The sequence below is a fragment of the Streptomyces sp. NPDC001970 genome, from assembly GCF_053594115.1.
Map to the genome: position 1 here is coordinate 111,560 of NZ_JBSFDW010000010.1, position 96,506 is coordinate 208,065.

The 96,506-nt window shown below is 71.1% G+C and carries 84 protein-coding genes, 1 tRNA gene and 2 pseudogenes (1 of these 87 cut by a window edge); 71 read left to right on the forward strand and 16 right to left on the reverse strand.

Annotated features, from left to right (window positions below):
- On the reverse strand, positions 1-221 hold the 5' portion of the coding sequence (locus ACWCP0_RS15270; protein ID WP_451079272.1) for an SCO7613 C-terminal domain-containing membrane protein. Its footprint begins 2,326 nt before the window's first position; 221 of the gene's 2,547 nt are visible here — the first part of the coding sequence; its start codon is at positions 219-221; its stop codon lies beyond the left edge, outside the window.
- Between the two features lie 105 nt (positions 222-326).
- On the opposite strand from ACWCP0_RS15270, the gene ACWCP0_RS15275 reads away from it, so the two are divergent.
- The 3 genes from ACWCP0_RS15275 (at position 327) to ACWCP0_RS15285 (ending at position 2,919) form a co-directional block, all read left to right on the forward strand.
- Positions 327-788: an SRPBCC family protein gene (locus ACWCP0_RS15275; RefSeq protein ID WP_451079355.1), complete on the forward strand. Its 462-nt coding sequence runs from the start codon at positions 327-329 to the stop codon at positions 786-788.
- A 39-nt stretch (positions 789-827) separates the two neighbouring features.
- Positions 828-899, forward strand: a tRNA-Val gene (locus ACWCP0_RS15280).
- Positions 900-1,254: 355 nt separating this feature from the next.
- Complete coding sequence (locus ACWCP0_RS15285; protein ID WP_451079273.1) at positions 1,255-2,919, forward strand: carbohydrate binding domain-containing protein; 1,665 nt, start codon at positions 1,255-1,257, stop codon at positions 2,917-2,919.
- Positions 2,920-3,025: 106 nt separating this feature from the next.
- On the opposite strand, the gene ACWCP0_RS15290 is transcribed toward ACWCP0_RS15285, so the two are convergent.
- Positions 3,026-3,754 (reverse strand): exonuclease domain-containing protein, encoded by a 729-nt coding sequence (locus ACWCP0_RS15290; RefSeq protein ID WP_451079274.1) that lies wholly within the window; start codon positions 3,752-3,754, stop codon positions 3,026-3,028.
- Positions 3,755-3,927: 173 nt separating this feature from the next.
- Between ACWCP0_RS15290 and ACWCP0_RS15295 the strand changes: the two genes are divergently transcribed.
- The 3 genes from ACWCP0_RS15295 to thrS all read left to right on the forward strand — a co-directional run bounded on the left by ACWCP0_RS15295 (position 3,928) and on the right by thrS (position 8,200).
- Positions 3,928-4,491, forward strand: a complete 564-nt coding sequence (locus ACWCP0_RS15295; RefSeq protein ID WP_451079275.1) for a DUF4365 domain-containing protein — start codon at positions 3,928-3,930, stop codon at positions 4,489-4,491.
- Positions 4,491-5,759 (forward strand): hypothetical protein, encoded by a 1,269-nt coding sequence (locus ACWCP0_RS15300; protein ID WP_451079276.1) that lies wholly within the window; start codon positions 4,491-4,493, stop codon positions 5,757-5,759. Before ACWCP0_RS15295 ends, ACWCP0_RS15300 begins: the two co-directional genes overlap by 1 nt.
- Positions 5,760-6,223: 464 nt before the next feature.
- Complete coding sequence (gene thrS, locus ACWCP0_RS15305) at positions 6,224-8,200, forward strand: threonine--tRNA ligase (RefSeq protein ID WP_451079277.1); 1,977 nt, start codon at positions 6,224-6,226, stop codon at positions 8,198-8,200.
- Between the two features lie 19 nt (positions 8,201-8,219).
- On the opposite strand, the gene ACWCP0_RS15310 is transcribed toward thrS, so the two are convergent.
- Positions 8,220-8,912: a potassium channel family protein gene (locus ACWCP0_RS15310; RefSeq protein WP_451079278.1), complete on the reverse strand. Its 693-nt coding sequence runs from the start codon at positions 8,910-8,912 to the stop codon at positions 8,220-8,222.
- 66 nt (positions 8,913-8,978) lie between these two features.
- Here ACWCP0_RS15310 and ACWCP0_RS15315 point away from each other — a divergent pair, with 66 nt between their 5' ends.
- Positions 8,979-9,539: an HIT family protein gene (locus tag ACWCP0_RS15315; RefSeq protein WP_451079279.1), complete on the forward strand. Its 561-nt coding sequence runs from the start codon at positions 8,979-8,981 to the stop codon at positions 9,537-9,539.
- Positions 9,540-9,554: 15 nt separating this feature from the next.
- Here ACWCP0_RS15315 and ACWCP0_RS15320 read toward each other — a convergent pair whose 3' ends face one another.
- Both ACWCP0_RS15320 and ACWCP0_RS15325 read right to left on the reverse strand, forming a co-directional pair.
- Positions 9,555-11,213 carry a hypothetical protein gene (locus ACWCP0_RS15320; RefSeq protein WP_451079280.1) on the reverse strand — a complete coding sequence of 553 codons (1,659 nt, stop codon included), beginning with the start codon at positions 11,211-11,213 and terminating at the stop codon, positions 9,555-9,557.
- 201 nt (positions 11,214-11,414) lie between these two features.
- Positions 11,415-13,622: an elongation factor G-like protein EF-G2 gene (locus ACWCP0_RS15325; RefSeq protein WP_451079281.1), complete on the reverse strand. Its 2,208-nt coding sequence runs from the start codon at positions 13,620-13,622 to the stop codon at positions 11,415-11,417.
- Between the two features lie 257 nt (positions 13,623-13,879).
- On the opposite strand from ACWCP0_RS15325, the gene pgsA reads away from it, so the two are divergent.
- The 16 genes and pseudogenes from pgsA (at position 13,880) to ACWCP0_RS15405 (ending at position 30,107) form a co-directional block, all read left to right on the forward strand.
- Complete coding sequence (gene pgsA / locus ACWCP0_RS15330; protein WP_451079282.1) at positions 13,880-14,545, forward strand: phosphatidylinositol phosphate synthase; 666 nt, start codon at positions 13,880-13,882, stop codon at positions 14,543-14,545.
- On the forward strand, positions 14,542-15,453 hold the full coding sequence (locus ACWCP0_RS15335) for a phosphatidylinositol mannoside acyltransferase (RefSeq protein ID WP_451079283.1): 912 nt from the start codon (positions 14,542-14,544) through the stop codon (positions 15,451-15,453). Before pgsA ends, ACWCP0_RS15335 begins: the two co-directional genes overlap by 4 nt.
- Complete coding sequence (locus ACWCP0_RS15340) at positions 15,450-16,637, forward strand: glycosyltransferase family 4 protein (protein ID WP_451079284.1); 1,188 nt, start codon at positions 15,450-15,452, stop codon at positions 16,635-16,637. The genes ACWCP0_RS15335 and ACWCP0_RS15340 overlap by 4 nt, the downstream gene beginning before the upstream one ends.
- Positions 16,638-17,186: 549 nt before the next feature.
- Positions 17,187-17,564: pseudogene (locus ACWCP0_RS15345) on the forward strand (pyridoxal 5'-phosphate synthase lyase subunit PdxS); the annotation flags it as partial.
- Positions 17,565-17,664: 100 nt separating this feature from the next.
- Positions 17,665-18,204, forward strand: a complete 540-nt coding sequence (locus ACWCP0_RS15350) for a hypothetical protein (RefSeq protein ID WP_451079285.1) — start codon at positions 17,665-17,667, stop codon at positions 18,202-18,204.
- Between the two features lie 160 nt (positions 18,205-18,364).
- Positions 18,365-19,291: a pyridoxal 5'-phosphate synthase lyase subunit PdxS gene (gene pdxS, locus ACWCP0_RS15355; RefSeq protein ID WP_451079286.1), complete on the forward strand. Its 927-nt coding sequence runs from the start codon at positions 18,365-18,367 to the stop codon at positions 19,289-19,291.
- A gap of 6 nt (positions 19,292-19,297) precedes the next feature.
- Positions 19,298-19,885, forward strand: a complete 588-nt coding sequence (gene pdxT / locus ACWCP0_RS15360; RefSeq protein ID WP_451079287.1) for a pyridoxal 5'-phosphate synthase glutaminase subunit PdxT — start codon at positions 19,298-19,300, stop codon at positions 19,883-19,885.
- Positions 19,886-19,948: 63 nt separating this feature from the next.
- A complete protein-coding gene (locus ACWCP0_RS15365) occupies positions 19,949-20,701 on the forward strand; it encodes a YebC/PmpR family DNA-binding transcriptional regulator (RefSeq protein ID WP_451079288.1) in 753 nt (250 codons plus the stop codon).
- A gap of 143 nt (positions 20,702-20,844) precedes the next feature.
- Entirely contained in the window at positions 20,845-21,378 is a 534-nt protein-coding gene (gene ruvC / locus ACWCP0_RS15370) for a crossover junction endodeoxyribonuclease RuvC (protein ID WP_451079289.1), read from the forward strand.
- Positions 21,375-21,986 (forward strand): Holliday junction branch migration protein RuvA, encoded by a 612-nt coding sequence (gene ruvA, locus ACWCP0_RS15375; protein ID WP_451079290.1) that lies wholly within the window; start codon positions 21,375-21,377, stop codon positions 21,984-21,986. The genes ruvC and ruvA overlap by 4 nt, the downstream gene beginning before the upstream one ends.
- 175 nt (positions 21,987-22,161) lie before the next feature.
- Positions 22,162-23,259, forward strand: a complete 1,098-nt coding sequence (gene ruvB / locus ACWCP0_RS15380; protein ID WP_451079356.1) for a Holliday junction branch migration DNA helicase RuvB — start codon at positions 22,162-22,164, stop codon at positions 23,257-23,259.
- 164 nt (positions 23,260-23,423) lie between these two features.
- On the forward strand, positions 23,424-23,894 hold the full coding sequence (yajC, locus tag ACWCP0_RS15385; RefSeq protein ID WP_451079291.1) for a preprotein translocase subunit YajC: 471 nt from the start codon (positions 23,424-23,426) through the stop codon (positions 23,892-23,894).
- A gap of 147 nt (positions 23,895-24,041) precedes the next feature.
- Positions 24,042-25,787: a protein translocase subunit SecD gene (gene secD / locus ACWCP0_RS15390; RefSeq protein ID WP_451079292.1), complete on the forward strand. Its 1,746-nt coding sequence runs from the start codon at positions 24,042-24,044 to the stop codon at positions 25,785-25,787.
- Between the two features lies 1 nt (position 25,788).
- Positions 25,789-26,901 (forward strand): protein translocase subunit SecF, encoded by a 1,113-nt coding sequence (secF, locus tag ACWCP0_RS15395; protein WP_451079293.1) that lies wholly within the window; start codon positions 25,789-25,791, stop codon positions 26,899-26,901.
- Positions 26,898-27,440, forward strand: a complete 543-nt coding sequence (locus ACWCP0_RS15400; RefSeq protein WP_451079294.1) for an adenine phosphoribosyltransferase — start codon at positions 26,898-26,900, stop codon at positions 27,438-27,440. The genes secF and ACWCP0_RS15400 overlap by 4 nt, the downstream gene beginning before the upstream one ends.
- A 168-nt stretch (positions 27,441-27,608) precedes the next feature.
- The gene (locus ACWCP0_RS15405; protein ID WP_451079295.1) at positions 27,609-30,107 is read left to right on the forward strand and encodes a RelA/SpoT family protein; all 2,499 of its coding nucleotides are present in this window, start codon (positions 27,609-27,611) and stop codon (positions 30,105-30,107) included.
- Positions 30,108-30,334: 227 nt separating this feature from the next.
- Here ACWCP0_RS15405 and ACWCP0_RS15410 read toward each other — a convergent pair whose 3' ends face one another.
- Both ACWCP0_RS15410 and ACWCP0_RS15415 read right to left on the reverse strand, forming a co-directional pair.
- On the reverse strand, positions 30,335-31,564 hold the full coding sequence (locus tag ACWCP0_RS15410; protein ID WP_451079296.1) for a DUF349 domain-containing protein: 1,230 nt from the start codon (positions 31,562-31,564) through the stop codon (positions 30,335-30,337).
- A 174-nt stretch (positions 31,565-31,738) separates the two neighbouring features.
- Positions 31,739-32,524 carry a peptidylprolyl isomerase gene (locus tag ACWCP0_RS15415; RefSeq protein ID WP_451079297.1) on the reverse strand — a complete coding sequence of 262 codons (786 nt, stop codon included), beginning with the start codon at positions 32,522-32,524 and terminating at the stop codon, positions 31,739-31,741.
- A gap of 151 nt (positions 32,525-32,675) precedes the next feature.
- On the opposite strand from ACWCP0_RS15415, the gene ACWCP0_RS15420 reads away from it, so the two are divergent.
- From ACWCP0_RS15420 to nusB, 20 genes are all read left to right on the forward strand, one after another.
- A complete protein-coding gene (locus ACWCP0_RS15420; RefSeq protein WP_451079298.1) occupies positions 32,676-33,389 on the forward strand; it encodes an MBL fold metallo-hydrolase in 714 nt (237 codons plus the stop codon).
- An 11-nt stretch (positions 33,390-33,400) separates the two neighbouring features.
- On the forward strand, positions 33,401-34,663 hold the full coding sequence (gene hisS, locus ACWCP0_RS15425) for a histidine--tRNA ligase (protein ID WP_451079299.1): 1,263 nt from the start codon (positions 33,401-33,403) through the stop codon (positions 34,661-34,663).
- 202 nt (positions 34,664-34,865) lie between these two features.
- Positions 34,866-35,513: a vitamin K epoxide reductase family protein gene (locus ACWCP0_RS15430; protein WP_451079300.1), complete on the forward strand. Its 648-nt coding sequence runs from the start codon at positions 34,866-34,868 to the stop codon at positions 35,511-35,513.
- 67 nt (positions 35,514-35,580) lie between these two features.
- On the forward strand, positions 35,581-36,948 hold the full coding sequence (locus ACWCP0_RS15435; RefSeq protein ID WP_451079357.1) for a replication-associated recombination protein A: 1,368 nt from the start codon (positions 35,581-35,583) through the stop codon (positions 36,946-36,948).
- Between the two features lie 369 nt (positions 36,949-37,317).
- Positions 37,318-37,932 (forward strand): 30S ribosomal protein S4, encoded by a 615-nt coding sequence (gene rpsD, locus ACWCP0_RS15440; RefSeq protein ID WP_351224211.1) that lies wholly within the window; start codon positions 37,318-37,320, stop codon positions 37,930-37,932.
- Positions 37,933-38,293: 361 nt separating this feature from the next.
- Positions 38,294-38,728 (forward strand): DUF948 domain-containing protein, encoded by a 435-nt coding sequence (locus ACWCP0_RS15445; RefSeq protein WP_351224213.1) that lies wholly within the window; start codon positions 38,294-38,296, stop codon positions 38,726-38,728.
- 6 nt (positions 38,729-38,734) lie between these two features.
- A complete protein-coding gene (locus ACWCP0_RS15450; RefSeq protein WP_451079301.1) occupies positions 38,735-39,094 on the forward strand; it encodes a DUF6167 family protein in 360 nt (119 codons plus the stop codon).
- The gene (gene alaS / locus ACWCP0_RS15455) at positions 39,094-41,763 is read left to right on the forward strand and encodes an alanine--tRNA ligase (RefSeq protein ID WP_451079302.1); all 2,670 of its coding nucleotides are present in this window, start codon (positions 39,094-39,096) and stop codon (positions 41,761-41,763) included. Before ACWCP0_RS15450 ends, alaS begins: the two co-directional genes overlap by 1 nt.
- A gap of 5 nt (positions 41,764-41,768) precedes the next feature.
- Positions 41,769-42,233, forward strand: a complete 465-nt coding sequence (gene ruvX / locus ACWCP0_RS15460) for a Holliday junction resolvase RuvX (RefSeq protein WP_451079303.1) — start codon at positions 41,769-41,771, stop codon at positions 42,231-42,233.
- Between the two features lie 101 nt (positions 42,234-42,334).
- On the forward strand, positions 42,335-44,140 hold the full coding sequence (gene mltG, locus ACWCP0_RS15465) for an endolytic transglycosylase MltG (protein ID WP_451079304.1): 1,806 nt from the start codon (positions 42,335-42,337) through the stop codon (positions 44,138-44,140).
- Positions 44,137-44,964, forward strand: a complete 828-nt coding sequence (locus ACWCP0_RS15470) for a shikimate dehydrogenase (protein WP_451079305.1) — start codon at positions 44,137-44,139, stop codon at positions 44,962-44,964. Before mltG ends, ACWCP0_RS15470 begins: the two co-directional genes overlap by 4 nt.
- Before the next feature lie 67 nt (positions 44,965-45,031).
- Positions 45,032-45,178, forward strand: a complete 147-nt coding sequence (locus tag ACWCP0_RS15475) for a hypothetical protein (protein WP_451079306.1) — start codon at positions 45,032-45,034, stop codon at positions 45,176-45,178.
- Between the two features lie 139 nt (positions 45,179-45,317).
- On the forward strand, positions 45,318-46,502 hold the full coding sequence (gene aroC, locus ACWCP0_RS15480) for a chorismate synthase (protein WP_451079307.1): 1,185 nt from the start codon (positions 45,318-45,320) through the stop codon (positions 46,500-46,502).
- Positions 46,503-46,531: 29 nt separating this feature from the next.
- On the forward strand, positions 46,532-47,014 hold the full coding sequence (locus tag ACWCP0_RS15485; RefSeq protein WP_451079358.1) for a shikimate kinase: 483 nt from the start codon (positions 46,532-46,534) through the stop codon (positions 47,012-47,014).
- Positions 47,011-48,105, forward strand: coding sequence for a 3-dehydroquinate synthase (gene aroB, locus ACWCP0_RS15490; RefSeq protein WP_451079308.1), 1,095 nt, complete (start codon positions 47,011-47,013; stop codon positions 48,103-48,105). Before ACWCP0_RS15485 ends, aroB begins: the two co-directional genes overlap by 4 nt.
- On the forward strand, positions 48,102-48,542 hold the full coding sequence (gene aroQ / locus ACWCP0_RS15495; protein WP_451079309.1) for a type II 3-dehydroquinate dehydratase: 441 nt from the start codon (positions 48,102-48,104) through the stop codon (positions 48,540-48,542). The genes aroB and aroQ overlap by 4 nt, the downstream gene beginning before the upstream one ends.
- A gap of 133 nt (positions 48,543-48,675) precedes the next feature.
- A complete protein-coding gene (locus tag ACWCP0_RS15500) occupies positions 48,676-49,518 on the forward strand; it encodes a Pro-rich N-terminal domain-containing protein (protein ID WP_451079310.1) in 843 nt (280 codons plus the stop codon).
- Positions 49,519-49,834: 316 nt separating this feature from the next.
- Entirely contained in the window at positions 49,835-50,950 is a 1,116-nt protein-coding gene (locus tag ACWCP0_RS15505; RefSeq protein WP_451079311.1) for an aminopeptidase P family protein, read from the forward strand.
- Between the two features lie 71 nt (positions 50,951-51,021).
- The gene (gene efp, locus ACWCP0_RS15510; RefSeq protein ID WP_451079312.1) at positions 51,022-51,588 is read left to right on the forward strand and encodes an elongation factor P; all 567 of its coding nucleotides are present in this window, start codon (positions 51,022-51,024) and stop codon (positions 51,586-51,588) included.
- A 2-nt stretch (positions 51,589-51,590) separates the two neighbouring features.
- Positions 51,591-52,034, forward strand: a complete 444-nt coding sequence (nusB, locus tag ACWCP0_RS15515) for a transcription antitermination factor NusB (protein ID WP_451079313.1) — start codon at positions 51,591-51,593, stop codon at positions 52,032-52,034.
- Between the two features lie 323 nt (positions 52,035-52,357).
- Here the strand turns inward: nusB and bldD are convergent, their stop codons facing one another.
- Positions 52,358-52,858, reverse strand: coding sequence for a transcriptional regulator BldD (gene bldD, locus ACWCP0_RS15520; RefSeq protein WP_030607052.1), 501 nt, complete (start codon positions 52,856-52,858; stop codon positions 52,358-52,360).
- Positions 52,859-53,077: 219 nt separating this feature from the next.
- Between bldD and pyrR the strand changes: the two genes are divergently transcribed.
- The 14 genes from pyrR (at position 53,078) to ACWCP0_RS15590 (ending at position 70,251) form a co-directional block, all read left to right on the forward strand.
- Positions 53,078-53,692: a bifunctional pyr operon transcriptional regulator/uracil phosphoribosyltransferase PyrR gene (pyrR, locus tag ACWCP0_RS15525; protein ID WP_451079314.1), complete on the forward strand. Its 615-nt coding sequence runs from the start codon at positions 53,078-53,080 to the stop codon at positions 53,690-53,692.
- A gap of 156 nt (positions 53,693-53,848) precedes the next feature.
- The gene (locus tag ACWCP0_RS15530) at positions 53,849-54,829 is read left to right on the forward strand and encodes an aspartate carbamoyltransferase catalytic subunit (RefSeq protein WP_451079315.1); all 981 of its coding nucleotides are present in this window, start codon (positions 53,849-53,851) and stop codon (positions 54,827-54,829) included.
- Between the two features lie 2 nt (positions 54,830-54,831).
- The gene (locus ACWCP0_RS15535; protein WP_451079316.1) at positions 54,832-56,118 is read left to right on the forward strand and encodes a dihydroorotase; all 1,287 of its coding nucleotides are present in this window, start codon (positions 54,832-54,834) and stop codon (positions 56,116-56,118) included.
- Positions 56,115-56,768 carry a PH-like domain-containing protein gene (locus ACWCP0_RS15540; protein WP_451079317.1) on the forward strand — a complete coding sequence of 218 codons (654 nt, stop codon included), beginning with the start codon at positions 56,115-56,117 and terminating at the stop codon, positions 56,766-56,768. Before ACWCP0_RS15535 ends, ACWCP0_RS15540 begins: the two co-directional genes overlap by 4 nt.
- Complete coding sequence (gene carA / locus ACWCP0_RS15545; protein ID WP_451079318.1) at positions 56,765-57,904, forward strand: glutamine-hydrolyzing carbamoyl-phosphate synthase small subunit; 1,140 nt, start codon at positions 56,765-56,767, stop codon at positions 57,902-57,904. The genes ACWCP0_RS15540 and carA overlap by 4 nt, the downstream gene beginning before the upstream one ends.
- Positions 57,897-61,205, forward strand: coding sequence for a carbamoyl-phosphate synthase large subunit (gene carB, locus ACWCP0_RS15550; protein WP_451079319.1), 3,309 nt, complete (start codon positions 57,897-57,899; stop codon positions 61,203-61,205). The genes carA and carB overlap by 8 nt, the downstream gene beginning before the upstream one ends.
- A gap of 85 nt (positions 61,206-61,290) precedes the next feature.
- Positions 61,291-62,400 (forward strand): quinone-dependent dihydroorotate dehydrogenase, encoded by a 1,110-nt coding sequence (locus ACWCP0_RS15555; protein WP_451079320.1) that lies wholly within the window; start codon positions 61,291-61,293, stop codon positions 62,398-62,400.
- Positions 62,397-63,287: an orotidine-5'-phosphate decarboxylase gene (gene pyrF, locus ACWCP0_RS15560; RefSeq protein ID WP_451079321.1), complete on the forward strand. Its 891-nt coding sequence runs from the start codon at positions 62,397-62,399 to the stop codon at positions 63,285-63,287. The genes ACWCP0_RS15555 and pyrF overlap by 4 nt, the downstream gene beginning before the upstream one ends.
- 266 nt (positions 63,288-63,553) lie before the next feature.
- Positions 63,554-63,877, forward strand: coding sequence for an integration host factor (locus ACWCP0_RS15565; RefSeq protein WP_026246651.1), 324 nt, complete (start codon positions 63,554-63,556; stop codon positions 63,875-63,877).
- 37 nt (positions 63,878-63,914) lie between these two features.
- On the forward strand, positions 63,915-64,478 hold the full coding sequence (gene gmk, locus ACWCP0_RS15570; protein ID WP_351224255.1) for a guanylate kinase: 564 nt from the start codon (positions 63,915-63,917) through the stop codon (positions 64,476-64,478).
- A gap of 29 nt (positions 64,479-64,507) precedes the next feature.
- Positions 64,508-64,780, forward strand: coding sequence for a DNA-directed RNA polymerase subunit omega (rpoZ, locus tag ACWCP0_RS15575; RefSeq protein ID WP_005319902.1), 273 nt, complete (start codon positions 64,508-64,510; stop codon positions 64,778-64,780).
- A gap of 91 nt (positions 64,781-64,871) precedes the next feature.
- On the forward strand, positions 64,872-66,074 hold the full coding sequence (gene coaBC, locus ACWCP0_RS15580; RefSeq protein ID WP_451079322.1) for a bifunctional phosphopantothenoylcysteine decarboxylase/phosphopantothenate--cysteine ligase CoaBC: 1,203 nt from the start codon (positions 64,872-64,874) through the stop codon (positions 66,072-66,074).
- A 343-nt stretch (positions 66,075-66,417) separates the two neighbouring features.
- Entirely contained in the window at positions 66,418-67,641 is a 1,224-nt protein-coding gene (gene metK / locus ACWCP0_RS15585) for a methionine adenosyltransferase (protein ID WP_451079323.1), read from the forward strand.
- Between the two features lie 465 nt (positions 67,642-68,106).
- Positions 68,107-70,251, forward strand: a complete 2,145-nt coding sequence (locus ACWCP0_RS15590) for a primosomal protein N' (RefSeq protein WP_451079324.1) — start codon at positions 68,107-68,109, stop codon at positions 70,249-70,251.
- A gap of 636 nt (positions 70,252-70,887) precedes the next feature.
- Here ACWCP0_RS15590 and ACWCP0_RS15595 read toward each other — a convergent pair.
- Positions 70,888-71,391 (reverse strand): hypothetical protein, encoded by a 504-nt coding sequence (locus tag ACWCP0_RS15595; protein WP_451079325.1) that lies wholly within the window; start codon positions 71,389-71,391, stop codon positions 70,888-70,890.
- A gap of 223 nt (positions 71,392-71,614) precedes the next feature.
- On the opposite strand from ACWCP0_RS15595, the gene fmt reads away from it, so the two are divergent.
- Positions 71,615-72,559, forward strand: a complete 945-nt coding sequence (gene fmt / locus ACWCP0_RS15600) for a methionyl-tRNA formyltransferase (protein WP_451079326.1) — start codon at positions 71,615-71,617, stop codon at positions 72,557-72,559.
- 34 nt (positions 72,560-72,593) lie between these two features.
- Positions 72,594-74,030, forward strand: coding sequence for an RsmB/NOP family class I SAM-dependent RNA methyltransferase (locus ACWCP0_RS15605; RefSeq protein WP_451079327.1), 1,437 nt, complete (start codon positions 72,594-72,596; stop codon positions 74,028-74,030).
- Between the two features lie 195 nt (positions 74,031-74,225).
- Here ACWCP0_RS15605 and ACWCP0_RS15610 read toward each other — a convergent pair whose 3' ends face one another.
- Both ACWCP0_RS15610 and ACWCP0_RS15615 read right to left on the reverse strand, forming a co-directional pair.
- A complete protein-coding gene (locus ACWCP0_RS15610) occupies positions 74,226-75,542 on the reverse strand; it encodes a chaplin (RefSeq protein WP_451079328.1) in 1,317 nt (438 codons plus the stop codon).
- 643 nt (positions 75,543-76,185) lie between these two features.
- A complete protein-coding gene (locus ACWCP0_RS15615) occupies positions 76,186-77,664 on the reverse strand; it encodes a S41 family peptidase (protein WP_451079329.1) in 1,479 nt (492 codons plus the stop codon).
- Between the two features lie 155 nt (positions 77,665-77,819).
- Between ACWCP0_RS15615 and rpe the strand changes: the two genes are divergently transcribed.
- On the forward strand, positions 77,820-78,503 hold the full coding sequence (gene rpe / locus ACWCP0_RS15620) for a ribulose-phosphate 3-epimerase (RefSeq protein ID WP_451079330.1): 684 nt from the start codon (positions 77,820-77,822) through the stop codon (positions 78,501-78,503).
- 75 nt (positions 78,504-78,578) lie between these two features.
- On the forward strand, positions 78,579-79,625 hold the full coding sequence (locus ACWCP0_RS15625; protein WP_451079331.1) for a sugar-binding transcriptional regulator: 1,047 nt from the start codon (positions 78,579-78,581) through the stop codon (positions 79,623-79,625).
- Between the two features lie 93 nt (positions 79,626-79,718).
- On the opposite strand, the gene ACWCP0_RS15630 is transcribed toward ACWCP0_RS15625, so the two are convergent.
- Positions 79,719-80,837: an amidohydrolase family protein gene (locus ACWCP0_RS15630; protein ID WP_451079332.1), complete on the reverse strand. Its 1,119-nt coding sequence runs from the start codon at positions 80,835-80,837 to the stop codon at positions 79,719-79,721.
- Positions 80,838-82,313, reverse strand: coding sequence for a glutamine synthetase (locus ACWCP0_RS15635; protein ID WP_451079333.1), 1,476 nt, complete (start codon positions 82,311-82,313; stop codon positions 80,838-80,840). It abuts the gene before it with no gap.
- A gap of 71 nt (positions 82,314-82,384) precedes the next feature.
- Between ACWCP0_RS15635 and ACWCP0_RS15640 the strand changes: the two genes are divergently transcribed.
- The 3 genes from ACWCP0_RS15640 to ACWCP0_RS15650 all read left to right on the forward strand — a co-directional run bounded on the left by ACWCP0_RS15640 (position 82,385) and on the right by ACWCP0_RS15650 (position 84,695).
- Positions 82,385-82,789 (forward strand): ribonuclease domain-containing protein, encoded by a 405-nt coding sequence (locus ACWCP0_RS15640; RefSeq protein WP_451079334.1) that lies wholly within the window; start codon positions 82,385-82,387, stop codon positions 82,787-82,789.
- Positions 82,786-83,148, forward strand: coding sequence for a barstar family protein (locus ACWCP0_RS15645; protein WP_451079335.1), 363 nt, complete (start codon positions 82,786-82,788; stop codon positions 83,146-83,148). The genes ACWCP0_RS15640 and ACWCP0_RS15645 overlap by 4 nt, the downstream gene beginning before the upstream one ends.
- 104 nt (positions 83,149-83,252) lie before the next feature.
- Positions 83,253-84,695 carry a GuaB1 family IMP dehydrogenase-related protein gene (locus ACWCP0_RS15650; protein ID WP_451079336.1) on the forward strand — a complete coding sequence of 481 codons (1,443 nt, stop codon included), beginning with the start codon at positions 83,253-83,255 and terminating at the stop codon, positions 84,693-84,695.
- 363 nt (positions 84,696-85,058) lie between these two features.
- Here ACWCP0_RS15650 and ACWCP0_RS15655 read toward each other — a convergent pair whose 3' ends face one another.
- Positions 85,059-86,096: a GDSL-type esterase/lipase family protein gene (locus ACWCP0_RS15655; RefSeq protein WP_451079337.1), complete on the reverse strand. Its 1,038-nt coding sequence runs from the start codon at positions 86,094-86,096 to the stop codon at positions 85,059-85,061.
- A gap of 307 nt (positions 86,097-86,403) precedes the next feature.
- On the opposite strand from ACWCP0_RS15655, the gene ACWCP0_RS15660 reads away from it, so the two are divergent.
- The 7 genes from ACWCP0_RS15660 to ACWCP0_RS15690 all read left to right on the forward strand — a co-directional run bounded on the left by ACWCP0_RS15660 (position 86,404) and on the right by ACWCP0_RS15690 (position 94,541).
- Positions 86,404-88,683, forward strand: a complete 2,280-nt coding sequence (locus ACWCP0_RS15660; protein WP_451079338.1) for a sensor histidine kinase — start codon at positions 86,404-86,406, stop codon at positions 88,681-88,683.
- Positions 88,676-89,188 (forward strand): roadblock/LC7 domain-containing protein, encoded by a 513-nt coding sequence (locus ACWCP0_RS15665; protein WP_451079339.1) that lies wholly within the window; start codon positions 88,676-88,678, stop codon positions 89,186-89,188. The genes ACWCP0_RS15660 and ACWCP0_RS15665 overlap by 8 nt, the downstream gene beginning before the upstream one ends.
- 4 nt (positions 89,189-89,192) lie before the next feature.
- Positions 89,193-89,561, forward strand: coding sequence for a DUF742 domain-containing protein (locus ACWCP0_RS15670; protein WP_451079340.1), 369 nt, complete (start codon positions 89,193-89,195; stop codon positions 89,559-89,561).
- Between the two features lie 247 nt (positions 89,562-89,808).
- Positions 89,809-91,281 (forward strand): amino acid permease, encoded by a 1,473-nt coding sequence (locus ACWCP0_RS15675; RefSeq protein ID WP_451079341.1) that lies wholly within the window; start codon positions 89,809-89,811, stop codon positions 91,279-91,281.
- A gap of 10 nt (positions 91,282-91,291) precedes the next feature.
- Positions 91,292-91,747, forward strand: coding sequence for an Lrp/AsnC family transcriptional regulator (locus ACWCP0_RS15680; RefSeq protein ID WP_451079342.1), 456 nt, complete (start codon positions 91,292-91,294; stop codon positions 91,745-91,747).
- Between the two features lie 233 nt (positions 91,748-91,980).
- On the forward strand, positions 91,981-92,793 hold the full coding sequence (locus ACWCP0_RS15685) for a carbon-nitrogen hydrolase family protein (protein ID WP_451079343.1): 813 nt from the start codon (positions 91,981-91,983) through the stop codon (positions 92,791-92,793).
- Positions 92,794-92,834: 41 nt separating this feature from the next.
- A complete protein-coding gene (locus ACWCP0_RS15690; protein ID WP_451079344.1) occupies positions 92,835-94,541 on the forward strand; it encodes a flavin monoamine oxidase family protein in 1,707 nt (568 codons plus the stop codon).
- Between the two features lie 165 nt (positions 94,542-94,706).
- Here ACWCP0_RS15690 and ACWCP0_RS15695 read toward each other — a convergent pair.
- Both ACWCP0_RS15695 and ACWCP0_RS15700 read right to left on the reverse strand, forming a co-directional pair.
- A pseudogene (locus tag ACWCP0_RS15695) lies at positions 94,707-95,631 on the reverse strand (TIGR03619 family F420-dependent LLM class oxidoreductase).
- Positions 95,632-95,646: 15 nt separating this feature from the next.
- Positions 95,647-96,363 carry a DUF5995 family protein gene (locus ACWCP0_RS15700; RefSeq protein ID WP_451079345.1) on the reverse strand — a complete coding sequence of 239 codons (717 nt, stop codon included), beginning with the start codon at positions 96,361-96,363 and terminating at the stop codon, positions 95,647-95,649.
- Between the last annotated feature and the right edge of the window lie 143 nt (positions 96,364-96,506).

A 96,506-nucleotide genomic window follows, 5' to 3' on the forward strand; every position in this document is an offset into this window, starting at 1 on the left:
TCGGCGGTGGGGCGCGAAGGCCACACAGGGCCCCCGGGACGGGCCGGCCCCCAGGGCGCGGCCGTGGCCGCGGACTTCGGCTGCTGCTGCGCCTGCAGTGACTGCAGCGTCTGCACCAGCCATGCCCTGCGGGTGAGCAACTGGGCGCGTCGCGCGTCGAGTTGGGCCAGCTCACCGTCGAGGAGCCGCAGTTCCTCGGCGGGCGGCAGTACATTCTCCATGCGGAGCAGTGTGGTGTGCGACACAAGACTCCGATATGCGCGCGGATACTCAGGCGGATACTCAGATCACGCGTGAGTACGCCCTTCGCGGCGCAGACTCCGGACATGGACTGGCACCACTACCGCTTCCGCAGCATCTGGGAACTGCCCGCCCTGCCTCGCCTCGTCTACGCCGTTCTGGAACGAGCCGAGGACTATCCCCGCTGGTGGCCGCAGGTCCGCGAGGTCATCCCCATCGACGACCGCAGCGGCACCGCCCGCTTCCGCTCCGTCCTGCCCTACGACCTCGTCGTCACCCTCCATGAGCGCCTGCGGGACCCCGACGCCGGGATTCTGGAGGTGGAGCTGTCCGGCGACCTGGTCGGCAGGGCCCGCTGGACGCTGGTGCCGCGCATCGGCGGAGGCACCCGCGCCCGCTACGACCAGGAGGTGGAGGTGCGGCGCAGGCTGATGCGGCTGCTGGCCGTGCCGGGCCGGCCGGCCTTCCGGGCCAATCACGCGTTGATGATGCGGGCCGGGCGGCGGGGGCTCACCGCGTATCTGCGGGGAGCCCCGAAGGGAGTTTGAAGGAAACCCGCCGGTACCTGTATGGTTCAGTGCGTTCCCGGGCGATTAGCTCAGTGGGAGAGCGCTTCGTTCACACCGAAGAGGTCACTGGTTCGAACCCAGTATCGCCCACCGGGAGAGGCCGGTCCGTCAGTCGACGGACCGGCCTCGATCTATTTCCGGGCCCGCATGGTCGGGGTGGCCGGGACGGTGGGTGTGCCGCGCGCGGCTGCGTGAGCTGTACCCATGGGACGGCAGGGCGGATTCGCCACGCTCCGGGCCCCGGCAGGGCGTAGACCAATCACCCGGGTATGCGCACCTTTCTGACCGGCCGACAGAGCGGCCGTGTCCGGGGCGAGTTGTGGGCCCTGTGCGCGCTCTTGACGGGGACACGACGCTTCGCTTCAATCCGCCTGATAGGTCCAGACCAATCGTGGCGCCGCGACAGGTCCGCCGAACCGTCCCCCACCCCTCATCGGGAGGTCACGTGCGTTCCAGACAACGGCTCTTGGCCGGCCTCAGCGCGGCGCTGCTGGCCGCGGCCGCCGCCATCGCCCTGCCCGGCTCGGCCCAGGCCGCCAATCTGCTCACCGATCCGGGCTTCGAGTCCGGGTCCCTGTCCGGCTGGTCCTGCACCGGCGGCCTGGGCTCGGTCGTCGGCAGCCCCGTCCACAGCGGTACGAAGGCACTGGCCGGAGCGGCGAGCGCCAGTGACAACGCCAAGTGCACCCAGACCGTCGCCGTCCGGCCCAACACCGCCTACACGCTCTCCGCCTGGGTGCGCGGCAGCTACGTGCACCTCGGCGTGACCGGCGGCGCCTCCACCTGGACACCGTCCGCATCCGCGTACACCCAGCTCACCGTCGGCTTCACCACCGGCGCCGCACAGACCAGCGCCGAGGTCTACCTCCACGGCTGGTACGGCCAAGGCACCTACAACGCCGACGACATCAGCCTCGACGGCCCCGGCGGCCCCGGCGGTGACACCCAGGCGCCCACCACGCCCGCCGGCCTGCGCTCCACCGGCAAGTCGTCCTCCAGCGTCTCGCTCGCCTGGAACGCGGCGACCGACAACGTCGGCGTCACCGGCTACGACGTCTACCGGGGCTCCACCCTCGCCACCACCGTGACCGGCACCAGCGCCACCGTCACCGGCCTCGCCGCGAACACCCCGTACAGCTTCACCGTCCGCGCCCGCGACGCGGCCGGCAACACCTCCCCGGCATCGACCGCCGTGAGCGTCACCACCGACCCGGGCGGTGGCGGCGGTGGCTTCAAGCAGGCCGCTCCGTATCTCTACCTCGGGTGGGGCGACCCGCCGAGCGCCCCGTCCGTGATGAGCGCCACCGGCATCAAGTGGTTCACGATGGCGTTCATCCTGTCGTCCGGGGGCTGCAACCCCGCATGGGACGGCACCCGGCCGCTCACCGGCGGCACCGACCAGTCGACCATCAACGCCATCCGCGCCGCGGGTGGCGACATCGTCCCGTCCATCGGCGGCTGGAGCGGCAACAAGCTCGGACCCAACTGCGCGACACCGGAAGCGCTCGCCGGCGCCTACCAGCAGGTGATCAACGCGTACGGGCTCAAGGCCATCGACGTCGACATCGAGAACAGCGACGAGTTCGAGAACGAGGCCGTCCAGGACCGCATCCTCAACGCCCTGAAGATCGTCAAGCAGAACAACCCGGGCCTGAAGACCATCATCACCTTCGGCACCTCCACCACCGGCCCGACCTGGTGGGGCAACCGGCTCATCGAGCGCGCCCAGGCGCTCCAGGCGAACATCGACGTCTTCACGATCATGCCGTTCGACTTCGGCGGCGGCGCCGACATGTACGGCAACACCGTGAACGCGGCAGAAGGGCTGAAGACCAAGCTGAAGAGCACCTTCGGCTGGGACGACGCCACCGCCTACGCCCACATCGGCATCTCGGGCATGAACGGCCTCAGCGACCAGCAGGAGCTGACCAGCCCGGCGACCTGGACCCAGATCAAGGACTGGGCCAACTCCCGTCACATCGCGCGGCTGGCCTTCTGGTCGGTCAACCGTGACCGGCCCTGCCCGGGCGGCGGAGTGGTCAGCAACTGCTCCGGAATCAGCCAGAGCAACTGGCAGTTCACGTCCATCACCGCCGGATTCACCGGCTAGGTCCCGTGGTCCTGTCCGGTCGGCCGGCGCGGCAATCGGGCCTGCCCGGCCGGACAGGCCGAGTCCACAGTCGTACGGGTGCCCCGAAGCGGCGGGGCGCCCGTACTCACGCCGCCCGTGCCGGGAGCTCCGGCCGCAGCGGCCACGCGGGATCCACCGACTCCTCGGTGCCGTTCCGGGCGAACCACGCCTGCAGGCCCCGCGCCTGCGCCGCGTGCCACACCGCCTGCAGCGTGTGCAGCTCCGGCGGCGAGAGCCGCTCCAGCCGGGCCGTGAAACGCCGCCCCACCGCCCGTACGACCTCCAGCGCGGCGGTCGCGTCCGCAGCGGCGTCATGCGCCCCGTCCAGCGCGACCCCGTACTGCTCGCACAGATCCGTGAGGGTGCGCCGGCCCTTCCGGTAACGGTCCAGATGCTTGTCGAGGACGCGCGGGTCCAGGACGCACATCGGCACATGCTCCAGATACTGCGCCAGCGACGAGGCCCGGTGGCGGCGCAGTTCGCGGTCCAGCAGGGTCAGGTCGAACGGCGCGTTCATGATGACGAGCGGCCTGCCGGCCGCGCACTGTTCGGCCAGAGCCCGGCCTATCTCCTCCATCACCGGCGCGGGCCAGCGGCCGTTGTGCTGCAGATGCTCGTCGGTCAGCCCATGGACGGCCGTGGCCTCCGCAGGGACCGGTATGCCCGGATTGACCAGCCAGCTGGTGACGCGCGGGCGACTTCCCGCCGAATCCTGGACGACCAGTGCGGCGGACACGATCCGGTCCGCCTCGACGTCCACGCCTGTTGTCTCCGTGTCAAATGCCGCCAGGGGTCCCTCATACCAGAGTGTCATCCCCGAACTCCTTGCCCATGCCTGGCAGATGGCGTGATCCCCCTGCCCGAATCGGTGATACCCGGACTGTTTGCGCAGTACGCAGGCGGGTGACAACACAGATGACGGGGCGCGAGATTGACGGCCCGTCGCGGGGATCATCGATCGGCACAGCCCGGAAGGCAGACGGAGCCATGGCGCTCGCGCAGCCCGAACCGGGTGCGCTGCCCGAGCGGACCGTACCGCTGCGCGGAGCACTCGCCACCACCGCCTGCATGGAGACCCTCCAGGTGGGGTATCTCCACGCAGTGGCGGCCGCCGCGGGCTGCTCGCTGTCCCAGCCGTTCCCGGACAACGGGATCGACTGGCACGTCAGCCACAGCGCTCCCGGACACACCGTCGACGACGAAGTCACCATCAAGGTGCAGCTCAAGGCGACCTACCAGATTCCGCCGCACCCACCGGGTCCGGCGTTCTCCTTCATCCTCGACAACGAACACCTGGTGAAGCTGGCCCGGACACCCGTGTCGGTGCACAAGATCCTCGTCGTGATGATCGTGCCGAGGACCCAGGACGAATGGCTCCGGGCCAGCCACGACCGGCTCGACCTGCGGCACTGCTGCTACTGGACCAACCTGGCCGGCCACCCGGTGACGGGCCGGCGCAGGACGACCGTGCGGATCCCGACCGCGCGCGTCTTCGACGACCGGGCGCTCTGCGAGATCATGACCCGGGTCGGGACGGGAGGGAGACCGTGATGCACCGCCCGATCGACGAGCCCGTACCGCCGTACGCAGGCTCCTCCCACCCGCTTCCTCACCCCCATCCCCTGCCGCTTCCGCTCCCGGACGACGTGCCCGCGCCCTGGTACGGGAGCGACGGGCCCGATCCCGCGCACGTCGACCCCGTCGTGCTGGGGGCGCTCCTCGACCGGCACGGGTGGCGACGGCGCGGGGGAGCGGCCGGGCGGTACGCCCGCTGGACCCCACCCGGTCCGGCCGCCGGGCGCACGAGCCTGCTCGTCCCGGAGAGCCGGGCCTTCCCGGACAGCGAGGACCTGCTGAGCGAGGCGCTGACCGCGCTCGCCCGGTCGGCCGCGCCATCCGCCCGTGAAGTGCTCGTCGGGCTCGCCGTGCCCAGTGACGAGATCCGCTGGTGGCGGGACGTGCCCCAGGGTCCGTCGGGCGCGGCGGCCTGGACCGTGCAGGAACAGCTGCGCTCGGCCGCCCGGCAGATGCTGCTCGCGGGCGCGCTCGCCGCGCGGGGGCGGGCCGGGTACTACGGGGCGCGACACCGGCGGCAGGCGCTGGCGGCGCTGGCGGGCATCCTGGTCGGCCCGGCACCGGGCGGGCGCGGGCTCACCGCGTTCGTACCCGTGGAGACCGGCCGGTCCGTCGCCGTCAGACTGCACCACGCGCTGCACGCCACCCGCGAGGCCGTCGACTACCAGCGGGCCACCGGCGGGATGGAGGCCTTCGACACCGCGGTCGAGGCCGGGGTCAGCCGCGAGCTGACCGAGGCCGTCGTGGCCCTGGTGCGCGGCGCCGAGGGTGCGCGGATCGCCCTCGCCTGGTCACCGGCGGCCGGGGTGCCGGAGGGCTGCGCGGCGCGCCCGGAGCCCGTCGAGTTCTCCCCGGGCGACCTGCCCGCCCTCCGTGAGGCCGGGGCCCGCTATCTCCGCGAGGAGCCGTCCGTACCCGTCCGCATCACCGGCGCGGTGGTACGGATGCGGCGCTCCGGCACGCGCGGCGAAGGAACCGTACGGCTGCGCGTCCTGGCAGGCGCCGAGGTGCCGCACGTCCGCGCGGTCCTCGACGAGGAGTCCTACCGGATCGCGGGCCACGCCCACCTGGTGGGCGTTCCGATCCGCGTCATCGGCCGCCTCGAAAGCCGCGGGGGCTTCCGGCGCCTGACCGACGCCACCGGGGTCGTCCCGGTGCAGGTCGACGAGGCGGAGCGGGACCGGCTGATGAAGTCCCTCCACGAGAACCTCGACTTCTTCGAGGAGGCCTGTGGCGGCGACTGACGGGACGACGGGACCGCCGGCCGGTGGTCCGGCGCCCGCGGCGGGCCTTCTCCTTGTCTCGCACCGCACCTTGTCCCGCACCGCACCGCCCCGCCCCTTCCCGAACCGGGGCAAGCCCTCAGCCCCCGGCACCGGGCTCCGCCCTCGAACCCTCGTGCCGCGGCAGGGCTCCCCTGAGGGCGGTCACCGGGGGCTGCTCGGCGGTGCCGGGGCAGCCGTTCCGGTCGTCCGGCGTTCGAGGGCGGTCACCCGGGCCGACCGGACGGTACCGGGCTCAGGCCCGGGGCCAGGAGGGCCTGCCCTCACGCGGCGGGGCCGCACTTCGACCCGGCCCGGGAAGGGACGAAGTGCGGGAAGCCCGCCGCAGGCGCCCGCTTTCGCGGGCGGGCCGTGCGGCTCGGTAGCATGACGTATTGCGTGCGTCATACGACAGCGTGCGCATCCCCATCAGGCAGGAGAGACCGGTGTCAGACGTCCGTGTGATCATCCAACGCGATTCCGAGCGGGAAGAGCGCGTGGTGACGACGGGCACTACGGCAGCCGAGCTCTTCGCCGGTGAGCGCACCGTCGTCGCCGCACGTGTCGGCGGCGAGCTGAAGGATCTCGCGTACGAGGTCAAGGACGGCGAGGCGGTCGAGCCCGTCGAGATCTCCTCCGATGACGGCCTCAACATCCTGCGCCACTCCACCGCGCACGTCATGGCCCAGGCCGTGCAGGAGCTCTTCCCCGAGGCCAAGCTCGGCATCGGGCCCCCGGTCAAGGACGGGTTCTACTACGACTTCGACGTCGAGAAGCCGTTCACCCCCGAGGATCTCAAGGCCGTCGAGAAGAAGATGCAGGAGATCCAGAAGCGCGGCCAGCGCTTCTCGCGGCGCGTCGTCACCGACGAGGCCGCCCGCGAGGAGCTCGCGGACGAGCCTTACAAGCTGGAGCTGATCGGGATCAAGGGCTCGGCGTCGCACGACGACGGCGCCGACGTCGAGGTGGGCGGCGGCGAGCTGACCATCTACGACAACCTGGACGCGAAGACCGGCGAGCTGTGCTGGAAGGACCTCTGCCGCGGTCCCCACCTGCCCACGACCCGCAACATCCCGGCGTTCAAGCTCATGCGCAACGCCGCCGCGTACTGGCGGGGCAGCGAGAAGAACCCGATGCTGCAGCGCATCTACGGCACCGCCTGGCCCTCCAAGGAGGAGCTGAAGGCGCACCTGGACTTCCTCGCCGAGGCCGAGAAGCGCGACCACCGCAAGCTGGGCAACGAGCTGGACCTGTTCTCCTTCCCGGACGAGGTCGGCTCCGGCCTCGCGGTCTTCCACCCCAAGGGCGGCGTCATCCGCCGGGTCATGGAGGACTACTCGCGCAAGCGCCACGAGGAGCACGGCTACGAGTTCGTGTACTCGCCGCACGCGACCAAGGGCAAGCTGTTCGAGAAGTCGGGCCACCTGGACTGGTACGCCGAGGGCATGTACCCGCCCATGCAGCTCGACGAGGGCGTGGACTACTACCTCAAGCCCATGAACTGCCCGATGCACAACCTGATCTTCGATGCGCGCGGGCGTTCCTACCGTGAACTGCCGCTGCGTCTCTTCGAGTTCGGCACGGTGTACCGGTACGAGAAGTCGGGCGTCGTGCACGGCCTGACCCGTGCCCGCGGCTTCACCCAGGACGACGCGCACATCTACTGCACCAAGGAGCAGATGGCGGAGGAGCTGGACTCCACCCTGACCTTCGTCCTCGACCTGCTGCGGGACTACGGCCTGACCGACTTCTACCTGGAGCTGTCGACCAAGGACCCGGACAAGTTCGTCGGCTCCGACGAGGTCTGGGAGGAGGCCACCGAGGTGCTGCGTCAGGTGGCCGAGAAGCAGGGCCTCCCGCTCACCCCGGACCCCGGCGGCGCGGCCTTCTACGGCCCGAAGATCTCCGTCCAGGCGAAGGACGCGATCGGCCGCACCTGGCAGATGTCGACGGTCCAGCTCGACTTCAACCTGCCGGAGCGCTTCAACCTGGAGTACACCGGCCCCGACGGCACCAAGCAGCGTCCGGTCATGATCCACCGCGCGCTGTTCGGCTCCATCGAGCGCTTCTTCGCGGTGCTCCTCGAGCACTACGCGGGCGCGTTCCCGGCCTGGCTGGCGCCCGTCCAGGCGCTGGGCATCCCGATCGGTGACGCCCACGTCCCGTATCTGCAGGAGTTCGCCGCCAAGGCGAGGAAGCAGGGGCTGCGCGTCGAGGTGGACGCCTCATCGGACCGGATGCAGAAGAAGATCCGCAACGCCCAGAAGCAGAAGGTGCCCTTCATGGTCATCGCGGGCGACGAGGACATGGAGAACGGTGCGGTCTCCTTCCGCTACCGCGACGGCTCGCAGGAGAACGGCATCCCGGTCGACGAGGCCATCGCCAAGATCGTGAAGATCGTCGAGGACCGCGTGCAGGTCTGATCGCTCGCCGCAGCCGGCCTCAGAAAGGGGCCCCCGGAGGACGTCCGCCGTCCGGGGGCCCCTTCTCGTCCTCCCGGGCGAAGACCTGGACCAGCCAGGACGAGAACGAACCGGTGACCGCGCCCAGCAGGGCCAGCCCGCACATCATCATCCCCACCGCGATGATCCGCCCCGTCCTGGTCACGGGCGTCACGTCCCCGTACCCGACCGTGGTCAGCGTCTCGCACGCCCACCACAGGGAGTCCCCGAAGGTACGGATTGTCGCCTCCGGCGCCGAGCGCTCGGCCTCGTAGACGGTGAGAGCGCCGGCGTAGCCCAGCAGGACCGCCGTCACCCCGGCGTATGCGATCACCCGCGCGTACAGGCTCAGCCGCGCGCGGTCGCGCCGTTGCTGCACCGCCGTGTACACCTTGACGAGGCGCAGGGGACGCAGCAGCGGCAGGATCAGGACCAGGGTGTCCAGCCAGTGCCTCTGCAGGAACCGGGGCAGTCGCTGACCGCTCAGCCGCAGCCGCACCACGTAGTCGGCAGCGAAGGTCAGCCACATCAGCAGCATCAGCACGAGCGCGAGGTCGCGCCAGATCCTGTCCACGCCGGAGGCCAGCACTCGCACCGAGTACCCGCCCAGGAACAGCAGCGAGCCCCAGAACAGTGGCAGCTCCACCCGGTGCTCCCAGCGCGCGAGCCGGGTGTCCGCGTCGTCGACGTCCATCGGCCAAGGATCTCCGGCCGCTGCCCGGCCCTGCCCCGGCGACACGCTCCGCACTGGCGAAGTCATATGCTGCACCACATGACGAGTGAGCCGGAGCAGCAGATCGGAGTCGGTGTCCAGGACGCCTTCCAGCGTCTGTGGACGCCCCACCGGATGGCGTACATCCAGGGCGAGAACAAGCCGACCGGGCCGGGGGCCGATGACGGCTGCCCCTTCTGCTCCATCCCCGCCAAGTCGGACGAGGACGGACTCGTCATCGCGCGCGGCGACGGCGTCTACGCGGTGCTCAATCTCTACCCGTACAACGGCGGGCATCTGATGGTGGTGCCCTACCGGCACGTCGCCGACTACACGGACCTCGACGACGCGGAGACCGCCGAGCTCGCCGCGTTCACCAAGCGGGCGATGACGGCGCTGCGCACGGCCTCCGGGGCGCACGGCTTCAACATCGGCATGAACCAGGGCAGCGTCGCCGGGGCCGGTATCGCCGCCCATCTGCACCAGCACGTCGTGCCGCGCTGGGGCGGCGACACCAACTTCATGCCGGTCGTCGGCCACACCAAGGTGCTGCCCCAACTCCTCGCCGACACGCGGAAGATGCTCGCGGACGCCTGGCCGGCCGCGTAACCTCGGGCGGCGCGGCTAGGCGTCGTACACGTCGGCCTTGCGCGGTGCCGGGTCCTGGACCAGCCCGCTCACGATCATGGAACGGTTGCTGAAGCGCTCGGTGTCCACGCCGTTCTCCTCCAGTACCCGCATCGCCGCCGCGTGCGTCACCCGCAGCACGGGCGTCGCCGCCCGCATCGCGTCGTCCGCCATGAACCGGTGCCGCCAGGGCTTGTCCGCCCAGGCGTGCCGCAGGCCGAACGGCTCCGGGAGCACCAGCTTCCCGCCCAGGAAGTCCAGCAGCGGCGGGTACCAGGTGAACGGCGCCCGGACCATCAGCCGCACCACCTCGGGCGTCTCCACCAGCGGCAGCGTCCGCTTCGTGGTCTCCCAGAAGCGGATGGTCCTGGGGACCTCGACGGTCTTCGGCTCGGGCTTGGTGGTGAAGAGCGAGTGCACCGGGCCGAGCGCGTGCCCGGTCACCTCGATGCGCAGGGTCTCGTAGAGCACCGTCACCGTGATCATCATCGTGATCACCAGCTGGCCGTCCCACAGCGTGAACTGCACGCCCAGATAGTGGCGGTTCCCGCTGCCGAACTGCTGGTGGTCGCAGATGCGCTGCATCTCGTGGCGCTTGACCTGGAACTTGTTCTCCACGTCCTGGCCCGCGGGCCTGGCCACTTCCTTCGCGTTCTCCCCGACCGGCACCACGACCCAGTGCTTGACCGAGGGGGCCGGGAAGCCTCCCGTGTGCAGCGGGCCGCGCTGCAGCAGCGTCAGCTGGTCGTGGATGACCTTGATGACGTCCCAGCTGCGGAACTGGTGGAACTCCTTGCTGGGCGCCTTGGGCACCAGCTCCTCGGCGAGCTGCCAGCTGCCCCAGCGAGTGCCCATGCCGAGTATGCCCTTGGGTCCCGCGTAGAAGACCGAGTTGGAGTGCTGCTCGGCGGTGAGCATCTCCAGGCCCTGGCGCAGCTGCTCCGCCGCGGTCTCGTTGGGGTTCCCCGGGACGGCCTCCGGCACCTTCGCGCCGATGCCGCCGCCGGAGAGCAGACTGCCCCAGCGCTCGCGCATGTCCTTCGCCGTGGCCTCGCAGATCCGCTTGGCGAGCAGCCAGCCGACGACCGGGGCGATGATCATGCCGCGCAGGTAGTACCCCCAGAAGCCGGTGAACGGCAGCCGGAGCAGGAAGACCACCGCCACGAGGGCGAATCCGGCCAGCAGCGCCCCGCCCAGTGCGCCCGTCTTCTTGTCCTGCGCCCCCGCGATGGTCCGGCGCAGCTGGAACACACCGATCCAGAGCAGCATCCCGGGCAGGAACAGCAGCCCGAACACCGCCATGATCCCGGTGAGTTTCGCGTCCCGCTCCTTACGGATCCGGGTCGCCGCGAGCGCGTGCTCGACCACGGCCTGCGGCTCGGTGCCGAACGACTGGATCAGCGGTTTGCGGGCGCCGCCCAGCATCCGCACCTGAACGGCCCGCGAGAAGGCCTCGCCCAGATTCGGCTCGAACAGTGAGAACTTGGGCTTGGTGACCTTCGACTCGTGCCACTCGCTGTTGGCCTTGAGGATCTCCTCGAGTTTGCCGTCGCGGTACGCGGCCGAGGCGAGGGCGTGCGTCGCCGCCGTCTGACCGGCCGAGCCCTGCAGCGGGACCTGCGCCCCGGGAGAGAAATCGAATGCCTGGTCCGCCACTGCACCGCCCCCATCGCCGCAACCGTCCGCTCTGCGGCCTGTTCCCCGCTACTGAGCCCCGCACACCTTCTGAGCTGGGCACCACAGCGTATCGAGGACTCGCCGTGCGTGGGTCCCGACCATGCAGCTTCATCCGGAAAGCGACCTCAGGCCCCCCGAAGTGCCGCCCGCCGCAAGGAGGTACGGCGGGCGGCGGCCCAACTAGGAACCGGTTTCGGCCTGTTCGCGGATCTTGGTGGCCAACTGCGGTGGCATGGCCTCATGGCGTGCGTACGAGCGGTCGAAGCGGCCCGTGCCGTGCGAGATCGACCGCAGATCGACCGCGTACCGCCCGATCTCGATCTCCGGCACCTCGGCCCGCACCAATGTTCGTCCGTGGCCCGCCTGTTCGGTGCCGACGACCCGGCCGCGCCGCCCCGACAGGTCGCTCATGACCGGGCCGACGTACTCGTCGGGCACCAGCACCTGCACCTCGGACACCGGCTCCAGCAGATGGATCCGTGCATCGCCCGCCGCCTCGCGCAGCGCCAGCGCACCCGCCGTCTGGAAGGCGGCGTCCGACGAGTCCACCGAGTGCGCCTTGCCGTCCAGCAGTGTCACCCGCACGTCGACGAGGGGATAGCCGGCCGCGACGCCCTTCGCCGCCTGCGCCCGGACGCCCTTCTCCACGGACGGGATGAACTGCCGTGGCACGGCTCCGCCCACGACCTTGTCGACGAACTCGATCCCGGAGCCGGCCGGCAGCGGTGCGACCTCGATCTCGCAGATCGCGTACTGGCCGTGGCCGCCGGACTGCTTCACATGGCGGCCGCGCCCCGCCGACGGCTCGCCGAACGTCTCCCGCAGCGACACCTTGTGCGGGACCACGTCGACCTGGACCCCGTAACGGCTGCGCAGCCGCTCCAGGGCCACATCCATATGGGCCTCGCCCAGACACCACAGCACCACCTGGTGGGTGTCCTGGTTCTGCTCGAGCCGCATCGTCGGATCCTCGGCGACCAGCCGCGCGAGGCCCTGCGAGAGCCGGTCCTCGTCCGCCTTGCTGTGCGCCTGGATGGCCACCGGCAGCAGCGGGTCGGGCATCGCCCAGGGCTCCACCAGCAGCGGATCGTCCTTCGAGGACAACGTGTCCCCGGTCTCGGCCCGCGCCAGCTTCGCGACGCATGCGAGGTCGCCCGCGATGCACGCGCCGACCGTGCGCTGCTGTTTGCCGAACGGCATGGACAGCGCGCCGACCCGCTCGTCGACGTCGTGGTCCTCGTGGCCCCGGTCGGTCAGACCGTGGCCGGACACGTGCACGGTCTCGTCCGGGCGCAGCGTCCCGGAGAACACCCTCACCAGCGACAGCCTTCCGACGTACGGGTCGGACGCGGTCCTGACCACCTCGGCGACCAGCGGACCCGCCGGGTCGCAGCTGATCGCGGGTCGCGGGCTGCCCTCCGGCGTCGTGACCGTGGGGGTCTCGCGCTCCAGCGGCGTCGGGAAACCGCCGGTGATCAGCTCCAGCAGCTCGACCGTGCCGAGCCCCTGCTTCCCCCCGTCGGTGGCGGGCGCCGCGGCGAGTACGGGATGGAAGACGCCGCGTGCGACGGCCTTCTCCAGGTCGTCGATGAGCGTCTTGATGTCGATGTCCTCGCCACCCAGATAGCGGTCCATGAGGGTCTCGTCCTCGCTCTCGGCGATGATCCCCTCGATGAGCCGGTTGCGGGCGTCCTCGATGAGTGGCAGCTCGTCGTCGCCGGGCGGCCTTTCCGTACGAGTGCCGGAGGAGTAGTCGAACAGCTTCTCCGACAGCAGCCCGATCAGCCCTGTGACGGGCGCGTGGCCGTCGGCGGCCTCCTGGCCGTGCAGGGGCAGATAGAGCGGCAGTACGGCGTCGGGGTCGTCGCCGCCGAAGATCTGCCCGCAGACGCTGGTCAGCTCGTCGAAGCCGGTACGGGCCGTCTCCAGGTGCGTGACCACGATCGCCCGGGGCATGCCGACCGCCGCGCACTCCTCCCAGACCATGCGGGTCGAACCCGCGACGGCGTCGGCCTCCTGGGCCGCGGAGACAACGAAAAGGGCCGCGTCCGCTGCTCGCAGACCGGCCCTGAGTTCCCCGACGAAGTCGGCGTATCCGGGGGTGTCCAGCAGATTGATCTTGTACCCGCCCCATTCGAGCGGAACGAGGCTGAGCTGTACGGAGCGTTGCTGGCGGTGCTCGATCTCGTCGTAGTCCGAGACCGTGGCCCCGTCTTCGACCCGGCCGGCCCTGTTGACCGCGCCGGCGGCCAGTGCGAGAGCCTCGACCAGCGTAGTCTTCCCCGATCCACTGTGGCCGACCAGCACCACATTCCGTACGGATGTCGGCCGGTCGGCCGTTGTAGCCCTGCCGGCGGCTCCGGGGTGTGCGTTCGCCTTGTCGCCCATGATGTTCCTCCCGACTGCTTGCACGGTGAGGTGTGAGGGCGCGGACCCGGGGGAGCCGACTGGGGATGCCCTCGCCGAAGGCGAGGGGGCAGCTCCGGCGATGCCCGCGGTGGTCTTTCGAGCTTTCCACTCCCGTCATGGTGCGTCCATACGTCGTACGTGACCGGGGGAGTCCGCTGGCGCGGGACGGTCGTGACTACGATGGGCCCGCCGGTGGCCACAAAAGGCCGCGCGGCCCACCGAACCTCGGGAAGGCCATGCTGAACAAGTACGCGCGTGCGTTCTTCACGCGTGTCCTCACACCGTTCGCCGCGTTTCTGCTCCGCCGCGGAGTGAGCCCGGACGCGGTCACACTCATCGGCACGGCCGGGGTCATGGTGGGCGCGCTGGCGTTCTTCCCGCGCGGAGAGTTCTTCTGGGGGACCATCGTCATTACCCTGTTCGTCTTCTCGGACCTCGTCGACGGGAACATGGCGCGCCAGGCCGGGGTCTCCAGCCGCTGGGGCGCCTTCCTCGACTCGACGCTGGACCGGGTGGCGGACGGCGCGATCTTCGGCGGCTTCGCCCTGTGGTACGCGGGCAAGGGCGACGACAACATGATGTGTGCAGTGGCCATCTTCTGCCTGGCGAGCGGCCAGGTCGTCTCGTACACGAAGGCACGCGGCGAGTCGATCGGGCTGCCGGTCGCGGTGAACGGGCTGGTGGAGCGGGCCGAGCGGCTCGTCATCTCCCTGGTCGCCGCGGGTCTCGCGGGACTGGGTGCCTTCGGGGTGCCCGGGATCCACGTGCTGCTGCCGATCGCGCTGTGGATCGTGGCGGTGGGGTCGCTGGTCACCCTGGGGCAGCGGGTGGTGACGGTACGCCGGGAGGCGGCCGAGGCGGACGCGTCGGCGTCCTCGGAGGGGAGTGGGGCGACGTCATGAGGGACCGGCTGACGGACACGCTGTACGGACTGGGCTGGGCCACGGTCAAGAAGCTCCCCGAGCCGGTCGCGGCGGCGCTCGGCCGGACCGTCGCGGACACCGCCTGGAAGCGGAGGGGCAAGGGCGTCCTGCGTCTTGAGGCCAATCTGGCCCGGGTGGTGCCCGACGCGAGCCCCGAGCAGCTCGCCGAGCTCTCGAAGTCCGGCATGCGCTCGTACATGCGGTACTGGATGGAGTCGTTCCGGTTGCCTGCCTGGGACGAGGAGCGTGCGAAGCAGAGCTTCGACGTGAAGGACCTCCACCGCCTCACCGACGCGATCGCCGAGGGCCGGGGCGTCGTCGCCGCGCTGCCCCACCTCGCCAACTGGGACCTCGCCGGGGTCTGGGTCACCCGCGCCCTCGGCATACCGTTCACGACGGTCGCCGAGCGGCTCAAGCCCGAAACTCTGTACGACCGCTTCGTCGCCTACCGCGAGTCGCTGGGCATGGAGGTCGTGCCGCACACCGGCGGCTCGGCCTTCGGCACGCTGGCGCGCAGGCTGCGCGACGGCGGCCTGGTCTGCCTGGTCGCCGACCGCGACCTGTCCGCATCGGGCGTAGAGGTGAAGTTCTTCGGCGAGACGGCCCGGATGCCCGCGGGGCCTGCCCTGCTCGCTCAGCAGACCGGGGCGCTGCTGATGCCCGTGACCCTCTGGTACGACGACACGTCGGTGATGAAGGGCCGCATCCATCCGCCCGTCGACGTGCCCGAGACAGGTACCCGTGCCGAGAAGACGTCTGTCATGACGCAGGCGCTGGCCGATGCCTTCGCCACCGGAATCGCCGACCACCCTGAGGACTGGCACATGCTGCAGCGCTTGTGGCTCGCGGACCTGGACGACTCCGGCTCCGAGGAGCGGCGGACGTGAAGATCGGCATCGTCTGCCCGTACTCGTGGGACGTCCCGGGCGGCGTCCAGTTCCACATCAGGGACCTGGCGGAGCACCTCATCCGGCTCGGCCACGAGGTGTCCGTCCTCGCCCCTGCGGACGACGACACTCCGCTGCCGCCGTACGTCGTCTCCGCGGGCCGCGCGGTGCCGGTGCCGTACAACGGCTCGGTCGCCCGGCTCAACTTCGGCTTCCTGTCCGCGGCGCGGGTAAGGCGCTGGCTGCACGACGGCACCTTCGACGTTATCCACATCCACGAGCCGGCCTCACCCTCGCTCGGGCTGCTGACCTGCTGGGCGGCACAGGGTCCCATCGTCGCCACATTCCACACGTCGAACCCGCGGTCGCGGGCGATGATCGCCGCGTATCCGATCCTCCAGCCGGCCCTGGAGAAGATCAGTGCCCGCATCGCGGTCAGCGAGTACGCGCGGCGCACGCTCGTCGAACACCTGGGCGGCGACGCGGTCGTCATCCCGAACGGCGTCGACGTCGGCTTCTTCGCCCGGGCCGAGCCGCGGGCGGAGTGGCAGGGTGGGGGTACCACCGGCGAAGCCAGGGGGCGGACGATCGGCTTCATCGGCCGCATCGACGAGCCCCGCAAGGGCCTTCCGGTGCTCATGAAGGCGCTGCCGAAGATCCTTGCGGAGCGGCCGGAGACGCGGCTGCTCGTGGCGGGACGGGGCGACGAGGAGGAGGCCGTCGAGTCCCTCCCCAAGGAGATGCGCTCCCGTGTCGAGTTCCTCGGCATGGTCAGCGACGAGGACAAGGCGCGGCTCCTGCGCAGCGTCGACGTGTACGTCGCGCCCAACACCGGCGGCGAGAGCTTCGGCATCATCCTCGTCGAGGCGCTGTCGGCGGGCGCGCCGGTGCTCGCCTCCGACCTGGACGCCTTCACTCAGGTCTTGGACCAGGGCGCCGCGGGCGAGCTCTTCACCAACGAGGACGCGGACGCGCTCGCCGCGGCGGCACTGCGGCTCCTGGCCGACCCGGTGCGGCGCGAGGAGCTGCGGACGAAGGGCAGCGCGCATGTGCGGCGCTTCGACTGGTCGACGGTGGCGGCGGACATCCTCGCGGTCTACGAGACGGTGACGGACGGCGCTGCCTCCGTCGCCGCGGTCGAACGCCCCGGCCTGATGGCCCGCTTCGGCCTCGCCCGCGACTAGCCCGCACTCGCGGCCCGGAACGGGCGGCGGCGGGCGTGCCCCCAGCCCTCAGGCCCCCGGGGCAGCGCGGGCCTGCCCCGAGGCCCCGGGGCGCTGCGCCGGACCCCGGGCGCGGCCGGTGCCGCCGGGTGGGCCGGTGTGGTCGTCTTCGAGGGCCGGCCGGGCTTGGGGGTGCCCCGGTACCAGCGGGGCGCCGGACGGGCCTGATGTGTGCGCCCGGTACGGCCGGAACGGCTGGGGTGTTCGTCTTCACGCGTTGGCCGGGCTGGGGTGTGCCCGGCACTGCCGGGCGGTCCGGGTGTCCGTCTACACACGGCGGACGGGCTTGATGGGAGCGGCCCGGTACCAGTGGGGCGCACGACGGGCTCAGAAACCCCACGCCCGCGAGGGCGTAGGGGGCGGGGTTCGGGGCGGAGCCCCGAAAGCTCAGCCTCGCTGGGCCCCACGCCCACCAGGGCGCAGGGGGAGTTCGAGGAGCGGGGGTTCGGGGCGGAGCCACCGCAACCGGGGGTCCGGGGGCGTAGTCCCCAGTTCGGGAAGGGGGCTTAGGTCCTGCAGTCCCTCGGCGTCGACTACATCGACGAGTCCGAGGTGCTGACCCCGGCCGACGAGGTCGACCACTCCGACAAGTGGGCCTTCACGACCCCGTTCGTCTGCGGTGCCACCAACCTGGGCGAGGCCCTGCGCCGCATCGCCGAGGGCGCGGCCATGATCCGCTCGAAGGGCGAGGCCGGCACCGGCAACGTCGTCGAGGCCGTCCGCCACCTGCGCCAGATCAAGAACGAGATCGGCCACCTGCGTGCCCTCGACCACAACGAGCTGTACGCCGCCGCCAAGGAACTGCGCGCCCCGTACGAGCTCGCCGAGGTCGCCCAGCTCGGGAAGCTTCCGGTCGTGCTGCTCGCCGCCGGTGGTGTCGCCACCCCCGGGGCGGGGACAAGGCCCGCCGCAGGCGTCCCGCGCCGAGGACGCAGGCGCCGCCGGTCGCCGCCTGTCCGCACTCCGTGCCCCGGTAGATTGGCCCGCCGTGACCGCAACCCTGATCTGGATCCTCGTCGCGCTCGTCGTCATCGGCCTCTACCTGAGCTGGACCGCCGGCCGCCTCGACCGCCTGCACGTGCGGATCGACGCCGCCCGTGCCGCCCTGGACGCCCAGCTTCTGCGCAGGGCCTCGGTCACCCAGGAGCTGGCCACGTCGGGCGTGCTCGATCCGGCTGCGTCGATCGTGCTGTACGAGGCCGCGCACGCCGCCCGCCAGGCCGACGAGGAGCACCGGGAGGTCGCCGAGAGCGAGCTGAGCCAGGCGCTGCGGGCCGTCTTCGGGGAGCCGGAGCAGATGGAGGCCGTACGCGAGGCGCCCGGCGGCGAGGAGGCCGTGAACGAGCTCGCGGCGGCGGTACGGCGCGTACCCATGGCCCGTCGGTTCCACAACGACGCCGTGCGCGCGGCAAGGGCACTGCGCAGGCACCGCACGGTCCGCTGGTTCCGGCTGGCGGGCCACGCTCCGTTCCCGATGGCGTTCGAGATGGACGACGAGCCGCCCACGGCGCTGGCGGACCGTCCCTGACGGCCCCCTGGGCCTCCTCGGATGCCCGCTGCGAGCGGCAGCCCGTCGCCGGACGTTCGCCCCCGTTTTGCCGAAAAGGAGCCACACGCTACACATTGGCACTTGCAGTGGCCTGCTGCCGGACGGTTTCCTCTTCGGAGCACCAACCCGTCGTCACCGAATGAGGTCGATCGTGTCCAGCACGTTCTCCAATTCCCCGCAGGCCCCCGAGACCGGCACCGCACGCGTGAAGCGCGGCATGGCCGAGCAGCTCAAGGGCGGCGTGATCATGGACGTGGTCAACGCCGAGCAGGCGAAGATCGCCGAGGACGCGGGCGCCGTCGCCGTCATGGCCCTGGAGCGGGTCCCGGCCGACATCCGCAAGGACGGCGGCGTGGCCCGGATGTCCGACCCGAACATGATCGAGGAGATCATCGAGGCGGTCTCCATCCCGGTCATGGCCAAGTCCCGGATCGGCCACTTCGTCGAGGCCCAGGTCCTGCAGTCCCTCGGCGTCGACTACATCGACGAGTCCGAGGTGCTGACCCCGGCCGACGAGGTCAACCACTCCGACAAGTGGGCCTTCACGACCCCGTTCGTCTGCGGTGCCACCAACCTGGGCGAGGCCCTGCGCCGCATCGCCGAGGGCGCGGCCATGATCCGCTCGAAGGGCGAGGCCGGCACCGGCAACGTCGTCGAGGCCGTCCGCCACCTGCGCCAGATCAAGAACGAGATCGGCCACCTGCGTGCCCTCGACCACAACGAGCTGTACGCCGCCGCCAAGGAACTGCGCGCCCCGTACGAGCTCGTCGCCGAGGTCGCCCAGCTCGGAAAGCTTCCGGTCGTGCTGTTCTCCGCCGGTGGTGTCGCCACCCCCGCCGACGCCGCGCTGATGCGCCAGCTCGGCGCCGAGGGCGTCTTCGTCGGCTCCGGCATCTTCAAGTCGGGCGACCCGGCCAAGCGCGCCGCCGCCATCGTGAAGGCCACCACCTTCTACGACGACCCGAAGATCATCGCGGACGCCTCCCGCAACCTGGGCGAGGCCATGGTCGGCATCAACTGCGACACCCTGCCCGAGGCCGAGCGCTACGCGAAGCGTGGCTGGTAATCACCCATGAGCACCCCCGTGATCGGTGTCCTGGCACTCCAGGGCGACGTACGGGAGCATCTGATCGCCCTGGCCACGGCCGACGCCGTGGCCAGGCCGATCCGGCGCCCCGAGGAGCTCGCCGAGGTCGACGGCCTCGTCATACCGGGCGGCGAGTCCACCACCATCTCCAAGCTGGCCCATCTATTCGGCATGATGGAGCCGCTGCGTGAGCGTGTGCGCGCGGGGATGCCGGTGTACGGCACCTGCGCCGGTCTGATCATGCTCGCCGAGAAGATCCTCGACCCGCGCTCGGGCCAGGAGACGATCGGCGGCATCGACATGATCGTGCGCCGCAACGCCTTCGGCCGCCAGAACGAGTCCTTCGAGGCCGCCGTCGCCGTCAAGGGCGTGGACACCCCCGTCGAGGGAGTCTTCATCCGCGCCCCGTGGGTCGAGTCCGTGGGCGCCACGGCCGAGGTGCTCGCGGAGCACGACGGCCACATCGTCGCCGTACGGCAGGGAAACGCGCTCGCCACGTCCTTCCACCCGGAACTGACCGGAGACCACCGCGTGCACGCGCTGTTCGTCGACATGGTGCGCGCCGCGCACTGATCCGGCCCCGGTAGGATCACAGGCGAACACAGCAGAGATTGGTTACGCGAAGGAGACAGGCAGATGTCCGGCCACTCTAAATGGGCCACGACGAAGCACAAGAAGGCCGTGATCGACGCCAGGCGCGGCAAGCTCTTCGCGAAGCTGATCAAGAATATCGAGGTCGCGGCGCGCACGGGCGGCGCAGACATCGACGGCAACCCGACCCTCTTCGACGCCATCCAGAAGGCGAAGAAGAGCTCGGTCCCGAACAAGAACATCGACTCGGCGGTCAAGCGTGGCGCCGGTCTCGAGGCCGGCGGCGCCGACTACGAGACCATCATGTACGAGGGCTACGGCCCGAACGGTGTCGCGGTGCTCATCGAGTGCCTCACCGACAACCGCAACCGCGCCGCCTCCGACGTCCGCGTGGCCATGACCCGCAACGGTGGCTCCATGGCCGACCCCGGCTCCGTGTCGTACCTCTTCAACCGCAAGGGCGTCGTGGTCCTGCCCAAGGGCGAGCTGTCCGAGGACGACGTCCTGGGCGCGGTCCTGGACGCGGGCGCCGAAGAGGTCAACGACCTCGGCGAGAACTTCGAGGTCATCAGCGAGGCCACGGACCTGGTCGCGGTCCGCAGCGCCCTCCAGGAGGCCGGGATCGACTACGAGTCGGCCGAGGCCAGCTTCGTCCCGACCATGCAGGTCGAGCTGGACGAGGAAGGCGCCCGCAAGATCTTCAAGCTGATCGACGCGCTGGAGGACAGCGACGACGTGCAGAACGTCTTTGCCAACTTCGACGTGTCGGACGACGTCATGGAGAAGGTCGACGCCTGATCCCGCTTCGCACGACGGGCCGACGGGGACCTTCCTCGTCGGCCCGTCGCGTTGTCGGCCGCTGTCAGTGCGAGCCGATAGCCTGCACGAACCTGGGGTACCTCCCAGCGGTGGCCGGGGGAGAACGAAGAAGGGGTGGGCGCGTGCGTGTTCTGGGCGTGGACCCGGGGCTGACCCGGTGCGGCATCGGCGTGGTCGAGGGCGTCGCGGGCCGCCCGCTGACGATGCTCGGCGTCGGTGTCGTCCGCACCCCGGCCGACGCCGACATCGGCCACCGGCTCGTCGTCATCGAGCGCGGCATCGAGGAATGGCTGGACACGCACAGGCCCGAACTGGTCGCGGTCGAGCGGGTGTTCAGTCAGCACAACGTGCGTACGGTCATGGGCACGGCGCAGGCGAGCGCGGTCGCCATGCTGTGTGCCGCCCGCCGCGGACTGCCCGTCGCGCTCCACACTCCCAGCGAGGTCAAGGCCGCCGTCACCGGCACCGGCCGCGCCGAGAAGGCCCAGGTCGGCGCCATGGTGACGCGGCTGCTGCGGCTCGACGCACCGCCGAAACCGGCCGACGCCGCCGACGCGCTCGCCCTCGCCATCTGCCACATCTGGCGCGCCCCCGCCCAGAACCGCCTCCAGCAGGCGGTCGCCGCACACCACGCACTGAAAGGCCGTACCGCATGATCGCCTTTGTGAGCGGCCCGGTCGCCGCTCTCGCCCCGACGACCGCCGTGATCGAGGTCGGTGGCATCGGCATGGCTGTGCAGTGCACGCCGAACACGCTCTCGGAGCTGAGGGTCGGTCAGGAGGCGAGGCTCGCCACGTCGTTGGTCGTCAGGGAGGACTCCCTGACGCTGTACGGCTTCGCCGACGACGACGAGCGCCAGGTCTTCGAGCTGCTCCAGACCGCGAGCGGCGTCGGCCCGCGCCTCGCCCAGGCGATGCTCGCCGTGCACAGCCCGGACGCCCTGCGCCTCGCCGTGGCCATGGATGACGAGAAGGCGCTGACCGCCGTGCCGGGCATCGGCAAGAAGGGTGCCCAGAAGCTGCTCCTGGAGCTGAAGGACCGCCTCGGCGAGCCCATCGGCTCCGCGGCGCGCGCCGCGGGAGCGCCCGTCAGCCAGTCGTGGCGCGACCAGCTGCACGCCGCCCTGATCGGCCTCGGCTACGCCGGCCGCGAGGCCGACGAGGCGGTCGTCGCGGTGACGCCGCAGGCGGAGGCGGCGGCCGGTGAGCCGCATATCGGCCGGCTGCTCAAGGCCGCCCTCCAGACCCTGAACCGCACCCGCTGACGCCGTGCCCCTCACGGGGCGGGACCAGGCACCGAGACCGACCGCCAGGCACCGAGACCGATCGCCGGGCACCATCCGACCGCCAGCCACCATGACCGGCCTCCGGCGATCCGCCCACGCCGCATCGACGGCCGCGGACCGGGGCCGGCCCGAGAAGGACCGCGAGGCACACCTCATGGATTGGGACGACACCAGCAGCGAGACGTCGGCCGCCGCCGCGGCCGACCGCCTCGTCGGGGCATCCGCCGACGGCGAGGACCAAGCCGTCGAGGCAGCCCTGCGACCCAAGTCGCTGGACGAGTTCGTCGGTCAGGAGCGCGTGCGCGAGCAGCTCGACCTTGTCCTGAAAGCGGCCCTCGCGCGCGGTGCCACCGCCGACCACGTCCTGCTCTCCGGCGCACCCGGACTCGGCAAGACCACCCTCTCCATGATCATCGCCGCGGAGATGGGCGCCCCGATCCGCATCACCTCGGGGCCCGCCATCCAGCACGCGGGCGACCTGGCCGCCATCCTGTCGTCCCTCCAGGAGGGCGAGGTCCTCTTCCTCGACGAGATCCACCGCATGTCCCGGCCCGCCGAGGAGATGCTCTACATGGCGATGGAGGACTTCCGCGTCGACGTGATCGTCGGCAAGGGCCCCGGTGCCACCGCCATCCCGCTGGAGCTGCCGCCGTTCACCCTGGTCGGCGCCACCACCCGGGCAGGGCTGCTGCCCCCGCCGCTGCGCGACCGCTTCGGCTTCACCGCGCACATGGAGTTCTACGAGCCCGCCGAGCTGGAGCGCGTCATCCACCGCTCGGCCCGGCTCCTCGACCTGGACGTGGACACCGAAGGCGCCGCCGAGATCGCCGGCAGGTCCCGCGGCACGCCCCGTATCGCCAACCGGCTGCTCCGCCGCGTCCGGGACTACGCCCAGGTCAAGGCCGACGGGCGGATCACCCGCGACATCGCAGCCGTGGCCCTCGGCGTCTACGAGGTCGACGGCCGCGGGCTGGACCGGCTCGACCGGGCCGTGCTCCAGGCACTCCTCAAGCTGTTCGCCGGCGGACCCGTCGGCCTGTCCACGCTGGCCGTGGCCGTGGGGGAGGAGCGTGAGACGGTCGAGGAGGTCGCCGAGCCCTTCCTCGTACGGGAGGGGCTGCTCGCCCGCACCCCGCGTGGCCGGATCGCGACCCCCGCGGCATGGGCCCATCTCGGCCTCGTACCGCCCCAGCACGGCGGGGGAGCGAACGGCGCGAGCGCAAGCGGACAACAGGGTCTGTTCGGGACGTGACGGCGCGGAGGGTCGCCGGGCCGGGAACCACGGTGCCATGCTGGGCGTTGTTCCATCGATGCGGACTGGCTTAGACTCCGCCGATGCCGCCCTTCAAGGTCGGCTTGCCCACCCCCGTAGATCAGGCCGCTCCCCAGCGCGGTCGTGCGAAGGAATTCCGTCCCGTGGATATCGTGACCCTCCTCCCCTTCATCGTGCTCATCGGGGCCATGTTCCTGATGACCCGCTCCGCCAAGAAGAAGCAGCAGGCGGCGGCGAACATGCGGAACCAGATGCAGCCCGGCACGGGTGTGCGGACCATCGGCGGTCTGTACGCCACCGTCAAGGAGGTCAACGACGACACGGTCGTCCTCGAGGCCGCGCCCGGCGTCCACCTCGTCTTCGCGAAGAACGCCATCGGTGCGGTCCTCGATGACGCCGAGTACAACCGGATCGTGCACGGCGACGATGACGACGCTCTCAAGAGCGACACCCCGGTCGTCCCGGACGACGCCTCGTCGCTGACCGAGGACGCGAAGGACGACAAGATCGACCTGGGCAAGAAGGACGCCGACGCGGACGACGCCGGCTCCGCGCCCGAGGCCAAGGACGCCAAGGACGACGAGAAGACCGACGGCGACACCGACGCGAAGTAACAGCGACCGGGGACCACGGGACGCCTACCGGCGACGACCGCGGTCCCCGGTTCGTGCCGAACACTGCGGGGGCAGGTCCCCACAACACTTCGTGGCCGCCCCGTCGCACACCCGGCGCGGTGCGGTTGGACAGGGAGAATCGAGAAGGTGGCAGCACCGAAGAAGGGCCGAAAGGCGCCGGGAGGTCAGGGGAGGCCGGGGCGCACCCTCGCGCTGATGCTGATCGTCATGGCCGCTCTCCTCGGCGGGATGTTCTGGTCCGGGGACACCACACCGCGACTGGGTATCGACCTCGCGGGCGGTACGACGATCACGCTCAAGGCCGTGGCGGAGCCCGGCAAGGAGAGCGCGGTCAACGAGACCAACATGAACACCGCGGTCAGCATCATCGAGCGCCGTGTCAACGGTCTGGGAGTCTCCGAGGCCGAGGTCCAGACCCAGGGCCGCGAGAACATCATCGTCAACATCCCCAAGGGGACGAACTCGGAGCAGGCCCAGAAGCAGGTGGGCACCACGGCCCAGCTGTTCTTCCGGCCCGTGCTGAACGTTGCGGCCGGTGGTCCCGTGGCGCCGGAGCCCTCCACGAGTCCCGCCCCCAGCGCCAGCCCTTCGGGCCAGGGTGACGACGGCAAGGACAAGGCGACCGCCCCGTCCGGTACGCCGACCGCCAGCCCCACCACGCAGGGCCGCGCCGTCACCGACGCGCTGAAGGCCCCCTCGCCCACGCCGACCGGCTCCGCGCCGACCCCGCCGGCGGCGACGCCGACGCCGCCGCCGGCCGACCCGGCGACCGCCGCGCTCCAGCAGAAGTTCATCGAGCTGAACTGCCTCGACACGAAGGCCCGTGTCGCGGTGGCCGAGGGCGCCAAGCCCGAGGACACCATCGTCGCCTGCGGCAAGAACAGCGCGGACCAGTGGGAGAAGTACCTCCTGGGCCCGGCCGAGGTCGACGGTCGGGACGTCGACAGCGCGAAGGGCGTGCTGGACCCGCAGCGCGGCATGTGGATCGTCCAGATGGACTTCACGAGCGAGGGCTCGAAGAAGTTCTCCAAGATCACCGGCAAGCTGTCGCAGCAGCCTTCGCCGCAGAACCAGTTCGCGATCGTTCTCGACGGCGATGTCGTCTCGGCCCCGCAGGTCAACCAGACGCTCAGCGCCAACGCCGAGATCTCCGGCAGCTTCACCCAGCAGTCCGCCCAGGACCTGGGCAACATCCTCAGCTACGGTGCGCTCCCGCTGAGCTTCGACCAGCAGAGCGTCACCACCGTCACCGCCGCGCTCGGCGGCGAGCAGCTCAAGGCCGGCCTCATCGCGGGCGCGATCGGCCTCGCGCTCGTCGTGATCTACCTGGTGGCCTACTACCGCGGTCTGTCGATCGTCGCCCTGCTCAGCCTCATGGTCTCGGCGATCCTCACGTACTCCCTGATGGCGCTGCTCGGCCCGGCCATCGGCTTCGCGCTGAACCTCCCGGCGGTCTGCGGCGCCATCGTGGCGATCGGTATCACCGCCGACTCGTTCATCGTGTACTTCGAGCGCATCCGTGACGAGATCCGCGAGGGCCGGACGCTGCGCCCGGCCGTCGAGCGTGCCTGGCCGCGTGCCCGGCGCACGATCCTGGTGTCCGACTTCGTGTCGTTCCTCGCCGCCGCGGTGCTCTTCGTCGTCACGGTCGGCAAGGTCCAGGGCTTCGCGTTCACGCTCGGCCTGACCACCCTGCTCGATGTCGTCGTGGTGTTCTTCTTCACCAAGCCGCTGATGACGCTCCTCGCCCGCAGGAAGTTCTTCGCGAACGGTCACCCCTGGTCCGGACTGGACCCGAAGCGGCTCGGCGCCAAGCCGCCGCTGCGCCGCTCGCGCCGTGTCTCCGCCCCCATCGACCCGAAGGAGGCGTGAGATGTCGCGTCTCGGCACCATCGGCGCCAGGCTCTACCGCGGCGAGGTCGGCTACGACTTCATCGGCAAGCGGAAGATCTGGTACGCCCTCTCGATCCTGATCACCATCACGGCCATCGTCGGCCTGGCGGTGCGGGGTCTCAACATGGGCATCGAGTTCAAGGGCGGTGCCGTCTTCACCACCCCCGCGACGAGCGTGTCCGTCTCCCAGGCCCAGGAGTACGCGCAGGAGGCCTCCGGGCACCCCGCGATCGTCCAGAAGCTCGGCAACGACGCGCTGCGCATCCAGGTCAGCGAGCTGAACACCGCCGAGGCCGGCGAGGTCGGCAAGCAGCTCGCCCAGGACATGGGGATCAAGGGCGAGATCAACGCGGAGCTGGTCGGCCCCAGCTGGGGTGAGCAGATCGCCAACAAGGCGTGGACCGGCCTCGGCGTGTTCATGCTCCTCGTGGTGATCTATCTGGCGATCGCCTTCGAATGGCGCATGGCCGTCGCCGCCCTCATCGCCCTGATCCACGACATCACGATCACGGTGGGTATCTACGCCCTGGTCGGGTTCGAGGTCACGCCGGGTACGGTGATCGGTCTGCTGACCATCCTCGGTTATTCGCTGTACGACACGGTGGTCGTCTTCGACAGCCTCAAGGAAGGCACGAAGGACATCACCAAGCAGACCCGCTGGACGTACAGCGAGATCGCCAACCGTTCCATCAACGGCACGCTGGTGCGCTCGATCAACACCACGGTCGTGGCACTCCTGCCGGTCGCCGGTCTGCTGTTCATCGGCGGTGGTTTCCTCGGCGCGGGCATGCTCAACGACATCTCGCTGTCGCTGTTCGTCGGTCTCGCGGCCGGTGCGTACTCGTCGATCTTCATCGCCACTCCGCTGGTCGCCGACCTGAAGGAGCGCGAGCCGCAGATGAAGGCCCTGAAGAAGCGGGTCCTCGCCAAGCGCGCGGCCGCCGCCAAGGGTGAGTCCGCCGACGACGCCGACGCGGAGGGTGCTGCAGCCGGGTCGTACGACGACGTTCCGGATGCGGCCACGGCCGCCGGCACCGTCGTCGGTCAGCGCGGCCGCGGCCACGGCCGCCCCTCGTCGGGGAAGCGCCGGTGACCGAGAGCAAGCGGGAGCTGCTGCTCAGCCGCATCCGTGACGTGCCGGACTATCCGAAGCCGGGCGTGATGTTCAAGGACATCACGCCGCTGCTCGCGGACCCGGCCGCGTTCACGGTGCTGACGGAGAGCCTCGCCGAGCTGTGCGCACGCCACGGCGCGACGAAGATCGTCGGTCTGGAGGCCCGCGGCTTCATCCTGGCCGCGCCCGTCGCGGTCCGGGCCGGGATCGGATTCGTCCCCGTACGCAAGGCGGGCAAGCTCCCCGGAGCGACCCTGTCGCAGGCGTACGAGCTGGAGTACGGCACGGCCGAGATCGAGGTGCACGCCGAGGACCTCGGTGCGGACGACCGCGTCATGGTCATCGACGACGTCCTCGCCACCGGCGGCACGGCGGAGGCCTCGCTGGAGCTGATCCGCCGGGCCGGCGCCGAGGTCGCGGGCGTCGCGATCCTCATGGAGCTGGGCTTCCTCGGCGGGCGTGCCCGCCTGGAGCCTGCCCTGCGCGGCGCCCCGCTCGAGGCTCTGATCACGCTCTGAGCGCCTCAGGACCCGTATACGGCGGTACGGAACGGGCATCCGGGAACACCGGGTGCCCGTTCCGCGTTGTGGACAGTCCCCCGTCTCGGGGCGAGGTGAACGCCCGAGGTCGATACCATGGCCTTTCCGGGCCTGACCGGGGGACCCGGATCCGCACGAGGAGTGCTCTTGCCAGACGAGGCCCAGCCCGCCACCGCGCAGCCCGAGCGACAGGCCGACAAGGCTGTGGCGGCCCCAGTCACGCCCGAGAAGAAGTCCGCGGACAGCGCCGGGGCCGCGGCCCCGGCGGAGCGTGCGAACGGCTCGGCCCCCGCTCCCACCCCGGTGACCGCCCCGAAGCCCCCGCCCGCCCCTCCGGGGCGCTCGGGCGGTTCGTCGAACCGGGTCCGCGCCCGCCTCGCCCGTCTCGGCGTCCAGCGCTCCAGCCCGTACAACCCGGTCCTCGAGCCCCTGCTGCGGATCGTCCGGAGCAACGACCCGAAGATCGAGAGCTCGACGCTGCGCCAGATCGAGCGGGCCTATCAGGTCGCCGAGCGCTGGCACCGCGGCCAGAAGCGCAAGAGCGGTGACCCGTACATCACCCATCCGCTCGCCGTCACCACCATCCTCGCCGAGCTCGGCATGGACCCCGCGACGCTGATGGCGGGCCTCCTGCACGACACCGTCGAGGACACCGAGTACGGCCTGGACACGCTGCGCCGCGACTTCGGCGACCAGGTCGCCCTGCTCGTCGACGGCGTCACCAAGCTGGACAAGGTCAAGTTCGGCGAGGCCGCGCAGGCCGAGACAGTACGCAAGATGGTCGTCGCCATGGCCAAGGACCCGCGCGTCCTGGTCATCAAGCTCGCCGACCGCCTGCACAACATGCGCACGATGCGCTACCTCAAGCGGGAGAAGCAGGAGAAGAAGGCCCGCGAGACCCTGGAGATCTACGCCCCGCTGGCGCACCGGCTGGGCATGAACACCATCAAGTGGGAGCTGGAGGACCTCGCCTTCGCGATCCTCTACCCCAAGATGTACGACGAGATCGTGCGGCTCGTCGCCGAGCGCGCGCCCAAGCGCGACGAGTACCTCGCCATAGTGACCGACGAGGTCCAGTCCGACCTGCGCGCCGCCCGCATCAAGGCCACCGTCACCGGCCGCCCGAAGCACTACTACAGCGTCTACCAGAAGATGATCGTCCGCGGCCGTGACTTCGCGGAGATCTACGACCTGGTCGGCATCCGCGTCCTCGTCGACACCGTCCGCGACTGCTACGCGGCGCTCGGCACCGTCCACGCGCGCTGGAACCCGGTTCCTGGGCGGTTCAAGGACTACATCGCGATGCCGAAGTTCAACATGTACCAGTCGCTGCACACGACGGTCATCGGACCCAACGGCAAGCCCGTCGAACTCCAGATCCGTACGTTCGACATGCACCGCCGCGCCGAGTACGGCATCGCCGCGCACTGGAAGTACAAGCAGGAAGCCGTCGCCGGCGCCTCCAAGGTCCGCACCGACGTACCCAAGGCGACGGGCAAGGACAAGGACGCCATCAACGACATGGCGTGGCTGCGGCAGCTCCTCGACTGGCAGAAGGAGACCGAGGACCCGGGCGAGTTCCTGGAGTCGCTGCGCTTCGACCTGTCCCGCAACGAGGTCTTCGTCTTCACGCCGAAGGGCGACGTCATAGCGCTCCCCGCGGGCGCCACCCCCGTCGACTTCGCATACGCCGTCCACACCGAGGTCGGCCACCGCACCATAGGCGCACGCGTCAACGGCCGCCTCGTACCGCTCGAATCCACCCTGGACAACGGCGACTTGGTGGAGGTCTTCACCTCCAAGGCCACCGGCGCCGGCCCCTCCCGGGACTGGCTCGGCTTCGTCAAGTCACCGCGGGCGAGGAACAAGATCCGGGCCTGGTTCTCCAAGGAGCGCCGGGACGAGGCGATCGAGCAGGGCAAGGACGCCATCGCCCGCGCCATGCGCAAGCAGAACCTGCCGATCCAGCGCATCCTCACCGGCGACTCGCTGGTGACGCTGGCGCACGAGATGCGCTACCCGGACATCTCCTCGCTGTACGCGGCGATCGGTGAGGGCCATGTCGCCGCACAGGGCGTCGTCCAGAAGCTCGTCCAGGCCCTCGGCGGCGAGGAGGCCGCCACCGAGGACATCGCCGAGTCCGTACCGCCGTCCCGCACCCGCGGGCGCAAGCGTCGCGCCGCCGCCGACCCCGGTGTCGTCGTCAAGGGTGTCGACGACGTCTGGGTGAAGCTCGCCCGCTGCTGTACGCCCGTCCCCGGCGACCCCATCATCGGCTTCGTCACCCGCGGCAGCGGCGTCTCGGTCCACCGGGCGGACTGCGTCAACGTGGACTCGCTCTCCCAGCAGCCCGAGCGGATCCTCGACGTCGAATGGGCGCCCACCCAGTCCTCGGTCTTCCTGGTCGCCATACAGGTCGAGGCCCTGGACCGCTCCAGGCTCCTCTCGGACGTCACCCGCGTCCTGTCCGACCAGCACGTCAACATCCTGTCGGCGGCCGTCCAGACCTCCCGCGACCGCGTCGCCACCTCTCGCTTCACCTTCGAGATGGGTGACCCCAAGCACCTCGGTCATGTCCTCAAGGCGGTCCGGGGCGTGGAGGGTGTGTACGACGTGTACCGGGTGACCTCGGCACGCAGGCCGTGACTCCGAGCCCGTCCGACGTTCGAAGACGGGCACGGGCACCACGGCACATGAACCGTCGGCACGGGCACCACGGCACATGAACCGTCGGCACGGGCACCACGCACCGCGCACGTACAACCGGCTGACGGGCTCACCGGCCGGTAACGGACGACGAGGCCGCCGCGCACGGCCGAAGGGCCCGGCAGCAACCTCGCTGCCGGGCCCTTCGCCGTACCGCGGGCGAACCGTCAGCCGCCGAACTCCTCCAGGCCCTTCAGCGCCTGGTCCAGGAGCGCCTGCCGGCCCTCGAGCTCCTTCGCCAGCTTGTCCGCCCTGGCGTTGTTGCCCGCAGCACGCGCCGCGTCGATCTGCTGACGCAGCTTGTCGACCGCCGCCTGCAGCTGGCCGGTCAGACCCGCGGCACGCGCCCGCGCCTCCGGGTTGGTGCGGCGCCACTCGGCCTCCTCGGCCTCCTGGATCGCCCGCTCCACCGCGTGCATCCGGCCCTCGACCTTCGGGCGGGCGTCGCGCGGGACATGGCCGATGGCCTCCCAACGCTCGTTGATGGAACGGAAGGCGGCACGGGCAGCCTTCAGATCCGTCACCGGCACGAGCTTCTCGGCCTCGGCCGCCAGCTCCTCCTTGAGCTTCAGGTTCTCCGTCTGCTCCGCGTCACGCTCGGCGAAGACCCCGCTGCGCGCGGCGAAGAAGACGTCCTGGGCACCGCGGAAGCGGTTCCACAGGTCGTCCTCGTGCTCGCGCTGGGCGCGGCCCGCGGCCTTCCACTCCGTCATCAGCTCGCGGTAGCGCGCGGCCGTGTCGCCCCAGTCCGTCGAACCGGACAGCGCCTCGGCCTCGGCGACCAGTCGCTCCTTGGTCTGGCGGGCCACCTCGCGCTGCGCGTCCAGCGAGGCGAAGTGCGCCTTGCGGCGCTTGGAGAACGCCGAGCGCGCGTGCGAGAAGCGGTGCCACAGCTCGTCGTCGGACTTCCGGTCGAGCCGGGGCAGGCCCTTCCAGGTGTCCACCAGTGCGCGCAGCCGCTCGCCGGCCGCCCGCCACTGCTCGCTCTGCGCCAGCTCCTCGGCCTCCGTGACCAGCTCCTCCTTGGCGCGCCTGGCCTCGTCGGTCTGCTTGGCCTTCTGCGCCTTGCGCTCCTCACGCCGCGCCTCGACGGTCGCGACGAGCGCGTCCAGGCGCTTGCGCAGGGCGTCGAGGTCACCGACGGCGTGATGCTCGTCGAGCTGGTGACGGATGTGATCGATGGCGGCCGTCGCATCCTTGGCCGACAGATCGGTGGTCTTCACCCGCTTCTCGAGGAGGCCGATTTCGACAACCAAGCCCTCGTACTTGCGCTCGAAGTAGGCCAGGGCCTCCTCGGGAGTCCCGGCCTGCCACGATCCGACGACCTGCTCGCCCTCGGAAGTCCGCACGTACACGGTGCCCGTCTCGTCGACGCGGCCCCACGGGTCGCTGCTCACAGCGCCTCCTCCACATGATGCCTACGAGGGGGTTGCTCCCCCTGGGCATCGTCCACAGTTTCCTGGACGGGCCTCGCCCGTCTTCCACAACGCGAGTCAGCCCGCGCTGCACAACGCCAATCTAGGCGACCGGCCGCCCGGCTGTCCGCACTCGCCGCCGCCGAATTCGCCGGGTCACCCCTCGCTGACCGCCACCTTCTTGACCGCGACCGCCTTCTTGGGAGCGCCGTCCGTGGCGCCGCCGTCGACTCCCCCCGCCGCGACCGCCTTGACCGTGTTCAGGCCGGTCGTGTCCATGGTGCCGAACGGCGTGTAGCCGGGGGGCAGTTTGCTGTCCTTCCAGACCAGGAAGAACTGGCTGCCGCCACTGTTCGGCTGTCCGGTGTTCGCCATCGCCACCGTGCCGGCCTTGTACGTCACCGTGCCGTCCGCTCCCGCCTTGCCGAGCCCCGTCAGGTTCTCGTCCGGGATCGTGTAGCCGGGACCGCCGGTGCCGTCGCCCTTCGGGTCGCCGCACTGCAGTACGAAGATGCCGTCCGTGGTGAGCCGGTGACACTTCGTGCTGTCGAAGAAGCCCTTGTCCGCGAGGTGCTTGAACGAGTTCACGGTGCGCGGCGTCTTCGCGGCGTCCATCGCGATGGAGATGTCGCCCTGGCTGGTCTTGAGCGACATCGTGTACTTGGCCTTCGCGTCGATGGCCATGGCCGGCTCGGGCACGCTGCTCTCGCTCGCCGTGGGGGAGGGCGTGGACTCCGCCGCCGCGTCGCTGCCTTCGGAGCCGCCGTCCGAGAGGCCGACCGAGGCGTACGCCGCCGCACCGGCGGCCAGCGCCACGGCGAGTGCCGCGGCGATGACCGTGTTGCGGCGTTTCGCCTTGCGTCGCGCCTCTTCCCGGCGCTGCTGCTGCCGCTCGAACTTCTCCCTGGCGAGCTGCCGCCGCCGCTGATCGCTGCTGACCACCGGGTCTTCTCCTCGTGATGGTGTGATCTATCCGGGCGAGTGTGCCCGTACCGTATACGGGTTGGCTGTGAAATGAGCAGCGCCGGTAGGCTCTGACCTGTTGCAATTCGATACAGCAACTTCCCCGTCGGACGACATATCGAGGACGATCGTGCTTATTGCCGGGTTCCCCGCAGGGGCCTGGGGGACCAACTGTTACCTGGTCGCCCCGGCCGCAGGCGAGGAGTGCGTGATCATCGACCCGGGCCACCAGGCCGCCCAGGGAGTCGAGGAGACGCTCAAGAAGCATCGGCTCAAGCCTGTCGCCGTGATGCTCACCCATGGCCACATCGACCATGTCGCCTCCGTCGTCCCGGTCTGCGGAGCCCATGACGTACCGGCGTGGATCCACCCCTCCGACCGGTACATGATGAGCGACCCGGAGAAGGCCCTCGGCCGCTCCGTCGGGATGCCGCTCATGGGTGAGCTGACGGTGGGGGAGCCGGACGACGTCCACGAGCTGACGGACGGCGCCGCGCTGAAGCTTGCGGGTCTCGAGCTGACCGTGACGCACGCGCCCGGCCATACGAAGGGGTCGGTGACCTTCGGCCTGCCCGAGGCGGCGGACATCCCGCCGGTCTTCTTCTCGGGCGATCTGCTCTTCGCCGGCTCCATCGGACGCACCGACCTGCCCGGCGGTGACATGGCCGAGATGCTCGAATCGCTGGCCCGCGTGTGCCTGCCCCTCGACGACTCGACCGTGGTGCTGTCCGGCCACGGCCCCCAGACGACCATCGGCCGCGAGCGCGCCACCAACCCGTACCTGCGGGAGGTGGCCTCCGGCCAGGGAGACGGAACGACCGCCGCTCCCCGACGAGGAATGTGACGAGACCCTTCGTGAGTACTTTCCAAGCCCCCAAGGGCACGTACGACCTGATCCCGCCGGACTCCGCGAAGTACCTCGCGGTGCGCGAGGCGATCGCCGCGCCGCTGAGGAACTCCGGCTACGGCTACATCGAGACGCCGGGCTTCGAGAGCGTCGAACTGTTCGCGCGCGGTGTCGGTGAGTCCACCGACATCGTCACCAAGGAGATGTACGCCTTCGAGACCAAGGGCGGCGACAAGCTCGCCCTGCGGCCCGAGGGCACCGCCTCCGTGCTGCGCGCGGCCCTGGAGGCCAACCTGCACAAGACGGGCAACCTCCCGGTCAAGCTCTGGTACTCGGGCTCGTACTACCGCTACGAGCGCCCGCAGAAGGGCCGCTACAGGCACTTCTCGCAGGTCGGTGCCGAGGCGATCGGTGCCGAGGACCCGGCGCTCGACGCCGAGCTGATCATCCTGGCCGACCAGGCGTACCGTTCGCTCGGCCTGCGGAACTTCCGCATCCTGCTGAACTCGCTGGGCGACAAGGAGTGCCGTCCCGTCTACCGTGACGCCCTCCAGGGTTTCCTCCGCGGGCTCGACCTGGACGAGGACACCCGGCGCCGCGTCGACATCAACCCGCTGCGGGTCCTCGACGACAAGCGCGACGCGGTCCAGAAGCAGCTCGTCGGCGCGCCGCTGCTGCGCGACTACCTGTGCGACGCGTGCAAGGCGTACCACGAGGAGGTGCGCGAGCTGCTCGCCGCCGCGGGTGTGACGTACGAGGACGACGAGAAGCTGGTGCGCGGCCTCGACTACTACACGCGCACGACGTTCGAGTTCGTCCACGACGGTCTCGGCTCGCAGTCCGCGGTGGGCGGTGGCGGTCGCTACGACGGCCTCTCCGAGATGATCGGCGGGCCCGCGCTGCCGTCGGTGGGCTGGGCGCTCGGCGTGGACCGCACGGTACTGGCGCTGGAGGCCGAGGGCATCGAACTCGAACTCCCCGCCGGCACCAGCGTGTTCGCGGTCCCGCTGGGCGAGGAGGCCCGCCGGGTGCTGTTCGGTGTCGTCACCGCGCTGCGCAAGGCCGGGGTCGCGGCCGACTTCTCGTACGGCGGCAAGGGCCTCAAGGGCGCCATGAAGAACGCGAACCGGAGCGGCGCGCGGTACACGATCGTCGCCGGCGAGCGGGACCTCGCGGAGGGCGTGGTCCAGCTCAAGGACATGGAGTCCGGTGAGCAGACCGCGGTGCCCTTGGACGCGGTGATCGCGGAGATCCGGGCGAAGCTCGCCTGAGCGGTTTCCCGGGTGGATTCCGGGCGGGTGCCGCGCGGATTCCTGAGCGTATGTCGAGCGGACGTTCCGCGGATGGGCCCGGGCCGGGACGACCGGCCCGGGCCGTCCGTGTGTCCGGCCTCATGTCCATCGAACGGTGGACACGGCCCGCAGTGCGGCAGAATGACCATGCCAGCAGCCACCAAGTGATGGAAACAGCGATATGACGACTGCAGCGGTTGACGGCGTGTCCTCAGGACAGGAATCGGAGAGCGCGCGCGGCACGGTCGGAGGAAGCCGCGCCCTCGCATGGCTGCTCGTGATCACCGGCGCGGCCGGGCTGCTGGCCGCGTGGGTCATCACGATCGACAAGTTCAAGATCCTGGAGGCAAAGGTCGCGGGGGAGACCTTCACCCCCGGCTGCAGCCTCAACCCGATCGTCTCCTGCGGCAGTGTCATGGAGAGCGACCAGGCGTCTGCCTTCGGCTTCCCGAACCCGATGCTCGGGCTCGCCGCCTACGCGATCGTGATCTGCGTCGGCATGAGTCTGCTCGCGGGCGCCCGCTTCCGCCGCTGGTACTGGCTCACCTTCAACGCCGGCACGCTCTTCGGCGTCGCGTTCTGCACCTGGCTCCAGTACCAGTCGCTGTACAACATCAACGCGCTGTGCCTGTGGTGCTGCCTGGCCTGGGTCGCCACGATCTTCATGTTCTGGTATGTGACCTCGCACAACATCCGCAAGGGTCTGCTGCCGGCCCCGGAGTGGGCGAAGAACTTCCTCGCCGAGTTCACATGGGTCCTGCCGGTCCTGCACACCGGAGTCATCGGCATGCTCGTCCTGACCCGCTGGTGGGACTTCTGGACCAGCTGACGGGCCCTGGCCGGGTTGTCGCGGGCCCGGGCCGGGCTGTCAGTGCCCTCACATAGGCTTCATGCCTGTGGAGCCCGATCTCTTTACCGCCGCTGCCGAGGAACGCCAGGAGAAGGACCCGTCCGCGAGCCCTCTGGCCGTCCGGATGCGTCCGCGCACCCTGGACGAGGTCGTCGGCCAGCAGCACCTGCTGAAGCCGGGTTCGCCGCTCCGGCGTCTCGTGGGCGAAGGCGACGGCGGGCCGGCGGGCGCCTCGTCCGTCATCCTGTGGGGCCCGCCCGGCACCGGCAAGACGACCCTGGCGTATGTGGTCTCGAAGGCGACCGACAAGCGGTTCGTGGAGCTCTCCGCGATCACCGCGGGCGTCAAGGAGGTCCGGGCCGTCATCGACGGGGCCCGCCGCGCTGCCGGTGGCTTCGGGAAGGAGACCGTCCTCTTCCTCGACGAGATCCACCGCTTCAGCAAGGCCCAGCAGGACTCCCTCCTGCCGGCCGTGGAGAACCGCTGGGTGACGCTCATCGCGGCGACGACCGAGAATCCGTACTTCTCGGTGATCTCCCCGCTGCTCTCCCGCTCCCTGCTGCTGACGCTGGAGCCGCTCACCGACGACGATCTGCGCGGGCTGCTGCGGCGGGCGCTGCCGGCGGAGCGCGGCCTCGGCGGCGCGGCGACGCTGCCCGAGGACGCAGAGGCGCACCTGCTGCGGGTCGCCGGCGGCGACGCCAGGCGGGCGCTGACCGCCCTCGAAGCAGCCGCGGGCGCCGCGCTCGCCAAGGGGGAGCAGGAGATCTCCCTGCAGACCGTGGAGGAGACGGTCGACCGGGCCGCGGTGAAGTACGACCGCGACGGCGACCAGCACTACGACGTGGCGAGCGCGCTGATCAAGTCCATCCGGGGTTCCGACGTGGACGCTGCGCTGCACTACCTGGCGCGGATGATCGAAGCGGGGGAGGACCCGCGGTTCATCGCACGGCGCCTCATGATCTCGGCCAGCGAGGACATCGGCCTCGCCGATCCGACCGCCCTGGCCACGGCCGTCGCCGCAGCCCAGGCCGTCGCCATGATCGGCTTCCCCGAGGCCGCGCTGACCCTCAGCCACGCCACGATCGCCCTGGCCCTCGCCCCGAAGTCCAACGCGGCGACGACAGCGATAGGCGCGGCCCTGGCGGACGTACGGGACGGACTGGCCGGGCCCGTCCCGCCTCATCTGCGCGACGGCCACTACAAGGGTGCGGCCAAGCTCGGTCACGCCCAGGGGTACGTGTATCCGCACGACGTCCCGGGCGCCGTCGCGCCGCAGCAGTACGCACCGGATGCGATCCACGGAAGGCGCTACTACGAACCGACGCGGTACGGAGCGGAGGCGCGGTACGCGGACGTGGTGGAGAAGGTCCGCGAGCGTCTGCGCGGCGAGGGCGCGGCCGACGGCCGCTGATCAACGGCGCCGGGTACTCCCGTGTCAGCAGCACCTCGCACGCCCTGTAGACTGACCCGCAGCGCTGCGTCCCGTGTCCGGTCTCGACCGGCACCACCAGAACGGGACATCCAGCCGGAGTCTCCACTGCTTTCGAGCCGGAGACTCCAGGAGCGTCGCGCACCGTCGAAGGTGTCGCGGGCAGCCCACCACCCCTCCATGGCGGTCGGTGGGCCACTCGCGTGCTGCACGTATGTGCCCAGACCAGGGGAGCGGCTGCCCACCGAGTCTGCCGTTCACGGCAGGACCCGATGGGTTTCCCCGGCTGCGGATGCGACCTCCCTTAACCCTGGTGAAGCCGATTTCACAGAGAACGAGAGAGGTTGGTTCATGCCGAACCAGTCCCGTCCCAAGGTCAAGAAGTCCCGTGCCCTTGGTATCGCGCTGACGCCGAAGGCCGTCAAGTACTTCGAGGCTCGCCCCTACCCGCCGGGTGAGCACGGCCGCGGCCGCAAGCAGACCTCGGACTACAAGGTCCGTCTGCTCGAGAAGCAGCGCCTTCGCGCGCAGTACGACGTCTCCGAGCGTCAGCTGGTCCGTGCCTACGAGCGCGCCAGCAAGGTCCAGGGCAAGACCGGTGAGGCGCTGATCATCGAGCTCGAGCGCCGTCTCGACGCCCTGGTGCTCCGCTCCGGTATCGCCCGCACGATCTACCAGGCCCGTCAGATGGTCGTCCACGGCCACATCGAGGTCAACGGTGGCAAGGTCGACAAGCCGTCGTTCCGTGTCCGCCCGGACGACGTCGTGACGGTCCGCGAGCGTTCCCGCGAGAAGAGCCTGTTCCAGGTCGCGCGCGAGGGTGGTTTCGCCCCCGACGGCGAGATCCCGCGCTACCTGCAGGTCAACCTCAAGGCGCTCGCCTTCCGCCTGGACCGGGAGCCGAACCGCAAGGAGATCCCGGTGATCTGCGACGAGCAGCTCGTCGTCGAGTACTACGCCCGTTGATCCAGCGGTCGTAGCACCACCGGCCTCACGCGCCCGAGCCCGTCGCTTTCCCGCCTGCCTGCGGGGGAGCGGCGGGCTTCCGCGTTCCCGTACCGGCTGCGCCCCGAGCTGTTCGCAACCCGTCGAGCGCGCACGGGAGTTGGCCGCGTACGAGACGGCCGAGATCGAATTGCCCGGGTCTGCCGGGAGATTGCCTCGCCGCGACGGGCACGCTGCGTACTCGGGTGCGAACAGTCCGTACAATCGGCCTGCGCAACTCCCCTCCGGGACGCCGTCGATCCGGTACAGGCTGCGACCTTCGGCGCGATAGGGTCGGAGGACGACTTTCGAAGGCCCGACGACGAGCAGAGAGCGGTGCAGCGTGACCGGTGGAGAGGTTGCCGGGATCCTGGTGGCCGTCTTCTGGGCGATCCTGGTCTCCTTCCTCGCCGTGGTGCTGGTGAGGCTGGCCCAGACGCTCAGGGCGACCACCAAGCTGGTGGCGGACGTGACGGAACAGGCCGTGCCGCTGCTGGCCGACGCCTCCCAGGCCGTCCGCTCCGCGCAGACCCAGCTCGACCGGGTCGACGCCATCGCCTCCGACGTCCAGGAGGTCACCTCCAACGCGTCGGCACTCTCCACGACCGTCGCCTCGACCTTCGGCGGCCCGCTCGTCAAGGTGGCGGCGTTCGGGTACGGCGTACGCAAGGCGATGAGCCGCAACAAGACCGACGAGGCGCCGCCCGAGCGGGTCCGGCGCACGGTCATCGTCGGCCGCACCGTGCCGGCCGCGAGGCGCCGGAAGCAGAAGGGCTAGGCCACGATGTTCCGTCGTGCGTTCTGGTTCACCGCAGGCGCCGCAGCCGGTGTGTGGGCCACGACCAAGGTCAACCGCAAGCTCAGGCAGCTGACCCCCGAGAGCCTGGCCGCCCAGGCCGCCAACAAGGCGATCGAGACCGGGCACCGCCTCAAGGACTTCGCCCTCGACGTCAGGGCCGGGATGGTCCAGCGCGAGGCCGAGCTCGGCGAGGCGCTCGGTATCGAGGCACCCCCTCAGCACGGGCTCCCCGCGCAGCGCCGCGTGGCCGCACTCGAGGGCCGCCCCGAAAACCAGAAGCAGGACCAGAAGCACTACGGGATGCTTGACAAGAAGCACTCGTACAACCGGAATGAGGACCACTGATGGAGTCGGCAGAAATCCGCCGCCGCTGGCTGAGCTTCTTCGAGGAGCGCGGGCACACCGTCGTGCCTTCGGCGTCGCTCATCGCGGACGACCCGACTCTGCTCCTGGTCCCCGCGGGCATGGTCCCGTTCAAGCCGTACTTCCTGGGCGAGGTCAAGCCCCCGTTCCCGCGCGCCACCAGTGTGCAGAAGTGTGTGCGCACGCCGGACATCGAAGAGGTCGGCAAGACCACCCGCCACGGCACGTTCTTCCAGATGTGCGGCAACTTCTCCTTCGGCGACTACTTCAAGGAAGGCGCCATCAAGCTCGCCTGGGAGCTGCTCACCTCCCCGGTGGCGGACGGCGGCTACGGGCTGGAGCCGGAGAAGCTCTGGATCACCGTCTACCTCGACGACGACGAGGCCGAGCGCATCTGGCGCGATGTCGTGGGCGTCCCCGCCGAGCGCATCCAGCGCCTGGGCAAGAAGGACAACTTCTGGTCCATGGGCGTCCCGGGCCCCTGCGGTCCCTGCTCGGAGATCAACTACGACCGCGGCCCCGAGTTCGGCGTCGAGGGCGGCCCCGCCGTCAACGACGAGCGCTACGTGGAGATCTGGAACCTGGTCTTCATGCAGTACGAGCGCGGCGAGGGCACCGGCAAGGAGGACTTCGAGATCCTCGGTGACCTCCCGAGCAAGAACATCGACACCGGTCTCGGCCTCGAGCGCCTCGCCATGATCCTGCAGGACGTGCGGAACATGTACGAGACCGACACCCTGCGCGTCGTCATGGACAAGGCCACCGAGCTCACCGGTGTGCGCTACGGCGCCGCCGAGGCCAGCGACGTGTCCCTGCGCGTGGTCGCCGACCACCTCCGCACGTCCGTGATGCTCATCGGCGACGGAGTCACCCCCGGCAACGAGGGCCGCGGCTACGTGCTGCGCCGCATCATGCGCCGCGCCATCCGCAACATGCGTCTGCTCGGTGCCACCGAGCCGGTCGTCGGCCCGCTCGCCGACGTGGTCATCAAGACCATGGGCGAGCAGTATCCGGAGCTGGAGACCGACCGCAAGCGCATCGAGACGGTCGCCCTCGCCGAGGAGGCCCGCTTCCTCAAGACGCTGAACGCCGGCACGAACGTCCTGGACAGTGCCGTCACCGAGGCCAGGAGCGCCGGCTCGAAGGTGCTCTCCGGAGACAGGGCCTTCCTGCTCCACGACACCTGGGGCTTCCCCATCGACCTCACCCTGGAGATGGCCGCCGAGCAGGGGCTCTCCGTGGACGAGGACGGCTTCCGCCGCCTGATGAAGGAGCAGCGGGAGCGCGCCAAGGCCGACGCCAAGGCCAAGAAGACCGGCCACGCCGACCTGTCCGCCTACCGCGAGGTCGCCGACACCGCCGGGTCGACCGAGTTCACGGGTTACCGCCACAACGAGGGCGAGTCGACCATCCTCGGTCTCCTCGTCGACGGCGTCCCGTCGCCCGCCGCCTCCGAGGGGGACGAGGTCGAGGTCGTCCTCGACCGCACCCCGTTCTACGCCGAGGGCGGCGGCCAGCTCGCCGACCAGGGCAGGATCAAGCTCGACACCGGAGCCGTCATCGAGGTGCGCGACGTCCAGCAGCCCGTCCCCGGAGTCTCCGTGCACAAGGGCTCGGTGCAGGTCGGCGAGGTCACCGTGGGCGCCTCCGGCTACGCCGCCATCGACGTCAAGCGCCGTCGCGCCATCGCCCGCGCCCACAGCGCCACACACCTCACCCACCAGGCGCTGCGCGACGCCCTCGGCCCGACCGCCGCCCAGGCCGGCTCAGAGAACTCGCCGGGCCGCTTCCGCTTCGACTTCGGCTCGCCGTCCGCCGTCCCCGGCACGGTTCTCACCGACGTCGAGCAGAAGATCAACGAGGTGCTCGCCCGCGAGCTCGACGTCCAGGCCGAGATCATGAGCATCGACGAGGCCAAGAAGCAGGGCGCCATCGCCGAGTTCGGCGAGAAGTACGGCGAGCGGGTCCGTGTCGTCACCATCGGCGACTTCTCCAAGGAGCTCTGCGGCGGTACGCACGTGCACAACACCGCCCAGCTGGGCCTGGTGAAGCTGCTCGGCGAGTCGTCGATCGGCTCGGGTGTGCGCCGTATCGAGGCCCTCGTCGGTGTCGACGCGTACAACTTCCTGGCCAGGGAGCACACGGTCGTGGCCCAGCTCCAGGAGCTGGTCAAGGGCCGGCCCGAGGAACTGCCGGAGAAGATCGCCGTCATGCTCGGCAAGCTGAAGGACGCCGAGAAGGAGATCGAGAAGTTCCGCGCGGAGAAGGTCCTCCAGGCCGCCGCCGGGCTCGCCGAGTCCGCCAAGGACGTCCGCGGCACGGCCCTGGTCACCGGTCAGGTCCCGGACGGCACGTCCGCCGACGACCTGCGCAAGCTGGTCCTCGACGTCCGCGGCCGCATCCCTGGCGAGCGCCCGGCCGTCGTGGCACTGTTCACCACGGCCAACGGCCGTCCGCTGACGGTCATCGCCACGAACGAGGCCGCCCGTGAGCGTGGCCTCAAGGCCGGCGAGTTGGTCCGTACGGCCGCCAAGACCCTCGGTGGCGGCGGTGGCGGCAAGCCGGACGTCGCCCAGGGCGGCGGTCAGAACCCGGACGCGATCGGCGACGCCGTCGACGCCGTCGAGCGCCTTGTGGCCGAGACGGCCTGATCGCCATGCGCAGAGGACGTCGTCTTGCGATCGACGTCGGGGACGCCCGGATCGGGGTCGCCTCGTGCGACCCCGACGGGGTCCTCGCCACACCGGTGGAGACCGTGCCGGGACGTGACGTCCCGGCCGCCCACCGTCGGCTGCGCCTGCTCGTCGAGGAGTACAAGCCGCTCGAGGTCGTCGTCGGCCTGCCCCGCTCGCTCAGCGGCGGCGAGGGCCCGGCGGCGGCGAAGGTCCGGGCCTTCGCCCAGGAGCTGGCACGCGGTATCGCGCCGGTGCCGGTGCGGCTCGTGGACGAGCGGATGACCACGGTGACGGCCAGTCAGGGATTGCGGGCGTCGGGCGTGAAGTCCAAGAAAGGCCGGTCCGTCATCGACCAGGCAGCCGCTGTGATCATCCTCCAAAACGCTCTTGAGTCCGAACGGGTATCTGATAATCCGCCCGGCGAGTGCGTCGAAGTGGTCATCTGATCGCGATACGGTAACGTTCCGCCCGACGCGGCGGCGTTCGAACAGCTGCCGCACGACGTAGAGGCGGACCGTCGGGTCGCCTCGCGGCTGTTTGGGGATCGATGACTGATTATGGCCGGGGCTCCGGCTCCGAACCGTGGCATCCCGAGGACCCGTTGTACGGGGACCAGGGATGGAGAGGTCGGCAGGGCCCGGAGGGCCATGTCGACCCGTACGGTGCCCAGCAGCCGCATCCGAATCAGCCGCGGCAGCCGTACCCGCAGCAGCAGGCGCAGCAGCCGTACCCGCAGCAGCAGCCGGAGCAGTACGGCGGCGGCCACCAGGACCCGTACCAGCAGCCGTACGGTGACCAGCACCAGCACCAGCACCAGCACCAGCAGCACCAGCAGCAGTACGGCGGCGGACCCCAGCACTACGGCGGTCCGCAGCAGTACCAGCAGCAGCCCTACGACGGCTCCCAGCAGTACACCGGCCAGCAGTACACCGACCAGCAGTACGGCAACCAGCAGTACGGTGCGGGCGGCTGGGACACCGGGCCGCAGCCCGCGATGCCGTACGAGCCCCAGGGCGCGCCGTACGGTGGCCAGGCCCCCGACATGTACGGCACCTCCGAGGCCTACCCGCCGCCCCAGCCCCCCGGTCGCCGTACGGCACCGCGGCGGGAGCCCGAGACCGACTGGGACGCCGAGCAGGAGGAGGAGACCCACCCCTTCTTCACCGGCGACGACGGCCCGGACGACGACTCCGGCTACGACGACGAGCGGAGTGCCTCCCGCCGTGGCGGCGGTCGTGACGGCCGCGGCGGTTCCAAGAAGCAGAAGAAGGGCCGCAGCGGCGTCGCGTGCCTCTTCGTCACCGTCGTCCTGGTGGGCGGTGCGGGCGGCCTCGGCTATGCCGGTTACCAGTTCTGGCAGGACCGCTTCGGCGCGGCGCCCGACTTCGCGGGTGAGGGCAACGGCACTGTCCAGGTCGAGATCCCGCAGGGAGCGACCGGAGCCACCATCGGCAATGCCCTCAAGGCGGCCGGCGTCGTGAAGAGCGTCGACGCGTTCATCGCCGCGCAGGCGAAGAACCCCAACGGGAAGAAGATCCAGGCGGGCGTCTACATCCTCAAGAAGGAAATGTCGGCGGCGAACGCCGTAGAGGCCATGCTCAATCCCGACAGCCGCAATACCCTGACCATTCCCGAGGGGAAGCGGAACACCTGGGTCTACGAGCAGATCGACACCCGGCTCGAGATCGACAAGGGCACCACCGAGAAGGTCGCGAAGGAACAGGCGAAGAAGCTCGGCCTGCCCGACTGGGCGAACAGCAACCCGGACATCAAGGACCCGCTGGAAGGATTCCTCTTCCCGGCCGCCTATCCGGTCGCCAAGGGCAGCAAGCCCGAGGTCGTCCTCAAGGCCATGGTCGCCCGCGCCAATCAGGAGTACGGCAAGAAGGACCTCAAGGCCGAGGCCGCGAAACTCGGTCTGAAATCGCCGCTGGAACTCATCACGGTGGCGAGCCTGGTCCAGGCGGAAGGCAAGTACAAGCACGACTTCGACAAGGTCTCGAGGGTCGTCTACAACCGGCTCAAGCCGGCCAACACGGAGACGTACGGTCTGCTCGACTTCGACTCCACGGTCAACTACGCGAAGAGCGAAAGTACCCTGGACACGGGCGCGGTCAAGGACCTGCGCACGTTCAAACACCCGTACAACACGTACTACATCAAGGGTCTGCCCCCCGGCCCCATCGGCAACCCCGGCGCGGCCGCACTCGCCTCAGCCCTCAAGCCGACGCCCGGTCCTTGGTACTACTTCGTGTCGATCACCGAGGAAGAGACCCTGTTCGCGGTCACCAACGCGGAGCACGAGCGCAACCGCCAGAAGTACGAGCAGGAACGAAAGAAGTCCGGCCAGTGAGTACTCGACGCAGGGCAGCGGTGCTCGGATCGCCCATCGCCCACTCCCTCTCCCCGGTGCTGCACCGCGCCGCCTACGAGGCGCTCGGCCTCACGGACCGGTCCTACGACCGGTTCGAGGTGGACGAGACGGATCTGCCGGGCTTCATGAACGAACTCGACGACTCCTGGGCCGGCCTGTCCCTGACCATGCCGCTCAAGCGGGCGATCATCCCGCTGCTCGACGAGGTCAGCGACACCGCCGCCGCCGTCGAGGCCGTCAACACGGTCGTCTTTGCGGAGGACGGCCGCCGTATCGGCGACAACACGGACATCCCCGGCATGATCGCCGCGCTTCGTGAGCACGGTGTGGAGAAGGTGGACCACGCCGCCGTCCTCGGCGCCGGCGCGACCGCGTCCTCCGCCCTCGCCGCGCTGTCCCGGATCTGCACCGGGCCTGTCACCGCCTACGTACGGACGCACACGCGCGCCGAGGAGATGCGCGGCTGGGGCGCACGACTCGGCGTCGAGGTGCACACCGCCGACTGGGCCGAGGCGGGCCATGCGTTCGACGCGCCCCTCGTCATCGCCACCACCCCCGCCGGGGCGACGGATCCCCTCGTCCCGTACATCCCCGACCGCCCCGGCACCCTCTTCGACGTGCTCTACGACCCCTGGCCGACCCCGCTCGCGGCAGCTTGGGCCGAGCAGGGCGGCGGGGTCGTCGGCGGCCTCGACCTGCTGGTGCACCAGGCCGCGCTGCAGGTGGAACAGATGACCGGCGTCGGCCCGGCCCCGCTCGCCGTGATGCGGGCCGCCGCTGAGCGGGCATCGGCCGAAGGGTGAGCGCACCTGGCGTCGGAGCGCCGCTCGCCGCGGACTGGAGCAGTGGCTCGCCACGCTGTTCGTACGCTTGCTGCCCGAGTGGCTGGAGAACATCGTCCTCGCGCTCTTCCTGCTCGTCCTCGTGACGGTGGGGGTGCATCGGCTGCTGGGCATGGTGCGTGCCGCGCGGGCCGGCGACGGAGCCGTGCCTCCGGGGGACTCGGGCGTCCGATAGCTGGACCGCGATCAGAGAAGGCCTCCGGACATGGGAGGATCGGGGGTGGCGGACCAGGGCCGCGCTCCCCCCGGCTCTCGCTGGGAGGCACCCCCAGGTCGCGCCGTCGCAGTTCCAGGCGCGAGCATGAGGAGCACCGTTGAGCAGGTTGCGCTGGCTGACCGCGGGGGAGTCGCACGGACCCGCACTGGTGGCGACGCTGGAGGGTCTTCCCGCCGGTGTCCCGATCACCACGGAGATGGTGGCGGACCACCTCGCCCGGCGGCGCCTCGGCTATGGACGCGGTGCACGGATGAAGTTCGAGCGTGACGAGGTCACTTTCCTGGGTGGTGTGCGGCACGGGCTGACGATGGGCTCGCCGGTCGCGATCATGGTCGGCAACACCGAATGGCCGAAGTGGGAGAAGGTCATGGCGGCCGATCCGGTCGACCCGGCCGAGCTCGCCGAACTGGCCCGCAACGCCCCGCTGACCCGGCCCCGGCCCGGCCACGCCGACCTCGCCGGCATGCAGAAGTACGGCTTCGACGAGGCCCGGCCGATCCTGGAGCGCGCGAGCGCCCGCGAGACCGCCGCCCGTGTCGCCCTCGGCGCCGTCGCCCGCTCCTACCTGAAGGAGACCGCGGGCATCGAGATCGTCTCGCACGTCATCGAGCTCGCCGCGGCCAAGGCGCCCTACGGCGTGTACCCGACCCCGGCCGATGTCGAGAGGCTCGACGCCGACCCGGTCCGCTGCCTGGACGCCGACGCCTCGAAGGCGATGGTCGCCGAGATCGACCAGGCCCACAAGGACGGCGACACCCTCGGCGGCGTCGTCGAGGTGCTCGCGTACGGCGTGCCCGTGGGCCTCGGCTCCCACGTCCACTGGGACCGGCGCCTCGACGCGCGCCTCGCGGCCGCCCTCATGGGCATCCAGGCCATCAAGGGCGTCGAGGTCGGCGACGGCTTCGAGCTGGCCCGTGTGCCCGGCTCCCAGGCGCACGACGAGATCGTGACCACGGAGGACGGCATCAGGCGTACCTCCGGCCGCTCCGGCGGCACCGAGGGCGGACTGACCACCGGTGAGCTGCTGCGCGTCCGTGCGGCGATGAAGCCGATCGCGACCGTGCCGCGGGCCCTCAAGACCGTCGACGTCGCCACCGGCGAGGCCGCGGCCGCGCACCACCAGCGCTCGGACGTGTGCGCCGTGCCGGCCGCCGGCGTCGTCGCCGAGGCCATGGTCGCGCTCGTCGTCGCCGACGCCGTCGCCGAGAAGTTCGGCGGCGACAGCGTCCCCGAGACCCGCCGCAACGTGCAGTCGTACCTCGAGAACCTGGCCATCCGGTGACCGGACCGCAGGTCGTTCTGATCGGGCCGATGGGCGTCGGCAAGTCCACCGTCGGCGCCCTGCTGGCCGAGCGCCTCGGCGCCGGCTACCGGGACACCGACGCGGACATTGTCGCCGCGCAGGGCCGTGAGATCTCGGACATCTTCATCGAGGAGGGCGAGCCGTACTTCCGCGAACTGGAGCGCGCGGCGGTACGGGCCGCGGTCGCCGGGCACACGGGCATCCTGTCCCTGGGCGGCGGCGCGATCCTCGACGAGGGCACCCGTGAGCTGCTGTCCGGGCTGACCGTCGTCTATCTCTCGATGGACGTCGAGGAGGCCGTGCGCCGCGTCGGACTCAACACGGCCCGCCCCCTGCTCGCCGTCAACCCGCGCCGCCAGTGGCGCGAGCTGATGGAGGCCCGCCGCCATCTGTACACCGAAGTCGCGCGCGTCGTCGTCGCCACCGACGACCGCACCCCCGAAGAGGTCGCCCAGGCGGTCCTCGACGCCTTGGAGTTGAAGGACGCATGACCGAGCAGTCAGCCACCCGTATCCAGGTCGGCGGCACAGCGGGCACCGACCCGTACGAGGTGCTCGTCGGCCGGCAGCTGCTCGGCGAGCTCCCCGGGCTGATCGGGCCCAGGGCCAGGCGCGTCGCCGTCATCCATCCCGAGGCGCTCGCCGATACCGGTGACGCGGTCCGCCAGGACCTCGCCGACCAGGGGTACGAGGCCGTCGCGATCCAGGTGCCGAACGCCGAGGAGGCCAAGACCGTCGAGGTCGCGGCGTACTGCTGGAAGGCGCTCGGCCAGACCGGCTTCACCCGTACCGACGTCATCGTGGGCATCGGCGGCGGGGCGACCACCGACCTCGCCGGCTTCGTCGCGGCGTCGTGGCTGCGCGGAGTCCGCTGGATCGCGATCCCGACCACGGTCCTCGCCATGGTCGACGCGGCCGTCGGCGGCAAGACCGGCATCAACACCGCCGAGGGCAAGAACCTCGTCGGCGCCTTCCACCCACCGGCGGGTGTGCTGTGCGACCTGGTCGCCCTGGATTCCCTGCCGGTGAACGACTACGTCAGCGGCCTGGCCGAGATCATCAAGGCCGGCTTCATCGCGGACCCGGTGATCCTCGACCTGATCGAGGCCGATCCGGAGGCCGCCCGCACGCCGTCCGGGCCGCGCACCGCCGAGCTGATCGAGCGTTCCATCCGGGTCAAGGCCGAGGTCGTCTCCAGCGACCTCAAGGAATCGGGCCTGCGCGAGATCCTCAACTACGGTCACACGCTGGCGCATGCCATCGAGAAGAACGAGCGCTACAAGTGGCGGCACGGTGCCGCCGTCTCCGTCGGCATGGTCTTCGCCGCCGAACTCGGCCGCCTCGCCGGGCGGTTGGACGACGCCACCGCCGAGCGGCACCGCACGGTCCTGGAGTCGGTCGGACTGCCGCTGACGTACCGCGGCGACCAGTGGCCGAAGCTCCTGGAGACCATGAAGGTCGACAAGAAGTCCCGCGGCGATCTGCTGCGCTTCATCGTGCTCGACGGCCTCGGCAAGCCGACCGTCCTGGAGGGCCCCGACCCGGCGGTCCTGCTCGCCGCGTTCGGCGAGGTGTCCGCATGACCCGTCGCGTCCTGGTGCTGAACGGCCCCAACCTCGGGCGGCTCGGCTCGCGGGAGCCCGATGTGTACGGTGCCACGTCGTACGCGGGACTGGTGGACGCCTGCCGGTCGCTGGGCAAGGAGCTCGGCTTCGACGTCGACGTCCGCGAGACGAACGACGAGGGGGAGATGGTCCGCTGGCTCCACGAGGCGGCGGACGGCTCGCTCCCGGTCGTTCTCAACCCCGGTGCGTTCACGCACTACTCGTACGCGATGCGCGACGCGGCGGCCCAGCGGACCGCGCCGCTCATCGAGGTGCACATCTCGAATCCGTACGCACGGGAGGAATTCCGCCACACTTCGGTGGTCGCGGCTGTCGCCTCCGGAACGGTCGCGGGCTTCGGGATCGGCTCGTACCGGCTGGCCCTGCGGGCGCTCGCCGACGAAGTCGAGGGCTGAACAGGCCTCGACGGGGCACTGCGTACCGGCCCCGGCCGTTCCCACTGTGGCGGCCGGGGAGGGTACCGTTCGGTACGGGCCGGTCAACTGCCGCCCGACCAGCGTGAAGTCGCACGAGACGGAGTGGCACCGGATGCAGCACGGAGCGGGTGGTCCGCTGCCGCCCCAGGGACCCGGGCAGGGGCCGGCGGCCGGGTGGGAGCATCGGGGCCGGCACCCCGTCCCGCCACCGCCACCACCGCCGCAGGGCCCGTCCGCCCACGGCTGGACCGGTCCCGCCCCGCACCACGCCGCCGCGCCACCCTCCCGTGACACCACGGGGCACGTGCAGCTGCCCCCGGGCGGACCCGTTCCCCTACCCTCCCCCATGGCTTCGCCCGGGGGGACCCCCACGCCTCCAGCCGAGAGCGGGACCGGCACCGCCACGCTCGCGGTGCTCCTCATAGGCCCGGCAGGCGCGGGCAAGACCACCGTGGCCCGCCACTGGGCCTCCGCCCGCCGTGTCCCCACCGCACACATCAGCCTGGACGACGTCCGCGAATGGGTCTGCTCGGGCTTCGCCGACCCCCAGTCCGGCTGGAACGACCGGTCCGAGGCCCAGTACCGCCTCGCGCGCCGCACCTGCGGATTCGCCGCCCGCAACTTCCTGGCCAACGGCATCTCCTGCATCCTCGACGACGCGGTCTTCCCCGACCGCCCGGTCGTCGGCCTCGGCGGGTGGAAACGCCATGTGGGCCCCGGCCTGCTGCCGGTCGTCCTCCTTCCCGGACTCGAGGTCGTCCTGGAGCGGAACGCCGAGCGCAGCGGCAACCGCCGCCTCTCCGACGAGGAGGTCGCCGGCATCCACGGCCGTATGGCCGGCTGGTACGGCTCGGGCCTCCCGATCATCGACAACTCCAAGTACGACGTCGAGACGACGGCCCGCATCCTCGACGACGTCCTCGCCCGCTCGATCGCGAGCCCACCGGCCTGGTAGTCGTATTCCGGCCCGTCCGGTTCCAGCCCGTCCGGCCGTTGCAGCGGTGTGCTGGGGCACATTTCTGGGCACATTTCCAGCCCGTCCGGCCGCTGCGGACGGACGTGCGGGCCTTCCGGGCGGGCTCCGCCCGTGCATCGGGCCGGTGCGGCGTTCGAGGACGGACACGAGGGACCCCGGACGGTTCCGTCCGTCCCGCCTCGGGTCCCCCGCCCGCAGGGCGTACCCGGGGGCGGGGGGCGGCGCTCCGGGCCCCGACACCCCGCACGGACGCGCTCGACCGGCCGAATTCGCTCGCCGCTCTTAGGCTCGTGTCATGTCCGAGGTGTTCGCTGCCCGACGCGGGTTGCTGCGGGACCGCTTCGCGGCCGTCGGCAGCTCAGCGGCCCTGGTGTCCCGCCCTGCAAACGTCCGCTATCTCGCGGGCGCCGCGCCGCCCGGTGCCGTACTGCTGCTGGGCCCCGGAGGGCCGGCCGCCGACACCCTGCTCTGCCCGAGCCCGCCCACCGGCGACCCCGCGCACGGCAGGCTCGACGAACGGCTGCAGCAGACCGTGCTGCCCAACCACGGAGGCGACGCGGCCGTCGCCGCAGCCCAGGCCGCCGGAGCCGGCGGAGCGGACTCCCTCGCCGTCGAGGAGCACCATCTCACCGTCGCCCGCCACCGCGCCCTCGGCTCGGTCGCCCCGCACCTGCGCTTCTGCGACCTCGGTGGCGCCGTCGAGCAGCAGCGGATGGTCAAGGACGAGGACGAGATCGCCTGCATCCGCATCGCCGCCGAGATCACCGACCAAGCCCTCGGTGAACTGCTCGAATCCATCCTCGTCGGCCGCACCGAGCGCCATCTCGCCCTGGAGCTGGAGCGCCGGCTCGTCGACCACGGGGCCGACGGCCCGGCCTTCCGCACCTCCGTCGCCACCGGACCCAACGCCGGACTCAGCGGCCACCGCCCCTCCGACCGCCGTGTCGAGGAAGGTGATTTCCTCGCCGTCTGCCTCGGCGCCAACTACCGCGGCTACCGCTGCGAGATCGGTCGCACCTTCGTCATCGGAACCACCCCGGCCGACTGGCAGATCGAGCTGTACGACCTCGTCTTCGCCGCTCAGCGGGCCGGCCGCGAAGCCCTGGTCCCCGGCACGGAGTACCGCGAGGTCGACCGCGCCGCCCGTCAGGTGCTGGACTCCGCCGGCCACGGCCACGGCCTCCCACCCTCGACCGGGCACGGCGTCGGGCTCGAAATCGACGAGGACCCGCAGCTGACACCTGCGGCCATGGGTAAACTGGACGCTTGTGTGCCGGTCACCGTCGAACCGGGGGTCCACCTCCCGGGCCGGGGCGGGGTCCGGATCGATGACACGCTCGTCGTGCGCCAGGAGGCGGACGGCGGACCCGAGCTACTCACCATCACGACCAAGGAGCTGCTCGCGCTCTAGCCGAGCCGGCAGCGCGTACCTACGCATCTCCTCGGTCGTCCACCAGCGTCAGTCCAGGAGATTCCGCAACCGTGGCTTCCACGAACGACCTCAAGAACGGCATGGTGCTCAAGCTCGACAACGACCAGCTGTGGTCCGTCGTCGAGTTCCAGCACGTCAAGCCCGGCAAGGGCCCTGCCTTCGTGCGCACCAAGCTCAAGAACGTGCTGTCCGGCAAGATCGTCGACAAGACGTTCAACGCCGGTGTGAAGGTCGAGACGGCCACCGTCGACCGCCGCGACATGCAGTTCTCGTACATGGACGGCGAATACTTCGTCTTCATGGACATGCAGACGTACGACCAGCTGCACGTCGCGCGCACCGCCGTCGGCGACGCCGCGAACTTCCTCATCGAGGGCTTCACCGCCACCGTCGCCACCCACGAGGGCGAGGTGCTCTACGTCGAGCTCCCGGCCGCCGTCGAGCTGGTCATCCAGGAGACCGAGCCGGGCGTCCAGGGCGACCGCTCCACCGGTGGCACCAAGCCGGCCACCCTGGAGACCGGCTACACCATCCAGGTCCCGCTCTTCATCACCACCGGTGAGAAGATCAAGGTCGACACCCGTTCCGGCGACTACCTCGGCCGGGTGAACAGCTAACCGTGGCTGCCCGCAACAAGGCGCGCAAGCGCGCCTTCCAGATCCTGTTCGAGGCCGACCAGCGCGGAGCCTCCGTGCAGACGGTCCTCGCCGACTGGATCCGGCACGCGCGGACCGACGATCGTCAGCCGCCGGTCACCGAGTACACGATGGAGCTGGTCGAGGGCTACGCGAAGCATGCGGCCCGCATCGACGAGCTCATCGCCACCTACGCGGTCGGCTGGACGCTCGACCGCATGCCCGTCGTCGACCGCAACATCCTGCGGCTCGGCACGTACGAGCTGGTGTGGGTGGACGAGACTCCCGACGCGGTGGTGATCGACGAGGCGGTGCAGCTCGCCAAGGAGTTCTCCACGGACGACTCCCCGTCCTTCGTGAACGGCCTCCTGGGCCGCTTCAAGGACCTGAAGCCGGGCCTGCGTCGCGACGCCGACGCCGAGGCCTGAGCGCCGGGCTCAGGCCTCGGCCACGGCTCAGCCACGAAGGCCCGCAGCGCATGCGCTGCGGGCCTTTTACGTGCATCCCCGCGGCGGGGGCGTAGTGCCCGTGCCTCGGCGCACCGGGTGTCCGTCCTCGAGCTCCGGGCGGACCCGAGGCGTGCTTCACCTGTCGAGTGGGCCGGTGTCCCCGTCGTCGAAGGGCGGACGGGCCGGGGCGGCCGCCCGGCGGGCACGGTGGCCAGGCGGGGTCTCCCGCCTCCGAAACGGCCGCGGGCCAGGGGCAGCGTTGCTTCCCCCCGGCCCGGCGGCACGTTTCTGCTGGTGTGGCGTCAGCTCTCCTCGTGCGCGACCGCACGACGTGCGTCCGCGTCCAGCACGCCCCAGCTGATCAGCTGCTCGGTGAGGACCGAGGGCGACTGGTCGTAGATGACGGCGAGCGTGCGCAGGTCGTCCTGGCGGATCGAGAGCACCTTGCCGTTGTAGTCTCCGCGCTGGCTCTGGATCGTCGCCGCGTAACGCTGCAGCGGGCCGGCCTTCTCCGCGGGGACATGGGCGAGGCGCTCCAGGTCCAGAACGAGCTTGGGCGGCGGCTCAGCGGCACCGCCGGGCGTGGTGCCCGGGAGCAGCTCCTGAACCGGGACCCCGTAGAAGTCGGCCAGCTCGGCGAGGCGCTGCACGGTCACGGCACGGTCCCCGCGCTCGTACGACCCGACGACGACGGCCTTCCAGCGGCCCTGGGACTTCTCCTCCACCCCGTGGAGCGAGAGCCCCTGCTGGGTACGGATGGCGCGGAGCTTGGCCCCGAGCTGTTTTGCGTATTCGCTGGACATATAGCTCCCCGGACACTCTATCGACGTGCGGCTCCGCCGCGCGGCTGGTCACTCACTGTGAGGTTACGCAGCGTTACTTGGCTGCGTCAAGCCGAATGGTCCGTACGACTCTCCCGAGGGTGTGGCCAGGGGCCGGGCGGGACCCTGGTACCGTGGACGGCGCAAATCCGACGTCCTTTAAGGTCCGTCCCGTGAGGCGGAGAAGGAGGTCCGTTTCGTATGGACACGCACAACCCCGATGTCGCACGCCCTGTCCTTGAGGGCCCCGACATCGCGCGGGTACTGACCCGCATCGCCCACGAGATCGTCGAGCGCGCGAAGGGCGCCGAGGACGTGGTGCTCCTCGGTATCCCGACACGCGGGGTCTATCTTGCCCGCAGGCTCGCCGACAAGCTCGCGGAGATCACCGGCCGCACGATCCCGGTCGGCTCCCTCGACATCACCATGTACCGCGACGACCTGCGGCTCCGTCCCGCCCGCGCCCTCGCGCGCACGGACATTCCGGCCGACGGCATCGACGGCCGTCTGGTCGTCCTCGTCGACGACGTGCTCTTCTCCGGCCGCACCATCCGCGCCGCACTCGACGCGCTGAACGACATCGGCCGCCCGCGCGCCGTCCAGCTCGCGGTCCTCGTCGACCGCGGCCATCGTGAACTGCCCATTCGCGCCGACTACGTCGGCAAGAACCTCCCCACGTCGTTGCGGGAGACGGTCAAGGTCCTGCTCGCCGAGGAGGACGGTCGCGACACCGTGCTGCTCGGCGAGCGGAGCGAGATGGGGGTGCCCCCGGACGAAGTCTGGGGGAGCGAGACCGCCCCGGCCGGCGAGCAGTAGCACCCGTACGGCCTTCCGAGGCAAGGCCCCGACCGAAGCCGCGACGCCAACAGGCGGCGGCCGGAGCCGAAGCCGAGGCCCGGAACCGAAGCCCTACGGGCCCGTGCCTGCACGCCCGCATGCCCCGCAAACCGCCACACATCGGAGCACACCCAGATGAAGCGCCACCTCATCTCGGCCGCCGACCTCACCCGCGACGACGCCATCCTCATCCTCGACACCGCCGAGGAGATGGCCCGGGTCGCCGACCGGCCGATCAAGAAGCTGCCCACCCTGCGCGGCCGTACCGTCGTCAACCTCTTCTTCGAGGACTCCACCCGCACCCGGATCTCCTTCGAGGCCGCCGCCAAGCGCCTCTCCGCCGACGTCATCAACTTCTCGGCCAAGGGCTCGTCCGTCTCCAAGGGAGAGTCCCTCAAGGACACCGCGCTCACCCTGGAGGCGATGGGCGCCGACGCCGTCGTGATCCGCCACCACGCCTCCGGCGCCCCCTACCGGCTCGCGAACTCCGGCTGGATCGACGGAGCCGTCGTCAACGCGGGCGACGGCACCCACGAGCACCCCACCCAGGCCCTGCTCGACGCCTTCACCATGCGCCGCCGCCTCGTCGGCCGGGACGCCGGGACAGGGCGCGACCTCGAAGGGCGCCGCATCACGATCGTCGGCGACGTCCTGCACAGCCGCGTCGCCCGGTCCAACGTCCTTCTGCTCACCACGCTCGGCGCCCACGTCACCCTGGTGGCCCCGCCCACCCTGGTGCCGGTCGGCGTAGAGACCTGGCCGTGCGACGTGTCGTACGGCCTCGACGACGTACTGCCGAAGTCCGACGCCGTGATGATGCTGCGTGTGCAGCGCGAGCGGATGAACGCCGCATTCTTCCCGACCGAGCGCGAGTACTCGCGCCGCTACGGCCTGGACGGCGAGCGGATGGCCCGGATGCCGGAGCACGCCGTCGTGATGCACCCCGGCCCGATGAACCGCGGCATGGAGATCACCGCCGAGGTCGCCGACTCCGACCGCTGCACCGCCGTCGAGCAGGTCGCCAACGGCGTCAGCATCCGCATGGCCGTCCTCTACCTGCTGCTCGGCGGAAACGAACCTGCCGTCACCAACTCGCGCACCGAGGAGAACCAGTAAAGATGAGCAAGATCCTGATTCGTGGCGCGAAGGTGCTCGGCGGCGACCCGCAGGACGTCATGATCGACGGAGAGACCATCGCCCAGGTGGGTGAAAATCTCGAGGCCGGCGACGCCACGGTCGTCGGGGCCGAGGGCAAGATCCTGCTCCCCGGCCTGGTCGACCTGCACACCCACCTGCGCGAACCGGGCCGCGAGGACTCCGAGACCGTCCTCACCGGTACGCGCGCGGCCGCGAGCGGCGGCTACACGGCCGTGTTCGCCATGGCCAACACCTTCCCCGTGGCCGACACCGCCGGCGTCGTCGAGCAGGTCTGGCGCCTCGGCAAGGAGCACGGCTACTGCGACGTCCAGCCCATCGGCGCCGTCACCGTCGGCCTGGAGGGCAAGAAGCTCGCCGAGCTCGGCGCCATGCACGACTCCGCCGCCGGGGTCACCGTCTTCTCCGACGACGGCAAGTGCGTCGACGACGCGGTGATCATGCGCCGCGCGCTGGAGTACGTGAAGGCCTTCGGCGGCGTCGTCGCCCAGCACGCCCAGGAGCCGCGGCTGACCGAGGGCGCCCAGATGAACGAGGGCGTCGTCTCCGCGGAGCTGGGCCTCGGCGGCTGGCCCGCCGTCGCCGAGGAGTCGATCATCGCCCGCGACGTCCTCCTCGCCGAGCACGTGGGCTCCCGCGTCCACATCTGCCACCTGTCGACCGCCGGGTCCGTCGAGATCGTCCGCTGGGCCAAGTCCCGCGGCATCGACGTCACCGCCGAGGTCACCCCGCACCACCTCCTCCTCACCGACGAGCTGGTCCGTACGTACGACCCGGTCTACAAGGTGAACCCGCCGCTGCGCACCGAGCGCGACGTCATGGCGCTGCGCGAGGCGCTCGCCGACGGCACGATCGACATCGTCGCCACCGACCACGCCCCGCACCCGCACGAGGACAAGGACTGCGAGTGGGCCGCGGCCGCCATGGGGATGGTCGGCCTGGAGACCGCCCTGTCCGTCGTCCAGCAGACGATGGTCGAGACCGGCCTGCTGACCTGGGAGGGCGTCGCCGACCGCATGTCCTTCGCGCCCGCGCGGATCGGCCGGGCCGAGGGCCACGGCCGTCCCGTCTCGGCTGGTGAGCCCGCCAACCTCACCCTGGTCGATCAGGCATACCGTGGAACCGTGGACCCCGCGGGCTTCGCCTCCCGCAGCCGCAACACCCCCTACGAGGGCCGCGAGCTGCCGGGTCGCGTCACTCACACCTTCCTGCGGGGCCGGGCGACGCTCATGGACGGGAAGCTGGCGTGACACCTGCACTGATCAACCTCGCCGCCGAGGCCTCGGAGAAGCAGTCGGCGGAGGTGACCGACTGGGCCGCCCGCCTCGGCTGGGTGGCCGGGCTGCTGCTCTTCATCGCCCTCGTCTACTGGCTGATGCGCCAGGGCTGGAAGTGGCGCGGCGAGCTCCAGTCGGGCCTGCCCGAGCTGCCGTCCCGCCCGTCTCCCACCGCCACCCTCAACGGAGGCGGCAAGCCGCCACTGCCTGGTATGCCCGACGCGCCCGACACGCCCGACGCGCCGGGCGGGCCGAAGCTGAGCCTCACCGGCCGCTACCACGGCTCGACGACCGCCGGGCAGTGGCTCGACCGCATCGTCGCCCGCGGCCTCGGCACCCGCAGCCGCGTCGAGCTGACGCTCACCGACGCCGGAATCGACGTCGTACGTCCCGGGGCCACCGACTTCTTCATCCCGGCCGCGGCCCTGCGCGAGGCCCGCCTCGACAAGGGCATCGCCGGAAAGGTCCTCGCCGAGGGCGGACTGCTGATCGTCACCTGGGCGCACGGCGACCGGCAGATCGACTCCGGCTTCCGCTCCGACCACGCGGCCGAGCACGCCGCCTGGGTCGAGGCCGTCAACTCCATGATCACGACCGACTCGACGGAAGGCGCCGCACGATGACGACCTCCACCCGGGGAACCCGCGTTCCCGCAGTACTCGTCCTGGAGGACGGCCGCACCTTCCGCGGACGCGCCTACGGGGCCGTGGGGGTGACCTTCGGCGAGGCCGTGTTCTCCACCGGCATGACCGGCTACCAGGAGACCCTCACCGACCCGTCGTACCACCGCCAGGTCGTGGTGATGACCGCCCCGCACGTCGGCAACACCGGCGTCAACGACGAGGACCCCGAGTCCTCCCGTATCTGGGTGTCCGGCTATGTCGTCCGCGACCCCGCGCGCGTCCCGTCCAACTGGCGCGCCAGGCGCACGCTCGACGAGGAGCTGAGGCACCAGGGCGTCGTCGGCATCAGCGGCGTCGACACCCGCGCCCTCACCCGCCATCTGCGTGAGCGCGGCGCCATGCGCGTCGGCATCTTCTCCGGCAACGCGCTGCCCGACGAGGGCACGATGCTGGCCGAGGTGCGCCAGTCGCCCGAGATGAAGGGCGCGGACCTGTCGGCGGAGGTCGCCACCAAGGAGGCCTACGTCGTCCCGGCCATCGGCGAGAAGAAGTTCACCGTCGCCGCCGTCGACCTCGGCATCAAGGGCATGACCCCGCACCGGATGGCCGAGCGCGGCATCGAGGTGCACGTCCTGCCCGCCACCGCCACCGCCGACGACGTCTACGCCGTCGGTCCCGACGGGGTCTTCTTCTCCAACGGTCCGGGCGACCCGGCCACCGCGGACCACGCCGTCTCCGTCATGCAGGCCGTCCTGGAGCGCAGCACGCCGCTGTTCGGCATCTGCTTCGGCAACCAGATCCTCGGCCGGGCGCTCGGCTTCGGCACGTACAAGCTCAAGTACGGCCACCGCGGCATCAACCAGCCCGTGCAGGACCGTACGACCGGCAAGGTCGAGGTCACCGCGCACAACCACGGCTTCGCCGTCGACGCCCCGCTCGACACGGTCTCCGAGACCCCCTACGGCCGCGCCGAGGTCTCCCACGTCTGCCTGAACGACAACGTGGTGGAGGGCCTCCAGCTCCTCGACCGGCCGGCCTTCAGCGTCCAGTACCACCCGGAGGCGGCCGCGGGCCCGCACGACGCCGCGTACCTGTTCGACCGCTTCGTTTCCCTGATGGAGGGCCAGCGTGCCTAAGCGCACCGATATCCAGTCCGTCCTGGTCATCGGCTCCGGCCCGATCGTCATCGGCCAGGCCGCCGAGTTCGACTACTCCGGAACCCAGGCCTGCCGGGTCCTCAAGTCCGAGGGCCTGCGCGTCATCCTGGTGAACTCCAACCCGGCGACGATCATGACCGACCCGGAGATCGCCGACGCCACGTACGTCGAGCCGATCACACCCGAGTTCGTCGAGAAGATCATCGCCAAGGAGCGGCCCGACGCGCTCCTGCCCACCCTCGGCGGCCAGACGGCGCTCAACACCGCCATCTCCATGCACGAGCAGGGTGTGCTGGAGAAGTACGGCGTCGAGCTCATCGGCGCCAATGTCGAAGCCATCAACAAGGGCGAGGACCGCGAGCTCTTCAAGGAGGTCGTCGAGGCGGTACGGGAGAAGATCGGCCACGGCGAGTCCGCCCGCTCGGTCATCTGCCACTCCATGGACGACGTCATCAAGGGCGTCGAGACCCTCGGCGGCTACCCCGTCGTCGTCCGCCCCTCCTTCACCATGGGCGGCGCCGGCTCCGGCTTCGCGCACGACGAGGAGGAGCTGCGCCGTATCGCGGGGCAGGGCCTGACGCTCTCCCCGACCACCGAGGTGCTCCTGGAGGAGTCCATCCTCGGCTGGAAGGAGTACGAGCTGGAGCTGATGCGCGACAAGCACGACAACGTCGTGGTCGTCTGCTCCATCGAGAACTTCGACCCGATGGGCGTGCACACCGGTGACTCGATCACCGTCGCCCCGGCCATGACGCTCACCGACCGCGAGTACCAGCGGCTGCGTGACATCGGCATCGCGATCATCCGCGAGGTCGGCGTCGACACCGGCGGCTGCAACATCCAGTTCGCGGTCGACCCGGACGACGGCCGCATCATCGTCATCGAGATGAACCCGCGCGTCTCGCGCTCCTCCGCGCTGGCGTCGAAGGCCACTGGCTTCCCGATCGCGAAGATCGCCGCGAAGCTCGCCGTCGGCTACACGCTGGACGAGATCCCCAACGACATCACCGAGAAGACGCCGGCCTCCTTCGAGCCGACGCTCGACTACGTGGTGGTGAAGGCCCCGCGCTTCGCCTTCGAGAAGTTCCCGTCCGCCGACAACACCCTCACCACCACCATGAAGTCGGTCGGCGAGGCCATGGCCATCGGCCGCAACTTCACCGAGGCGCTGCAGAAGGCCCTGCGCTCCCTGGAGAAGAAGGGCTCGCAGTTCGACTTCACCGGCCCGGTCGGCGACAAGGACGAGCTGCTGCGCGAGTCCGCCCGCCCCACCGACGGCCGGATCAACACCGTCATGCAGGCCGTCCGCGCCGGAGCCACCCAGGAGGAGGTCTTCGACGCCACGAAGATCGACCCGTGGTTCGTGGACCAGCTCTTCCTGATCAAGGAGATCGCGGACGATCTCGCCGCCGCCGAGAAGCTCGACCCCGAACTGCTCGCCGAAGCCAAGCGCCACGGCTTCTCCGACGCCCAGATCGCCGCGATCCGGGGCCTGCGCGAGGACGTCGTCCGCGAGGTCCGGCACGCCCTCGGCGTCCGCCCGGTCTACAAGACGGTCGACACCTGCGCCGCAGAGTTCGCCGCGAACACCCCGTACTTCTACTCCTCGTACGACGAGGAGAGCGAGGTCGCCCCTCGCGAGAAGCCCGCGGTCATCATCCTGGGCTCCGGCCCGAACCGGATCGGCCAGGGCATCGAGTTCGACTACTCCTGCGTCCACGCCTCCTTCGCGCTCAGCGACGCGGGCTACGAGACCGTGATGGTCAACTGCAACCCCGAGACCGTCTCGACGGACTACGACACCTCCGACCGCCTGTACTTCGAGCCGCTGACGCTCGAGGACGTGCTGGAGATCGTCCACGCCGAGACGCTCGCCGGCCCCGTCGCCGGTGTCGTCGTCCAGCTCGGCGGCCAGACCCCGCTGGGCCTGTCGCAGGCGCTCAAGGACAACGGCGTCCCCGTCGTGGGCACGTCCCCCGAGGCGATCCACGCCGCGGAGGACCGCGGCGCCTTCGGCCGCGTCCTCGCCGACGCCGGCCTCCCGGCGCCCAAGCACGGCACCGCGACCACCTTCGCGGAGGCCAAGGCCATCGCCGACGAGATCGGCTACCCCGTCCTCGTACGCCCGTCGTACGTGCTCGGCGGCCGCGGCATGGAGATCGTGTACGAGGAGACCCGGCTCCGGACGTACATCGCCGAGTCCACCGAGATCGGCCCCGACCGGCCCGTCCTCGTCGACCGCTTCCTCGACGACGCGATCGAGATCGACGTCGACGCGCTCTACGACGGCACCGAGCTCTACCTCGGCGGCGTCATGGAGCACATCGAGGAGGCCGGCATCCACTCCGGCGACTCGGCCTGCGCCCTGCCCCCGATCACGCTCGGCGGCTTCGACATCAAGCGGCTGCGCGCCTCGACCGAGGCCATCGCACGCGGGGTCGGGGTCCGCGGACTGATCAACATCCAGTTCGCGATGGCCGGCGACATCCTGTACGTGCTGGAGGCCAACCCGCGCGCCTCCCGCACCGTGCCCTTCACCTCGAAGGCGACCGCCGTGCCGCTCGCGAAGGCCGCCGCCAGGATCTCGCTCGGCGCCACCATCGCGGAGCTGCGTGAGGAGGGCCTGCTGCCCGCTGTCGGCGACGGCGGCACGCTGCCGATGGACGCCCCGATCTCCGTCAAGGAGGCCGTGATGCCGTGGAGCCGCTTCCGCGACATCCACGGACGCGGCGTCGACACCGTCCTCGGCCCGGAGATGCGGTCGACCGGCGAGGTCATGGGCATCGACTCGGTCTTCGGCACCGCGTACGCCAAGTCGCAGGCGGGGGCCTACGGTCCGCTGCCCACCAAGGGCCGCGCCTTCATCTCCGTCGCCAACCGCGACAAGCGCTCGATGATCTTCCCGGCGCGCGAGCTGGTCGCCCACGGCTTCGAGCTGCTCGCCACCTCCGGCACCGCCGAGGTGCTCAAGCGCAACGGCATCAACGCCACCGTCGTGCGCAAGCAGTCCGAGGGCGAGGGCCCGAACGGCGAGAAGACCATCGTCCAGCTCATCCACGACGGCCAGGTCGACCTCATCGTCAACACCCCGTACGGCACCGGCGGCCGCCTCGACGGCTACGACATCCGCACGGCGGCGGTGGCGCGGAGCGTCCCCTGCCTGACGACGGTCCAGGCGCTCGCCGCCGCGGTCCAGGGCATCGACGCGCTCAACCACGGCGGAGTGGGCGTCCGTTCGCTCCAGGAACACGCGGAACACCTGACCGCGGCCCGCGACTAGCAGCCCACGAGGGGGACACCGGGAGCGGTGTCCCCCTCGTGGGTCTGGGGGCGTCCCCCGGAAAACACAGCATGAGGACACCCGTATGTACAAACTCTTCTTCCACCTCGTCTTCAGGCACATGGACCCGGAAGAGGCCCACTACCTGGCCTTCCGCTGGATCCGCCTCGCGGTCCGCATCCCCGTGCTGCGCACGCTCGTCGCCGTCGTGCTCGCGCCCCGCCACAAGGAGCTGCGCACCGAGGCGCTCGGCCTGCGCATGCACGGCCCGTTCGGCCTCGCCGCCGGCTTCGACAAGAACGCCGTCGCCATCGACGGCATGGCGATGCTCGGCTTCGACCACGTCGAGATCGGTACGGTCACGGCGCAGCCGCAACCGGGCAACCCCAAGAAGCGGCTCTTCCGCCTCGTACCGGACCGTGCGCTGATCAACCGCATGGGATTCAACAACGAGGGCTCCGCCGCGGTCGCGGCCCGGCTCGGGGCCCGCCGCGAGATCTTCAGGACGGTCGTCGGCGTCAACATCGGCAAGACCAAGGTCGTCCCGGAGGAGGAGGCCGTCCGCGACTACGTGGCGTCGACCGAGCGGCTCGCCCGCCACGCCGACTACCTCGTCGTCAACGTCTCCTCGCCGAACACGCCCGGGCTGCGGAACCTCCAGGCCACGGAGGCACTGCGGCCGCTGCTCGCCGCGGTGCGCGAGGCAGCCGACCGCAGCGTGTCCGGCCGCCGCGTCCCGCTCCTCGTCAAGATCGCGCCGGACCTGGCCGGCGAGGACGTAGACGCCGTCGCCGACCTGGCCGTCGAACTGGGCCTCGACGGCATCATCGCCACCAACACGACGATCGCCCGCGAAGGGCTCGGCCTGAAGTCCGACCCTGCGCTGATCAAGGAGACCGGCGGACTGTCCGGCGCCCCCGTCAAGGGGCGCTCGCTGGAGGTGCTGCGCCGCCTGTACGGTCGCGTCGGCGACCGCATCACACTCGTCGGCGTCGGTGGCATCGAGAACGCCGAGGACGCCTGGCAGCGCATCCTCGCCGGCGCCACGCTCGTCCAGGGTTACAGCGCCTTCGTCTACGAGGGCCCCTTCTACGCCCGCGCGATCCACCAGGGCCTCGCCGCGCGCCTGGCAGCCAGCCCGTACGCCACCCTCGCCGAGGCCGTCGGGGCCGAGGCCCCGAAGCCCCGGGCATGAGCGCGAACATCCACGGAGGAAACCTGATGTGCGACACTCCCGAGCCGTTCGGTGCGCGCCTGCGCCACGCGATGGACACGCGCGGGCCGCTCTGCGTCGGCATCGACCCGCACGCGTCGCTGCTCACCGCGTGGGGCCTGGACGACGACGTCGCGGGCCTGGAGCGCTTCACGCGCACGGTCGTGGAGGCGCTCGCCGACCGCGTCGCCGTCCTCAAGCCGCAGTCGGCCTTCTTCGAGCGCTTCGGCTCGCGCGGCATCGCGGTCCTGGAGCAGGCCGTCGCGGAGGCACGGGCCGCCGGCGCCCTGGTGCTGATGGACGCCAAGCGGGGTGACATCGGCTCGACCATGGGCGCGTATGCCGCGACCTACCTCGACCCGCGCAGCCCGCTGTTCTCCGACGCCGTCACCGTCAGCCCCTACCTGGGCTTCGGCTCGCTGCGGCCGGCCCTGGACGCGGCCGTGCTCAACGGCTGCGGGGTGTTCGTCCTGGCGCTCACCTCCAATCCCGAGGGCGCCGAGGTGCAGCGGTCCACCGCGGCCGGGGGTGTCTCGCTCGCCCAGCTCATGCTGAACCACATGGCCGACGAGAACGCGGGTGCCTCGCCGATGGGCTCGGTGGGCGCCGTCGTCGGGGCGACGCTCGGCGACGCGGGCGTCGACCTCGGCATCAACGGTCCGCTCCTCGCCCCGGGCATCGGTGCCCAGGGCGCGACCCCGGCGGACCTGCCGGGCGTCTTCGGCGCGGCGGTCGGGAACGTCGTACCGAGCGTGAGCCGCGGCGTGCTGCGGCACGGCCCGGACGTCGCGGCGCTGCGGGAGGCCGCGACGCGCTTCGCCGACGAGGTGCGGGTGGCGGTCGCGGGGGTCCAGGGCGTCTCGGGCTGACCCGCCGGAAGGGAACCCGGGGCAACTACTTGGGCCTCACACGAAATTTTTCTTGACAGAAACCCGGTCGGTATGTCTGGAATATCCAGGTCGGCGGATGCTGACCAGGACTTTTCCGCTGTTCTCGCTGACTGGAGCGGTCTCGGCCGCTAGTCTCCGTCGAGAGTCACCGATGCAATGCGTTGCATCGTTGCTCGCCTGGTGTGGGGCGACTAGGTTCCTCACCGGTCCGTATCCGACAGTTCGACATCCGAGGTGACGTAGGCGTGGCTCTTCCGCCCCTTACCCCTGAACAGCGCGCAGCCGCGCTCGAAAAGGCCGCCGCGGCTCGCCGGGAGCGGGCCGAGGTCAAGAATCGACTCAAGCACTCCGGCGCCTCCCTCCACGAGGTGATCAAGCAGGGCCAGGAGAACGACGTCATCGGCAAGATGAAGGTCTCCGCCCTGCTCGAGTCCCTCCCCGGCGTGGGCAAGGTCCGCGCCAAGCAGATCATGGAGCGGCTCGGCATCTCCGAGAGCCGCCGCGTGCGAGGACTCGGCTCCAACCAGATCGCCTCTCTCGAGCGCGAGTTCGGCAGCACCGGCGCCTGAGTCCGGGGCACTGCCGGGAAACTGGAATAATCGCTGCATGGCAGCAGAGGTACGTCCGCGGCTGACCGTGCTCTCCGGCCCCTCCGGGGTGGGCAAGAGCACGGTCGTCGCCCATATGCGCAAGGTCCACCCCGAGGTCTGGCTCTCGGTGTCGGCCACCACCCGAAAGCCGCGCCCCGGCGAGCGTCACGGCGTCCAGTACTTCTTCGTCACCGACGAGGAGTTCGACAAGCTGGTCGCCAACGGTGAGCTCCTGGAATGGGCAGAATTCGCGGGCAATCGCTACGGCACTCCCCGCCGAGCGGTTCTTGAGCGACTCGAGGCCGGGGAGCCCGTGCTGCTGGAGATCGACCTCCAGGGCGCGCGGCAGGTCAAGGAGTCCATGCCGGAGTCCCAGCTCGTCTTCCTGGCGCCACCCAGCTGGGACGAGCTGGTCCGCCGGCTCACCGGTCGCGGCACCGAGGCACCCGACGTCATCGAACGCCGCCTCGAGGCCGCCAAGGTCGAACTCGCCGCCGAATCGGAGTTCGACATCACCCTGGTCAACACCTCCGTCGAGGACGTAGCACGTGAGCTGCTAGCCTTGATGGAAGTTGTTTGATCTTTTTCCCACCTTTCGGAAGGTAGAGCGTGTCCTCTTCCATCACCGCGCCCGAGGGCATCATCAACCCGCCGATCGACGAGCTGCTCGAGGCCACGGACTCGAAGTACAGCCTCGTGATCTACGCGGCCAAGCGCGCGCGTCAGATCAACGCGTACTACTCGCAGCTCGGCGAGGGTCTGCTCGAGTACGTCGGTCCGCTCGTTGACACCCATGTCCACGAGAAGCCGCTCTCGATCGCCCTGCGCGAGATCAACGCGGGTCTGCTGACCTCCGAGGCCATCGAGGGCCCGGCGCAGTAGTCGCCACAGCACGTCAGTCCAGGCCCGGCGGAGCGTCCGCCGGGCCTGTGGTGTGTCATGGATACCGAGTCGAGTGCGGGAGTGGTCGTTCGTGGACAAGCCGAAGGTCGTTCTGGGGGTCAGCGGTGGTATCGCCGCGTACAAGGCGTGCGAGCTGCTGCGGCGGCTGACCGAGTCGGGTCATGACGTACGCGTCGTGCCCACCGCGTCCGCGCTGCATTTCGTCGGCGCACCGACCTGGTCCGCCCTGTCCGGGCACCCGGTGTCCACCGAGGTCTGGACGGACGTCCACGAGGTCCCGCACGTACGGATCGGACAGGGCGCCGATCTCGTCGTCGTCGCCCCGGCCACAGCCGACATGCTCGCCAAGGCCGCGCACGGCCTCGCCGACGACCTCCTCACCAACACCCTGCTCACCGCCCGCTGCCCGGTCGTTTTCGCGCCCGCGATGCACACCGAGATGTGGGAGCACCCGGCCACCCAGGAGAACGTCGCGACGCTGCGCCGGCGCGGCGCCGTCGTCATCGAGCCCGCCGTCGGCCGGCTCACGGGCGTCGACACCGGCAAGGGGCGGCTGCCCGACCCGGGCGAGATCTTCGAGGTCTGCCGCCGCGTGCTGGCCCGCGGCGCCGCCGTGCCCGACCTGGCCGGCCGTCATGTCGTGATCAGCGCGGGCGGCACCCGCGAGCCCCTCGACCCGGTGCGCTACCTGGGCAACCGCTCCTCCGGCAAGCAGGGCTACGCGCTGGCGCGTACGGCCGCGGCCCGCGGCGCCCGGGTGACGCTGATCGAGGCCAACACCGGCATGGCCGACCCCGCCGGGGTCGACGTGGTCCGCGTCGGCACCGCCGTGCAGCTGCGTGAGGCCGTGCTCAAGGCGGCATCCGACGCCGACGCGGTGGTCATGGCCGCGGCCGTCGCGGACTTCCGGCCGGCGACGTACGCCGAAGGCAAGATCAAGAAGAAGGACGGCCAGGAGCCCGCGCCGATCGTTCTGGTGCGCAACCCGGACATCCTCGCCGAGATCTCCGCCGACCGGGCCCAGCCGGGACAGGTGATCGTCGGCTTCGCCGCCGAGACCGACGACGCCCTCGCCAACGGCCGCGACAAGCTGCGCCGCAAGGGCTGCGACCTGCTCGTCGTCAACGAGGTGGGGGAGCGCAAGACCTTCGGCTCCGAGGAGAACGAGGCCGTGGTCCTCGGGGCGGACGGCAGCGAGACGCCCGTGCCGTACGGCCCGAAGGAAGCTCTCGCGGACACCGTGTGGGACCTGGTCGCCCCCCGGCTGGCCTGACGCCCCGGTCGCGGGTGCGGCCCTGACACTCCCGGTCCCGGGTGTGTGACACTGCGCGCACACGACGAGCCGGTCGGCGTCCGGGTGAATTCAGGACGCATCTCTCATTCGCCCCGGCGATGCCGCCAGAATCCGCGGAGAACCGGCCATCAGGCCGCACAGGCACGTCGATCGGCGTACAGTCGCACGCTGTTTGCGCGCCCGTATCACTCCCACGGAGCGAGACGCGTGGTCCGACGGACGGAAGCGCCCGATAAACTGTCCTCAGGAACGACGCGGGGCGCAGCCCCCCGGCCGGTCCGCCAATGATCAGCCAGCAGCCGCTGCAACCCCAGGGAGCGTTGTGTCCCGTCGCCTGTTCACCTCGGAGTCCGTGACCGAGGGTCACCCCGACAAGATTGCTGACCAGATCAGCGACACCATTCTCGACGCACTGCTGCGCGAGGACCCCGCGTCCCGCGTCGCCGTGGAGACCCTGATCACCACCGGTCTCGTGCATGTGGCCGGCGAGGTCACCACCAAGGCCTGGGCCGACATCCCCACGCTGGTGCGCAACAAGATCCTCGAGATCGGTTACGACTCCTCGAAGAAGGGCTTCGACGGCGCCTCCTGCGGCGTTTCGGTGTCCATCGGCTCCCAGTCGCCCGACATCGCCCAGGGTGTCGACACGGCGTACGAGTCGCGGGTCGAGGGCGCCGCCGCAGGCAGGGAAACGGACGAGCTCGACAGGCAGGGCGCCGGCGACCAGGGCCTCATGTTCGGGTACGCGTGCGACGAGACGCCCGAGCTGATGCCGCTGCCGATCTACCTGGCGCACCAGCTCTCCCGCCGCCTCTCCGAGGTCCGCAAGAACGGGACCATCCCGTACCTGCGCCCGGACGGAAAGACCCAGGTCACCATCGAGTACGACGGCGACAAGGCCGTCCGCCTCGACACGGTCGTGGTCTCCTCGCAGCACGCCTCCGACATCGACCTGGAATCGCTGCTCGCGCCCGACATCCGTGAGTTCGTCGTCGAGCACGTGCTGAAGCAGCTCGTCGAGGACGGCATCAAGCTCGACACCGAGGGCTACCGCCTCCTGGTCAACCCGACCGGACGCTTCGAGATCGGCGGCCCGATGGGCGACGCCGGCCTCACCGGCCGCAAGATCATCATCGACACGTACGGCGGCATGGCCCGCCACGGCGGCGGCGCCTTCTCCGGCAAGGACCCGTCCAAGGTCGACCGCTCCGCCGCCTACGCCATGCGCTGGGTCGCCAAGAACGTCGTGGCCGCGGGCCTCGCCTCGCGCTGCGAGGTCCAGGTCGCGTACGCGATCGGCAAGGCCGAGCCGGTCGGTCTCTTCGTCGAGACGTTCGGCACCGCCGCGGTCGACACCGAGAAGATCGAGAACGCCATCGCCCAGGTCTTCGACCTCCGCCCGGCCGCGATCATCCGCGACCTCGACCTGCTCCGCCCGATCTACGCCCAGACCGCGGCCTACGGCCACTTCGGCCGGGCGCTCCCCGACTTCACCTGGGAGCGCACGGACCGCGTGGACGCGCTGCGCGCGGCCGCAGGCCTGTAAGCGAGCACTGCTGCGTTCGAGGGCCCCGGACCGTCTCGGTCCGGGGCCCTCGTCCGTGCCGGCACGGCGACCGCAGGTGCCTGGCGAATTGCGTGGCGCCGCGCGGGAGCCGCTCGGTACGCTGACGATCTCCCGGTGCGCAGGTGACGGATACATCTGGAGCGGGGCGTGCCCCGCAGTGAGGGAACCTCGACTCCGCCGCCGCTGTGATCTCGGGAGACCACGCGCCGGAGCGCCCGGTGCGAAGGCGACGGTTACTTCGGGTGCCGGCCCTGTCCTCGGGCTCCCCCGAACTTTGTCCGGGGACCCCCGAACGGGCTGACCCTCGCGGGTTCGAATCCCGCCGCCGGTCCTGCACCGGTGTGGCCGAGCGGCCCAAGGCACAGTGCACACCGTCACCGCTCCGGATCTCGGGCGCCCTCCGCGCAGCCTTCACTGTCAGTCCCTTCTGATAGGAAGGTGGCTGTGAGCAGCGACAACGAACGTTCCGAGCGGCCCGGCGACGGCCCGCCGGAGCAGCTTGCGCTCATCCGGGAAACCGTGCGGCAGGCGAAGGTGCCGCGGGCGAAGCCCCGGACGTGGCGGGGGGCCGCGCTGGCGAAGGAACTGCCGGTGGCGCGGGTCGCGGTGAACAAGGGGGTGCTGCACCTTGATCAGTTCTTCGACTACGCCGTGCCCGAGGAGCTCGACGCGGACGCACAGCCCGGCGTGCGGGTGCGCGTGCGGTTCGGGGCGGGGGCGCATCAGGTGCGCGACGGGCGGCGCGAGGGCGGGCGGCTGATCGACGGGTTCATCGTCGAGCGACGGGCCGAGTCGGACTACTCGGGGCCGCTGGCGGCGCTCGCCGACGTCGTCTCGCCCGAGCCCGTCCTCAGCCCCGAGCTGCTCGCCCTGACCAGGGCTGTCGCCGACCGGTACGCCGGGAGCCTCGCCGATGTGCTGCAGCTTGCGGTGCCGCCGCGCAGCGCACGGGCCGAGGCGAAGCCCTCGCCGGAGCCGCTGCCGCCGCCCGGGGCACCGGACGTGGGGACCTGGGAGCGGTACGGGCGGGGGCCCGGGTATCTGGAGGCACTGGCCGGCGGGGGTGCACCGCGGGCCGTGTGGACCGCGCTGCCCGGACCGCACTGGGCCGATGAGCTGGCCAGGGCCGTCGCGGCCACCTTGGCGTCCGGGCGGGGCGCGCTCGTCGTCGTGCCGGACGGGCGAGCCGTGTCGCGGGTCGACGCCGCCCTCACCCGGCTCGTCGGCGAGGGGCGACATGCGGTGCTGACCGCCGAGGCGGGACCCGAGAAGCGGTACCGGCAGTGGCTGGCCGTGCGGCGCGGGTCCGTGCGGGCGGTGGTCGGCACCCGGGCGGCGATGTTCGCTCCCGTACGGGACCTCGGGCTCGTCGCGATATGGGACGACGGCGACGCCAGCCACAGCGAGCCGCACGCCCCGCTGCCGCACGCGCGCGAAGTGCTGCTGCTGCGCGCCGCGCACGACAGGTGCGGATTCCTGCTGGGCGCGACGAGCTGCACGGTGGAGGCGGCCCAGCTCGTCGAGAGCGGCTGGGCGCAGCCGCTGGCCGCGGACCGGGGACAGGTGCGGCGGGCCGCGCCACTGGTGCGCACCGTCGGAGACGGCGAGCTCGCCCGCGACGAGGCCGCGCGGGCCGCCCGGCTGCCGTCGCTGGCATGGCAGACCGTCCGGGACGGACTGAAGTCCGGACCTGTGCTCGTCCAGGTGCCCCGGCGGGGGTACGTCCCGAGGCTGGCCTGCGAACGATGCCGCACGCCCGCGCGCTGCGGGCACTGCTCCGGGCCGCTGGAGGCGCCGGGCGAGCGCGATCTACGGTGCGGATGGTGCGGGCGGGACGCCGGCGGCTGGCACTGCGCGGAGTGCGGCAGCACCCGGCTGCGGGCCCAGGTGGTGGGCGCGCGGCGCACCGCGGAGGAGCTGGGAAGGGCGTTTCCGGCGGTGCCGGTGCGCACGTCCGGGCGCGACCATGTCCTGGACACCGTGCCCGGACGGCCGGCCCTGATCGTCAGCACACCGGGCGCGGAACCGGTCGCCGAGGGCGGGTACGCGGCGGCGCTGCTGCTCGACGGCTGGGCCATGCTCGGCAGACCCGACCTGCGGGCGGGCGAGGAGGCACTGCGCCGCTGGATGGACGCGGCCTCGCTGGTGCGGGGCCAGGAGGACGGCGGCACGGTCGTGGTCGTCGCCGAGCCCACACTCCGCCCCGTGCAGGCGCTCGTCCGCTGGGACCCCGTGGGCCACGCCCAGCGCGAACTGGCCGAGCGCGCCGAGCTCGGCTTTCCGCCCGTGTCCCGGATGGCGGCCGTGACGGGGCCGGGCGAGGCGGTGGCCGCCCTTCTGGCGGCGGCGGAGCTGCCGGGGGACGCGGAGGTCCTGGGGCCGGTGCCGTTGCCGCCGATGGCTCCGGGCCGGCCGCGTCGGCCCGGCGACCCGCCGGCGGGGGAGTCGTGGGAGCGGGTGCTTCTGCGGGTGCCTCCGGGGAGCGGAGCGGCGCTGGCGGCAGCCCTGAAGTCGGCCCAGGCCGTGCGACTGGCGCGGGGCGGCGGGGACCCGGTCCGCATCCGCGTGGACCCGCCGGACATCGGCTGACGCGGGTTCTTCCGGGGCGCGGGTTGGCCGGTGCGGGGTCGGGTGCGGTTGGGCTTGTCGGGGGTTGCCCGGTGCCGTGGCGGCGGCCCGCGTGTCCGTCTTCAATCTCCCCCAGAGCTTCGCCCGGGAGGTGCCCCCGACGGGCTCGGTGTGTGGGGTTGCCCGGTGCCGTGCGGTTGCCGTTGGGCTCTGCTCCGGGGCTCGCGCGTCCCCCCTACGTCGGGACCCGGGCGGGCTCGCGCCGGTGGTTCGTGGCCACCCACCGGGCCGAAGTCCGGGGGACGGCCGGGGCGGGGCCGTGCAGGGTCGCCCCCGCAGAAGTCGGACGGTGGTGCCGGGTGACGCCGTACCCGCCGATGTCGAGAAGGCGACCCCGGAGGGGCCCCGACCCCCACCCACCGACAGCAGCCGCACCCAGCCGGTCCGGAGTCCCCCACGCCGCAGGGCGTAGGGGGGTTTGAGGAAGGACACAGCGGACGCCTGTCACGGCACCGGCCACCACCGCACCCCGCACCCCCAGGGCACCTCGCACCGCCAGGGGCACCCTGCACCCCGCCGGAGGCACCCTGCCCCCCGCCGGAGGCACAAGCCCGCCCCGGCGCACCGAGTGGGTGCGCCGGGGCGGGTGGGGTGGGGTCAGCCGTTGCGCGGGCCGGGGAAGGCGCTCGGGCGGACCTCATCGCGGAAGGACTGGGCGGCCGCCGTCGGCTGCGGCGGCATCGAGCGCGCAGCGGGCACCGCTGGCACCGCAGGCGCGGCGGCGATCGCCTCGGCCGCCCCCGGCTGCGGCGTCGCCCGCCGCGACCCGTAACGGCGGTGCACGGCCTGCTTCGTGACGCCCAGCGCCGAACCCACCGCATCCCACGAGAAGCCCAGCGAACGGTCGAAGTCCACCGCCGCGGTCACCAATGTCTCGACGCTGTCCCGCAGTTCCTGCGCGAGGCGGACGGTCGGGGCCGGCGCCCTGCCGTAGACGACGAAGCCCGTGGACGGGCCGGAGCGACGCGGACGGTAGACGTTGCCCAACTGGGCCGTGAGCGTGCGCAGTGCGTCCACCTGCCGGCGGACCCGCTCGATGTCCCGCACCAACAGATGCAGACTCGCCCGGGCTTGGGCGTCGTGGGTTGCGTGGTCGGCCATGAACAAGCCTCTCGAACCGGCGATGAAAACGGTCGGGCCGCACCGGGGCTGCCCGCTTCGGTCAATCTCTCTTGACCAACGCTCCACCCTGCGTTGTGGTCACGGGGCACGGGTGCAAGGGCATATGCGCGGGGCGCACGTGCGTCCGTGCGCCCCCTGTCGGTTCGGCCAAATAGACTGGTGCGTCGCGCGTCCACCCGGCACACAGAGCGAGGTATCTCCCGTGAAACTTGTCTTCGCAGGCACCCCCGAGGTCGCCGTACCCGCCCTGGACGCCCTGATCGCCTCCGACCGGCACGAGGTCGCGGCCGTCGTCACCCGCCCGGACGCCCCCGCCGGCCGCGGCAGGCGCCTGGTCGCCAGCCCGGTCGCGCAGCGTGCGGAGGAGGCCGGGATCGAGGTCCTCAAGCCCGTCAGGCCGCGAGACGAGGGCTTCCTCGCGCGGCTGCGCGAGATCGCCCCGGACTGCTGCCCGGTCGTCGCGTACGGCGCGCTGCTGCCGAGGGTCGCGCTGGACATTCCCGCCAACGGCTGGGTCAACCTGCACTTCTCGCTGCTGCCCGCGTGGCGCGGCGCCGCGCCCGTGCAGCACGCGATCCTCGCCGGGGACGAGATGACCGGTGCCTCGACCTTCCAGATCGAGGAGGGGCTCGACTCCGGGCCGGTCTACGGCGTGATCACCGAGCACGTCCGGCCGACGGACACCAGCGGTGACCTGCTGACCCGGCTCGCGTTCGCGGGCTCGGGACTGCTCGCCGCGACGATGGACGGCATCGAGGACGGCACCCTCAAGGCCGTACCGCAGCCGGCCGAGGGCGTCACGCTCGCCCCGAAGCTCACCGTCGAGAACGCGCGAGTGGACTGGCACGCGCCGGCTCTGCGCGTCGACCGGGTCGTGCGCGGCTGCACGCCTGCCCCCGGCGCGTGGACCGTCTTCCGTGGTGAGCGGCTGAAGCTGGTCAACGTCCACCTCCGCCCGGACCGCACGGAGCTCGGGCCCGGTGAGCTGATGGTCGGCAAGAACCATGTGTACGCGGGAACCGGTTCGCACGCCGTCGAGCTGCTCTGGGTGCAGCCGCAGGGCAAGAAGCCCATGCCCGCGGCTGACTGGGCCCGCGGGGTGCGGATCGCCCCCGGCGAGAAGCTGGGAGCCGCCGACGTAGGCTGAAGGCGTTCGACTCTTCTGAAACGCGGAGCACCTTTTGAGTGAGCAGAGCGGCCGTCGCCGTCCCCACAAGCCGTACCGTCGCCCGAAGAAGGACCCCGTGCGGATCCTCGCCTTCGACGCGCTGCGCGCGGTGGACGAGCGGGACGCGTACGCCAATCTCGTTCTGCCGCCGCTCCTGAAGAAGGCCCGCGAGCACGGTGACTTCGACAACCGGGACGCGGCGCTGGCGACCGAGCTGGTGTACGGGACGCTGCGCCGGCAGGGGACCTACGACGCGATCATCGCCGCGTGCGTCGACCGACCGCTGCGTGAGGTCGACCCGCCCGTGCTGGATGTGCTCGCGCTCGGTGCCCATCAGCTGCTCGGTACGCGTATCCCGACGCACGCGGCCGTCTCGGCGAGCGTGGAGCTGGCGCGGGTCGTGCTCGGTGACGGTCGGGCCAAGTTCGTCAACGCCGTGCTGCGCAAGATCTCGCAGCACGATCTCGACGGGTGGCTGGAGCGTGTCGCGCCGCCGTACGAGGAGGACGCCGAGGACCACCTGGCCGTGGTGCACTCGCATCCGCGGTGGATCGTCTCGGCGCTGTGGGACGCGCTGGGCGGCGGCCGGGCCGGGATCGAGGACCTGCTGGAGGCCGACAACGAGCGGCCCGAGGTGACGCTGGTCGCCAGGCCGGGGCGGGCCACGACGGACGAGCTGCTGGACCTGCTCGGCGAGGAGGCCGGGCTGCCGGGTCGCTGGTCGCCCTACGCGGTGCGGCTCGCCGAGGGCGGTGAGCCCGGCGCGCTCGACCCCGTGCGCGACGGGCGCGTCGGAGTGCAGGACGAGGGCAGTCAGCTCGTCGCGATAGCCCTTGCCAACGCCCCGCTCGACGGCCCCGACAAGCGCTGGCTCGACGGCTGCGCGGGCCCCGGCGGCAAGGCGGCCCTGCTCGGCGCCCTCGCCGCCGGACGCGGCGCCTCGCTGCTGGCGTCCGAGAAGCAGCCGCACCGCGCCCGCCTCGTCGAGCGCGCCCTGGCCGGCAACCCCGGCCCGTACCAGGTCATCGCCGCTGACGGCACCCGCCCGCCGTGGCGCCCCGGCTCCTTCGACCGGGTTCTCGTCGACGTGCCGTGCTCGGGCCTCGGCGCCCTGCGCCGCCGTCCCGAGGCACGCTGGCGCCGCCGCCCCGAGGACTTCGACGGCTTCGCCCCGCTCCAGCGCGAGCTGCTGCGCGAGGCCCTCGCCGCGGTCCGTGTCGGCGGCGTCGTCGGATACGCGACGTGCTCGCCCCACCTCGCCGAGACCCACGTGGTCGTCGAGGACGTGCTCAAGGGCCGCGGGGGCGCCCCGGTGGACGCCGAGTGGATCGACGCACGCCCCCTGATGCCGGGCGTACCGGCACTGGGCGACGGCCCGGACGTGCAGCTGTGGCCGCACCTGCACGGCACCGACGCGATGTATCTGGCGCTGCTGCGGCGCACGGGCTGACGCCCCACTGGGGCGGGTGTGGCGTCCCGGAATGCTCCGGCGCGCCGCACGTGGCTGGACCCGGCGGGCTTGCGGGAGCGGGTCGGTGGGGTTCATGATCGCCCAGCACCGCCCAGCACCGCCCAGCACCGCCCAGCACCGCCCAGCACCGCAGGGACCCGCCGGGTCCTGGCTCGGCTAGCCGACCCGGCCCGGCTAGCCGTTGACGCAGGTGTTACCCGCCGCCGGGTTGAGCACTCCGATGACGTTCACGGTGTTGCCGCACGCGTTGACCGGGATGCTCACCGGGGCCTGTACGACGTTGCCGGACAGCAGACCGGGCGAGCCCGTCGCGGTCCCGACGGCCCAGGCGCCGTCGGGAGCCTCGGATGCTTCCTCCTCGACGGTCAGCGTCGCGGGGGCCGGGGGATTCAGGCCGACCGTGGTGATCGCTTCAGGGCCGTTGACGTAGGTTCCCGCCTCGTCGGCGGTGACATTCACCGTGACCGTGCAGGACGTCTGGTCGGCGGCCAGGTCGCCGCCTGCCAGAGCCACGGACGAGCCCCCCGCCGCCGCGGAGACCGTGCCGTCGCCGCAAGTCGTCGACGCGTTCGCGTCCGAGGCCACGCTCACCCCTGCGGGAAGGCTGTCGGTGAAGCCGAAGTCGTTCTTCGCCGCCAGTTCCGTGGTGTTCGTGACCGTCATGGTGAGCGTCGAGGTACCACCCTCGTGAATGGTGGCAGGACCGAACGCCTTGTCCAGCTGCGGAGTCGCATCCAGGATCCGGATGTTGTCGAAGGCGTGGTCATTACCGTTCCAGTGGCCTTGCCCATTGAGCGTCTTGATGCCCAACTCGGTGCCGGTGAACAGTACGGCACGGTTGCCGGCGAACGACCCGGCCATGAGCCCGTTGTCTCCGGGGGTGGAGTTGGGGTCGGTGCAGGGGTTGATGGGCGTGGTGAAGGTCGGGATGTCCGGACCGTCGCCGGTCAGATAGAACTTCAATAGCGGATGGGCCAGCCCGCAATTCACCGCGGCTGCGTCCACTCCGAAGGTGATGTAGCGGTTCGGCTGCGCGATCGGGATCGGCCGCTCGGTTCGGAATTCCACCCGGTCGGCACCGGGAAATACAATGTGGCTGTATGCGGCTACGACGTGGTTGGTCGGCGGATTCGTCCCGCCGACCTTCCCCAGCGCATTGGCCATCTGCTTCAGGTATGCCATCCCGGGCGGAGTTGCCGCTTGGCAGTCAGGCTGATTAGCACCGGTCTGGCTGAGGATGATGCCGTTGCACTCCACAGGGTCCAGCCACGGCGGGTCAGCCGTGTACGTTGCGTTCAGCGGTGGAGCGCCGACGTAGTCCTCCAGGAGAATCGGGGTCTCGCCTGTGTTTTCGAAGTCCTCGACGAACACCGTGACCGGGGCCTGCGGGACTCCCGGAGTGCCGGGTGCATGAACGGCCTTCACATCCGCCGGCATCACCGGGGCCTGAGCCTGAGCGGCCAGCGGAGCACTCGCGATCGCAAGTGCCACCACGGACACCGATGCAGTGCGAGTGCGCCAGGAAAGCTTCACTGCGGAAATTGCCACCACCTCTTTTCCAATCGCCACGGCGCGCAGTCAACGGCGGACATGGTTGGGCCCAGGCCATTTGCTGTGCACCCCGAAAGGCAGGTCGTTCAAATTCCAGCACCACCCCGGCGAGTCGGAAGGTAGGCGAGCTCGGCAATTGCCCTTTTCACCTTGTTGGCTGAGTGAGAAAATGACCCCATGATTGGATATCGGATTTCATGAATGCGGCCGTTGGGCCTTCGGTCCGAGCTCGCTCCCGTTGCTCCCGAATTGACGCGAAAATCCGCCGATTTCTCCGACGGGCTGTTTCATCACCGCGGATGACGAGGGGGCGGGCCGGTCGGCTGCCGGGCGAGGACACTCATCGGTACCTGCACCGCCCACGCCTCGGGCCCGACCTGGTCCCCGCGCCTTGGCCCGTGAACGAGATGGCCTGGGACCGCGTCTTCACCCCGCGCGGCGTGGAGGTCAGCGGCTGTCCGCCCAAGGGCGAGCAGCCCTCTGCGATGCCGTCGCGGTTGCCGCCCGTCAGTGACACAGCGAGCGGCAGCCGACCAAGGACCCGCAGGTCAGGCCTTCGGCGTTGGCCATGGGCAGCGACGACTCACACCGGGGCGCGCAGGACGGCCACCGCACGGTCGAAGGCCGAGTCCCTGTGCCGGTCGAACTCCTCGTCCGTGAAGACCGGTTCGGGCAGCTGCGGCGGTATGCCGACGCCGTCGAAGGCGGTGCCCGTGCGGGTCAGGAACTGCTCGTTCGGGAGGCCGAACCACCAGCCGTTCGGAAGGTCACGGGACAGGATGTCGGAGAAGACGCCCTGTGTGCGCTGCCCGATCCGGACCGTGCGGCCAGGGCGTTCCATCAGGGCCTCGGCGAAGGTTTCGCCCGCGCTCACCGTCGAGCCGCCGGTGAGGATCGCGACCGGCCCCGTGAAGCGCGGGCCCTGAGCCGGGCGCACGTACTGGCGTTGCGCGGCGGTGAAGCGGGTCGCGTCGGTCGGGTGGTTGCGAGCGCGCTTGGCGTAGGCGAAGTGGGCGCGATCGGTGAGGCGGCCGGCCAGCTGGAGGCCCAGTCCGTCGTCGCCGCCGCCGTTGACGCGCAGGTCGATGATCATGCCTGACAGGCGGGACGTGCGCTTGCGGGTGAACACCGAGTCCAAGGCGCGGTCCAGCTCCGCAGCATCTGCCTCGTAGGTCTCGTCCGTGCCGTCGGCGTAGCCGCCGAATCCGGTGACCCGGAGGTATCCCTGGCCGCCGGGGAGGTCCGCGTAGCCGATCCGGCCGTTGGCCGACTCCTGGAGCGGCCGGCCGCGGAGATCGCGCTCCTGGACGTACTCCTTGACGCGCTCGTCCATGTCGGATGTCGGGTCCTCGGTGCCAGGGCGGTCCGCCTTGAAGTACCGGTCGTCGTCTGCGGCGATGCTCACATGGGCGTCGTGCAGCGGCCGGACCATGTCGCTGAGGACGGCGAACAGTTCGTCGTCCGAGGTGTCGACGTGGATCCGCGGGCGGTAGCGGTCACGGACCGCGTGCCAGTCGATTCCTTTGGCCGCGAAGAACGGGTAGTTCTCCTCGAAGGTCTGCCAGAACGTGTCGAACACGGCCACCGGATTGCTCGGCGCTGGCCGGGTGCACTCGGCAGGCAGCGCGGGCAGGCGGTGCAGCCGGCGATCCCCGACCGAGCCGGTCACGCGCATGGTTCCGGGGCGTACGGTCAAGACGGTGCCGTACTCGGTGGTGTACGAGACCCAGGCCGCACCGGAGCCGGAGGCGGCACCGGAGGCTGAGGCAGAGGCTGAGGCAGAGGCTGAGCGGGCATCGCTGCCCGAGCGTCTTGCCGTCTCGCCCGGCAGACAGCCGACCGCGGTCGTCTGGTAGGTGCGGAGCAGGTCGTCGTCGATCTCCAGGACGGTTCCGTACCCGTCGGTGCGCCACACCCCCTCGACCGATCGACCGGTGCCGGACGTGGCTTGCGCGGCCGGGGCCGCGGGGGCGGCCGTTCCTCCGACGAGCGCCACGATCATCGTGACCGCCGCCGTGGCCACGGCGGTCCTCCTGGCGGTGGTCCTGCAGTGCGTCGCCATGACGTCTCTCCCCGAGCCTCCCGGGCTACTGATCCAGCATCCCCACCTTCACCGGAACGGGCATCCGCAGGACATCCGGCAGGCCGCCGGGTCCTGGCGGGTCCATCCCCCGTCCTCCCGCGCAAGCCGGTGCCGCAGCATGGCAGTCTTGGCACATGGCCCAGATCAACCCCAGCATCCTGTCCGCCGACTTCGCCCGCCTCGCCGAGGAGGCGAAGGCCGTCGAAGGCGCCGACTGGCTCCACGTAGATGTCATGGACAACCACTTCGTGCCCAATCTGACGCTCGGCGTGCCGGTGGTGGAGTCGCTCAGTCGTGCGACCGACATCCCGCTGGACTGCCATCTGATGATCGAGAACCCGGACCGCTGGGCTCCCCAGTACGTCGAGGCCGGCGCCGGTTCCGTCACCTTCCACGTGGAGGCCGCGGCGGCGCCCGTGCGGCTGGCACGCGAGATCCGGGCCAAGGGCGCGCGCGCCTCGATGGCGCTCAAGCCCGCCACACCGATCGAGCCGTTCGAGGACCTGCTCCCCGAGCTGGACATGCTGCTGATCATGACCGTGGAGCCGGGCTTCGGCGGCCAGGCGTTTCTCGACATCATGCTCCCGAAGATCCGCCGCACCCGGGAGCTGATCACCAAGCACGGACTCGAGCTGTGGCTGCAGGTGGACGGAGGTGTCTCGGAGGCGACGATCGAGCAGTGCGCGGAGGCGGGCGCCGATGTCTTCGTCGCCGGCTCCGCGGTGTACGGGGCCGAGGACCCGGCCGAGGCGGTGCGCTCGCTGCGCGACATGGCGGCCGACACCATCGCATCGGCCCCCTGGGCATGCGACCACTGAGCCACGCTTACATGAACGGGGCCCGACGGGGCTGATCGATCACCTCCGGATCTGACAGGATGACGGTTCCGGAGTGTGAACAGCAGTGAGGAGAGCGCGGTGTCTGCAATGTCGGCGGGACGACCAGCCCTGCGGATGGGACCCGCGGAGCTGGTGCAGGCGGCGGCCATGGCCCGCCGCTTCTACCTCGAGGGCAAATCCAAGATCCAGATCGCCGAGGAGTTCGGCGTCAGCCGCTTCAAGGTCGCGCGGGTCCTGGAGACCGCGCTCGAACGCGACCTCGTGCGGATCGAGATCCGCGTCCCCGCCGAGCTGGACGCGGAGCGCTCCGACGCGTTGCGCGCCCGCTACGGGCTGCGGCACGCGGTGGTCGTCGAATCCCCGTCGGAGGGCGAGGACGAGTCCCCCGACCCGGAGAACCTCGGTGAGGTCGCCGCGGACCTCCTCGGCGAGCTGGTGGCCGAGGGCGATGTGCTCGGCCTGGCGTGGGGCCGCTCGACGATCCACATGGCGGCCGCGCTGGACCGGCTGCCGCCGTGCACGGTCGTGCAGCTGACGGGTGTGTACGACGCCGGGACCGCCGAGCGTGGCTCGGTGGAGGCCGTGCGGCGCGCGGCGCAGGTCTCCGGCGGCGAGGCGCACCCGATCTACGCGCCGATGCTGCTGCCGGACCCGGCGACCGCCGCGGCGCTGCGCAACCAGACGGGCATCGCACGCGCCTTCGAGTACTTCGACAAGGTGACCGTCGCGTGTGTGTCGATCGGCTCCTGGGAGCCGGGCATCTCGACGGTCCACGACATGCTCACGGACGAGGAGCGCGCGCACTATGCGTCGCTCGGCGTCGCCGCGGAGATGTCCGCGCATCTCTTCGACGCGGACGGCCGCCGCGTCGGCCGCGACCTCGGCGAACGCTGCATCACGGTCGAGGCGGACCGGCTGCGCCGGATCCCGGAGGTCGTCGCGATCGCCGGCGGCCAGCGCAAGGCGTCGGCGATCGGCGCGGTGCTGCGGTCGGGGCTCGTCACGAGTCTGGTGACGGACACGGCCGCGGCCGACTACCTCCTCACGGAGTCCCTCCCGGGGCCGCGGCCGGCGCTGGAGCGCGCGGACCCTGACGACTGACCGAAGACCTGCCCCCGGTTCGACGCCGCACATCCCACCACAGCCCGTCCCGGCACCCACCGGGTCGGGCTGAGTTCGTTTCGGCGCCCCTCATCAGGGGCCGGATGCCAGGCCGTACAGGCGCCGCGCGTTCTCCGCCGCGAGCAGGTGCGCCACGCGTTCGCCGTCCGGCGCCGACCAGGCTCCGGAAGCCGTCCAGGTGGCCAGGAGACGGGTGAGCGCCTCCTCGAAGACCCGGGCGCCGACGACGTAGAGCTCCGGGAGCCCGTACGCGTCGCTCGAGTACAGCAGCTTGCCGAACGGCGTCAGCTCCAGCGCCTCGGCGAGCACGGCCCCGGCGCGGGCGCCCGCGTGGGAGAGGGCCAGGCCGACGTCCGCGTACACATGTGTGAACACGTGGGCGAGGTAGGCGGCGTGCCGGTGGTACGGGTAGCCGTGCAGGAGCACCAGCGGGCAGCCGTACGGGGCGACGGCCCGGATGAAGTCCGTCAGGAGCAGGGGATCGCAGCGGTCGAGGCGGAGATCCGGGTCGCCGAAGCCGGTGTGGAGCTGCAGCGGCAGCCCCGTCCGCACCGCCGACCAGAGCAGATGGCGCAGCAGCACCGGGTCGTCGAGCCGCCCGCCCGGTGCGCGCGCGTCCAGCCAGCGTTCGGCCGCGGCATGGACCTCGGCGGGAGTCGGCGGATCGGGGTCCAGGCCGAGGCCGCGGCGGTACGCGGCGATCGACTTGAACCCGGCCGCGGTGCGGGCGGCCGCCGTGACGGCATGGTCGAACACCTCGAGGAACAGCCCGGGGCCGTGGGCCGCGTCCGCCGTGTGCTCGGCCAGCGTCTCCAGCCGCACGATCGTGTGTGCCTCGCCGCCGCCGAGCTCCGCCAGATCGGCGGGCCCCGTGAGGTCACCCGGCAGCCCGGTGTCGACGAGATAGGTGCCCGTGCCGCTCGCCCGCAGCAGCCTCCGCGTCGCCTCCTCGGCGCCCAGCTCCCGGCGGCGCTCCAGATACCGTCCGGGAGGGCAGTGTGCCTCCAGTCCGAGCAGCGGCGGGCACCAGCGGCGCACCGCGAAACCAAGCTGCGTGTCGAAGAAGCTCGTACCGGGGGCGGCCGGGGCGTCCGACTCGGTCAGGTACGAGGCGAAGGCCTCCGCGTCAGGGCTCCGGCGCAGCACACCGTGGCAGTGCTGGTCGACGAGCGGCGGCAGCGCGAGCGTCATTCAGTACCGCCCGCGCGTCGCATCGGCGATCTCCTGCGGGCTCCTGCCGGCGAACAGCTCGGCCTCGGCCCGGCGTACGGCGACGATCGCCTCGAACAGCGCATCGCCGAGCGCCTCGCGCAGGACGTCCGACCGGACGAAGTGCTCCAGCGCCTCGGGCAGCGACCGCGGCAGCCGCGCGGGCGCACCCTTGGACCCGTCGTGGCCGCCGTCCGACCCCGCCGGGGCGGCTCCGGTGTCCGCGCCGCCCCGCGCCGGACCGCTGTCCTCCGGCAGTTCGTCCGCCCGTGTCGCCGGATCGCCGGTCACCGGCTCCGGCAGCCGGGCACCAGCGGCGATGCCGGCGAGGCCAGCCGCGATCACCGCGCCCGTCACCAGATACGGATTGGCCGCCGCGTCGAAGCACTTCACCTCGGCGTTCGCGCCCTCCGGGTCGTCCGGAGCACCCGCGATGAACCGGAGTGCGGCCTCGCGGTTCTCCAGCCCCCAGCACTGGAAGGCGCCCGCCCAGCGGGACGGTTCGAGGCGGAGGTAGCTCGCGGGGGAGGGGGCGCCGATCGCGAGGAGGGCAGGGAGGGCCTCCAGGACGCCCGCGAGAAACGCCTCGCTGTCGGCGGTCGTCCCGAAGGGCCCTCGACCGCCCCGGCACAGGTTCTGCCCGTCGCGCCACAGACTGAGGTGGAGGTGACCGCCGTTGCCGACGCCCCCCGTCTCCACCGCGGGGCCGAACAGCGCGGTGAGCCCGTGCCGCAGCGAGACCGCCCGCACCGTCTCGCGCACGAGCACCGCGAGGTCCGCCGCGCCCACCGGATCGGACGGGGCCACGGAGACCTCGAACTGCCCGGCGGCGTACTCGGGATGGATCTGGAGCACCTCGACGCCCTGCGCGACCAGCGCGCGCAGCACCTCGTCCAGGTAGTCGGAGAGCTCGACCACCCGGGCCATCCCGTACGCGGGCCCGGTGCACGCGGGCACGCCGTCCCGCTGCACGACCCACTCGGTCTCGAAGCCCATCCGCAGCCCGATGCCGCGGTCCGCGGCCCGCCGGGCCATCCGCCGCGCGAAGAGCCGCTGGCACGCGGCGTACGGCCGGCCCTGCTGGTCGTAGCGGTCGACCGGCGCCCAGGCCCAGCCCGGCTGTGCGGCGAGCACGGTGAGCCGATCGAGGTCCGGTACGAGCCTCAGGTCGCCGTCCGGGCCGCCGATGTGGCGGCTCGTGGTGATCGAGTCGTCGACCAGGTAGACGTCGAAGACGGGCGACATGCCGACGCCGCGCGCCGCCGCCTGGGCCAGCCGGCCGACGGGCACGGCCTTCACCCGGGTGAGGCCCGCGTTGTCCACCCAGGTCAGGGCCGCCCCGTGGACGCCCTCCGCCTGGAGCCGCGCGGTCTCGAGCCCGGCGAGCCTGCGGGTCTCCTGGCGAGCCTGCTGACGCTCCTGCGGCAGGGTCTGCTGTTTCGGGTCGCTGTGCTGCACGGGGCATTCCCTACCCGCCCCGCCCTCCACCTTCACCACCTTCACCACGCGGCCGTGGCACCATCGGCGCCATGCTGCACCGGCCGCTCCTCCGCCTCGCCCTGGCGCTGCTGGCCCTTCTGGGGCTCCTGTCGACCGGATGCTCGTCCGGCTCCGACACACTGAACCGGGCGCCCACCAAGGCCGCCGCACGGACCGCCCTCCCCACCGTCCGCGTCGCCGACCTGCCGCCCGAGGCCCGCGAGACGCTGCGCCTGATCGACCGGGGAGGGCCGTTCCCGTACGAGAAGGACGGAGCCGTCTTCGGCAACTTCGAGGGGATCCTGCCGAAGCGGCGGCGGGGCTACTACCGGGAGTGCACCGTCCGCACGCCCGGCGAGCGCGACCGCGGGTCCCGCCGCATTGTCACCGGGCAGAGCGGTGAGATCTACTACACCGACGATCACTACGCGACGTTCAGGGAGGTGCTCCGATGAGGAACGGCCCCCTCGCGGCGCTGTTCGGTGCCACCGCCGGCCGCAACATCACCGTGCTCGACCTCCATGGGGTCACGGACAAGGCCGCCTTCATGGAGCGCTGCGCGAGCGACCTGGAGTTCCCCGCCTGGTTCGGTCACAACTGGGACGCGCTCGCCGACTGCCTCACCGATCTGCCGGGGGACGAGGGCACCCTCGTCCTCGTCCTCCGCTGGCAGGAGTACGCCGCGGCCAGGCCCCGCGAGTGGGAGACCGCCCAGGAGGTCTTCGCGCAGGCCGTGGACACCATGCCGGGGCGACTCGCTGTGCTCGTGGCCCTTGGAGGATCCGACCAGAGGTCGTCGCCGGGTCCTGGATGATCGGCCCGGGCAGTTCATTCCCAGCGCCATGGGACAATGAAGTACGTGCGTTTTCCCCCGGATGCACTTCCGGGACCCCTCCGAACGACTGGGATGTTCAGCACGTGCGTTTCCTCAATGACATCAAGCCGCCGTACGACCTGACGTACGACGATGTGTTCATGGTGCCGAGCCGCTCGGCCGTGGGCTCCCGCCAGGGGGTCGACCTCTCCTCCCCTGACGGCACGGGCACCACCATCCCGCTGGTCGTCGCCAACATGACCGCGATCGCCGGCCGCCGGATGGCCGAGACCGTGGCCCGCCGCGGCGGCATGGTCGTCATCCCGCAGGACATCCCGATGGAGGTCGTCACCGACGTCATCTCGTGGGTGAAGACGCGCCACCTCGTGCTCGACACCCCGATCGTGCTGGCCCCGCACCAGACCGTCGCCGACGCGCTGTCCCTGCTGCCCAAGCGCGCGCACGGCGCCGGTGTCGTCGTCGACGAGGAGCAGCGCCCGGTCGGCATCGTCACCGAGCACGACCTGTCCGGCGTGGACCGCTTCACGCAGCTGTCCGAGGTCATGTCCAAGGACCTGCTGCTCATCGACGCGGACATCGACCCGCGCGAGGCGTTCACGACCCTCGACAACGCCAACCGGAAGTTCGCCCCCGCGGTCGACCGGGACGGCAGGCTGGTGGGTGCCCTCACCCGCAAGGGCGCGCTGCGCGCCACGCTGTACACGCCGGCCACCGACGCGGCCGGCAAGCTGCGGATCGCCGCCGCCGTCGGCATCAACGGCGACGTGGCGGGCAAGGCCAAGCAACTGCTCGACGCGGGTGTGGACACGCTCGTCATCGACACCGCGCACGGCCACCAGGAATCGATGATCAACGCGATCAAGGTGGTGCGCGGGCTGGACCCGCAGGTGCCGATCGTCGCGGGCAACATCGTCGCCGCAGAGGGCGTCAAGGACCTCATCGACGCCGGTGCGGACATCATCAAGGTCGGTGTGGGCCCCGGCGCCATGTGCACCACCCGCATGATGACCGGCGTGGGCCGCCCGCAGTTCTCCGCCGTCCTGGAGTGCGCCGCCGAGGCGAAGAAGTACGGCAAGCACGTGTGGGCCGACGGCGGTGTCCGCCACCCGCGCGACGTTGCCATGGCCCTCGCCGCCGGCGCGTCCAACGTCATGATCGGCTCCTGGTTCGCGGGCACGTACGAGTCCCCGGGCGACCTCCAGCACACCGCTGACGGGCGTCCGTACAAGGAGTCGTTCGGCATGGCCTCCGCGCGCGCCGTGCAGAACCGTACGAGCGAGGAGTCGGCGTACGACCGGGCCCGCAAGGGGCTCTTCGAGGAGGGCATCTCCCACTCGCGGATGTTCCTCGACCCGGCCCGCCCGGGCGTCGAGGACCTGATCGACTCGATCATCGCCGGCGTCCGCTCGTCCTGCACCTACGCGGGTGCCGGCTCGCTGGAGGAGTTCACCGAGAAGGCGATCGTCGGCATCCAGAGCGCCGCCGGTTACGCCGAGGGCAAGCCGCTGCACGCCAGCTGGAGCTAGTGGCGCGGCGCAATCTGTGGCTGAAGGTGATGGACCGGCCGGGCCTCGGCTTCGACAGCTGACCGGCTCACGAACGATTTCGCCGGCCGCGGCCTCGGGGACACCGGTCCCGGGGGCCGCGGCCGTGTTTTTGGGCGAGCGGTGTTTTCGGCGAGCCGCGGGGTGCGGGGGTGCACGGGGGTGGTGCGGGGGTGCACGGGGGGCCCTCCGGGCTCGCCCCCTCGAAATCGGTGGGTACGGAGTCATCCGGTACGGGCAGCCGATTTCAGCGGGGGCGACCCTGCACGGCCCCGCCCCGGCCGCCCCCGGGTGCGGGTCGTGGGCGTTCGCCAGTGGGCAGTCTTTCCGCAGGGCGGAACCCGCTCAAGGGCGCACGAAGCCCGCGGTGCGCAAGGCGTTCGCGACTGCCGAGGCCATCAGCGCGTGGCCCGCGTCGTTCGGATGGAGTCCGTCCGCCAGGTGGTCCGCAGTCAGCAGACCGAGGCCGGGGAGCAGCGCCAGCTGCCTGTCGCCCCCCGAGACGAGGTCCCGCGCCGCCGACTCCATCGCCGTGCGCAGCTCGGCGAGCGTGGCGCCGCAGGCGTTGGGCGTCGCCTCGGCTGCGGGGTGCAGCACCGGGGAGACGATGAGCAGGGGCGTGTCCGGGTGGCCCTGTCGCACGAGGGTGACGAAGGCGCGCACCGTCTCGTACAGCAGCGGTGCGGTGCAGGGGATCCGGGACCAGCAGTTGGTGCCGAACGCGAGGGTCAGGAGGTCGGCGGGGAGCGCCGCGAGGTGCTGCGCGGTGGGGAGTTCGCCGCAGGCTCCGCCCGCGTAGCCGAGGTTGACGGTGTCCAGGCCGAGGGCCCGGCCGGCGGCCGCGGGCCAGGAGTGTGCGGGACGGGTCGACCACCAGCCCTCTGTGATCGAGTCGCCGTGCACGACCCAGCGCGGACGCGCCGGCGCGGGAAGGACCGCACCTCCCACCCCGCGCAGGCCGAGGATCACGGGCGACTGCGACTCGGGCGGATGGACGGTGAACGGCCCCTCGCCGGAGGGGAGTTCGATCGTGACCGTCGCCTCATCGGCGGGCTCGGTGAACGTCTCGTGCACCCGGTGGTCGCCCTGCCAGAGCGAGAAGCAGTGGGCGAACTCGCGCAGCGCCTCCGCCGCGCCGGGTACCCGCGCGCGATAGCGCACCTGGACCGCCCGCGCCCCGTCCGGCGCGCCGAACTCCAGCCGTACGCCGATGGGCAGCGCGGCCCGCTCGCAGGTGTCCCACGGCAGTCGGCCCGCATCCCCGGGATCGGCCCGCACCACGCGCTCGCCGTCCCGCCAGGCCACTCCGCGCAGGAAGGGGCCGGGGTCGAGCCAGGACGTGTCCGCGCGAGGCGCGGTGCGGGGCGTCGTGTCGGGCGTCAAGTCGGGCCTCCAACCGTCGGATACGGGAGCGGACACACGTTTCAACGGGCCGGACACCCGAAGGGCACACCAGCACACCACTGTCGCCCGGGCCGGGGGAGGCACCGTGCAGCAGAGCTGACGAAGTGTCAATGGAGACGAGGATTCCCCATGACTCCTGTTACCGCAGGGAGCGTTGCGCCATGTGCGCAGGATCGCGTAGCTTGACTGCCCCTACCGGTCGGTAACCACCGCTGGTCCGTCGTCCCGATGACCTGGGGAGTCCATGCGCCGGCGACTGCGCCGTCCCACGATCCGCGGTCGGATCGTGGCCCTCACCGTGTTGCCCGTCATCGCGCTGATGACGCTGTGGAGCTTCGCGATGGTGTCGGTGACCGGCGATCTGCGAGCCCTGATCCGGCTGCAGGGCATCTACGAGGGCTTCGGCACCCCCGTCGACACGGCGGTAGGGCAGATCCAGATCGAGCGCAGGCTGGCCGCCGCGTACCTGGGGGAGAGGGAGCGCAGCGACTCCGGTCCGGGCGGTGCCACCGCGTATCTGGAGCAGCAGCGCTCGACCGACCGGGCCGTGCAGGCGATGCGCGACGCGATCGGCGACGAGCGCGGGCGCGAGGATCTCTCGGCGCGCCAGCGGCAGTCACTGGACGCCATGGCGGACGCGGCCGCGCAGCTGGAGTCCCTGCGGAAGCAGGTGCTCGACCGGACGCTCTCCTGGAGCGGGGCCGTCGACGCGTACACGGTGCTCGTCGAGCCGACCTTCGACGTACAGTCCACGCTCACCGCGCTGCAGGCCGGACAGCTCGCGCGCGAGGCGCAGGTCGTGGTGGAGCTGGTGCGGGTACGGGAGTTCGTGTCCCGCGAGGACGCGCTGGTCGCCGGTGCGCGGGCCGCGGGGAGCCTCAGCGACGGCCAGTACGACGCGCTCACGGCCACGATCGAGGACCGGCGGGTCTTCCACCGCACGTACGTCCCCGATCTGCCGGCCGACTCGCGCGGGCTGTTCTCGGACTTCGAACAGGGCGCCGAGTACCGGGCGCTGATCACCGGCGAGGACGCGCTGCTGCGCGCCGGGGCGTCCGGGGCGGGCGAGGCGATCGCCGCCGACTCCTGGCGGACGACGACGGACCGCGCGGTCAGGAGGTACATGCTGCTGTGCACCGAGTCCGCGCTCAACGCGGCGGACCGGGGGCGTGCCTTCGCCTACCGCGAGATGGTCAAGGCCGCGGTGGTCGGCGGAGTCGGGTTCGTCGCCGTCGTGCTGTCCATCTGGCTCTCGGTGTCGGCAGGGCGACGCATCGCGCGGCGCCTGGAGGAGCTGCGCGACGCGGCCGGCCTGCTGGCGACTCGTCAGCTGCCCGACGTCATGGAGCGGCTCTCGGCGGGTGAGGACGTCGACGCGGCCGCCGTGGCACCACCGCTCGACTTCGGCGACGACGAGCGCGGGGCCGACGAGATCGCACAGGTCGGGCGGGCGCTCAACGCGGCGCGGCGGGCGGCTGTCGAGGCGGCTGTCAAGCAGGCGACGCTGCGGCGCGGTGTGTTCGCGGTGCTGCTGAACATCGCACGCCGCAACCAGGCACTGGTGCACCGGCAGGCGAAGCTGGTCGACACTCTGGAGCGCCGCACGAGCGACCCGGACACGCTGGAGGACCTCTTCCGCATCGACCATCTGACGACGCGGATGCGGCGCCATGCCGAGGGCCTGATCATCCTCTCCGGCGCGGCGCCGGGGCGCAGATGGCGGGGGCCGGTGCCGCTCGTCGACGTCGTGGCCGCGGCGGTCGGCGAGATCGAGGACTACACGAGGGTCGTCGTACCGCCGATGCCGGCTGTCGGGATCAGTGCGGACGCCGTCGCGGACGTGGTCCACCTCGTCGCCGAGCTCGTCGAGAACGCGGCGGTCTTCTCGCCGCCGCACACCCAGGTCACGATGCGCGCGGGCGCCGCCCGCAACGGCTTCGTGCTCGAGATCGACGACCGCGGACTCGGCATGGACGGCGACGAACTCGCCCAGGCCCACCGCACGCTGGCCCGCCCCGGCGATTTCGATCCGGTGCAGGACGAGCGCCTCGGCCTCTACATCGTCGGCCGGCTCGCGGCCCGCCACGGCATCACGGTGACCCTGACCCGTTCGCCGTACGGCGGTACGACCGCGGTCGTCCTGCTCCCGCAGACCGTCACCACACCCGTGGAGCCCGAGCCCGCCCCTGAGCCGGCGCCGCCGTCCCACGACCGCGCCCCGGAACCCACGGGCGCCGTGGTCCGGTCGCTGCCCACGCGCGTACGGAAGACCGCGCCCGCGGTGCCCGCGACATCCGCGGCGCCCGCGCCGACGGAGCCCGCCGCGGCCGGCGAAGGCGGACCCGGGCCGGGTCTGCTGCCCAAGCGCGTACGGCAGGCGTCGCTCGCGGCTCCGCTGCGGGACGCGCCGGGCGACGCGGAGCCGGAGGAGCCCGCCCAGGAAGTCGGCGCGGAGGAGATGCGGGCGATATTCGGGGCGTTTCAGCGAGGGCTCGACCGGGGGCGCATGGGCGAACCGGCCGGGCCGGAGAGTACGAGCGACGAAGGGCGGGGCCACGATGGATGACCAGGGCGGTCGCGACGATCGCGAGCAGGCGGAGCAGGCGGAGCGGGCGGAGTCGCCGGAGCGGGCGGAACAGAGCGAGCGCAGCGAACACACCGAGCAGACCGCAGCGGGCGATCTCGGCTGGCTGCTCGACGAGCTGGTGGCCAGGACCGGCCACGTCCGCCAGGCCGTGCTGCTGACCGCGGACGGGCTCGTCACCTGCGCGTCCCGCGGAATGCCCGCGCGTGACATCGAGCACCTGTCCGCCGTGTGCGCCGGGTTCCACAGTCTCGCCAAGGAGGCCGGGGCCTGCTTCGAGGCCGGGAAGGTCCGGCAGACCATGGTCATGCTCGAGGGCGCGTATCTCTTCATCACCCCCGCCGGCGACGGCAGCCGCCTCGCCGTGCTCTCCGACATCGAGACCGACGTCGGCCAGCTCGCGCACGAGATGACCCTGCTGGTCAGGCGCGTCGGCCGGCACATGACCGTACCCGCGCGCACGCTCCCCGAGGGACCCGGCGCCTGACCCCGTGAGCGAGCACTGGTACGAGGACGAGACCGGGTCGATGGTGCGGCCGTACACGGTGACCCGGGGCCGCACCCGTCCCGCCGCCGAGCACCACATCGACCTGATGTCGCAGGTCACGGCCGTGGACGGGGATCGGTCCGAACCGCGGCTCGATCATGCCCGCAGCTCCCTGCTGGAGCTGGTGCGCCGCGGGGCGCGCCCGGTCGCCGAGGTCGCGGCAGACGCCGACATGCCGCTCACCGTCGTCCGTGTCCTGCTCGTCGACCTCGTCGAGGCGGGGCTGATCAGGATCTGCGCGCCACCCGCTCACCGGGGGCCGCACGACCCGTCACTGCTCCGCGAAATAGCTGCCCGTCTTCGTGAGATCTGAACACTTTTGCGCAGCGGTGCAATGTTCCTCTGCCGCCGCCGGAACCACGCAACGATCTTGTGCTGATGCGCAAGGCTCATGCATTACGAGCAGGAACGCGCATCTCGTAAGGTCCTCGCTGTACGTGGAGTGGCGGGGACCGCCTTCTCGGCGAATCCCCGCGCTTCGGGCTGCTCTCAGCCATGCCCGCGCCCGGGTCCGCCGCGGTCGCCGCCTCACAGACAGGCAGCGATAAGGAGCCTCCCCAGTGTTGGACCACGGCGCAGCGCCACCCGTCACCTCCCAGCAGGACCCGAGCGGTCCCGCTGTCGGGCTCGGCAGCCGACTGATGCGGCGCAAGCCGGTCGAACAACTCGTCGCCGAAGGCGGCCAGGGCGAGGGCGGCAGTCTCCGCCGCTCGCTGTCCATGTGGCAGCTGACGATGATCAGCATCGGCGCCACCCTCGGCACCGGCATCTTCGTCGTGCTCGGCGAGGCCACCCCGCTCGCCGGCCCGGCCGTGGCGATCTCCTTCGTCGTCGCGGGTCTCACCGCCCTGTTCTCGGCTCTGTCGTACGCCGAGCTCGCCGGAGCCGTCCCTGTTTCCGGCTCCTCCTACTCGTATTCATATGCGACCATGGGCGAGCTCATCGCCTGGGTCTGCGGCTGGTGCCTGGTGCTCGAGTACGGCGTCTCGGTCGCGGCCGTCGCCGTCGGCTGGGGCGAGTACCTCAACGAGCTGCTCGACGGCACGATAGGCGTGACCATCCCCGCGTCGGTGTCCGCACCGCTCGGCGAGGGCGGTTTCATCAACCTCCCCGCACTCGTCGTCGTGCTGCTCGCCATGGTCTTCCTGATGGGCGGCGCCAAGGAGAGCGCCCGCGTCAACACGATCATGGTCATGGTCAAGATCGTGACGCTGCTGCTCTTCATCGGCATCGGCTTCATGGGCATCAAGGCCGGCAACTACGCCCCGCTCGCGCCGCTCGGCGTCACCGGGATCAGCGCCGCGGCGGCCACCCTCTTCTTCTCGTACATCGGCTTCGACGCCGCCTCCACCGCCGGTGAAGAGGCCAAGAACCCGAAGAAGGACCTGCCGCGCGCGATCATGCTGTCGCTGCTCGTCGTCACCGTCCTCTACTGCCTCGTCGCGCTGGTCGCCGTCGGCGCCATGCCGTGGCAGGACTTCGAGGGCACCGAGGCGGCGCTCGCCCAGATCATGAAGGACGTCACCGGTCAGAGCTTCTGGGGCGTCGTGCTCGCCGCCGGCGCAGTCGTCGCCATCGCGTCCGTCGTCTTCGCCGTGCTGTACGGCCAGACCCGCATCCTGTTCGCGATGTCCCGCGACGGCCTTGTGCCCAAGGTGTTCGCCAAGGTCAACCCGCGCACCGGCGCCCCGCGCGCCAACACCGTGATCGTCTCGGTCTTCTGCGGCGCGCTCGCGGCCTTCATCCCGCTGGGCGAGCTCGCCAACGCCACCAGCATCGGCACGCTCTTCGCGTTCGCCCTGGTCAACGTGGCCGTGATCATCCTGCGCTACAGGCGTCCGGACATGAACCGCACCTTCACGGTGCTGCTCTTCCCGGTCACGCCGATCCTGGGCTTCGCCTTCTGCGCGTACATGATGTTCAGCCTTCCGTTCGCCACCTGGATGTATTTCGGTGGCTGGATGGTCGCCGGGCTCGTGTTCTACTTCCTGTACGGCCTGCGCCGATCCCGACTGGCAACAGCAGAGAAGTGATCCACCCCCTGTGCGACTGAACGATCTCGACGAACGCATCGTGCACGCCCTCGCCGAGGACGCGCGTCGTTCCTACGCCGACATCGGCTCGCTCGTCGGTCTGTCCGCGCCCGCCGTGAAGCGGCGCGTGGACAGGCTGCGGGCGGACGGAGTCATCACCGGCTTCACGGTCCGGGTGGACCCGGCCGCGATGGGGTGGAAGACCGAGGGTTACATCGAGATCCACGCACGCAGCAACACCTCGCCCGAGACCATCAGGCGCGGCCTCGAGCGGTATCCGGAAGTCGCGTCCGCCTCCACCGTCACCGGCGAGGCGGACGCGATCGTCCAGGTCTTCGCCTCCGACATGCGCCACTTCGAGCGCGTGCTGGAGCGGATCGCGGGCGAGTCCTTCGTCGAGCGGACCAAGTCCGTGCTGGTCCTCTCCCCGCTGCTCAGGCGCTTCTCGTCGGGCTCGCCCGCCTGACCATCCGCCCCCGGCCGGAACCGCGGCACCGCCGCCCGGCCGGGGCGGATGCGTCCGCGGGCCGGGCGGGTGCGTCCCCGGCCCTGGACGCAATGAATCACCGCCGGTCCCCGCATTCACGCAACGGATCGACACTCGGTCCGCAACGGTCGTGTCTTGTCCGGCGGAACGCCGGAACGTACCGTTTTGACGTCGCCCTGACGCCCTCGCCCACCACTTTCCGAGGTAGGTCCATGCCGCCGCTGCGCACCGCCCTGCTCCAGAGCTCCGGGACCCCCGGCGACATCGTGAAGAACCTCGAGATCCTCGACGCGCACGCCGCCCGCGCCGCGGCCGCGGGCGCCGGCCTGCTGATCTGCCCCGAGATGTTCCTCACCGGGTACGCGATCGGCGCCGATGTGCCCCGCCTCGCCGAGCGCGCCGACGGCGCCTCCGCACAGGCCGTCGCCGAGATCGCCGTGCGCCACGGCATCGCCGTCCTCTACGGCTACCCCGAGCGCGGCACCGGCGAGGACGCCGAGAAGGTGTACAACGCCGCGCAGCTGATCGGGCCCGACGGCGCTCGCCTCGCGCACTACCGCAAGACCCACCTCTTCGGCTCCTTCGAGCGGGAGTGGTTCACGCCCGGCGACGAGACCGTCGTCCAGGCCGAGCTCGGCGGCCTCCGCATCGGCCTGCTGATCTGCTACGACGTCGAGTTCCCGGAGAACGTACGGGCTCACGCCCTGGCCGGAACGGACCTGCTGGCGGTGCCGACCGCGCTGATGAACCCCTTCCAGTTCGTCGCCGAGAAGCTCCTGCCGGTCCGCGCCTTCGAGAGCCAGATGTATGTGGGCTACGCCAACCGGACCGGCCCCGAGGGCGAGTTCGACTTCGCCGGGCTGAGCTGCCTCGCCGGACCCGACGGCATCGCCAGGGCCCGCGCCGGCCACGGCGAGGAGCTGGTCATCGGCGACGCCGACCCGGACTTCCTCGCCGCGTCGCGCGCCGACAACCCCTATCTGCGCGACCGCCGCCCCGGCCTGTACGGGCCGCTCGCCCGCTGAGACCTCTCGTCCCGTCAGACCAGGACCAGGAGCAAGACCCCATGACGTCCACGGTGCCCACCGCCGTCCCGCACTCCGACGCGCAGCCGCCCATCACCATGTTCGGGCCGGACTTCCCGTACGCGTACGACGACTTCCTCGCCCACCCGGCGGGCCTCGGCCAGATACCCGCGACCGAACACGGCACCGAGGTCGCCGTCATCGGCGGTGGGCTCTCCGGCATCATCGCCGCGTACGAGCTGATGAAGATGGGCCTCAAGCCCGTCGTCTACGAGGCGGACCAGATCGGTGGCCGGCTCCGCACCGTCGGCTTCGACGGCTGCGACCCCTCGCTTACGGCCGAGATGGGCGCCATGCGCTTCCCGCCCTCGTCGACCGCGCTGCAGCACTACATCGACCTGGTGGGCCTGGAGACCAGGCCGTTCCCCAACCCCCTCGCCGAGACCACCCCTTCGACGGTCGTCGACCTCAAGGGCGAGTCGCACTACGCGGAGACCATCGACGACCTCCCCCAGGTCTACCGCGACGTCATGAACGCGTGGAACGCCTGTCTGGAGGAGGGAGCGGACTTCTCCGACATGAACCGCGCCATGCGGGAGCGCGACGTCCCCCGCATCCGCGAGATCTGGGCGAAGCTCGTCGAGAAGCTCGACAACCAGACCTTCTACGGCTTCCTGTGCGACTCCGAGGCCTTCAAGTCCTTCCGGCACCGCGAGATCTTCGGCCAGGTCGGCTTCGGCACCGGCGGCTGGGACACCGACTTCCCCAACTCCATCCTGGAGATCCTCCGCGTCGTCTACACCGAGGCCGACGACCACCATCGCGGCATCGTCGGAGGCTCGCAGCAGCTGCCGCTGCGGCTGTGGGAGCGCGAGCCCGAGAAGATCGTCCACTGGGCGCAGGGCACCTCGCTCGCGAAGCTGCACGACGGCGATCCGCGGCCGGCCGTGACCCGGCTGCACCGCACCGCCGGCAACCGGATCACCGTCACGGACGCCACCGGTGACATCCGTACGTACCAGGCGGCGATCTTCACGGCGCAGTCGTGGATGCTGCTCTCGAAGATCGCGTGCGACGACTCGCTGTTCCCCATCGACCACTGGACGGCGATGGAGCGCACCCACTACATGGAGTCGTCCAAGCTGTTCGTGCCGGTGGACCGGCCGTTCTGGCTGGACAAGGCCGTCGACGACAGCGGAAATCCGACCGGCCGCGACGTCATGTCGATGACGCTGACCGACCGGATGACGCGTGGCACGTACCTCCTGGACGACGGCCCCGACAAGCCGGCCGTCATCTGCCTCTCGTACACGTGGTGCGACGACAGCCTCAAGTGGCTGCCGCTGTCCGCGAACGAGCGCATGGAGGTCATGCTCAAGTCGCTCGGCGAGATCTACCCGAAGGTCGACATCCGCAAGCACATCATCGGCAACCCGGTGACCGTGTCCTGGGAGAACGAGCCCTACTTCATGGGCGCGTTCAAGGCCAACCTGCCGGGCCACTACCGCTACCAGCGGCGTCTGTTCACCCACTTCATGCAGGACCGGCTGCCCGCCGACAAGCGCGGCATCTTCCTCGCGGGCGACGACATCTCGTGGACGGCCGGCTGGGCCGAGGGCGCCGTGCAGACTGCGCTCAACGCGGTGTGGGGTGTGATGCACCACCTCGGCGGCGCCACCGACGGGAGCAACCCCGGTCCGGGCGACGTCTTCGACGAGATCGCCCCGGTGGAGCTCCCGGAGGACTGACTTCCTCGAGGCTCGATTCCCCCGGGGGCAGGCCCCCGGGTCCATGGATGAACCCCCGCCGCCGACCGCGACCCGGTCGGCCCCGGGTGGTCGCGTCAGCCGCCGTCGACCGGAAACCCCGGCCGACGGCGGCTCCGTTTGCGTCCCGGCGTCCGGCCGAACCGGTCAGACGCCCGCGGCCCGCACGCCCTCGTACACCGCCGCGGCCACGTCCTTCAGCTCCTCGGAGTCCCGCGTGGCGCCCTGCAGATCGAGGAGGAACTCGTCCAGGCCCGGCGCTGCATGGGCCGCAAGGTCGTCGACGATCTGGTCCACACTGCCGTGGAACGGCTGACGGTCATCGCTCTCCAGCGGCTTCGCGCTGTACGCCGCATTGGCCCGGACGACGACCTCCAGGGGCCGCTCGCGGCCGCGCTCGGCCGCCACGTCCCCTGCGCCAGTCGTCGGCCAGCTTCCCGGGGCCCGTCGCGACAGGCATCCACCCGTCCGCCCGGTCGACGAGCCGGCGCGTGGCCCGCGGACTCGACGCGGGCAGCAGGACGGGGATGGGACGGGCCGGCTTGGGGCCCACCACGGAGGGTGCGACGGTCGTCAGCTCGCCCTCGTACGCGACCGGGTCCGGCCCCCACACCGCCCGGCACACGTCCAACAGCTCGTCGAGCACCGCCCCGCGCCTCTCGAACGGGGCGACGGCGGCCGCGGCGTACTCGTCGAGGGACCAGCCGGTGCCGAAGCCCGCGACGACCCGGCCGCCGCTCGCCGCATCGAGCGTGGCGAGCGTGCACGCCAGCTGGAAGGGGATGTGCAGCGGCGCGACCAGCACACTGGTGCCCAGCCTCGCCCGGCTCGTCGCGGCGGCGGCCAGGGTCAGCGACACCGTCGGTTCGGCGACATGGCGGTACTGATCGGGCCAGGGGAGACCGGGGACGCCGTACAGCCCCTGGGTCGCGGGTTCGGGGAACAGCACCCGTTCGAACACCCACAGGCTTGCGTAGCCCATCTCCTCGGCCGCCCTGGCCACCGCGGGGATGTCGCGGCCGATGTCGTACTGCCTCATCTGCGGGAGCCCGAGTCCGAGCCGGATCGCCATGCGTACTCCTTCGCCTCAGTGCCAGGGGGTGAGCAGGCAACGCCCGACGAGCCCGACACCCGTGTCCAGCCTTTCGATGAACTCATCGGCCAGTCCGGGGAGCTCCTGGATGCGCCAGAGCAGCCGGGCCGCCGACCAGGCGCCGTCCCGGGCCCGCTCCAGGCTCCAGGAGCCGAGCAGATGGGTGAGCGGATCGGCGACCTCCAGCAGATCGGGCCCCGGCATCAGATCCTCGCGGATGCGCTCCTCCAGCATCGTGAGGATGTCACCCACGCGGTCGAACTCCGCTTCGAGATCGGGTGGTTCGCAGCCGAGCGTACGACAGGTGTCCACCACGGCCAGTGCGAGATCGTGCCCGATGTGCGCATTGATTCCGGCCATGGCGAACTGCAGCGGGCGTACGCCGGGATGGCGGCGGTACTGGAACAGTGGCCGCCAGCACGCGGGCGGCCGACCTCCCGCGGCGACCGTGCCGACGGCGGAGAGATAGCGCTCGGCGAAGAGCACGTCCAGCGTGACGGCCGCCCTCCGGTCGGGGAACTCACCGCGGCCGATGCGCCGGCCGACTTCCTCCGTGACCGCCAGATACACCCGGTTGAAGACGGCGACCCCGTCCGTCGCCGGCCACTGCGAGCGGAGCGCCCGCATCCGCGCCACCACCGGGCCGACCGAAGGACCGCCGGAATCCGTCCGGGCCGCGGAGTCTGCTGTGAAATGGTCGATCTGCGCCATGGGGGCAGCGTTGCAGCCATAGGCTCGTGCAGGTGCCGCCCGGCCGGGTCCTTCCCCGGAACGGGGGAAGCGCCGGCGACGGGTCCACTTCCGCTTCCGCGTCTCGGCAAGGCGACTCCGGCTCCGGTTCCAGTTCCGGTTCC

What these genes read in the sequence shown, in the direction of transcription:
- ruvX (WP_451079303.1), top strand. Translation starts at nt 41,769, where the DNA reads ATGCGCAGAGGACGTCGTCTTGCGATCGACGTCGGGGACGCCCGGATC.
- ACWCP0_RS15500 (WP_451079310.1), top strand. Translation starts at nt 48,676, where the DNA reads ATGCAGCACGGAGCGGGTGGTCCGCTGCCGCCCCAGGGACCCGGGCAG.
- pdxS (WP_451079286.1), top strand. Translation starts at nt 18,365, where the DNA reads ATGAGGTCGATCGTGTCCAGCACGTTCTCCAATTCCCCGCAGGCCCCC.
- carA (WP_451079318.1), top strand. Translation starts at nt 56,765, where the DNA reads ATGACGACCTCCACCCGGGGAACCCGCGTTCCCGCAGTACTCGTCCTG.
- pyrR (WP_451079314.1), top strand. Translation starts at nt 53,078, where the DNA reads ATGGACACGCACAACCCCGATGTCGCACGCCCTGTCCTTGAGGGCCCC.
- ACWCP0_RS15615 (WP_451079329.1), bottom strand. Translation starts at nt 77,664, where the DNA reads ATGGCGACGCACTGCAGGACCACCGCCAGGAGGACCGCCGTGGCCACG.
- ACWCP0_RS15335 (WP_451079283.1), top strand. Translation starts at nt 14,542, where the DNA reads ATGAGGGACCGGCTGACGGACACGCTGTACGGACTGGGCTGGGCCACG.
- ACWCP0_RS15690 (WP_451079344.1), top strand. Translation starts at nt 92,835, where the DNA reads ATGACGTCCACGGTGCCCACCGCCGTCCCGCACTCCGACGCGCAGCCG.
- ruvA (WP_451079290.1), top strand. Translation starts at nt 21,375, where the DNA reads ATGATCGCCTTTGTGAGCGGCCCGGTCGCCGCTCTCGCCCCGACGACC.
- aroB (WP_451079308.1), top strand. Translation starts at nt 47,011, where the DNA reads ATGACCGAGCAGTCAGCCACCCGTATCCAGGTCGGCGGCACAGCGGGC.
- mltG (WP_451079304.1), top strand. Translation starts at nt 42,335, where the DNA reads ATGACTGATTATGGCCGGGGCTCCGGCTCCGAACCGTGGCATCCCGAG.
- pyrF (WP_451079321.1), top strand. Translation starts at nt 62,397, where the DNA reads ATGAGCGCGAACATCCACGGAGGAAACCTGATGTGCGACACTCCCGAG.
- ACWCP0_RS15310 (WP_451079278.1), bottom strand. Translation starts at nt 8,912, where the DNA reads ATGGACGTCGACGACGCGGACACCCGGCTCGCGCGCTGGGAGCACCGG.
- ACWCP0_RS15505 (WP_451079311.1), top strand. Translation starts at nt 49,835, where the DNA reads ATGTCCGAGGTGTTCGCTGCCCGACGCGGGTTGCTGCGGGACCGCTTC.
- ACWCP0_RS15315 (WP_451079279.1), top strand. Translation starts at nt 8,979, where the DNA reads ATGCTGCACCACATGACGAGTGAGCCGGAGCAGCAGATCGGAGTCGGT.
- ACWCP0_RS15535 (WP_451079316.1), top strand. Translation starts at nt 54,832, where the DNA reads ATGAGCAAGATCCTGATTCGTGGCGCGAAGGTGCTCGGCGGCGACCCG.
- gmk (WP_351224255.1), top strand. Translation starts at nt 63,915, where the DNA reads ATGGCAGCAGAGGTACGTCCGCGGCTGACCGTGCTCTCCGGCCCCTCC.
- pdxT (WP_451079287.1), top strand. Translation starts at nt 19,298, where the DNA reads ATGAGCACCCCCGTGATCGGTGTCCTGGCACTCCAGGGCGACGTACGG.
- ACWCP0_RS15450 (WP_451079301.1), top strand. Translation starts at nt 38,735, where the DNA reads ATGTTCCGTCGTGCGTTCTGGTTCACCGCAGGCGCCGCAGCCGGTGTG.
- rpe (WP_451079330.1), top strand. Translation starts at nt 77,820, where the DNA reads ATGGCCCAGATCAACCCCAGCATCCTGTCCGCCGACTTCGCCCGCCTC.
- ACWCP0_RS15290 (WP_451079274.1), bottom strand. Translation starts at nt 3,754, where the DNA reads ATGACACTCTGGTATGAGGGACCCCTGGCGGCATTTGACACGGAGACA.
- ruvB (WP_451079356.1), top strand. Translation starts at nt 22,162, where the DNA reads ATGGATTGGGACGACACCAGCAGCGAGACGTCGGCCGCCGCCGCGGCC.
- ACWCP0_RS15645 (WP_451079335.1), top strand. Translation starts at nt 82,786, where the DNA reads ATGAGGAACGGCCCCCTCGCGGCGCTGTTCGGTGCCACCGCCGGCCGC.
- ACWCP0_RS15275 (WP_451079355.1), top strand. Translation starts at nt 327, where the DNA reads ATGGACTGGCACCACTACCGCTTCCGCAGCATCTGGGAACTGCCCGCC.
- pgsA (WP_451079282.1), top strand. Translation starts at nt 13,880, where the DNA reads ATGCTGAACAAGTACGCGCGTGCGTTCTTCACGCGTGTCCTCACACCG.
- ACWCP0_RS15555 (WP_451079320.1), top strand. Translation starts at nt 61,291, where the DNA reads ATGTACAAACTCTTCTTCCACCTCGTCTTCAGGCACATGGACCCGGAA.
- ACWCP0_RS15630 (WP_451079332.1), bottom strand. Translation starts at nt 80,837, where the DNA reads ATGACGCTCGCGCTGCCGCCGCTCGTCGACCAGCACTGCCACGGTGTG.
- ACWCP0_RS15665 (WP_451079339.1), top strand. Translation starts at nt 88,676, where the DNA reads ATGGATGACCAGGGCGGTCGCGACGATCGCGAGCAGGCGGAGCAGGCG.
- rpsD (WP_351224211.1), top strand. Translation starts at nt 37,318, where the DNA reads ATGCCGAACCAGTCCCGTCCCAAGGTCAAGAAGTCCCGTGCCCTTGGT.
- secF (WP_451079293.1), top strand. Translation starts at nt 25,789, where the DNA reads ATGTCGCGTCTCGGCACCATCGGCGCCAGGCTCTACCGCGGCGAGGTC.
- ACWCP0_RS15485 (WP_451079358.1), top strand. Translation starts at nt 46,532, where the DNA reads ATGGGCGTCGGCAAGTCCACCGTCGGCGCCCTGCTGGCCGAGCGCCTC.
- bldD (WP_030607052.1), bottom strand. Translation starts at nt 52,858, where the DNA reads ATGTCCAGCGAATACGCAAAACAGCTCGGGGCCAAGCTCCGCGCCATC.
- ACWCP0_RS15640 (WP_451079334.1), top strand. Translation starts at nt 82,385, where the DNA reads ATGCTGCACCGGCCGCTCCTCCGCCTCGCCCTGGCGCTGCTGGCCCTT.
- ACWCP0_RS15685 (WP_451079343.1), top strand. Translation starts at nt 91,981, where the DNA reads ATGCCGCCGCTGCGCACCGCCCTGCTCCAGAGCTCCGGGACCCCCGGC.
- ACWCP0_RS15325 (WP_451079281.1), bottom strand. Translation starts at nt 13,622, where the DNA reads ATGGGCGACAAGGCGAACGCACACCCCGGAGCCGCCGGCAGGGCTACA.
- ACWCP0_RS15300 (WP_451079276.1), top strand. Translation starts at nt 4,491, where the DNA reads ATGCACCGCCCGATCGACGAGCCCGTACCGCCGTACGCAGGCTCCTCC.
- ACWCP0_RS15530 (WP_451079315.1), top strand. Translation starts at nt 53,849, where the DNA reads ATGAAGCGCCACCTCATCTCGGCCGCCGACCTCACCCGCGACGACGCC.
- ACWCP0_RS15595 (WP_451079325.1), bottom strand. Translation starts at nt 71,391, where the DNA reads ATGGCCGACCACGCAACCCACGACGCCCAAGCCCGGGCGAGTCTGCAT.
- alaS (WP_451079302.1), top strand. Translation starts at nt 39,094, where the DNA reads ATGGAGTCGGCAGAAATCCGCCGCCGCTGGCTGAGCTTCTTCGAGGAG.
- ACWCP0_RS15700 (WP_451079345.1), bottom strand. Translation starts at nt 96,363, where the DNA reads ATGGCGCAGATCGACCATTTCACAGCAGACTCCGCGGCCCGGACGGAT.
- ACWCP0_RS15430 (WP_451079300.1), top strand. Translation starts at nt 34,866, where the DNA reads ATGACGACTGCAGCGGTTGACGGCGTGTCCTCAGGACAGGAATCGGAG.
- ACWCP0_RS15365 (WP_451079288.1), top strand. Translation starts at nt 19,949, where the DNA reads ATGTCCGGCCACTCTAAATGGGCCACGACGAAGCACAAGAAGGCCGTG.
- ACWCP0_RS15295 (WP_451079275.1), top strand. Translation starts at nt 3,928, where the DNA reads ATGGCGCTCGCGCAGCCCGAACCGGGTGCGCTGCCCGAGCGGACCGTA.
- aroQ (WP_451079309.1), top strand. Translation starts at nt 48,102, where the DNA reads ATGACCCGTCGCGTCCTGGTGCTGAACGGCCCCAACCTCGGGCGGCTC.